This is a genomic window from Agrobacterium sp. CFBP2214 (assembly GCF_030209895.1).
GTDB classification, from domain to species: domain Bacteria; phylum Pseudomonadota; class Alphaproteobacteria; order Rhizobiales; family Rhizobiaceae; genus Agrobacterium; species Agrobacterium radiobacter.
On record NZ_JARVRC010000001.1, the window covers coordinates 339713 to 453709 of the forward strand.

The window sequence follows — 113997 nt, forward strand, 5'->3', positions numbered from 1 at the left end:
TGCGCCGACATTTTCCGGGTGTCCCAGGGACAGTTCACTCATGCTTCTCCTCCCAGAGTCTTTGTTGCGCCGCGCATTCATTGAAATACGTTAACGGCGCTTTCGGCTGCCTGATGTTCACGAGGCTCCCGCATTCAACCGGCCCAATCGGCCGGGTTGAGGAAACCTCATGTGGCGTCACCGGATCGACCGCTCCTCTCGCTCCCCGGTAACGAATGATAGACGCGTAATCCATTGGCGTCCATCTCGTCGGCAAAACCTATTTAACTCTAACGTAAACGTCAATATTGCTGCCGCACATCTCGCCAACTCGGGAAGGGAAATACATTTTTCCCGGCTTTTTTGACTTTAATCCTGATTTGAGCGATCAACATAATTCGCAAAGCAGGGCAGGATTGGAAATGGCAGGCAGGGCAGCGCTTGAACTGAAATCGGTTGGGAAAAGATTCGGCGATACGGACGTGCTGTCCGATATCGATCTTTCCGTCGAACGTGGCGAAATCATTTGTCTGGTGGGGCGCTCCGGCTGTGGAAAATCGACCCTGCTGCGCATTGTGGCGGGCGTGGAGACGCCGGATCATGGCAGCGTTTCCCTGAACGGCGCTGTCGTTGCCGGCCCCGCTGTTTTCGTGGAGCCGGAAAAGCGCAATATCGGTTTTGTCTTTCAGGATTACGCGCTGTTTCCGCATCTCACCGTCGAGCAGAATGTCATGTTCGGTCTTCGCACTTTGCCGAAGGTGGAAGCCCGCCGCCGCGCTGCCGAGATGATCGAACATGTTCACCTGCAGGAGCTGGCAAAACGTTATCCGCATACGCTTTCGGGCGGTGAGCAGCAGCGCGTGGCGCTTGCCCGTGCGCTTGCCCCGCAGCCCGGCCTGCTGTTGATGGACGAGCCCTTTTCCAATCTGGACAGGGGGTTGCGCGACAGCGTGCGTGAGGAAACGCTCGGCCTCCTGCGGCAACTGGGCACGACGGCGATCATGGTCACCCATGATCCGGAGGAGGCGCTTTCCGCAGGTGACCGTGTGGTTCTGATGCAGCGTGGACGTATCGTGCAGAGCGGCACGGGTTACGAAATCCACGACAATCCCAAAACCCGCTATGCCGCCGATTTTTTCTGTGCCTTCAACAAGATCGAGGGCCGGGTGAGAGAGGGTCGCGTCGAAACGCCGCTCGGGCTGTTGGGTGACGCCTCCGATCTGCCCGATGGTCTCGCCGCCGTCGCTTATGTTCGCCCCAATGCGATTTCGATCATCGAGGACGGCGCCGCGAAAGAGGGGATTGCCGGCGAAATATCGAGCCGCGTTTTTCTCGGCGAGATCGAGCAGCTTGGCATAGCCGTGCCCGGACTGCCTTCCGACCTGCGGGTCAGGACGATGCAGCGCACACCCGCCCGGACCACGGCGGTGCGCTTCGGTATAGACCCCAAAGGGGTTCTCATCTTTACCTGAAGTTGAATGAATGGACTGGCGCTTTTATTCCCTGTCTATTTTCAACTCTTGGTGATCGCAGCGGCTCAAAAAACCAGGAAATAAAACTTGATTTGGGCCGTCATGTATGATGTCTGCTCCCCCTATATTGCCGCTATCGGAGAGGGAGACAAAACATGACGAAATTTACGAGATTTACCCTGCTTGCCAGCACGGTTGCCTTTGCGGCCGGAACGGCCAGCGCTGCTGAACTCAACATCTACACTACCCGCGAACCGGGCCTGATCCAGCCCCTGCTGGAATCCTTCACCGCTTCGAGCGGCGTCAAGGTCAACACCGTGTTCCTGAAGGACGGTCTTGCGGAGCGCGTTCTGAGCGAAGGCGCAAGCTCGCCGGCCGACGTTCTGATGACGGTGGATGCGGGCAACCTCGTTGATCTCGCTGAAAAGGGCGTCACCCAGGCAGTTGAATCCGAGACTCTCACGAAGGCCATCCCGGCTGAACTTCGCGACGCCAAGGGCCATTGGTTCGCGCTTTCCATGCGCGCCCGCGTTCTCTACGCGGCGAAGGATGTCGATCTCGCCTCCTTCAACTATGAAGATCTGGCGGATGCAAAGTGGAAGGGCAAGGTTTGCATTCGCGCCGGCCAGCATCCCTATAACACGGCGCTGTTTGCCGATTACATCGCCCATTACGGCGCTGCGGACACCGAGAAGTGGCTTGCCGGCGTCAAGGAAAACCTGGCCCGCAAGGCAGGCGGCGGCGACCGCGACGTTGCCAAGGACATCCTCGGTGGCATTTGCGACATCGGCATCGCCAACTCCTATTATGTCGGTCTGATGCGCTCGGGCAAGGGCGGCGAGGAGCAGGTGAAGTGGGGCGACGCCATCAAGGTGGTTCTGCCGACCTTCAAGAACGGCGGCACGCAGGTCAATATCAGCGGCGCGGCTGTGGCCAAGAATGCTCCGAACAAGGCGGAAGCCGTCAAGCTGCTGGAATATCTCGTTTCGGACGAAGCCCAGAAGATCTATGCTGAAGCCAACTACGAATATCCGGTCAAGCAGGGTGCTGCTCTCAACGAGATCATCGCTTCCTTCGGCACGCTGAAGATCGATAACAAGCCGCTGACGGAAATCGTCTCGCATCGCAAGCAGGCGAGCGAGCTGGTCGACAAGGTCGGTTTCGACAAGTAAAGGCCAATCAGCGATAACATGGTGGAAGGCGTTCGCATCTGCGGGCGCCTTTCCGCGTATTTTCCAAAAGCACATGAATCCAGACGCCATCCAGCCATTGACACCTCGTGCCCGAGTCAGGTTTTCATCCTCCTTCTGGTGGCTGTGTCTCTCCGTGCTGGCGGTCTGTGGCGCCATGGTGCCGGTTCTGGCGCTCGTCTCACAGGCTTTGCAGGGGTCTGAAGGCCTTTGGGCGCATCTTGGCTCGACCGTGCTCTGGACGGCGCTTCCGGATACGGCGATCCTTCTCGCTGGTGTCGGGCTGCTGGCCGGTGTCATTGGAACCTATGCCGCCTGGCTGGTCACCGCCTATGATTTTCCCGGCCGCAGATTATTGGAATGGGCACTGCTGCTGCCGCTGGCCATGCCCACCTATATCGTTGCCTATGCCTATCTCGATATCCTGCATCCCATCGGGCCGGTGCAGGGTGCGATCCGCTGGCTGCTCGGTTATTCAAGCCCACGAGAATTCCGCCTGCCGGACATAAGGTCGATGACGGGCTGCATCGTTCTCCTCGGCTTCGTGCTGTTTCCCTATGTCTATATTCCCGTGCGCGCCATGTTCCTGACGCAAGCGGGCAACCTGCTGGAAGCGGCTCGCACGCTCGGCGTTTCAAGACGCGCGGCTTTTTTCAAGGTCGCGGTGCCGCTGGCGCGCCCGGCGATCGCGGTCGGTATCAGCCTAGCCTTGATGGAAGCGCTGAATGATATCGGCGCATCGGAATTCCTCGGCGTCCGCACCCTCACCGTTTCCGTCTACACCACATGGGTCACGAAATCCGACCTTCCGGGTGCGGCGCAGATCGCGCTCTCCATGCTGTTCATCGTTGTCGCCCTTGTGGCGCTCGAGCGCTGGGCGCGGCGCAAGCAACGTTACGCGGTTTCTGCACAGAAAAGCAGGGAACTGGAACCGCTGCGGCTCACCGGCCTGAAGGGCTGGGTCGCCTTCGTGCTCGGCAGTCTGCCGGTCCTGATCGGCTTCGTAGCACCCGCGAGCTATCTCGTCATTGAGGCTTGGAAGCGCTTCCGCTTCAGCGGCCTGTCGGCCCGTTTCGCCGATGAGGCTCTTAACACCATCCTCTTTGCCGGGCTGGCGACGGTGATCACGCTTATCCTGGGCCTTGCCGTTGCTTACGCCATGCGCGTTGCACCGGGACGTCTCGCGCTCTGGTCCTATCGTCTTTCGACAGTGGGTTATGCTGCCCCCGGCACGGTCATCGCCATCGGGGTACTGATTGCACTCGGCGGTTTCGACCGGTTTGTCGACCAGACCATGCGTGACTGGTTCGGCATCTCCACCGGCCTGATCTTCATCGGCAGCGGCGCGGCCCTCATCTATGCCTATTCGGCGCGTTTCCTCACCATTGCCGCGGGCGGCGTCGATGCCGGCCTCAGCCGCATCCCGCAATCCTTCGATCATGCCGCGCGTACGCTCGGGCGATCCGCGACGCAGACATTCCGCCAGATTCATCTGCCGCTTTCCAAGGCGTCGCTTGCGGCTGCGGCACTGCTGATCTTTGTCGATTGCGTCAAGGAGCTTCCCGCCACGCTTCTCCTGCGGCCGCTCAACTTCGAAACCTTCGCAACTCATCTTTATGGCGAAGCGGCGCGCGGCACCTATGAAGAGGCGTCTATCACAGCCCTGGCAATTGTCGTCATCGGCATGCTTCCCGTGGTGCTGCTTGCGAGGATCGGCCGGCGTAAGGGCTGACATCGAAGCTTAGCCCGATAAATGACGGGCGCAAAACTGTGCGAGAAGCCAATAAGCTTCAAATCCGCCCCGAAAACGACAAGCATCCCCACTTAATCATGATGTAAACACTCATCTTAATTGAGGTGCTGCGGCCTGTCGGATAGGGACATCGACCGCGATCTGTTTCGGGGCATATCTTGAAAAATTTGCATGGGATGTTTTTGAGCCGTCTGGCTTTGGGCACGGCCGCCATTGTTTTGCTGGCGCCAGCGATGGGCCACGCGCAGGACACGACCGTTCTGCAGCAGATTACCGTTGAAGGGCAGGGCGCGGGAAACGCGACTGGCCCGGTCCGCGGTTATGTCGCGAAGAAAAGCGCCACCGGTTCGAAAACCGAGACGGAAACCAAGGATATTCCGCAATCCGTATCGGTCGTCGGCCGCCAGGAAATGAACGACCGCGGCGCGGTGACGAAAATCGATGAAGTGCTGCGTTACACCCCCGGTGTGACGGCGGAACCCTTCGGCACGGACCCGGACACGGACTGGATTTATATTCGCGGTTTTCAGGCAACCCAGACCGGCGTGTTCCTCGATGGGCTGAACCTGTTCAGCTACGGTTTCGGCGGTTTCCAGATGGATGCCTACGGTCTGGAGCGCGTGGAGGTCCTGAAAGGCCCCGCCTCGGTGCTTTACGGCGGCGCCAATCCCGGCGGCATCGTGCAGATGGTCCGCAAGCGCACGCAGGATGAGTCGGTGCGGGAAACGGAAATCGGCATCAATAATTTCGGCAATGCCTTCTTCGGCTTCGATCTCGGCGACAAGGTCGATGAGCAAGGCGTGTGGAAATACCGCGTCACCGGCAAGGTCTCCGGCGGCGACAATTACACCGACTATTCCGAGGATTTGCGCGGCTTCATCATGCCGCAGATCACCTTCGAGCCGGATGCGCAGACAAGCGCTACGCTCTACGGCTATTTCTCGGCGCTCGATCAGGTCCATATCGGCAACGGCTTCCTGCCCTATGTCGGCACGGTCGTGGACGCGCCCTTCGGCAAGCTCGATCGCAAGGCCTTTTATGGTGAGCCGGATATCGATAATGGCCGTGTCTACCAGTCGATGGTGGGTTACGAAGTCAGCCATGAATTCGACAATGGCTGGAAGATCAGCCAGAACGCCCGTTACGGCCACCTCTACAAGCACGAGACCGGACCCTATGCGGGCGGCTGGGCCAATGCGGACGCTAATGGCCAGCCGATCCTCGATGCCACCACCAACGACTATATGCTGACCCGGTTCGGTTATGACGGCGTGTCGAAGGTCGACAGCTTCGGCGTGGATAACCGTGTTGAAGGCGAGTTCGATACCGGCGCGGTCAACCATTCGCTGCTCTTTGGCCTCGACTATAAATATTACCGGCTGGATCAGGTGCAGGCCTGCTGCGGATCGAATGCGATCGGCGCGCTCAACCGGGTCTATGGCTCGACGCAGGGAACGAATTTCGTTTATGCCGACAATATCGTGACCCAGCAGCAGATCGGCATCTACGCCCAGGATCAGCTGCGTTTCGGCGATGGCTGGCTGGTCACGCTGAACGGCCGTTACGATTATGTCGATACGGAACTGAACAACAGGCTGCCTGCCGGCCTGTCCCGCCGCTCCAATGACGATGCGTTAAGCGGCCGCGCCGGTCTCGCCTATGAATTCGACAATGGCCTGACGCCCTATGTCTCGGCTGCCACCTTCTTCAATCCCCTCATCGATACGCTTGCCGACGGCACCCCCGCCGTACCGGAGGAGGGACACCAGTTCGAGGCGGGTATCAAATATGAGCCGACCTTCTTTGACGGCAGCATCACCGCCTCCGTCTTCAAGCTGGTCAAGGACAATGCCATCGTGTCCTATACGGCGGGCGGCGTGACCACGAGCGGCCAGTTCGGGCAGGTGGAATCCACCGGCTTCGAGCTGGAGGCCAAGGCCAATCTCAGTGAGAACTGGAAGACCATCGCGTCCTATTCCTATACCGATCTGGATATCACCAAGGATGCCAATCCCAACCTGATCGGCAAATCACCATGGATCGTGCCCGCCCACACCGCCTCGCTGTGGCTGGACTACGCCTTTACCAATGATGCGCTGGAAGGCCTAAGCCTTGGCGGCGGCGTGCGGTATCAGGGCAAATCCTGGGCGGATGCGGCCAATACGCTGCGCGTGCCGGATGCCGCCGTCTTCGACGCCGCGATCCGTTATGAGAAGAACGACTGGACCGCATCGATCAACGTCGCCAACGTCTTCGACAAGGAATATGTGAAGAGCTGCGCCGGGGTCTCCGTCTGCGGCTGGGGCGATAGCCGCACCATCACTTTCAAGCTTTCCAAGAAGTGGTGATGGGCGGCCAAAGGCTGTAGTTGCGGGAAAATTGGTTTGCCACTATAAACATGAATAGATTTATCATGTTATAGTGGCGCCATGGCGCCCTGCGGGATCGAGAGGCCATGGCTTTCCGCGTGCGGATGGAAAATGAGATCGAGGGTTTTGCCGTCATTGGCGGCCCGCGCTCGAGGATGTGGAACGGCATCGTCGCCGATCTCTGGGACGTGCGCTGCGCCCCGAAGGCGGGTGGCCGTTATGTCGGCAAGGACCCGCGTTTCGTTTTCCTGCTCGATATGGATGGGACGGATGACGGCCGCTTCATGATGAACCGCTGCCGCCGCGATAATTACGGGTCGTCACAGGCGAACCGGATTTCCTTCGTTCCCGCCGATCTGGATGTTCATGCGGAACTGAGCAATGTCTCCTTCGTGCGCCACCTCGATCTGCATTTCGATGCGGGATTGCTGGGTGCCCGGCTGGTGCAGGGCTACGATCCGCACGGGCTGCTCGATCCGCATCTGATGTTCGAGGATGAGCGCCTACTGGCGCTGGCGCGACTGATTGCTGCCGAATGCGATAATCCCGATCCGCTGCACGACCTCTATGGCGAAAGCCTCGTGCTGGCGCTGCTCACGGATTTCCTGAAAGTGAAGCGGGAACCGGTCAAGAAACGCAGCAAGCTCGCCGCCTGGCAATTAAGGGCGGCGACGGACTATATCCGCGAACATTGCCTGCGGTCGATCCGGCTGGAGGAGCTGGCGGAACTCACCAACCTCTCGCAATCCCATTTCAGCCATGCCTTCAAGGCCTCTACCGGGGTGCCCCCGCACCAGTGGCAGATGCAGGCGCGCATTGATCGCGTCAAGGAATTGATGATGCGGACCGACATGGCGTTGACCGATGTCGCCATCGCCGCCGGTTTTTCGGACCAGGCGCATTTCTCCCGCGTCTTTCGCAAGATGGTCGGTGTTTCCCCCTCCGTCTGGCAGAAGATCCGTCAGTAGGCACGGATTTCGTTCCATTTTCCTCCAAAAAAATTCCCGCCGAGGCGACTGGAGCGCAGGGGAACGAATTGCCTGTCGCGGGGTTTACCAGACGTGACATCAAAGAGGAAAAACAAGGAGGAAAGGCACATGATGCATCAGGAACCCCGCGCCGGACAGGACCCCTATGTCAAGGATACGCCGAGCCTGATCGCCAGCGACAAGGTGGAAGGCACCCGCGTTTATGGTGCTGATGGCAAGCATATCGGCTCGATCCAGCGCATCATTCTGGAAAAACGCGGCGGCCGCGTCGCCTATGCGGTATTGAGCTTCGGTGGCTTTCTCGGAATCGGCGACGACTATTACCCACTGCCCTGGGAAAAGCTGCATTATGACGAAGAACTCGACGGCTACCGTATCGATCTTACCAACGAAGAGATCGAAAACGCGCCGCACTTCGCCAATCTGGATGATAACGACCTGCTGAACGCCAAGGACCGCAAGGTCTATGACTATTACGGCGTCGCTCCGTATTGGATGTAAAATCTGCTAAAAGGCGCTTCCGGCTGTTCTATCTCCGGAAGTGTCGCACATAAAGGAACGGCTCCTTTTCAGGAGCCGTTTTTCGTTTGGCGCGTCAATGCGTGTTGTTCTGCATCTCGGAAACCGCATCGGTAAAGCACTTGCGTGCCTCTTCGGGCGATTTGCGCCCGTCAAGAGCGGCGCGGCAGGCGCTTCTCGCTCTTACGAAGCTCAACCCCCCGATTTTGGGCCAGCCTTCGGTCAACAATGTCAGTGCTTCGAAGGGGCCGGCGATGACACTCTTGCCATTCGCCTCAAGATTGACCTCTACAGGTTCTGTCCATCTCTCGTTCTTCATCGTGCACCTCCCAGAGCAACGCGATCCCGAAATACACCCGACAGCCAAGCAACCCATGAACGCAGTCGTGTGTCACTGCCGCTTAGGATATGCGCAAGCGATCGAATTGACAACGGGGATCAGCGGAAGCCGAAAAACGACAGGATCGCCAGAACGATGACGACGAGGCCGACGATGTAGATGATCTGGTTCATGATTTTCTCCTTGGCTGGTGTCATCACCATAACGTGAGGAAGAAGACGAGGTTCCAGCAGCCAATGAGAATTTAATCACGTACTAAAGTGTTGCGAACACCCCATCGTCGATAAAAGGCTATGTCACCTGCGCAGGATTACCCAGATGGCGTGAATGATGCCGGGAACATAGCCGCAGAGTGTCAGGAGAATGTTGATCCAGAAATGCAGGCCGAGCCCGACCTGAAGAAAGACGCCGACGGGCGGGAGGATGATGGCGATCAGGATACGGATGACGTCCACAGTGGGTGCTTTCAAGTTAACCAAGACTAGGCAATCAACGTAAGTGGAGCCCGGTTGGTTTCAACGTCCTATTGATGACGAATACTTTCCTTCATCTGGCAACCGGAAGCCGCCAATTCTGAGGGATCCACTCCCGCGTGATGCATTAGGCGAGCGGGCTCAGCACCATTCAGCCCTCGTTCATGCGTGCCGCATCACTCTTGACTCACGGAACCGAGGACACAGACAGACGTTGAAGTCCGTCATTGGGAGATGAGATCATGAAAATTCTAACCGCAGCAATCTGCTTCCTATCGGTTGGCATCCTGAGCGGATGCGTTGACGATGGCGGTTACCGCACAGGCGGGTATTACTCGTCCGGCGTCTATTATCGATCTTATGATCGAGACAGATATTACCGGGATTACGACCGCCGGAACTGGCGACAACACAGAGAGTGGCGGGATCGCAGGGATTGGCGCGGTGACTATCGTCACCGCCCGCGCCCACCGTCTTACGGTCAATATGGTGTGATTGTTCGTTAACGGCGGCGTTCTTATCGCGCCGGTCTGCGCGGCCCGCCATGGGGCGATTTCCGACAGCGCGTCTATTTATATAATCGGCTGGGCAATCTTGAATGCGAAAAATGGTGCCGCTTACGTGACTCGAACACGTGACCCCGTCATTACGAATGACGTGCTCTACCAACTGAGCTAAAGCGGCCCGATTGTGACCCGTTTGTTGCGGATCAGCTTCATGGCGGGCTGATACAGGCAATGCTGACTGATTTCAAGCCTTGAATGTGCCGGTTTTGAAATTTCCGCAAAAAGCTTTGCCTGTCCGTTGTTTGGCGGTGGCGTCAGCCTTTCCCGCAGATGCGGTTTTTGGCCGTTTCATATTCATTTGCCAGACGATCGACGAGTGCTGCCACGGGTTCCACCGTTTTCACGGCGCCGATGCCTTGCCCAGCGCCCCAGATGTCCTTCCAGGCCTTTGCGCCACCGGTGGCGGTTTCAAAGTCCATCTTCGAGGGGTCGGCTTCGGGCAGATTGTCGGGGTCCATGCCGGAGGCGACGATCGAGCTTTTCAGGTAGTTTCCGTGCACGCCCGTGAAATAGTTCGAATAAACGATATCCTTGGCCTGGGCTTCCACAATCGCCTGCTTGTAACCTTCGGAAGCGCGCGCTTCCTGAGTGGCGATGAAGGGGGTGCCGATATAGGCCATGTCAGCACCCATGGCCTGCGCGGCGAGAATGGAGCCGCCATTGGCGATGGCGCCGGCCAACAGCAGCGGGCCGTCGAACCACTCGCGGATTTCCTGAACGAGGGCGAAGGGCGAAAGTGTGCCCGCATGTCCGCCGGCACCCGCCGCGACCGCAATCAGCCCATCCGCACCCTTGCGGATGGCAGAGCGGGCATGGCGGTCGTTGATGACGTCATGTAGCACGATGCCGCCATAGGAATGCACGGCTGCATTGACCTCTGGCACCGCGCCAAGCGAAGAAATCACCACCGGCACTTTGTATTTCACGCAAAGGCCGAGATCGTGTTCCAGCCGCCGGTTGGACATGTGCACGATCTGGTTGACCGCGAAGGGTGCGGCCGGGCGCTCGGGATTGGCACGGTTGTGCGCGTCGAGTTCCTCGGTGATCATCGCCAGCCACTCGTCGAGCTGGCTTTCGGGTCGCGCGTTGAGCGCCGGGAAAGCGCCGATGACGCCGGCCTTGCATTGCGCCAGCGTCAGTTGCGGATGTGAAATAATGAATAGCGGTGATGCTATGACCGGAAGACGCAGATTGTCTTTCAGCACGGACGGTAGCATGTCTCCTCCCACGAATTACGTTTACGCGCACGTAAGTCAATATCGCGTTCGGGAGCAGATTGAAAGCGAAAACAGCGTGGCACTTGCATCTCGAATCTGCGTTCGTAGCGCCACAATGGATCGATTTTCCTGAAAGCAATCCGGTCTTTATCATAAACGAAGCTTGCGGAGGGGCGGTATAGCCGTTACCGAATCGTGAACCCATGGCGCAGCGCCGCATATTTTTTGCAAAGCGTAATAGAACAAGGATCGGTCGTGAGCGGACTGGAAACGGCAATTAGAAATGCTCTGGAAAAATCGGACAGATCGAACGCCGAAGTTCGTGCACGGATTTACCAATCGTCCCGTCAGGCACTGGAAGCAGGCCTGCGCAAGCAGGGGATAGACGATCCGCAGGTCGTCGCCCAGCAGCGGCAGCGGCTTGAAGGCCTGATCCACCAGATCGAGAATGAAGAGCGCAACAGTCTTCTGGACAGGGTGGAGCAGCAATTGCGCCCACCAGCACCGGAAAGTCCGGCGCAGGATGATCACGCGGTCGATCCCGTTTCGCAGACGCCTCACCACGGCGATTTGGGTGTTGAGCCGGAACTGCGCGGTGAAACGCGCGATGTGCAGCCGGGTGCTGCCGTTGCTCCGGCGCCGCTGAATGCGGGGCAGCGCAATGGAAAGCCGCCGAAGAGAGGCTCCCGCGCCAGCGACTCCTCGCTTGCTTTCCGTCCGGAGGGCGCGGTTGGCCGCCGCAAGCGCCGGGGGCTTTTTGCCCGGCTTTTTATCTATGTGACGCTTCTGGCTTTTATCGGTTTCGGCGCCTGGTGGGTTTATTCCTCCGGCCTCCTGCTGTCTCCGGAGCAGCGTGATACCAGCGTACCCAATCCGCCGGCGCAGGTGCAGGCGGAGGATTTCAACGGGACGGAGCCTGCGCCGAGCCTTTCGGCCGGCCGGGGTTTTTCCGATGACTGGGTTGAGGTCTTCAATGCGGAGCGTGGCAGTTCGGGCGTTTCGGCCGGCCAGCGCGCCAATGTCGAAAACATCGCCACACCCGCCGGCAAGGCTATAAAGATAACCTCGAGAAGTGTGGCGCAGGATGGCGCCGTCAGTGTCGAGGTTCCGGTGGAGGTGATGCGGGATATGGCGGGCAAGTCCTCGACCATATCGATCACGCTGCAATCCTCCAGCGACCGGCAGACCCAGGTTTCCGTGGCCTGCGATTTCGCAACCCTTGGCGATTGCTCCCGCCACCGCTTCACCGCCACGGCCGAGCGCGCGGACATGCTGCTGAACACGACATTCGAACGATCTCTCGCCCCCAATGCGCCGGGGAAGATCTTCATCAACAGCGATATCGACGGCAGCGGCCGCCCGGTTAATCTTTATTCCGTGCGCATTCTGCCGGGCCAGTAACGGAAAAACGACAGGCGCCTCGAGTGGCGGCGCCTGTCATCGCCTGCCGGCCTCACTTGAGAAAAGCCGGGCCTGATCCCAATATCTTGTCGTCGATTTCGCCGATCGCCTTCTCGTCCTTGCCCTCATAGTCGAGCGCAAGAAGAATGTGGCGGATGAGGTTCACCCGCGCGCGGCGCTTGTCGTTGGCGCGCACCACTGTCCAGGGGGCGGCATCGGTGTGGGTCTTTTCCAGCATCTCGTCGCGCTTTTGCGTATAGTCGTCCCATTTCGTCAGCGCGGCTATGTCCATATCCGAAAGCTTCCAGCATTTCAGCGGGCTGTGGCGGCGATCATGGAAGCGCTCGATCTGCGTTTCGCGACCGATGTCGAGCCAGAATTTGAAAAGATTGATGTCTTCATGGGCCAGCATCTTTTCCAGACGCGGCGTTTCCTTGAGGAAGAGCTTGTGTTCTTCCGGCGTGCAGAAACCCATGACCGGCTCGACCCCGGCGCGGTTATACCATGAGCGGTCGAAGAGAACGAATTCGCCGGCGGTCGGAAAATGCGAGATGTAGCGCTGGAAATACCATTGGCCGCGCTCGGTTTCCGTGGGTTTGGTCAGCGCCACCACGCGGGCATAGCGGGGGTTGAGATAGGCCCGGGCCGCGAAGATCGCGCCGCCCTTGCCCGCGGCATCGCGGCCTTCGAAAACCGCCATGACCCTTTTGCCGGTCGCCTGCAGCCAGAACTGAACCTTGACCAGTTCCACCTGCAGCGCCTCGAGAGCGGTGTCGTACTCCTCCCGCTTCATCTTCTTGTCGTAGGGAAAATTGCCGGCGGAAAGTTTCTTTTCCTCAACCCATTCAGGAAGAACCGGATTGTCGATGTCGAAGCTGCGCAGTTTGCCGCCAATGGTGATCTCGACTGTCCGCTTCTTCGTTTCTTCGCCCATGGGTTCCTCCAGATGTTGTTGTGTAAAGGCAACTCGCCGCCAATGAGTTCACATCCATTGCCAGAATTCAAGTGAAACAGGACCGGTTGACCGGGATGCGGCGGCGGGAGCGATTGCCGCGTCGATTTTGCGCATATACGTTGTGGAAAATGCGCGATGATGAATCTCTGTCATGAAGCTGGCCTATGAGATTTCGATGCGCTGTCAGATGAGAATGGAAAGAGCAGGCTGAAATGGCAGTCATGAAAGGCGATGGTGGATTAAGGCTTTTGGGAAGGAAGCTCGGCCGGAACTGGTTGCCCGTTCTCATCGTCAGCATGCTCGCCATCGTGGCCGTTGCGGAACTCCATACACCCTATATGCCCGCCGCCCTTTGGCTTTGCGCCGTCATTGCCATTCTGGCTGTTGCGGAGGGCCCGGCGGCCGCCTCCGCAAAGGACGGAGTTGCGGCGGCGGAGACGGATGAGCCGGAAGTGCCCGGCGAAAACGTCATTTCGGGCGTAAGGGCGGGCCTCGCGGTTCTGGATACCCCCGTTTTCATTCTCGACAAGAACGCCAGCGTGCTGTTTCAGAACGGTGCTGCCGAACGCGCCTTCGGCCAGCTGCTTGCCGGTGCACATATTTCCGCCCGGCTGCGCTCTCCCGGCCTGCTGGATGTCATTCGCGAAACCATCACCACCGGCCAACCCAACCAGGTCGAACATTCGGAGCGCTTTCCTTCCGAACGGGTCTTTATCGTCCGCATCGCCCGTGCGGATGTAGGAGAGGGGGCCAGTCCGCCGTTCTACATCCTGTCGTTCCGCGACGTTTCGGAGCTTCGTCGCATCGACCGCATGCGTAGCGACTTCGTCGCCAATGCGAGCCATGAATTGCGCACCCCGCTCGCCTCGCTCCGCGGTTTCATCGAAACCATGCAGGGGCCGGCGCGCAACGACCCGAAGGCACAAGAGCGTTTCCTTGCCATCATGCTGGATCAGGCAACCCGCATGAGCAGGCTGGTGGACGATCTCATGTCCCTTTCGCGGCTGGAACTGCGCGCAAACATCGCGCCCGACCAGAAAGTCAATCTCGTTCCCGTCATCGGCCATGTGCGCGATACGCTGCTGCCCCTTGCCGACGAGCTTGATGTAACCATCACGCTGCACCTGCCGGACCGGCCGGCGGAAGTGCAGGGGGATCGCGACGAACTGGTGCAGGTATTCCAGAACCTAGTTGAAAATGCTTGCAAATATGGTCAGGAAGGCAAGGTCGTGGATGTCTGGCTGCGCGCCGAACCCGGCAAGCCGGTGGAGGTGAGTGTCATCGACAAGGGGCCGGGCATTCCCGCCGAACATGTGCCGCGCCTGACGGAGCGTTTTTATCGTGTCAGCGTCGCCGACAGCCGCTCGAAAAAGGGCACGGGCCTCGGGCTTGCCATCGTCAAGCACATCCTCACCCGCCACCGCGCCCGCCTCATCATTAAATCGGAATTGGGCAGCGGCACGGACTTCACCGTGAGATTCTGACATAAAATATGCATCTGCTTTTAACGTCGTAAATATTTATAAATTAAATCAGTAATTTAGACTGTCACAAATCTTTCGTCAAAGTGACATAAAAGGATGTGGCTACGGTGGTTAAGAAAAGGTCGCCGAGCGCAAGCTAAGAGCGAGTGTCGCTATCGGCTGCGTCCACAACAAAGCCCACGACGGGAGAGACAAATGAACATCGTTAAATTTTCCGCAGCAGCTCTGGTGGCTTCTGTCGCCTTCGCTGGCGCCGCCGCTGCTCGCGACCAGATCCAGGTTGCCGGTTCCTCCACGGTTCTGCCCTACGCCAAGATCGTTGCCGAGACTTTTGCCGAAACCTTCCCGAACTTCAAGGCTCCGGTTGTTGAGTCCGGCGGCACGGGCGGTGGTCTGAAGGCATTCTGCTCGGGCGTGGGCGAAGGCACCATCGACATTGCAAACGCTTCGCGCAAGATCAAGAGCGACGAACTGGCTGCCTGTAAGGCTGCTGGCGTCACCGACGTTCAGGAAGTGAAGATCGGTTACGACGGTATCGTCTTTGCGATGGACTCTTCCAACAAGGACATCAAGCTCGAGCCGAAGGATCTTTACCTCGCGCTCGCTGCTGAAGTCGTCAAGGACGGCAAGCTCGTTGCCAACCCCTACAAGAAGTGGTCGGAAATCAACAAGGAACTGCCTGACGTAGCGATCGCCGCTTACATCCCGGGTTCCAAGCACGGCACGCGCGAAGTCTTCGAAGAGAAGATCATGGCTGACGGCTGCAAGGAAGCCAAGGCGACCGACGTCATCAAGACGCTCATCACCGACGCCAAGCAGGCTGCTGCAAAGTGCGTTGCAGTCCGTAAGGACGGCGCAGCTGTCGACATCGACGGCGACTACACCGAAACGCTCGCTCGTATCGATGCCAACAAGACCGGCCTTGGCGTTTTCGGCCTGGCTTTCTATGAAAACAACGCTGACCGTCTGAAGGTCGCAACCGTTTCGGGCGTCGTTCCGTCCACCGAAACCGTTGCCAGCGGCAAGTACCCGGTTTCCCGCCCGCTGTTCTTCTACGTGAAGAAGGCTCACCTGGGCGTTATCCCGGGCCTTAAGGAATATGTCGAGTTCTTCGTTTCCGACGAAATGATCGGCCCGGATTCCCCGCTCGCCAACTACGGCCTCGTTGCCGCTCCGGATAAAGAACGCGAAGAAATTCGTTCCAAGTTCGCTGCCGGCGCTTCGATGTAATAAAGATGAGGGGCGCGGTCTGCCGCGCCCCTTATTCCCTCCGGCGCCGCTTCGGCGATTATCTCCGGTTGACAGGCCCTATTCATCGCCATCCACATAATTGTTTATGGATTACAGATGGATAGGATGTATCAACCTTGACGCTTGCACAACTTTGATACAGTCAAAATGCAAGCATCTCTGGATGGTCCAGCGGTCTCGTTTTGATGACTTTTTGATTTGCCCGATATCGCACCGTGCTCTTGAGGCACGCCGAGGGAACTCTAATGAACACATCGATCCTTTTGCTGATACTGGCGCTCATCGGCATCGGCAGCTATCTGCTCGGCAGCCGCCGCGCCGTTGTCCTGTCTGGTGGTCGCCCCTCCAGCATGCATTCCCGTGCCGGTTATCACGGCTCTTACGCGGTCGTCTGGGCTGTTTTGCCCGCGGCGTTTATTCTCTGCGCCTGGCTCATTATCAGCCCCCTGCTCGTCACGTCGGCGGTGCGCGGCAATTTCCCCGAGGACGTGCGGGCGCAATCCGAAGCGCAGCAGAGCCTGACCTATGGTATGGTGACCTCCATCGCCCGCGGTCTTCAGCGGCTGACGCCGGAAGAAACCGCTCAGGTTGAGGCCGATACGGCTGCGGTCAGGCCTCTTCTGGCATCGAAGGGTGTGGCGATCGCCGGTGATCCCGAGCGCTTCATGGTCGATGCCGCCCAGACGCTCAACGGCATGACCTCCACCAGCCGCATCGCGATGATTGCCGTCGTGCTGCTGGCCGCGCTCGGCGGCGGCGCCTATGCGCTGCGTGCGATCGCGCCGCGCTTCCGGGCGCGCAACCAGGTCGAGAAGGTCATTCTTGCGGCCCTGCTCGTCGCCTCGTCCATCGCTATCCTCACGACCATCGGTATCGTCCTGTCGATGCTGACGGAGGCGATCCAGTTCTTCACCATGGTCCCGGCGCACCAGTTCTTCTTCGGAACGGTATGGGATCCGCGTTTTGCGGCAGCCGGTGCGACCGACTCCTCCGGCCAGTTCGGCCTGATCCCGCTGCTCGCAGGTACGCTTTACATCGGCTTCGTCGCCATGCTGGTCGCGGTTCCCGTGGGTCTGTTTTCGGCGATATACATGTCCGAATATGCCTCGCCGCGTCTGCGCTCCGTGGCAAAGCCGCTGCTCGAAGTGCTCGCCGGCATCCCCACCATCGTCTACGGCTTCTTCGCGCTGACGACGGTTGGTCCTTTCCTCAGAGACATTTCCACGCAGATCAATGGTCTGGCGACGGGTAATTACGCCAACTTCATCCAGGCGCAGAGCGTCATCACCGCCGGCTTCGTCATGGGCATCATGCTGATCCCCTATGTCTCGTCGCTGTCGGACGATATCATCACTGCCGTGCCACGCTCGCTGCGTGACGGTTCCCTCGGTCTCGGCGCCACGCGGTCCGAAACCATCAAGAGGGTCATCGTTCCCGCCGCTCTTCCCGGCATCGTCGGCGCTGTGCTGATGACGGCATCGCGCGCCATCGGCGAAACCATGATCGTGGTTCTCGCGGCCGGCGTTGCGGCCCGCCTGCAGCTCAATCCATTCGAGCCCATGACCACCGTGACGGTCAAGATCGTCAGCCAGCTGACCGGCGACCTTGAATTCACCTCGCCGCAGACGCTGGTCGCCTTTGCGCTCGGCATCACGCTTTTCGCCATCACGCTTTGCCTGAATATCTACGCGCTTTACATCGTGCGCAAATACCGGGAGCAATATGAATGACCGACATCGTCTCTCCCGCAGCCGGCGCGAACGCCGCGAACAGGGCCACGCGCCGTGATATCGGCATCAAGCGCCGTTATGCCGCCGAACGCCGCTTCCGTGCTTACGGCATGGCAGCGATTTCCTTCGGCCTCATCTTTCTCTTCTTGCTGCTCTTCTCGGTGGTTTCCAAGGGTTACACCGCCTTCCAGCAGACGATGATCACAGTTCCGGTCGAGTTTTCCGAACAGATCATCGATCCGAAAAATGAGCGCGCCACCAATCCGGCGAAGCTGATGACGGCCAATTATCCCGTTGTTGCCCGTGACGCGGTCGCCAAGGTCCTTGGTGTTGCGCCGACGGACCGCGCCGGTCTTCGTGCCGTCAACCTCTTGATCTCCGACAGCGTGCGCACGCAGCTTCGCGACATCGTCGTCGCCGATCCCGCCGTCATCGGCACCACGCGCACGGTCACGCTCCTGGCCTCGGGCGACGTCGACAGCGCCTTCAAGGGCCAGGTCGATATGACCGCCGATGAAGCCAATCGCCGTATCTCGAACCAGCAGCTCGGCTGGATGAACCAGCTCGCCGAAAGCGGCCAACTCGGCAAACATTTCAACACCGGCATTTTCGTCAACGGCGCTTCGAGCCGTCCGGAAGCGGCGGGTGTCGGCGTGGCGCTGATCGGTTCCTTCTACATGATGCTGATCGTGCTGGTGCTGTCATTGCCGATCGGCGTCGCGGCCTCGATCTATCTCGAGGAATTCGCCCCGAAGAACCGTCTGACGGATCTTATCGAGGTGAATATCAACAATCTCGCGGCTGTTCCTTCGATCGTTTACGGTCTGCTCGGCCTCTCCGTCTTCATCAACTTCATGGGCTTTCCGCGCTCGGCTTCGCTGGTCGGCGGTCTCGTCCTGACGCTGATGACCCTGCCGACGATCATCATCGCGACCCGCGCTGCCCTGAAAGCCGTGCCGCCGTCTATCCGCGCCGCAGCCCTCGGCCTCGGCGCTTCCAAGATGCAGACGATCTTCCACCATGTGCTGCCGCTCGCCATGCCCGGCATTCTGACCGGCACCATCATCGGTCTCGCCCACGCGCTGGGCGAAACGGCGCCGCTGCTCCTGATCGGCATGGTGGCATTCGTTGCGAATTACCCGACGACGCCGATGGATCCGTCCACGGCCCTGCCGGTGCAGATTTACATGTGGGCGAACGAAGCCGAGCGCGCCTTTGTCGAAAGGACATCCGGCGCTATCATCATCCTGCTTTTGTTCCTCATCGTCATGAATGTTGGCGCAATCCTGTTGCGTCGCCGCTTCGAGCGGCGCTGGTAGAGGGAGATTGAGCAATGAACATGTTGTCGGAAGCAGCAGTTGAAAAGGCGCTGGACAAGAAAATGAATGAAGTCTCATACAAGATGATCGGCAAGGACGTTTCGGTTTATTACGGCGAAAAGCGCGCGCTTTACGACGTGAACCTCAACGTTCGGGAAAATACGGTGACCGCGCTTATCGGCCCGTCCGGCTGCGGTAAATCCACCTTCCTGCGCACCCTGAACCGTATGAACGACACGATCGACGGTTGCCGGGTCACCGGCAAGATCACGCTCGATACCGACGATATCTACGATCAGGCGATCGACGTCGTGGAATTGCGCGCCCGCGTCGGCATGGTGTTCCAGAAGCCGAACCCCTTCCCGAAGTCGATCTACGAGAACATCGCCTATGGCCCGCGTATCCACGGTCTCGCCCGCAACAAGGCGGATATGGACCAGATCGTCGAGCACAGCCTGCAGAAGGCGGGTCTCTGGAACGAAGTGAAGGATCGCCTGCTGGAGTCCGGCACCGGCCTTTCCGGCGGTCAGCAGCAGCGCCTGTGCATCGCGCGCGCGGTTGCCGTCAGCCCGGAAGTGATCCTGATGGACGAGCCCTGCTCGGCGCTGGACCCGATCGCGACCGCCAAGGTCGAGGAATTGATCCACGAGCTGCGTACCAATTACACCATCGTCATCGTTACGCACTCCATGCAGCAGGCGGCGCGTGTTTCCCAGCGCACGGCCATGTTCCACCTTGGTCATCTTGTCGAAGAAAACGAAACCGACAAGATGTTCACCAATCCGGACGACCAGCGCACGCAGGACTACATCATGGGCCGCTTCGGCTGATCCCGGCCGGCGCTTTATCGAAACCGAACAAGACTGGTGCCTCTGCCGTGCCCGCTTCCGGGTACGCGCATGCAGGCCAAGCCGGAGGACTAGACCATGACACAGACAACGACCCATTCGCATATCCTGTCGGCCTATGACGACGAACTGAAATTCCTGACGCGCCGCATCGCCGAAATGGGCGGTCTCGCGGAACAGATGTGTGCCGATGCCGTGCGTGCGCTCGTCAATTCCGACGCCGCGCTCGCTCAGAAGGTCATTTCCGATGACGCGATCCTCGATCATTCCGAGCGCGAGATCGGCGACAAGGCCATCGTCACCATCGCCAGACGCCAGCCGATGGCGGCCGACCTTCGCGAGATCATCGGCACGCTGCGTATCGCCGGCGACCTTGAACGCGTTGGCGACCTTGGCAAGAACACTGCCAAGCGTGTGATCGCGGTTGCCGGAACCGGTGTGCCGCGCAAGCTCGCCCGCGGCATAGAGCACCTGTCGGAGCTTGCGCTGGTGCAGCTCAAGGAAGTCCTCGACGTCTATTCCACGCGTTCCGCCGAGAAGGCCAATGCCATCCGCGAGCGCGACGAGGAAATCGACGCCATGTATACGTCGCTCTTCCGTGAGCTTCTGACCTACATGATGGAAGATCCGCGCAACATCACCACCTGCACGCATCTTCTGTTCTGCGCCAAGAACATCGAGCGTATCGGCGACCACGCCACCAATATCGCCGAGACGATCTATTACATGACCACCGGCAGCCAGCCGGAAGGTGAGCGTCCGAAGGACGACAGTTCCAACACGCTCGGTTCGGTGACCGAGTAACAGACGAGCAGCGGCTTGCGGAGTTAGCATATGGTGCCCAAGATTGCAGTTGTGGAAGACGAGGAAGCGCTGAGCGTCCTCCTTCGTTACAATCTCGAGGCTGAGGGATATGACGTCGATACGATACCCCGTGGAGACGAAGCAGAAATCAGGCTGCAGGAACGTATTCCGGACCTTCTTATCCTGGATTGGATGCTTCCCGGCGTTTCCGGTATCGAACTGTGCCGTCGGCTCAGAATGCGGCCGGAAACAGAACGCCTGCCCATCATCATGCTGACGGCGCGCGGCGAAGAAAGCGAACGGGTTCGCGGCCTTGCCACCGGCGCCGACGACTATGTCGTCAAGCCGTTTTCGACGCCGGAACTCATGGCCCGGGTCAAGGCCATGCTGCGCCGGGCCCGTCCCGAGGTTCTCTCCTCGGTGCTGAAATGCGGTGATATCGAGCTGGATCGCGAGACCCATCGTGTTCACCGCAAGAGCCGCGAAGTGCGCCTCGGCCCGACGGAATTCCGCCTGCTGGAATTCCTGATGACCTCTCCAGGCCGGGTTTTCTCCCGCTCGCAATTGCTGGATGGCGTGTGGGGTCACGATATCTATGTGGATGAGCGCACCGTCGACGTGCATGTCGGACGCCTGCGCAAAGCGCTCAATTTTTCGCATATGCAGGATGTCATCCGTACCGTGCGTGGCGCCGGATATTCGATGGAAGCCTGAGCAAGACTCGACCGACGAGTTACACTCGGGGCAACATCCCGCCAAAAACCGAAAGGCCCGAAACCGGAATGGTGTCGGGCCTTTCGGTTTTTGGACGTCCCCAAACACGACGGCTTCATCCTTCTTGATGGGATGACGGACAATTGGCTGAAATCCCGCCCGCTCAATCGGGATTGTGGGTCGGGTTCGACAGCGATGGAGGATAGGGTTCGGCGCTTCGCTGGTGAGTTGACCCCGGAACCGCCTGAACTTTGTCATAAAAAAACGGGCCCGAAGGCCCGTAGTTTTTGAGTGTCGAATGCGTGCCGCAACACTCAAGCCTTGCGGCGCTCGCTTACCGGCTGATAGGCGAGTTTCGCATGGAACTTGCAATAGGGCGAAGATTCCAGCGCTTCACAACCGCAGAAATGGAAATCATCCTTCAGCGGATCGCCGACCGGCCACTTGCAGGTGCGCTCCGTCAGTTCCGTCAGCGTCAGGCGACGGGAAATCGGCGAGACCACGTTTTTGGAAGGAACGTAATCGAGAACCTGTGCGGTCTCGATGTCGATCTCCTCATTCAGCGCGGTTGCCGCGTTGGAACGGGTGAGAATCCGCGCCGGCGCCGCATTGACGCGGCCTGCAAAGGTCGTCGCGCGTGGGGCAGGTGCAGCGGTGCGCTTGGGCGCAGAGCGCGCCGAAGTGACCGGGCCGCCAGCCTTGACGCGCCCCGGCAGATTGAGGCGATGGACCTTGCCGATCACGGCATTACGGCTGACGCCGCCGAGCTGCGCTGCAATCTGGCTGGCGCTAAGGCCCTCGGACCATAATTTCTTGAGTTTCTCGACTCGTTCGTCTGTCCAGTTCATGCCGCTTCTCCGCTCGTCGCGTATAATGTCGGCAGAATCCTTCTCCGTCTCGCGGGCGTGCCGCGAGCGTGGTTTCTGCCGGATTTTTGGTGACTAGTTCCGCCGCAATGCAGTCTAGTAATTAGCGATTAACCTAGTGCCACGCAGACTCCGTGGCAAGAGTCACGGGAATCATCTCGAATCGATTTTCCGGTTTTCCCCAACTTGCTGGCGAGTTGAGTCTGAAAGGCAACACCTTGGGCCTCGCAGGCCGCCACCTACTAGGGCTTGAGAAGCCCGGGAAATACGGACTTTTGTTGACATCGGCAGGCGAAGTGACAATAGTGCCCCTGCCGCCGCGAGGCGGCATTTTTGATTTTCAGGCGAGGGATAACCCTCAGAGCCTATTGACAACCGTCTGACAGCGCATCCGCGCAAGGAGTGATACAGCCATGGCCGAAGCCGCCGCGCCATTGTTCGATACGTTTGCAAGAGCCCCCCTGCGCTTCGAGCGAGGCGAGGGCGTCTGGCTGTTCACGGAGAGCGGCGAACGATATCTGGATTTTGCGGCCGGCGTAGCGGTCAATTCGCTGGGCCACGCCCATCCGCACCTCGTGGAAGCGATCAAGACCCAGGCCGAGAAGATCTGGCACGTCTCGAACCTCTATGAAGTGCCGGGCCAGGAAAAGCTCGCCAAGCGCCTGACGGAAGCGACCTTCGCAGACAAGGTCTTCTTCACCAATTCCGGTGCGGAAGCGCTGGAATGCGCGATGAAGACCGCGCGCCGTTATCATTATTCCAAGGGGCATCCGGAAAAGTTCCGGATCATCACCTTCGAAGGCGCCTTTCATGGGCGTACGCTGGCGACGATCGCCGCCGGCGGCCAGCAGAAATATCTCGAAGGTTTCGGTCCCAAGGTCGAAGGTTTCGACCAGGTGCCCTTCGGTGACGTTGATGCGCTGAAAGCCGCCATCACGGCCGAGACGGCTGCACTTCTGATCGAGCCCATTCAGGGCGAGGGCGGCATCCGTGCGCCCAGCAAGGAATTCCTGCAGCTGCTGCGGTCGCTCTGCGATGAGCATGGCATGCTGCTGATTTTCGATGAGGTCCAGACCGGCGTCGGCCGCACGGGCAAGCTGTTTGCCTATGAGCAGACGGGTGTCGCGCCCGATATCATGGCGGTGGCCAAGGGTATCGGCGGTGGTTTCCCGCTCGGCGCATGCCTTGCGACGGCGGATGCCGCTTCCGGCATGACGGCGGGCGTGCACGGCACCACCTATGGCGGCAACCCGCTGGCCATGGCTGTGGGCAATGCCGTGCTCGATGTCGTCCTCTCCGAGGGCTTTCTGGAGAAGGTCCGTGATGTCGCGCTGGTCTTCCGCCAGGGCCTTGCTTCGCTGAAGGATCGTTATCCTGATGTCATCGAGGAAATTCGCGGCGAAGGCCTGCTTCTCGGCATCAAGGCGAAGGTCCCGTCGGGCGAACTGCTGCAGGCCATGCGCGGCGAGCATCTGCTCGGCGTGCCCGCGGGCGACAACGTCATCCGTCTCCTGCCGCCGCTCGTTACCACGGCGGAAGAAGCCCGTGAGGGGCTGGCACGCGTGGAAGCGGCCGCCGCTTTCCTGACAGCGAAACAGGCAAAAATCGCCTGAGGAAACAATAAAGGGCGGGCCTCTTCCCGGAGGCTCGCGAGCATGGGACGTTTGAAATGGCTTCACCTAAACATTTTCTTGACCTGTCGGCCGTCAGCTCGCAGGACCTGCGGGCAATTCTCGACGATGCCCGCGCGCGCAAGGCCGCAACCAAGGCCGGAACGGCGGAAAAGCCGCTTGCCGGCAAGATGCTGGCAATGATCTTCGAAAAGCCCTCCACCCGCACCCGCGTCTCCTTTGATGTCGGCATGCGCCAGCTTGGTGGCGAGACGCTTTTCCTCTCCGGTACTGAAATGCAGCTCGGTCGTGCCGAAACGATCGGCGATACGGCCAAGGTGCTGTCGCGTTATGTCGACGCCATCATGATCCGCACGACGGATCATTCGCGCCTGCTGGAGCTTGCCGAGCACGCAACCGTGCCGGTTATAAACGCCCTGACTGACGACACGCATCCCTGCCAGATCATGGCTGACATCATGACCTTCGAGGAACATCGCGGCCCGGTCAAAGGCAAGACCATTGCCTGGACGGGTGACGGCAATAATGTCCTGCATTCCTTCGTGGAAGGCTCGGCCCGCTTCGGTTACCGCATGACAATGGCGGTGCCGATGGGTTCCGAACCGCATGACAAGTTCCTGAACTGGGCCCGCAACAATGGCGGCGAGATCATGTTGTGCCACGATGCCGACAAGGCCGTGGCCGGGGCCGATTGCGTCGTCACCGATACCTGGGTGTCCATGAACCAGGAACACAAGGCGCGCGGCCACAACATCTTCCAGCCCTATCAGGTCAACGAAGCCCTGATGGCCAAGGCGGAAAAAGACGCGCTGTTCATGCATTGCCTGCCGGCCCATCGCGGTGAAGAAGTGACGGATGCCGTGATCGACGGTCCGCAATCCGTGGTCTTCGACGAGGCGGAGAACCGCCTCCACGCGCAGAAGTCCATCATTGCCTGGTGCATGGGCGCCATCTGAGCAATCCCCCGGCCTGACACACCTCACGCCGGGTGCTTGAACTTGCCCGCATAGATTACCATCTGTGGGACTTCGAAGAGGCTCGTCGGTTTTGCTGGCGGGCCATCATCACGATTTGCACGTTTTTCCCGGAAGCGGTTTCTCTTCCCGGGTCTCTGTGCGACAAGCGGAAAAAGCACATTTTAAAAGCCGGACTTTTGGACGGTAGCGGCGCCACGGCTGCGCCAAGGAGTATCACATGGCAAATGTAACGGTTGAACTGGACGATCTCGATTTTGCTGGCGACGACAAGGTTGTGCCCTTTCAGGTCGAAGGTCTGGATGTGCGCGGCCGCGCCGTACAGGTTGGGCCGCTGCTGAATGCCATTCTCGAGCGGCACGATTATCCTGCCGCGGTCGCCCGCCTGCTGGCGGAAGCGACTGTTCTGACGGCGCTGATCGGCACGTCGCTCAAGTTTTCCGGCAAGCTGACCCTCCAGACCAAGGGCGACGGCCCGGTCGACCTGCTGGTCGCGGATTTTACCGCGCCTGAAAGCATGCGCGCTTACGCCCGTTTCGACGAGGAGCGGCTGGCCGCGGCGATCGCGGAAGGCGCAACCTCACCGGAGCAATTGCTCGGCACCGGCATTCTGGCCTTCACGATCGATCAGGGCGTGGGCATGCAGCCTTATCAGGGCATCGTGCCGCTCGATGGCTCGTCGCTGGAAGACATTGCCGGGGTTTATTTCCGTCAGTCGGAACAGCTGCCCACCCGCGTGCGGCTGGGCGTTGCCGAGTTCTTCGACCGTGATGGCGAAGGCAAGCCGCGTCATGGCTGGCGTGCGGGCGGCGTTATCGCGCAGTTCCTGCCGCAGGCGCCCGAGCGGCTGCGTATGCGCGACCTGCATGGCGGCGACGGCGATGAAAGCGGTCACGAGGTGCAGGAGGATGATGCCTGGATGGAAGCCGTCACGCTGTTGAACACGGTGGATACCGACGAGCTGACCGATCCGCAGGTGCCGGTGGAACGCCTGCTCTTCAGGCTTTTCCATGAGAGCGGCGTGCGCATCTATGATCCGCAGGCAGTTTTCGACCGTTGCAGCTGCTCGCGGGACAAGATCAAGGGTGTGCTGTCAGGCTTCACCGCCGAAGAGATCAAGGCGAGCGAGGAAGACGGGGCCATTGCCGTGACCTGCGAGTTCTGCTCCACCACCTATCGCTACGATGTCAGCGAATTTGAAAATGCCTGAATAGAAAGCCGTGCCCCACAAAGGGTGCGGCTTTTTCATTGCCGGGCGAGTGGTTAGTTCAGAACCCGCATCAGGCCCGGTGAATCCAGCGAAAAGGCGGGTATGGTGACGTTGAACACCTCGCCATTTTCCGTTTCCATTTCATAATGCCCGAACATCAGGCCCGAGGGTGTGTCCAGCGGGCAACCCGAAGAGTATTCGTAGCTGTCGCCGGGTTTAAGATGTGGCTTCTCACCCACGACGCCCGGCCCATAGACCTCATCGACCTGTCCGTTCTGATCGGTGATGTGCCAATAGCGATTGACGAGGGTTACCGGAATATCGGAGTTGTTCGCGATCACGACTTTGTAGCCCCAGACGTAACGATCGTCATCCGGGTCGGATTGTTCCTCGAGATAATACGGGTCGACCGTTACCTCGATATCCCTTGTCAGAGCACGATACATACGCGCCACACCTCGATATTATGCCTGCCGCCACATCCTACACTATAGGTTCTGGCTATCGTCAAGAAAATGAATGACTTGACGGGCAGGGGGCATCTCCTGTTGCGCTGCTTTCCATCGTTAGGGATAACGGGAAAGGTAAATATTGGTTGCCTGACAGGGTCTTTTCGGACCGCACCGGCGAACCATGGCCCGACACGCGGTCAGGCCATGGCGATTTGCCGATTGAATTTTCAGGCCGAAACGGCCGCCAGACCCTTCGCCAGATCTTCCAGCAGATCGTCGGTATCCTCGATGCCGCAGGAAAGGCGCAGGGTGCCGCCGGAAATACCGAGTTCAGCACGCGCCTCGTCGGAGAGGTTCTTGTGCGTCGTCGTGCCGGGATGGGTGATAAGGCTCTTGGCGTCGCCGAGGTTGTTGGAAATCTTCACGATTTCCAACGCGTTCTGCAGCTTGAAGGCCGCTTCCTTGCCACCCTTCAACTCGAAGGCCACCAGCGTCGAACCGCCGGACATCTGCCGTGCGATGATGTCGGCCTGCGGATGGTCGGCGCGGCCGGGATAGATGACCTTGGCGACCTTGCCGTTATCGGCGAGAAAATCGGCGATTTTGCCGGCATTGGCCGTCTGCTGCTTCACACGCAGCGGCAGGGTCTCGATGCCTTTCAGAAGCGTCCAGGCATTGAACGGCGACATGGCCGGGCCGGTATGGCGGAAATAATCCTGCAGCTCTTCTTCGATCCACTTCTTGTCAGAAAGGATCACGCCGCCGAGGCAGCGGCCCTGGCCGTCAATATGTTTGGTGGCCGAATAAACAACGATATGGGCGCCGAGTTCGAGCGGCTTCTGGAAAAGCGGCGTCGCAAAGACGTTGTCGACCACCACCTTGGCGCCGATCTGGTTGGCGAGCTTCGCCACGCCGGCAATATCCACCACTTCGAGCGTCGGATTGGTCGGGCTTTCGAGGAAGAACAGCTTGGTGTTGGGCTGGATCGCCTTTTCCCAATTGCCGAGATCGCGACCGTCGATCAGCGTGCATTCGATGCCGTATTTCGGCGCGAGCGTTTCGACCACCCAGCGGCAGGAGCCGAAAAGGGCGCGGGCAGCAACGATATGGTCGCCGGCGCGCAGCTGGCACATGATGGCGGCGGTGACGGCGGCCATGCCCGACGCAAGTGCGCGGGCGTCTTCAGCGCCTTCCAGCAGGCACATGCGCTTTTCGAACATGTCGTTGGTAGGGCTCGCATAACGGGCGTAGATGAACCCGTCCGTTTCACCCTTGAAGCGCGCTTCGGCTGCTTCGGAGTTTTCGTATACGAAACCCTGGGTCAGATAGATCGCTTCCGACGTTTCACCGTAAGGGGAGCGTAGCGTACCGCCGTGAACGAGCTGGGTTGCCGGGCGCCATTTATTGCTCATGTGATCACCTTCAAAACAAAAAAACCGGCCGCAAAAGCAGACCGGTTCCTAGCACCCGGTCTTTTTAGCCACTTGTTTAACGTGGCTGCAAGCCGACCGGCCAAATCACCACGGGATAAGCTTGCCATACTGCCGTTACCGGCTTGCGTCAATGCTTTCCTTTTGGTTTTGTCGCCGTAAAAAGGAATGATGACCATGATGAGAACCACGGGCATTTTGGCGGATGGCGCGATCAAGGCGCTGTTTGCAGGCGGCAAGCTGAAGAGCGAGGCCGATCTCGATGCTGATCAGGTGCAGCCCGCCAGCCTTGATCTCAGGCTCGGCTCGAAGGCCTATCGCGTGCGCGCCAGCTTTATGCCCGGCCCCGGAACCTACGTCCTCGACAAGCTCAATCGTCTCAGCCTGCACGAGATCGACCTCACCCAGGGCGCGGTGCTAGAAACCGGTTGCGTTTATATCGTTCCCTTGATGGAAAGCCTTGCGCTGCCGGCGGACATGTCTGCCTCGGCCAATCCGAAAAGCTCGACCGGCCGTCTCGACATCTTCACCCGTGTCATGACCGATAGCGCGCAGGAATTCGACAAGATACCGGCCGGTTATGCCGGTCCGCTCTATCTGGAAATCAGCCCCCGCACATTCCCCATCGTGGTGCGCCGCGGCTCACGCCTGTCGCAGATCCGCTTCCGCATCGGCCATTCGCTGCTCAACGAAAGTGAACTGCTGAAGCTGCACGAGACGGAAATGCTGGTCGCAAGCGACACGCCCAACGTGACCGGCGGCGGCATCGCGCTTTCGATCGACCTCAAGGGTTTCGGCGAAGACGGGCTGATCGGTTATCGTGGCAAACATCACACGGCGGTGGTGGATGTCGACAAGAAGGCCCAGCATGACGTTCTCGATTTCTGGGAGCCGCTCTACGCGCGCGGCCGCGCCGAACTGATCCTCGACCCGGATGAATTCTATATTCTCGTTTCGCGCGAAGCTGTCCACGTTCCGCCGCTTTACGCGGCTGAAATGACGCCATTCGACCCATTGGTGGGCGAATTCCGTGTGCACTACGCCGGCTTCTTCGATCCGGGCTTCGGCCATGCGCAGGCCGGCGGCACCGGCAGCCGCGCCGTGCTCGAAGTGCGCAGCCACGAGGTGCCCTTCATTCTGGAACACGGGCAGATCGTTGGCCGGCTTGTTTACGAGCACATGCTGCAGAAACCGGAAGGCCTCTATGGCAGCGGCCTCGGCTCCAACTATCAGGCGCAGGGACTGAAGCTCTCCAAGCATTTTCGCGCGGAATAACGAACCCGGCGGGTGCTTGACACCCGCTGCGAACTATCCGATGTCTTATGCGCGCGCGGGTGTAGCTCAATGGTAGAGCAGCAGCTTCCCAAGCTGAATACGAGGGTTCGATTCCCTTCACCCGCTCCAGCGATGCCGCGATCCATGTACCGGATAATGCGTCACAAGCCGAATGTGATCGGCATTTAGCTTGACGCTGAAGGTTGGCTAAATATCGAGGACCTGATAGCAAGGGCCTATATTCCCCTGACACCCGAGTTCTGCTTGAAGTTGTTGAGACCAGGGGCAAGAAGCACGTCGCCATTTCTGCTGATGGGCAATTCATCATCTGATAGTCAACTGACGTAGAGATGGTAATAACTTAGATAATTTTTCTATAAAAATAATTTCTATCCTCAAAATATTGATATTCGAAAAAATTTCAAAATAATGAAGTATTATTTAATATAATATTTTAATATTTGAATTTTACTTGTGCATGGATCGGTACTCTGATGGAAAGTATTATTTTATTAGTATTGTATACATCTATGACGGCATATTTTTTGGTGTCTATGACAATATCAGAAGTTCGAGATATCATGTTTTATAAAAATAACGACTGGAATTTTGAACTTGATAGTCACCCGAAATGGAAGTCTTACGAAGGGGATTCTGATAGGCAGATTTCAAACAGATCAAGAGTAATATTTTGCATGCCAACTGGGATTTTATTTTTATCTTTGCAGATGCTTATAATAGTTTATACATTTATAATAAATTATACTTGAAGAATATTTTATTGTAGAGGGCTATATAATAATTCGAAATATTTTTTTGTTTATAGTATAGGTCCGCGCTCTTGTTTGGAATTATCGTTTTGATGACGTGATATGTGGCCTTTGAAGGGGCGATGCGGCAGATCACAGCGTTGGACTATTTGAAGTGTAATATCAGCGAAAATCTCGCTTCGATGGCCATCCGATGTCGTTCGGGTTGTGGATGGCACAACGCTTCCAAAGAAAGGGCGTTAGCAAAAAAGAATAGTACACAATTTAGCTTGACTACGATTAAATTGCACGTAATAGTTGATGCAGTCGTAACATAGGGGAAGTGTTATGAGTCGCAAACTTCTTTCGGAATTTCTGGGAACCTTTTGGCTCGTGTTCGGAGGATGCGGCAGCGCGGTTTTTGCCGCCGCCTTTCCCGAACTCGGCATCGGCTTCCTTGGTGTCGCTTTCGCTTTTGGTCTAACGGTTCTGACCATGGCCTACGCGGTTGGCGGCATTTCAGGCGGTCACTTCAATCCGGCTGTTTCAGTTGGCCTCACGGTTGCCGGTAAATTCCCGGCGGCAAGCCTCGTGCCTTATATCGTGGCGCAGGTTCTGGGGGCGATCGTCGCGGCTGCGGCGCTTTATGTCATCCTCACCGGCAAGGCAGGGGCTGACATTGGCGGTTTTGCCGCCAATGGTTATGGCGAACATTCGCCGGGCGGATATTCTGTCGTATCGGCGCTGCTGATCGAAGTCATTCTGACGGCATTTTTCCTTATCGTCATTCTGGGGTCGACGCATGGCAGGGTTCCGGCCGGCTTCGCGCCGATCGCCATCGGTCTTGCCCTTACCCTTATTCATTTGATTTCCATTCCGGTCACCAACACATCCGTCAATCCGGCCCGCTCGACGGGACAGGCGTTGTTCGTCGGCGGATGGGCGCTGCAGCAGCTCTGGCTGTTCTGGCTCGCTCCGATCCTTGGCGGCGCCATCGGGGCCGTGATCTGGAAAATTTTCGGCGAGGAAGAGAAGGCCGGCCACACCGGTTCGGTTCAACCTGCGCAGACATGAATAAGAGGCTTTGTTTCCTCGAATGGTCGAGGAAACGACTGAGGAGGATGACATGGATCTTGCTTCGATATTGGCCCAAATCGTTGGCGGTGCGGTAGGCGGCACGGCCGGTGGAAAGATAGTGAAGGACTCCGATCTTGGTTCGCTCGGCAACCTGATTGCCGGCGCCATTGGCGGCCTCGGCGGCGGAACCGTGCTCGGATCGCTGCTCGGCGCGGCCGGAGGTGCAGCAGCTGGCGGCGTGGATATCGGCGCTCTTGCCGGTCAGCTCGTTGGCGGCGGTGTCGGTGGTCTGATCGTGCAGATCATCGTCGGCCTGATCAAGAACAAGCTCGTTGCCAAGTAGAGCGGTTCGGTCGCCTTCAGGATGAAATGACGGACCTTGCCGAAGGAGGAGCTTCGTTCGGCAAGGCATTGGCTTCTATTATTGATGACACCGGTAATGCAAGGCCTGAAGCGGCTTTGCGGATAACAGCATGTCGCTGAAACCATGAAGCGTCGCCGCGGTTGGCCGAAAGAAGCACCAAACCTATTTTGACTGTTTTCGAAAATGCCGGGTCAGTCGGTTTTTTTGACGACCGGCGCGTGTGGTGTCTTGTTCCATGTGAAGGGTTTGGTTTTTAGCTCCACCACGGCCCGCCAGGCCGCGACTGATAACATCAGCCAATATGCGGGCATCGCCAGCCATCGCCTTCCGACATGTCGTCTTTCATAGGCGATCATTCTGCTTCGACCCATCAGCACGAAGATCGTGTAGCTCCCGGCGATATTCAGCACATCGATAAAAAACAGCAGACCTTGCCAGGTGAGTAGCAGATCAGCACCGTTTTCCCGGATGGCGATAATCATGAATGCCAGGGAAACGAAGAGCAGGGGATGGGCAAGCGACGACAGAAGCATGCCGCCGATCAGCAGCTGAAAAACCATATAGGCAAACCATCCCATGTCGCGCGCGGTCGCAAAAGGCGCACGGGTCATCACCAGCCAGCTTTGCAGCCAACCCTTATACCAGCGTGTTCGCTGGTTCAGCCACACGGGCAGCGAGGTCGGCGCGTCCTCCAGCGTCTGTCGCCGGATGACGCCGCAACGATAACCGAGCCGATGCAGCCTGAGTCCGAGATCGGCGTCCTCGGTTACATTATAGGGATCCCAGGCGCCGGCCCGCCGCAGCACGGCGGTCCGGAAATGATTGGAGGTGCCGCCAAGCGGCAGCGGCAAGCCGTGTGTGGATAGCACAGGTAACATGCAGCGGAAGAGACCGGAATATTCCAAGGCGAAACAGGCGCTGAGCCAGGAGGAAGAGGCATTGCTGATGATAAGCGGCGCCTGCAGGCAGGCCACCTCGTCTGGCTCATTGCGGAAGGTGGTATAGGCTTCACGCAATTGCTGCGGATGGGGCCGGTCCTCGGCATCATAGACCACAATGAATGCGCCGCGCGCGCCGGAAAGCGCATAGGTGAGGGCTTTGGGTTTGGTGCGCGGCAGGGAAGGCGGCACCCTGACAACCTCTATATGCGGGCCGGGGTTTATCCGCCGGATCGCCTCGATCGTTGCGTCGTCGTCAGCCTCGCAGACAAGCTTGATGTCCAGTCGGGATCTGGGCCAGTCCAGACGTTCCAATGCGCCGATGAGCTGCCCGACGACGGCCTCTTCCCGGTAAAGCGCCACCAGAACGGTATAGACAGGCAGTTCGTTTTCCTGCCGAGAAAGCGAGACGGCACCGTTTTCCGTGGGTGCATGGACGAGGGCGAACAGCCTGAAAAGTAGGGTAAAGAGGTAAAGAAGCGTCAGGGTGATATGCAGATAGGCAAATGCCGCTTCCGTATAAAACAGCAGCGACAGAATGAGCAGGGTAACGAGAATGCCGCTGCAGAAACCCTGCTGGCCGTGCAGCGTGATCCTCGCGGAATGGTGTGGCGCCATGTTGAAAAGCCGCTGCTGGGTTTCCGCCAGGCGGCGGGCCTCGCCCGCTTTCCAGATTGCGTTGCGCATGGCTTGCGGTGTGGTTACGGCAAATTCGTCGAGAAGACGCGGGCGCTGATCCAGCATGTTTTTCAGAGACGCCATACGCGCCAGTTCCGGCACGATCAGCAGCGTCGGCGTGCCGTGCAGCGGTGTCAGCCGCAGCAACCTTGGTTCGGCAAGTTGAGTGTCCAGTCGGTTCAGGTCCACCACCCGGCCCGGGCTTATTTCCGGAAGAAACGGCAACCGCAGCAATCTGGCGAAAGCGCTGAAATAGGCATCCGCCGTTACGAGACTGCTTGCCAGCAATTCGTCTTCTACAGTCGAGCCATTTTCCAGCGCCCGCTGTTCGAATGCCTCGATATAGGGCTTGCCAAATCCCAGCGAAGAGAGAAAGCGGGCTTGTTCGGCCTGGTCCTGTTCGGAAGCGGCCCAAAGCGGATCATCGCTGGTACGGGAAAATGCAATTTTTCGTGTCGCCGGCGTCGTACAAAACGAATCTCGTGTATATTGCCTAAAATAATCCATGCATCGCCGCCGCCGTCATGGTGCCGCCCCACTTTCTGTCACGGATAGTATAGATGAGAATGACGAATGTAACGCGGAATATAGGTATCGGTTTTACTTTAGCTCTCGCTTTACAATTGACTGGTTTTATTGGTGAAGTTCGTGCGGAGGGATTGTCGGACGGAAACCGGATGCCGGTGTTGTTCGATGCGCAGGAGCGATTTCCGGGCGGCGACCTTTCTTCAGTTCCCCGCATCAGATTTCTGATGTCGGTCGATTTTCCGCCGTTCAATTTTACCGATCAGGAAGGCCGGCTTGCAGGTTTCCATGTCGATCTGGTGCGTGAAATCTGCGCCCAGTTGAAGGTCGAAAGCAAATGCCAGGTGCAGGCGCTGCCGTTTGACGAGCTGGAGGCGGCGCTTGAAATGGGCGAGGGCGAAGCGGTCATTTCCGGCCTCGCCACCACTGCCGATCTGCGCAAGAGTTTCACCTTCTCGCGGCCCTATCTGTTGATGCCTGCCCGTCTTGCGGTGAACAAGGCGGCGAAATTCACCGGCTCCGGCGCTGATGCGCTTTCTGGAAAGAAGGTGGGTGTGGTTGCCGGTTCTCGGCACGAACAGATGCTGAAAGCTTTCTTTCCAAAGGCCGCGGCCGAGGGTTTCGAGGGCTATGAACCCATGTATGACGCGTTGAAGAAAGGCAAGGTGGACGCCATCTTCGCCGACGGTCTGCGCCTGCCTTTCTGGGTTTCGGGAAGCGCGTCCGAAGGTTGCTGCGCGCTCTTCGGTGGTCCCTATATGTCCGACAGGTTTCTCGGCGAAGGCCTGTCCATCATGACAGTCGATCCCGACAACGTGCTTGTTCCGGCTTTCGATCAGGCGCTGGCGGCCCTTTCCCGCAACGGCCGGCTGGAAGAAATATACCGGCGTTATTTCCCTTACGGGCTCTATTAGAGAGAGCCGGCCACCAGGTTGGTTCTGAAGCCAGCTCTTATTTGGCCGGCGCGAAAACCTCTTCGTTTCGGCGCAGGCGCAGCAGCGCGATCCACACGGCGGCGGCGATCGCGGTTTCCACCATGAAATAGCTGCCGATCGTTCCCGAAATGCTGAAGGACCAGGTGAAGAAGGCGACGACGACGGAGCCGATGAGATTGCCGCTGTTCCAGATCTTCGCGCGAATATCCTGCCGTCCGGATGCGCCCAGCGCCTCAAGCGCGGTGGCGGCAACGGCCATGGGCAGAACCGCCCAGCAAAGCACGCGGGTGATGACGGGCAGCGAGACATATTCATCGCCGAACAAAAGCGGCAGGAAGGGTGCGATGATGAAAATGACGAGCGCACTGCCGGTTGCGATGAAAAGTGCAGCCTTCAGCACATTATAGGCGCGTTCTATGGTCTTGCTGATGCCCTGCAGGGCGGCGGAGGCCGAACCCGGATAGATCAGCCGGTTGAGGGCCTCGACGGAGAGATAGGAACTGTCGAGAATGCGCCGGGCGATGGAATAACTGCCCAGCACCTCGGCGCTGGCAATGGCGCCGAGAACGAGAATATCGGCATTGCCGCGCACGGCCTTGAACAGGAACTGGGTGGAGAACAGGATGCCGATGCGGATTTCCTCACGCACGATGCGGAACACCGGGCGGCCGAGTCTTGCGATCGCCTTCACCGAAATCATGGCTGCAATCGTGTGGGCTGCGAGGTTCCACAGTGCCCAGGCCTCCACGGTTTCCACCTTGAAGATGAGGCAGGCGACCACTGCGGCAATGGTGCGGGCGACGGCAAACATCACTTCCAGCTTGTTGGCGGAGGCGAAGTCGGAATGGGCGATGAAGCTCTGCGTGGAAAGCGAGATGACTTTCAGGAGGACGAGGTTGGTGAACAGGATCAGGAAGGTGGTGATCAGCGTGTGCAGCAGGGTTTCCGAGGTCGGGAAAAATACCGGGATCGTCACCATGCCGATGATTGTCAGCACCACGCCTGTCGCGGCGCTCAGGAGATAGCTGTGGCCGAGCATGACGGGAAACATGCTGCGATCCTGCGCGACGCGGCGGATCAGTGATTCCTGCGAACCGATACCGCAGATCTGGACGCCGAGATTGGTGACGGCCGTGATGGATGCGTAAAGCGCGAATTGTTCGACACCGAGATGGCGGGCAAGCAGCGCGAAGGTCAAAAGCTGGGCGGCGCTGGACATGAGGAGCGCTCCGCCTGACGCCATGTAGGTCAATCCCAGTCTGACTAGATGGCCGAGCCGCGGCGTATTGAACGACACCTCATTCTCCATGTTTTCCGGCATTGCCGGGGGAATTCAAAAATGACTGCGCTGTTTTTAAAATCTGGCGAACTGAAAAAGCCGCAACCGGCCAATAATGTGAAGGTCCGCGACCCGAATGAATGGCAGTTTATCCTGTCTTATCCCTCTTGAGGTAAGAGAGGGTTAAAGCAATTGCATAATAATGATGATAATGACTGTTTATGGTTATTTGGACATGGCCCTGTTTCAGAAGGGTTTCGTTGTTCGTCACGAGGCAGGCCAATGATCCGATCATCCATATCAGGTGCAGGCGACCATGCCGCGTTTGGCTGATACGCAGCCCATTTCTGCACAGGGCAGCGCCATATCACTTGCCGGCGGCCGGCGCGACGCGATTTTTTTCGTCGCCACCATGCTCTATATCTGGATTTCCGTCGCCCCTTTCGAAAATCTGGCAGCGCCGCCGGTGCCGCACGCCGCCGCAAACCAACTAACCGGCCTCGTGATCGCATTGATCCTCGGCGTTTTTGCGCTGCGCCACCGGCTGACGGGACTCCTGCTGCGGCCGCGACTGCCCATTCTGCTGCTGTTCTTCTGGCTGGCGATATGTTCGGTGGTCGGAACCCAGCCAGGCACGTCGCTGCAACGTCTGGTCTTCACGGCGCTCCTGTGCTTCATCACCAGCGTTCTCGTCGTCATGCCGCGGGACCGGCGGCAGTTCGACCGGATGATGGCCATCTTCGCCATCATTCTCCTGGCGTTGTGCTATCTGGGGGTGATCTTCCTCAGCTCGCGCTCGATCCATCAGCCCTATGATCTAGATGAGAAAGCGCTCGCGGGAGACTGGCGCGGCATTTTCAACCACAAGAACGCCGCCGCTCCGGCCATGATCATTCTTTTCATGATCGGGCTTTACCTGCGTAACGCCTGGTCGACGTTGGGCGGCATCGCCATCACGCTGCTGGCCGGTTTCTTCCTGTGGAAGACCAATGGAAAAACCGCGGCCATGCTTTTGCCCGTCACCGTGGCGCTGATCTGGGTCATGGAAAGGCATGCCCACCGCACGCTGTTGATGATCGGCGGTCTTCTCGCCTTCATCAACATATCCGCGGTTGGCTCCACTTATTTCCCGAGCATACAGAATTTTGTCGAAAGCCTGGGCATCGATTCCACCTTCACCGGCCGCACGGACATATGGCGGCTGTCCTTCGACACTTTCGCGCAATCGCCGATCTTCGGGCAGGGGTTCCAGGCATTCTGGGCGAGCGACCGGCTCCTGTCGCAGGCCGATATAGCCGGCACCTGGGCCGTTACAGCCTTCCATGCCCATAATGGCTATATCGAAAGCCTGCTGAATGGCGGCTTGCCGGCCTTCATTCTCACCGTCATCTGGCTAGTCATCATCCCCGCGAACGATTTCCGCACGGCGGTGGACAAGGGCACCGATCCGGGCCTGACCCGACTTTTTGCACGAATTTGGGTGTATGCGCTGCTTTCTTCGTGTCTTGAGAGTAATTTCTTTACCGGAACCGGGCCTATCTGGTCTTCTCTGCTGATCGCAATCTATTGTTTGAGGCATCAGGCTTACGACATACTTGAACAGGGGCAATAATTTGCAGACAGGCCGGGGGGCTTTGTATGACGCAAAAAATCGGGACTTTTGCAGACCGGATCAATAACCGGCTGGTGCGCTATTTTCCGGGACCGGCGGCACGGATCGAAACATCCGAACCGATCGTGTCCTTCACATTCGACGATGTGCCGGCAAGCGCCTGGACGGCTGGTGCGCGCATTCTGGAAAACGAGGGCGTCTGCGGGACGTTTTATATCGCCGGCGTGTTCATCGACAAATACGATGAACAGCAGCAGATGATTTCCACAAAAGGCTGTTCGGAACTGGCAGCGGCCGGCCATGAACTTGCCTGCCACACCTTTTCCCATCGCAAACTTTCGAGCTTTTCACGACGGGGGCTCGAGGCGGATCTCGATCGTAATGACACCGTGCTCGGATCATTCGATGGAGGCCGCCACGGGCGCAATTTCTCCGTTCCCTTCGGCATGGCCTCACCGGTCATGCAGTCGCTGCTGCGGCGCCGGTTCAGGACTGCACGCGGCATCATGCCTGGCATCAACCGGGGCAGCATCGACCCGTATAATCTTGCCGCAGTCGAGTTGCGTGCGGATCAGAACTACCTCGACGCCGCCGACCACTGGCTGGAAGATGTTCTGCAGAAAGGCGGCTGGCTCATCATCTTCACCCATGATGTTTCGCGCACACCAAGCTTTTACGGTTGCCCTGAAGACAGATTTCAGGGCCTCGTCCGCAGGGCGGTGTCCGGTGGTGCGAAGATCATGACGGTCGATGCCGCGGCAACGGCGCTCGGCCTGTAGAGGAAATTCTCTGCGCGTTTCCCGGGCCGCAACGGCTGAAACGGCAGGCCCGTGTCCGCAATTGCGGGCTACTGGCTGGCCCAGATGATGCGGGCAATCCACTCCACATCGGCCATGTCGAAGCTGCGGTTGGGATGTTCCGGGTTGAGCGAAAGAAGCTCGATGTTTTTGGGGCTTTGCCGCGCCAGCACCTTGGCCATCACTTCGCCGTCGCGGCTTTTCAGCACCACGCGGTCACCGCGCCGCACCTGTGCGCCCGGCTCCACGATGAGGATGTCGCCGTCACGGTAAAGCGGCATCATGCTCTCACCCTGCACTTCCAGCGCATAGACGCCCTGTTTGCGCTCGGGAGAGGAAGGGAATTCCACCACATCCCAGCCCTGACCCGCCGGAAAACCGCCATCATCGAAAAAACCGCCGGAACCGGCCTGCGCGAAACCGAGCAGGGGAATGGCGTTGTCCGCGCCCGAAGGCTGCATCGTCTGCGCCCTGCCGAAAGCATAACCGAAAAACTGGTCGACGCTTGCCCCCGTCGCTTCCAGCACCTTGGAGACGGATTCCGTCGAAGGCCAGCGTTTGCGGCCATCTGGCCCGAAACGTTTCGATTTGTTGAACGAGGTGGGATCGAGACCGGCGCGCTTCGCCAATGCCGAAGGCGTCAGCTGATGGCGTTTAGCAAGCGTATCGATGGCGCTCCAGATCGTCTCGTGTGAAAGCATGATAGAAAGCCCGCAAGTGGAGCCGATAGCGGAAAGCTCCTGTCGTATATTGACCGGAATCTAGACCATATCCGGTCAGGAGTAAAGCAAGGAAAGGAATAAAATCCTTGCTCTACGCCACCATGGCCGACGTATTTATCTTGGCCAACTGGATCACCGCCTGCGTGCGGCTGTCGACCTTGAGCTTCAGCAGGATCGCGGAGACATGCGCCTTGATGGTGGCTTCGGAAACATTGAGCTCATAGGCGATCTGCTTGTTCAGCAACCCTTCGGCCAGCATGCCCAGAACCCGGCTTTGCTGCGGCGTCAGTGTTCTGAGCCGGCCGATGAGATCGGCCACGTCAGGATCCTGTTCCTTATCGCCCTGATGACCTGCCGGTATCCAGACATCGCCCTCCAGAACCGCGCGGATGCCGTCTCTGATATCATCGATACCAGAGGACTTGGAAATGAAACCGGAAGCGCCAAGTTCGATGGACCGGCGAACCGTGGTCGCATCGTCCGTTGCCGAAACGATGACGATCGGCAGGCTGGAAAATTCCGCCCTCAGGGCCATCAGGCCTGAAAATCCGCTGACCCCCGGCATGGCGAGGTCGAGCAGCATGAGATCGGCGTCGTTGCGCGCTGCGGCCGCACTTCGGGCAGCCTCGAAATCTCCGGCTTCAACAATGGTCTGCCGCCCGTCGAGGCCGGATACGGCCTGTTTCAGGGCGCCGCGAAAAAGCGGGTGGTCATCTGCTATGATAATGACAAGTTCCGACATTCTGGCCCCCTCCCAAGGGCGTTATGCGGTTCTTTTTTGGGTACTGGCGCACTCCCATTTGCCGGCGGTCGAACGCTTCCGGCTCCTTTGCCAAAGGTTGCGCCAATCGCTCCCGCATTACAAGGAAAAGCTTGTGGACAGGCGGTCTTTCAGGGCTTCCGTAATAAAAATGCCGTGGAAACTGTGGACAATTGCCATGCTTTGCGGCAAACCGCCCGGACAGGAAAGTGCTGGAAAGCCTTGGAGAGCCCCATGCAGGAAACGCCCGCGATCATCTATAAAATCGTGCCGGAGACGTTGTGGAGTGCGGCCAGGGCGAAGGGCGTCTTCGAAGGCGCAGCCATCGATCTGACCGATGGTTTCATTCATTTTTCAACGACAAAACAGGTGACCGAGACCGCCGCACGGCATTTTTCCGGCCAGGTCGATCTGTTTCTGATTGCAGTCGATGGCGCGGCCCTTGGCGACAAGCTGGTCTATGAACCCTCCAGAGGCGGCGATCTTTTCCCGCATCTCTACGCGTCTCTTCCCTTGACCGCCGTGCTTTGGGAAACGCCGCTTTCACTCGGCCACGACGGCCAGCACCAGTTTCCGGAGATTTTGTGATGAGCGGATTATTTTCCTCTGTCGGCCGCAAGGGTTTGTTTCTCGTCGATCCGGAAAAGGCGCATGGCCTGTCCATCGCGGCGTTGAAAAGCGGCTTTCTGCCCACCTGCATGGTGCCGCACGATCCGCGTCTGCAGCAGACCGTGGCGGGTCTCGTGTTCCCCAATCCGCTCGGCATGGCGGCGGGTTACGACAAGAATGCGGAAGTGCCGGGGCCGCTTCTCCGGCTCGGTTTCGGCTTCACCGAAATCGGCACCGTCACGCCGAAGGCGCAATCCGGCAATCCCAAGCCGCGCATCTTCCGCCTGGTCGAAGATGAAGGTGTCATCAACCGCCTCGGCTTCAACAATGAAGGTCATGCCGCTGCGCTGGAGCGTCTGAAGCAGGCGCGTCTGCGCGGCATTGTCGGCGTCAATATCGGCGCCAACAAGGATAGCGAAGATCGCATCGCCGATTATGTGCAGGGCATCGAGGCCTTTTATTCGGTTGCGTCCTATTTCACCGTCAATATTTCCTCGCCCAATACGCCCGGTCTGCGCGACCTGCAGGCGCGCGAAAGCCTTGCCGCCCTTCTCACGGCGGTGCTGGAACGCCGCAAGGCGGAAGCCGAACGTTTCGGCAAACGCATTCCGGTCTTCCTCAAGATCGCGCCCGATCTGACCGAAGAGGGGCTGGATGATGTTGCCGAAGAGGCGCTGGCCCATGATCTCGACGGACTGATTGTCTCCAACACCACGCTCTCCCGCGAAGGCCTGCGCCCCGGTCCGCATAAGGGCGAGGCCGGCGGCCTGTCCGGCAAGCCGCTATTCGAGCTTTCCACCACGGTTCTCGCCAAGATGCGCCGTCGCGTCGGCGCCAATCTGCCGATTATCGGCGTTGGCGGTATTTCCTCCGCGGAAACGGCGCTGGAAAAGGTGAGGGCAGGGGCCGATCTAGTGCAGCTTTATTCCTGCATGGTCTATGAAGGTCCCGGCCTGCCATCGGCCATCGTCAAGGGACTGTCGAAGCTGGTCGCCCGCGAGGGCGTGGAGTCGATCCGTGAACTGCGCGACAGCGCGGTGGATCGCTGGGCCGACCGTAAGCTCGGTTGAGTACGACCTGGGTGGGGTTTCTCTACCCTCATCCCTGTGCTTGTCACAGGAATCCAGCCAGCCCAAGTCCTTGGGCTGAAAGAAGTCTCTCCGCCGCGCAGACGCGCTTCGACTGGATTCCTGTGACGAGCGCAGGCATGAGGGCGCGGGGGTACCCTAGTCTCCGCCCATTCTCAGGCGCAGAGCACCATGGCCCAATAGGGTCGGTTGCGGCTGGCGGCGTCATAGGCCACCGCGACGCCGAGACCATTATAGGGACCCAGCATATTTTCGAGATGGTGTTTGGAGCCGATCCAGGCCTTGACGACCCGCTCGACGCTGTCCTGACCTGCGGCCACGTTTTCCGCCGCGGGTAGCGGCACGCTACCGTCCTTCATGCGGATGAGGAAACTGTCGGTCAGGCCGATCAGATGCGCCATCTTCTGCGCCTTGACCATACGGCCGGCCTGATAGGCGGCGGCGCTGCTAGCCGCGCCATTGATGGCGAGCGGCGAAAGCCCTTTCGAGCGGCGCAACTCGTTGACCATCGGAAGCGCTGCCGCGGTCTCATCGCGGGTGCCTGACGGCATGCCCTTGTTGGTGGGCATGGAAACGCAGGCGGAAAGAACGGAACCGGCGGAAAGCAGCACGAAGCCGCGCCGTGAAAGCGTTTGAAGCGTGGAATCTGTCATGTCAGCGGCGATAGCTCAGGAGGCGCAGGATGATGAAAACGGGAATGACGATCGTTGCGCCAAGGATCAGATAGTCGCCGATTGCGCCGAGCGCATGGAAACCGCTGCGCCACAGGTCGACCACGAAATCGCGCGCGCCATAGATGATGTTCCACGGAGTCAATCCGAAGATCGCCATCAGAAAGCCGACGAGCAATGAAACGACGAGTAGTTTCACCACGGTGCGGGCCACCGTATCACCCAGCATTTTGTTGACCTCACCGGCCATCAGCAAGTCTCCTGTTTTATCCTGACATATGGGGCGCACCGCTTCGATGCAAGTTTTCGCGCATTATATCGCGCCATATCCGTCAATTCCACGCAGGGGCCATGAAATAGGACTTGAGTTTTTTTATGGCTTGATAAATGACAGCCAGCATCTTCTCAGGAAATAATTGATGGCCCCAAACCAGTTTTCTTCCGGTGACGTCATTGCCGACCGCCGGGCGGACTATGCCCGCATGTTGGCGGAGGGCGGTGACTATCCCGCCGCCGCCGAACTCATGGAACAGGCGCTTGAACTTGCGCCACGGTGGACGGCGGGTTGGTTTCGCTTCGGGGAATATCATGAAAAGGCGGGGGAGACGGCAAAAGCCGTGGCGGCTTACGAGAAAGTCGCTGAACTGGATACGGAAGGGCTGTTTGCAGCCGAACTGAAGCTCGCGGTTCTCGGTGCCGCGGAAACACCCGAGCAGCCGCCGAGCCGTTATGTGGAAGGGCTGTTCGACGATTATGCCGACCGTTTCGAAACCTCGCTTGTGGAGAAGCTTGACTACAGCGTGCCGCAAAAGCTGGCGGAACTGATAGGCAAGGCGGCGGATGGCGGCGTCTTCGATACCATTGTCGATATCGGCTGCGGTACCGGTCTCCTCGGTGTCGAAATCCGCACCCTCGCAAAACGGCTTGAGGGTTTCGATATTTCCCAGAACATGCTGGCCAAGGCGGAGGAAAAGGGGCTTTACCATTATCTGGGTCAGGCCGATCTTTCGCTGGAAGCGGAGGCCTCGGGACTTTTCACATCCCCCCTGGCGCAATACCGCGCCGATCTCGTCGCCGCCGCCGATGTGATGATGTATCTCGGTAGCCTCGAAACCGTCATGCCGCTCGTTTCCGCCCTGCTCAGGCCTTCAGGCTTTTTTGCCTTCTCGGTGGAGGATGCGGGGGATGAGGACGGTTTTATCCTGCGGGAATCCCTTCGTTACGCCCATTCCAAAAGCTATGTGACCGACCTTCTTGAGCGGACGGGCTTTTCCCTCCTCGACATCCGCAAAACCACCATTCGCAAGGATGCCGGAAAACCCCTTTCCGGCATTCTTTTTCTTGCCCGCGCGAAAGCCTGAACATTCCGTTTCTTGCCTTTTTCACGATAGGTCAGTCTTGCTTACTTATCCATCTTGATCGGCTGTTTTTTGCAGTGCAAAATATACCTGAACAAGAGGAAAAAAGCGTGAGCATAACGAGAAGCGTTTACGGCATGTGGAGTTCCGATCCGGCCAGACATGCGCCGGTGGAAGACGTGCAGGGCATCGTCACCGGCGCCATCGTCTCGGCGCTCGGCTTTTATCTCCTCAACAAGGTCGGCCTTCTGACCGGCGGCACCGCGGGCGTCGCCTTCCTCCTTCATTATGCCTTCGGCATCAGCTTCGGCCTTTTGTTCTTTCTCGTTAATCTGCCGTTCTATTATCTGTCCTTCCGCCGTCTCGGTCTTGCCTTTTCCTTCAAGACCTTCATCGCTATCGGCCTTGTTTCGGTGCTAACGGAAGTGGAGGCGCGCTGGATGGTGATTGACAGCATCAATCCGCTCTGGGCGGCGCTGCTCGGCGGTCTGCTTCTGGGCTACGGATTGCTGGCGCTCTATCGTCACCGTGCCAGCCTAGGCGGTATCGGCATTCTCGCCATCTATATTCAGGACCGTTTCGGCATCCGCGCCGGTCTGATCCAGCTGGCCTTCGACGCCTTCGTGATGCTCTGCGCCTTCCTCGTCATCGATCCGGCCACGGTCGCCTATTCGATTGTCGGCGCTTTTGTCCTCAACATGTTTCTGGCCATCAATCACCGCTCGGACAGATATATCGTCGTGCGCTGAATAAGCATGCTTGAAATCCGTCCTGCTTAAGTGCAATAGCTCGGCAAGGGCCTGAAAATCAGGGGAAAAGGCATGGACGATACGACTGCGCGCAGGCGCCTGAACCTTTGGGCCTCCGCGCCGGATCGTCATTCGCTGCTGGAAGACGCGCAGGGCGTTCTGGCGGGCAGCATGCTGGTTTCGCTGGGCGTCACGCTGTTTTCGTCCGCGGGCCTTTTGACGGGCGGCGTGGTGGGGCTTGCCTTCCTGGCGCATTATTCCACCGGCTTCAGCTTCGGCGTGGTGTTTTTCCTTGCCAATCTGCCGTTCTATTATCTCGCCTTCCGTCGCCTCGGCCTCGCCTTCACGGTCAAGACCTTCTGCGCTATCGCGATGACGGCGCTGCTTTCCGAATATATGCCCGGCTTTTTCGCCTTTCAGAGTATCAATCCGGTTGCCGCAGCGCTTTTTGGCGGGCTGACGGTTGCGGCCGGCATGCTGGCGCTGTTTCGCCACCGCACCAGCCTCGGCGGTTTCGGCATCTTGGCGCTTTATCTGCAGGATCGTTTCGGCTGGCGCGCGGGCCTCGTGCAGCTCGCTTTTGACGGCATGGTGCTGGCCTGCTCGTTCTTCGTGGCCACACCTTTCGTCATCCTCTGCTCCATCCTTGGCGCGTTGGTCATGAACCTCACGCTTGCCATCAATCACAGGAACGACCGCTACATCGCCATGTAGCGGTCGCCCGTTCTGGGTTTAAGAGGTCAGGCCGCCTTCGCAGCCGCATCCACCGGATGCTGCGAGCGGAAACCGACGGCGATGCGGTTCCAGGTGTTGATCGCGCCGATGGCGACGGTGATCTTCACGATGTCCTCATCGGAGAAATGCGCCTTCAGCGTCTCGAAGGCGTCATCCGGAGCGCCGGTTTCAGCAATCTTCGTCACCGCGTCCACCCAGCCGAGCAGCGCGCGTTCCTGCTGAGTATAAACGGGGGATTCCCGCCATACGCTCATCAGGTTGATCCATTGTTCGGAAAGGCCGTCATGACGGCTTTCCTTCACATGCATGTCCACACAGAAAGCGCAGCCGTTGATGATCGAGGCACGCAGCTTGATGAGGTGAACGAAGCGGCGCTCAAGCCCGCTGCTCTGAACGTAATTTTCCAGAGCCATAACGGCTTTGAAGGCTTCGGGGGATGCTTTGGCATAGTTCAAACGGGTTTTCATGGGTCTCTCTCCATTGGTTGGGTCTGTTTAAGGGTATGCGTCATCGTTCCGGAAAGCGGTGACGCTTCCGGTATTTCGGGTGGTTGGTTCTTTTGGATCTTAGCGCGCCGCCGTCTTGCGCTCGTTCAGCTCCAGAAAGGCACAGCCGCGTGCGGCAATGCCACCGTCGTCATTGGCGGCAAGGTCGCCCAGAATATCGGCGATGGTGGTTTTGGCGAGTTCCGCCCGATAGGCCTTCTCCGCTTTCAGCATCGCGGCATTGATGCCGCAGGGCTTGGTGAAATAACGTCCCGGCAAGGGGTTGGGGCCCCGCTGGCGAATTTCCGCACAGCGAAAGGCAGGCTGCGGCCCCTCCACGGCAAGAACGATATCGAGCAGCGTAATCCTGTCGGTCGTCCGGGTAAGACGATAGCCGCCCTTCGGCCCCGGCACGGTGGCGACTATTCCGGCGCTCGACAGCGATTGCAGGTGTTTCAAGAGATAGCTCGTGGAAACGCCATGGAATTCCGCAAGCGCCGCCGCTGAAAGCACGCCGCCTTCGGAAAGTCCCGCCAGCATGCCTACACTGTGAATGGCCTGTTCAACGCCGTCGCCGAGTTTCATCCGTTTTGCTCTTTTGTGGTTCGCTTAAGTATCATGGATATAATTTATCCATGATTATGCATTCCTGTCAAGCGGTCCTGTTCCGCTCTTCTTTTTTCAAGGTTTCTCACTACCTTGAAAGCGTGAAACACGCTGAGTCTCCCATCTCCGGCACGCATGTCGGTTCCTTGCCCCTTCCATTCCAGAAATGGTTTGCGCAAAAGGGGTGGTCTCCGCGCGCCCATCAATTGGAGCTGATGGCGCGGGCGCGGGGCGGCGAGAACATGCTGCTGATTGCGCCCACGGGCGCCGGCAAGACGCTGGGCGGCTTCATGGCCTCGCTCACCGATCTCGCGGAACGCGGCAAGGTGCCGCCGGGCTCGGGCTTTGTCGGCGTGCACACGCTCTATATCTCGCCGCTCAAGGCGCTTGCGGTCGATATCGAGCGCAACCTCACCAGGCCCGTTTCCGAAATGGGCCTGCCGATTTCCATCGAAACCCGTACAGGCGATACGCCGCAGGGCAAACGCCAGCGCCAGAAGGTCAAACCGCCGGATATTCTGCTGACGACGCCGGAACAGGTCTCGCTGCTGCTCGCCAACAAGGAGGCCGAGCGCTTTTTCCGTGGCCTGAAATATGTGGTGCTCGACGAGTTACATTCACTCGTCACCTCCAAACGTGGCCACTTGCTGTCGCTGGCGCTTGCTCGTGTGCGCCGGCACGCACCCGATGTGCGCTTTATCGGCCTTTCCGCCACGGTGGCGGAGCCGATGGATTTGCGCGGTTATCTTGCACCGCAGGGGCAGGGCGAGCCACCCGCTGGCCTCATCACCGTCGAGGGCGGCGCAAAACCGGATATTTCCATCCTGAACACGGAAGAGCGCATCCCATGGTCCGGCCATTCGGCGCGTTACGCCATGAAGGATTTGTACTCTGCGCTGAGGGACCACCAGACGACGCTGATCTTCGTCAACACCCGCTCGCAGGCGGAGCTGATCTTCCAGGAGCTCTGGACAATCAATGACGACAATCTGCCGATTGCCCTGCATCACGGTTCGCTGGATGCTGCTCAGCGTCGCAGGGTGGAGGCCGCCATGGCCGAAAACCGGCTGCGCGCCGTCGTCGCCACCTCGACGCTCGATCTCGGCATAGACTGGGGCGATGTCGATCTCGTTGTGCATGTCGGCGCGCCGAAGGGCGCAAGCCGCCTGGCCCAGCGCATCGGCCGCGCCAATCACCGCATGGACGAGCCATCAAAGGCAATTCTCGTTCCGGCCAACCGTTTCGAGGTGATGGAATGCCGGGCAGCACTGGATGCCAATTACATCGGCGCGCAGGATACGCCGCCGATTGCCGAAGGCGCGCTCGATGTTCTCGCCCAGCATGTGCTCGGCATGGCCTGCGCCGAACCCTTCGATGCGGATGAACTTTATCGCGAAGTCACCAGCGCCTCGCCCTATGCCGATCTGCCGCGCACCACCTTCGACCGGGTGGTGGATTTCACCGCCACCGGCGGCTACGCGCTGCGCACCTATGAGCGTTACGCCCGCATCCGCCAGATGAAGGACGGCCGCTGGCGTGTCTCCAACCCCGCCGTCGCACAGCAATATAGGCTGAACCTCGGCACTATCGTCGAGGCGGCGGAACTCAATGTCCGCATGGTCAAGCGCAATGCCAAGGGCACGGTTGGGCGCGGCGGCATGTCGCTCGGCAAGGTCGAGGAATATTTTCTCGAGCAGCTGGTGCAGGGCGATACGTTCCTTTTTGCCGGCAAGGTGCTGCGTTTCGAAGGTATCCGCGAGAATGAATGTCTGGTCTCGCAGGCCTTTTCGATGGACCCGAAGATTCCCTCCTATGCCGGCGGCAAGTTCCCGCTTTCCACCTACCTCGCGGATCAGGTGCGCTCCATGCTCTCCGATCCCGCTCGCTGGCAGGCGCTGCCGGATCAGGTGCGCGACTGGCTGGCGATCCAGAAGGAGAAGTCGATTATTCCCAGGCGCGACGAGCTGCTGGTGGAAACCTTCCCCTTCCGAAAGCGCTTCTTCATGGTCATGTATCCCTTCGAGGGACGCTTGGCGCACCAGACGCTCGGCATGCTTCTGACGCGCCGGCTGGAGCGTGCGGGCGCAAAACCCATGGGCTTCGTCGCCACCGATTATTCGCTGGCCATCTGGGCGATGGAGGATATCGGCATGCGGCTGAAATCCCGCCGCCTGTCACTGGCCGACCTGCTGGACGAGGACATGCTCGGCGACGATCTGGAAGCATGGCTGGACGAATCCTTCATGCTGAAGCGCACCTTCCGCAACTGCGCCATCATTTCCGGGCTGATCGAACGCCGTCATCCCGGCAAGGAAAAGACCGGCCGTCAGGTCACGGTGTCTGCCGATCTTATTTATGACGTTCTTCGCAGCCATGAGCCGGATCATATCCTGCTGGAAGCGACGCGGCGCGATGCCGCGGCTGGACTTTTGGACATTGGCCGTCTTGGCGATATGCTGAAGCGAATCAAGGGTCACACCACCCACCGCGCGCTGGAACATGTCTCGCCGCTCGCCGTTCCGGTCATGCTGGAAATCGGCCGTGAGACGGTGGCGGGCGAGGCGATGGACGATGTGCTGGCCGAGGCCGCCGACGAGCTTATCGCCGAGGCCATGTCCTGACATACGCAATGAAGGAACAACGATAAAAGTGCTGAGCCGGCTGACATTGAGCGACAGGTTTTCCAATGGCTTCGAATGCCTTGGCAGCGAAACCGCCATCAACGGCGTCGCCGCCTGGTGCGACCCGTTGGGCGGCCTCTACCTGCCGGACCTGTCATTGCTCGTCGTCTCTGATCTGCATCTGGAAAAGGGCGCGGCCTTCGCCCGGCGTGGCCGCATGCTGCCACCCTATGACACCATCGCCACGCTTAAAATCCTGTCCTCCCTCGTCAGCCGCTATGATCCGAAGATCGTCGTCAGTCTCGGCGATAATTTCCACGATCGCGTCGGTTCCGAGCATCTGCCGCTGCCGCTGCGCGAACTCATCCGCGAGATGGCCCGTGGCCGCGAGTGGATATGGATCAACGGCAACCACGACCCCGACGGTACGGTCGATCTGCCGGGTTCTTCGGTGGACGAGATGTTTTATGGCAATCTCGTCTTCCGCCACGAGCCGAAGCTGGGAGATGCCGCGGGCGAAATTGCGGGGCACCTGCATCCTTCTGCAACCGTGCGCCGTCGCGAGAAAACGGTGCGACGCCCCTGTTTCGCCACCGATGGTTCACGGCTTTTGATGCCGGCATTCGGGGTGATGAGCGGCGGGCTGGATTTGCGGCACAAGGCGATGCGCGGCCTGTTCGATCATGCCGCTCTTGTCGCGCATCTGATGGGGAGGGATCGCATCTATTCGGTGCGATTTTCAAATCTCATCGGCTGAGCGCATCGTCGCCGTTATCTCTTTGTTTTTACGCATTGTCCGGACGTAAAACCGCTACGCACTTTTACTGGAAATGCTCTATTGCCGGTAGACCAGCACCGGTATCTTCGAATTCTTCAGCACCTTGGCCGTGACGCTGCCGAGCAGCATTTCCAAGAAGCTCCTGCGCCGGTGCGAGGCCATGGCGATGAGATCGCAGCCGCTCCTGTTGGCGGCTTCGATGATCGCCTCGTCGGGCCTTCCCGCCCGCGCCAGCAGCGCTTCACAATCCAATCCCATGGACGTGGCCTGTGCCTGCGTATCGCGCAGCAGATGCTCCGCCTCCTCACAACGGTGAAATTCCTCTTCGGCAATGGCGGCAATGTCCTCGACATCGCTGGCAATCACATGAAAGGGTTCCGATACCGTCACCACGGTCACCTTTGCGCCTGCCTCCTTGGCGAGAGCGAACCCTTGGTCGATTGCGATCTGCGCCAGCGGCGAGCCATCGGTGGGAATGAGAATGTGCTTGAACATGACATTTCTCCTTTTCATCCCGGTCACAGCCACACTGGCCGCCAAGAGCTGTGTGCGTGGTTGTAACGCCTTGAATTTTACCGCAAACCGATGACGGAAGCGAATGCTATCTTTGACGCAGAGGGTCGCCTGCGCCCGATTTGCAGGAGGAAGAGCGGGTCAGTCCTTGCGGAAGATGATGCTGGCGCCCCAGCCGGTCACCACGGCGAGCAGAACGCAGAGCGCGCCATAGGCAAGCGGCGTCTGATGCGCCGCATCGGTGATCGCCTGCTCCATGCCGGTCTTGACGACGCGCAGTTTCAATTCGCGCTGGGCGATGAATTTGCCGCTCTTGAAGAGATAGGCGCGGGCGGTGTGCACGCCGTTCGGCACGTTGGCGGGCAGGCGAAGTGTCGCCCAGAACAGGCCGGTGCGTTCCAGCCTCACACCGGTCGTGTCGTTACGATAGATGCCGCTTGAAAGCTTGAGCCGACGGTAGGCCTCCTGAAAATCGAAGACATTGTCGGGCACGCCGGAAAACACCGCGCTTTTCAGCGACAGATGGTCGACACCCAGCCCCATGGCCCTGAGTGTGCCGGGTGAGGCGATGTCGCTGATATTGCGCGTGCTGGCCATGGAATAGGATTCCGGCAGCGGCGTGAAGGTGATGGCGCTGGTATTGATCCAGATGCCCGCCACACGCTCCTTCTTGCGCACGGTCATATAGTCGCTCGGCCCTTCCAGCGTCACGACGATATCATATTGCCCGATGGCGAGCAGCAGCTGATCGGTGTTGTTCAGCGCGCCGAAAAGCGTGAAATCCGCCCCGCGAAAATCCGACGCGATGGGAATTTCCGTCGTCGATGCGCCGATTTCGATATTTTCCAGCAGGGACCGCTGCTGCGGACCGGGCGGCAGTGCAAGTGGCGGCGTCTGCGCCGAAGCAGTTTGCCCGAGGGCAAGACATGAGAGCAGGGCAAGGGCGGCAAGCAGCAAATGGCGGGTCAATAACCTAACCCCCCGACGGCCACCGAAAACAGGTCTTCCGGCCGCACCACCAGCGCTACGGCAAGGCGAAGGGCGACCGCAAGCACCAGCAGCGCCAGAAGCGCGCGCAACTGTTCGCCACGCAGTTTCTGACCGACGCGCACGCCATATTGCGCGCCGATGACGCCCGCCACCATCAGGATGAAGGCCAGCACCACGTCGACGGAATAGTTGGTCGCGGCCTGAACGACGGTCGTATAGGCGGTCACGAAAATGATCTGGAACAGCGAGGTGCCGACAACCACGCTGGTGGGGATGCGCAGTAGATAGATCATCGCCGGCACCATGATGAAGCCGCCGCCGACACCCATGATCGAGGTGAGGATGCCGATGCCGAAACCCAGTGTGACGACGGGAATGATGCTGAGATAGATCTTCGATTTCTTGAACCGCATTTTCAGCGGCAGGCGATGCACCCAGTTGTGGTGGCCCGGCCGGCGCAGCGTCACGGCTTCATTGCGGGCGGCGCGGCGAAGCGCCGAAATGCTTTCCTTCAGCATCAGCACGCCAACGGTGCCGAGCAGGATGACGTAGAGCAGCGAAACGATGAGATCGAGCTGGCCGATACTGCGCAGGAAGGAGAATATCCACACGCCGACCGTCGCACCCACAAGACCGCCGACAAGCAGCACGCTGCCGAGCTTCACGTCCAGCGTCCCGCGCCGGAAATGCGTGATCGAGCCGGAAACGGAGGAGGCGACCACCTGGTTGGCGCCCGTCGCAACAGCCACCACGGGCGGAATATTGTAGAAAATCAACAGCGGCGTGATCAGAAAGCCGCCGCCCACGCCGAACATGCCGGAAAGAAAACCGACGGCCGCGCCCATGCCGAGAATGATGAAAATATTCACCGACAGTTCTGCGATCGGCAGATAGACAGTCACGGCTCGGACCTCGGGCAAATGGTTCCGGGCGGCAGGGCTTGTCCGGGTGAGGGGGCCGCGCCGCGATTTACACTTTCTGTCTGAAAAGACCGGGCATGCCCGACCTTCATCCGTCATGCCCGCGAGGGCCTGACCTGTCAACATTCAACGGTAAATACGTTGATAATTTGGAAAGATAGCGGTTGTACGTGGGCAGGCCGCCACATTCCTGCGCGGGGTCGCCCGGAAGCGGCCAAGGGGGGCCGCTTCGCCAGTTCCAGAACGCTTACTTGTTGCGGGCGAGAAGCGCGGTCACCAGTTCGTTGGTGATGCGCCCGTCGGGTGTCTGACCCACGGACTTCTGGAAGTCCCTGATGGCGGTTACGGTGTTCTTGCCAAGCTTGCCGTCGGGCTGGCCGGCGTCAAAACCGTTCTTGTTCAGGATCGCCTGAATGTTGCGGATCGCCTTTTCCATGTCCACGGAGGCGGTCTTCACACCCTCCTTGCCGGCCCATTCCTCGGGCGGGTTGACGCTGTTGGCGTCTTCCGAAAGCGGCTTGACCTTCCAGGCGTCCACCTTGGCCTTCGCACTCTGAAGCTGCTGCGGGTTCAGGGCCCCTGCCACTTCGTCGCGCTTCTGGGCGGCGTCCGCGTCACCGTCTCTGGCGGCGATGGCGAACCACTTGTAGGATTCTTCGATATCCTGCTTCACGCCGCTGCCGCGGGCGTAGAGAATGGCGAGGTTGAACTGGCTGTCGCGCACACCGAGGTCAGAGGCCTTGATGAACCATTGTGCGGCGGCGGCGAAATCCGGCTGACCGGCCGCGTCAGAGGCCTGCAGGACCGCGAGATTGTGCATCGCGCCGGCATTGCCCTGTTCGGCCGCCAGCGTGTAGTAGCGCTTGGCTTCGGCAAGGTTACGTTCGACGCCGTTCGCCTTCTCGTAAAGATTGGCAAGACGATATTGCGCGGGCGCAAGACCGCGATCAGCAGCCAGCTTGTACCACTTTGCCGCTTCCGCACGGTCGGCGGCAACGCCGCGGCCGTCGGTGTAGCGCGCTGCGATCTCGAACAGCGCCTGCGTATCGCCCTTGGCGGCGGCTTCGGCAAGCGATGCGGGCTCGATGCCAGCGGGAACCGCGATGGCGTCCTGGGCAGGAGCAACCGGGGCAGCGGTTTCGGCCGGTTTCGGAGCTTCGTTCTGCGCGACGGCGCCGGAATTTGCGGGATCCACAGCGGGAACATCGGCAACCGGCGGCTCGTCCGGCAGCGGCGCACCGCCTATGGTGCGGTTATCAATGGTATTTTGCGCCGGTGCGGTATTTTCGATGCTGTCGGCCGATGCCGACTGTTCCGGATCGATGGCGAGATCGGACGGAATGGTGACGGCCTTTTCGCCGGTGTCGGGAAGTGCTGAAACCGGGCCATTGTCCATCTTCTGCTCGATGATCGGCGCCGGGGCTTCCGCGCCGCCGATCAGCGTTTTGACGAGCGGCATGGCCATCATGGCAAGAAGAATGGCGCCGATGCCAAGCAGCAGCGGGCGGCGATAGCGGGAAAGTGCCGAGGTGTCGGCCTTGCGGCTCTTCTTGCCGGTTTCAAGCTTTTCCGGCGATGTTTCCATGGCGGCGGCCTGCGCTGCGCGGCGGGCGGCGGCGATGAAATCCGTCCGTCCTTCCGCATCCGCAGCCTTGCCGCTGGCGGCCACCTGGCTGGCGCGCACGCGTTCCAGGATTTTCTTGATATCGGGCGCACCCGAACCCGGCTCCAGAAGTTCGTTCTCCTGACCTGCGGGCAGCACATCGATCGGATCGAGCGAGGGAGCGGGCTCGACCTGGGTGCGGGTGGAGGAGGCGGATATGGGCTCTTCAGCTGTTTTGGCGGTCTTCGCCGTGCCAGTCTTGAAACGCTTCGTCAGGCCTGCAAGCAGGCTTTTCTTTTCCGCTTTTGCGGGCTTTGCGGCAGCAGGTGGTACGATCGTTGCCGCGTCGTTTTCGCTGCTATCGTCGAGAATGGCCTGTTCTTCGGCAATATAGCCTTCCTCCGGGAAGATGGCGGCCGGCATGGGCGCTTCTTCGCGGGCGGGGGCGACCATCTGCTGCGCGACGTTGCGGGGAGCTTCGTTACGATAAGCGGGGGCGTTGTCGAGGCTGTCGAGCCGGCCGGCAATCTGCACCAGCGTTTCGTGCAGCGCTTCGAAGGTACGGTGCGTGCGCTCTTCGGTATTGCGGCTCAGCGCTTCGAGACTGCGCAGGTCGGTCGCAAGATCGGTCAGCATCGTCATGTCGGCGATGTTTGCGCCGGCCGAGAGATTGTTGCGGGTATAGGCATCCAGAACGGCTTCGGCAGCCTGCCGCGCCGCTTCGATGATATATTCATCGTTCGACGCCATGTAGTCTTCGATCGCCGCCATACGGGCGTCGAGTTCCGGCGACATGCCTGTCGCCTGCATCTGCACCGGCTGGCTGATCAGCGTGGAGAGATGGGCGATCTGGTTTTCGAGGCTGGCCAGCGCATGGCTGTCGGCGGGCGCGGCGTGGGCGGTCTCGTCCAGGCGGGCGGCAATATTGCCGAGCCGCTCTTCCAGACGCGAAAAGGCGCTTTCGCTGAGCCCGGATGCGGCCTGCGGCTGGCTGTAACGATAATCGAGGTCCTCGATCCGGCGAGAGAGCGTATCGAGCCGTTCGGCCAGACCGTCATTGACGACGCCGTGATCCAGCGCATCGATCTTGCGGGAAATGTCGCTGAGGAAAGATGTCAGTTCCGCCTGCTGCGAGGGGCGCTGCGAACGCTCCAGAAGCAGGGAGAGCTGGTCCAGCCGCTCGTGCAGCTGGGCGGCGTCGCGGGCGGTGCTGAGCTCATCGATCTTGCCGGCCAGCGCTTCAAGACGCGCGGTGAGATCGAGTGTCGGTTCCGGCTTTGCGGCGGCAAGGCGGTTGATGTCGCCGAGCTGTTCGGAAAGACCGTTCAGCCGGGTTTCCAGCCGCTGCGCCAGCGCATTGTCCGTTGCCTGCGCATTCGCGCGTGTGCCGGTGGCGGCAATGGCGCGGCTGATTTCATCCAGCCGCTGGTCGAGGCCGGAAAATTGCTCGGTAAAGGCGGCCTCGTTCGGCTTCATATGTTTGCCGAGCTGCTCCACGGCGCTGGCAATCGCGATCAGCTTGTCTTCGAGCACGCGCACGGCCGGATTGTTGCTCATGCCGCCAAGCTGAGTCTTGATGTCATCAAGACGATAGGCGAGCGAAACGATCTCATCCTGTAGCGCGCCGGCGTCGAAACCACGCAGCGTGTCTTCCACATTGTTCCAGCGGCTTTCGATCCGGTGCACGCTGTCTTCGCGTGCAAGCTGGTCGATCGTCAGGCGCAGTTCCTCGAACTCATTGCGCAGCCCGTAGGCGTCAGGCGATGCCAGATTGCCGAGCTGGTCGATGCTGCCGGCCAGCCGTGCGATGTCTTCGCGCAGGTCGCCAATGAACTGCTGGTCTTCCGCTACTGCGCGAATATTGCGGATTTCGGCGCGCAGGCCCTGCGCTTCGCGCGCAACGCCCTCGGCAATATCGTGCTTCAGCTCATGCCGCAGATTGACGAGCGCCTGCGCAATCTCCTGCAGTGCCGCGTCGTTGCGCTGCGGTTCCTGATAGGACGGGATGGAACGTGCACGCGGGGCGGGAGCGGCGGCGGTCTGCTGCGTGTCCCTCGGACGGTATTCCGGCGCAAGCGGTCTGGTAATCGTCCGTTCCGGGCGGGCGGCGGGTTCCTGCGGGCGCTGGAAGCTTGCTTCGAGGAGGCGCTGGCGCTGGCGGATTTCGTTGACGGGGTCGAGCTGCGGCGGGGTAACGCTGGCGCGTGGCTCGCGGGGCGCGGCATAAGCTTCGGATTTGGGCTCGACCTGAGTGCTCGCACCCCGAGGGTCGCGCGGGAACTTCTGGCTCATCAACCCTTCGATACGGGCTTCAAGGCCTTCAATGGTGCGATTGAGAGCATCAAGAGACGATCTGTCGCTTGGCTGTTGGTTTTTCGATCGCAATCCGTTCATCTTTTCGCTCGCTTCGCTTCCGCCCGCCGTGCCCGGTTATCTGTCGCGACGTTGCCTGCCTGAACACGCCGTCGCCGCAACATGCAGCAATTCCAGAGCCGGTATTTGCCCCCGTTGAGGAAAATGCGCCGGAGTACGAAGCAGTTACCTCTTTCGGGAGAATTCACGAAACGTGGTAAAGAAGTGGTTAACTATGGTTGGAATTTTTTAACTTTTGTGGCGCGTGAGAGCCATCAGCAGCGCCGGCCATCCATTCCGCGGAAAAGGGGAGGCGATATTCCGCCGAAATTTGTTTGACGTTTACGCGCACGTCAAATATTGTCATCCCATATCGGCCGGATTATCGCCGGCGCCCACGATGCGGAGGAACATCGGTAATGCCTGTTTACAAGGCCCCAGTTAAAGACACGCTTTTTATCCTGAACGACGTTCTCGGCCTGGAGCGGTATAACAACCTGCCCGGCTTTGAGGATGCAACCCCGGACATGATCGAGGCGATCACCGGCGAGGCCGCAAAGCTTGCAGAGGAGCGGCTTTTCCCGCTCAACCTTTCCGGCGACAGCCAAGGCTGCAAGCGCGCCGATGACGGTTCGGTCTCCGTGCCCGATGGTTTCAAGGACGCTTATGACGCCTATTGTGAAGGCGGCTGGATCGGCCTTGCCGTTCCGCCGGAGTTCGGCGGGCAGGGCCTGCCCTATACGCTGCATGCAGCTATCGGCGAATATATGTCGTCGGCCAACCTGTCGCTGATGATGTATCCGGGCCTCACGCAGGGTGCGATTGCCGCCGTTCTCGTGCATGGCACGCAGGAGCAGAAGGAAACCTATCTGCCGAAGATGGTCGAAGGCTCCTGGTCCGGCACCATGAACCTCACAGAACCCCATTGCGGCACCGATCTCGGCCTGCTGCGCACCAAGGCGGTTCCGCAGGGCGACGGCAGCTATAAGATTTCCGGCCAGAAGATCTTCATCTCCGCCGGCGAACATTCCATGACTGACAATATCGTCCATCTGGTGATTGCCCGCATCGAAGGTGCGCCGGAAGGCACCAAGGGCATTTCGCTCTTCATCGTGCCGAAATTCCTCGTGAAGGAAGACGGCACGCTTGGCGAGCGTAACGGCGTCACCTGTGGCGCGATCGAACACAAGATGGGCATCCACGGCAACGCCACCTGCGTCATGAACTATGACGATGCGACGGGTTATCTGCTGGGCGCGGAGAACAAGGGCCTTTCGGCCATGTTCGTGATGATGAACGAGGCCCGCCTCGGCGTCGGTCTGCAGGGCCTCTCCGTTGGTGAAATCGCCTATCAGAACGCGGTCGAATATGCCCGTGAACGTATTCAGGGCCGCTCGCTTTCCGGCGCCAAGTTCCCGGACAGGAAGGCCGATCCGATCATCGTGCATCCCGATATCCGCCGCACGCTGATGACCATCAAGGCTTACAACGAGGCCGGCCGCGCCTTCCTCCTCTGGACCGCGCTGCAATCCGATATCGCCCACCGCGCCGCTGACGAAAAGCAGCGGCAGGCGGCAGACGATCTGCTTGGCCTCGTTACGCCGATCCTCAAGGGTGTGCTGACCGACAAGGGCTTTGACCATGCTGTCATGGCGCAGCAGGTCTTCGGTGGTCACGGCTACATCGAGGAACATGGCATGAGTCAATATGTCCGCGATGCCCGTATCACCATGATCTATGAGGGCGCCAACGGCATTCAGGCGCTCGATCTGGTGGGCCGCAAGCTCGGCATGAATGGCGGCCGCGCCGTGATGGCGCTGTTCAAGGAAATCGGCGATTTCTGCGAGGAAAACCGCGCCGACGAAAAGCTTGCCCTTTACACCAAGGGTCTGAAGAAGGGTTTGAACGACCTGCAGGCCGCAACCATGTGGTTCATGCAGAACGCCATGGCCAAGCCCGACAATGCCGGTGCCGGTTCGACCGACTACATGCACCTCTTCGGCATCGTGGTGCTGGGTTACATGCAGGCGCGCATGGCGAAAGCCGCGAGCGAAGCGCTTGCGGCCGGCAGCGCTTCGGACGAGGATTACCTCAAGACCAAGCTTGTCACGGCGAAGTTTTATATGGAGCGCATCATGCCGGAAACGGCGCTGCGCAAGGCCCGCATCGAAACCGGCGCGGACACCATGATGGAACTGGCTGCGGAAGCATTCTGAGAAGGTTGGCGGTAAACACGCCGCAGGGAGAGAGTTTATGACCGACGTTTATATCTACGACCATGTCCGCACCCCGCGCGGACGCGGCAAGAAGGATGGCAGCCTGCATGAGGTGCCCTCCGTTCGCCTTGCTGCCAAGACACTGGAAGCCATCCGCGACCGCAATGGGCTCGACACCTCTGCTGTCGACGACATCATCATGGGCTGCGTCGATCCTGTCATGGATGCCGGCGCGGTGATCCCGAAAGCCGCCGCCTTCGAGGCCGGTTATTCCAACAGGGCGCCGGGCATGCAAATCTCGCGCTTCTGCGCCTCGGGTCTTGATGCCATCAACTTCGCGGCCGGCAAGGTCAAGGCGGGATCGGACGATATCGTCATCGCCGGCGGCGTGGAAAGCATGTCGCGCGTCGGCATGGGCATGTCGGGCGGCGCCTGGTACATGGATCCCTCGGTCAATTTCCCGGCCTTCTTCATGCCGCAGGGCGTTTCGGCCGATCTCATCGCCACAAAGTATGGTTTCTCTCGTGACGATGTCGATGCCTATGCCGTCGAGAGCCAGAGGCGTGCGGCGCATGCCTGGGAAAAGGGCTATTTCAACAAATCAGTCATTCCGGTGAAGGACTCAAACGGTCTGACGATCCTCGACCGCGACGAGCATATGCGCCCCGGCACGGACATGCAGGCGCTGGCTTCCCTCAACCCCTCCTTCCAGATGCCGGGTGAAATGGGCGGCTTCGAAGCCGTCGGTATCATGGCGCATCCGGAAGTGGAGCGGATCAACTACGTCCATCACGCCGGCAATTCATCTGGTATCGTCGATGGCGCGGCGGCCGTGCTGGTTGGCTCCAGGGCTGGCGGCGAGGCGATGGGCGTGAAACCGCGCGCCCGCATCAAGGCTTTCGCCAATATCGGTTCCGACCCGGCGCTGATGCTGACCGGCCCGGTTGATGTAACCGAAAAGCTTCTGAAAAAGACCGGCATGAAGCTTGCCGATATCGATCTTTTCGAGCTCAACGAAGCCTTCGCTGCCGTCGTGCTGCGTTACATGCAGGCTTTCGACATCGGTCACGACCGGATGAACGTCAATGGCGGCGCAATCGCCATGGGCCATCCGCTCGGTGCAACTGGCGCGATGATCCTCGGCACGGTGCTGGATGAGCTGGAGCGGCGCGATCTGAACACCGCGCTCGTCACGCTCTGCATCGGCGCAGGCATGGGCACCGCGACGGTTATCGAGCGGGTTTGAGAGGCTTCGGCTGATACCGCAACGGTTCCTCCGTCATCCTCGGGCTTGACCCGAGGATCTATCCCCGGTGCTTAGATCCTCGGGTCAAGCCCGAGGATGACGGAGAAAGCGAAGCGGCCATTAAGATTCAGGGAAGAGGAATCCCAAATGAGCACTTATACCAATTTCACCATCGAGACGGACGCAGACGGCATTGCCCTCGTTACCTGGGACATGCCGGAAAAATCCATGAACGTCTTCACCTCTGAAGTGATGGACGAGCTGAACGCCATTGTTGACGCCACCGTCGCCGACAGCGCCGTCAAGGGCGTGGTTTTCACGTCAGGCAAGAGCACCTTTTCCGGCGGCGCCGATCTTTCGATGATCAAGTCGATGTTCTCCTTCTATAATGACGAGAAGGCGAAGAACCCGGATCAGGCGGCGGCAAAGCTGTTCGAACTCGTCGGCCGCATGACGGGCCTGTTCCGCAAGATCGAGACCAATGGCAAGCCCTGGGTTTCAGCCATCAACGGCACCTGCATGGGCGGCGCTTTCGAACTCTCGCTCGCCTGCCACGGCCGCGTGGCCTCCAGCGCCAAGAGCCTCAAGATCGCCCTGCCGGAAGTCAAGGTCGGCATCTTCCCCGGTGCCGGCGGCACCCAGCGCGTGCCGCGCCTGACGGATGCGCAATCGGCACTGCAGATGATGACGACGGGCCAGTCGCTGACCGGCGCGCGCGCCAAGGCCATGGGGCTGGTGCATCAGGTGGTCGAGCCGGATCAGCTGGTCGCCACCGCAAAGCAGATGATCAAGGACGGCCTGAAGCCGGTCGCACCCTGGGATGAAAAGGGCTTCAAGGCCCCTGGCGGCGGCATCTGGACGCCTGCCGCAGCCCAGCTGTGGCCTGCCGCTCCCGCCATCCTGCGTCGTGAAAGCGCCGGCAACTATCCGGCCGCGCTTGCCATCCTCAAATGTGTCTATGAAGGCCTGCAATTGCCCTTCGATACGGCGCTTAAGGTGGAGCAGCGTTATTTCACCGAAATCCTTCGCTCGAAGGAAGCCTTCGGCATGATCCGCTCGCTGTTCATTTCCATGCAGGAACTGGGCAAGGGCGCGCGCCGCCCGGCCGGCCAGCCGAAGACGGAGTTCAAGAAGGTGGGCGTCGTCGGCGCGGGCTTCATGGGCGCAGCTGTCGCTTATGTTACCGCCGCAGCCGGCATCCCCGTCACGCTGGTCGATCGCGATCAGGAAGCGGCGGACAAGGGCAAGGGCCATTGCGAGGAAAGCGTCAAGGCGGCCATCGGCAAGGGCAGGCTGACGCAGGATGAGGGCAAGGCCCTGCTCGACCTCGTTACTCCGACGGCGGATTACAAGGCGCTCGCCGATGCCGATCTCGTCATCGAGGCTGTCTTCGAAGACCGCGACGTGAAGAAGGCCGTCATCGAGGCCGTGGAAGCCGTGTTGCCCCAAGGCGCGATCTTCGCCTCCAACACCTCCACTTTGCCGATCACCGGGCTTGCGAAGAACTCGAAGCGCCCGACCGATTTCATCGGCATTCACTTCTTCTCGCCGGTCGAGAAGATGATGCTGACGGAAGTGATCCTCGGCAAGGAAACCGGTGACAAGGCGCTGGCCGTCGCGCTCGATTACGTGGCGAAGATCAGGAAGACGCCGATCGTCGTCAACGATACGCGCGGCTTCTTCGTCAATCGCTGCGTGCTGCGCTACATGGCCGAAAGCTACGACATGCTGATCGAAGGCGTACCCGCCGCCATGATTGAAAATGCCGCGAAATTCGCCGGTATGCCGGTCGGCCCGCTGGCGCTGAATGACGAGGTGGCGATCGATCTTTCCTACAAGATCCTCAAAGCCACCGTCGCCGATCTCGGCGAAAAGGCCGTCGATCCGCGCCATATGGAGCTGGTGAAGAAACTGGTGGAAGGCGAGGGCCGTTTTGGCCGCAAGAACGCCAAGGGCTTTTACGACTACCCGCCAAAGCCCGCCAAGAAGTCCCTCTGGCCCGGCCTGAAAAATCTTTATCCGCAACAGAAGCCGGAGGATGTGGATATGGAAGTGCTGAAACAGCGCTTCCTCGTCACGGTGGCTCTGGAAGCCGCCCGCACGGTGGAAGAAGGCATCGTCACCGATCCGCGTGAGGCCGATGTCGGCTCCATCCTCGGTTTCGGCTTTGCGCCTTACACCGGCGGTGCGCTGTCTTACATCGACGGTATGGGCGTGAAGACCTTCGTGGCGCTGGCCGAAAAGCTCAGCGAGGCCTATGGCCCACGCTTCAAGCCGACGCCACTCCTGAAGGAGATGGCCGCCAAGGGCGAAACCTTCTACGGTCGTTTCGATCCTTACGCCAGCGCCGCCAAGGCGGCGTAAGGTTTCCGGAGAGATTACTGAACAGGCCCTTCGGGGCCTGTTTTATTATGCCGCTTTCCGTGCATCCTTTGCCTGGCTGAGGCGTTGAAAGGGCGTGACCGGGCGAAAGACGCCCGCCGCCGCAATTCAGCACGCCTCAGGAGACAGCGATGAAAGCACCACTGCGATCCCACGGTTTCGACAAGCCATCCGACCTTGACGACGAACTGGCCGAACTGGACGAAGAGGCCGAGGCTGTGGCCGCCGAAGCAAAGGTGGCAAAACCCGCAGCGAGGAGAACGCGTGCCGCCAATATCATCGACCCGGCGCTACGCGCCGAACTGGACGAGCTTCGCAAACAGGTCGACAAGATCCGCCGCGATGTCAAACGGCTGGAGGCGGCCCAACATTCCCGTCACAGACCCGCACAGCCCCACCATGAGCGCGACCGCGAGAATTCCCGACTGATGACGGTGGTGCGCTCCGTCGCCGTCACCTCGCTTGCCAGCCGCATCTTCGCGTCTTCGCCCGTCATGGCGGCGCTGGTGGCCGTGGTGCCTTTCGCGCTTGGCCTTGCCGCGCGGCGCAGTGAAGGGGCATAGCCGCCCCACGCTGCGCCCTCTCGTAACCTTGCGACCCTTTCCGAACGCGTCCGCCCGTCGAACGCCGATCAGGCCCGGCTGATGGCGGAGAGTGGATTTCCAGCCAGGATCCGGCCTCTGCCGGACACGCATTCCAGCCATCCACAGGCGCCGTGAAAAAACTGTCAAAAAACTTCGCGATGGCGCTTGCCATGTCCGAACAAGATGTTATAACCCCGCTCACTTTCGGGGCACCAAACGGCCCCGCCCGCCAAAAGCGGAGGTTCTTCAAGGACCTGAAGTGCCCGGATAGCTCAGTTGGTAGAGCAGCGGATTGAAAATCCGCGTGTCGGTGGTTCAAATCCGCCTCCGGGCACCATTTCTCTCAAATCAATTATCTAGTGAATTGGTTATGTGGTGGCTTGCCCATTCACAAGGCGGGGCCTTCCGGTCATCGGCTCTCCCTATCATATGCTTTTGACAGTTCCGATGTAGCCATCTGCCGAGCTTGTTTATTTCAAGTCGATGGAGGGCGCTCGCAAATGAATCATGTCGGTGCATCCCCTTTGCCGCCAGGCGTCATGTATTTCGACGCCTTCGTCTCCCCCGAAGAGGAAGCCACCCTCGCAGCCATATTGGATAACGGTGCTTGGAGCACTGAGTTGAAGCGCCGTGTGCAGCATTTCGGTTATCGCTACGACTATAAAGCGCGCACTGTTACCCCAGATGCCTATCTCGGGCCATTGCCACAGTGGCTCGGTATCTTCGCTGAGCGATTGGTTACGGAAGGATATTGCCGAAATTTGCCGGACCAGGTGATTGCGAACGAGTATCTTCCGGGCCAGGGCATCAGCGCACACATCGACTGTGTTCCCTGTTTTGACGATACAATCGTGTCGATAAGCCTTCTATCCGCATGTGAGATGGTTTTCCGCGATGTGCGCGGACCAGCCGCGTGCCGTGTTTTGCTTCAGCCTCGCTCCGGCGTCTTGCTGAGAGATTCCGGCTCGCAAATCGGATATCGTGAATGGAGTTAGGACAGACCGAAGCAGAAGAATTTCCCTCACTTTTCGCAAGGTCATCGCTCCGAAACGGTCTCGATCTGGGCGAATTACAAATGCTCCCGATTGTCCGAATTCTGCTCCGCCCGATCCCGATAAAGTGCCGCCCGGCCGAGCAGCATCAGGGAAACCGGGGTCGTCACCGTCATGAAAATGCCGATGAAGATTTCGTGGAAGGCGAAGCGGTCGCCGGACACGGAGAAATAGATGATCGATGCCATGACGATGCCGCCGGTGCCCCAGCTGGTGCCGAGGGTTGGCGCGTGCAGGCGCTCATAGAAGCTGTTGAGCCTGGCAAAGCCGATGGTGCCGATCAGCGTCAGCGAGGCGCCGAGCAGCACGAAGAAGGCCACGGCAATGGCGGCCCAGAGCGGAAATTCGTGTACCTCGTTCATTCGATCACCTCGCCGCGCATCAGGAATTTGGAAAGGGCGACGGTGGAGACGAAGCCCAGAATGGCGATCAGCAGCGATGCCTCGAAATAGATGTCGTTGCCGGTGCGCAGGCCGAAGGTCAGGAGAAGCAGCATGGCGTTGACATAAAGCGTATCCACGCCCAGCACGCGGTCCTGCGCACGCGGGCCGATGGCGATGCGATAGACTGATATCGTCATTGCGATGGCGAGCATGAACTGTGCCAGCGAAAAGGACCAGAAAAGGATAATCGAACTCATTCGAATATCTCCATCAGCAGTTTTTCATAACGGTTCTTGATGAGGCTTATCCAGGCGGCCTCATCCACATCATCGAGAACGTGAATCAGAAGCGTGCCCTGGCTGGAATTATATTCGAGCCATGCGCTTCCCGGCGTCGAGGTCAGGATCGTCGCGAGAACGGCCAGCGCCATGGGGTCGCGAATATCGAGCGGCACCGCGAGGAAGCCGGATTTGCGGTTCTTTTCGCGCTCGAACAGGATGATCCTCACGACCGAGAGGTTGGACCTGACGATATCATAAAGCACGATGAAGATCAGCTGCACCAGCCTGTGCCAGTTGCGGATGCGCGGCTTGGCTGGCCTCAGCGACGCCATCGCCCAGGAGGCGATAAGCGCGACACAGGTGCCAAGCAGCAGGTGCCCCGCCGAAAAGCTGTTGATCGTCATCCAGAAGAAGATCAGCGAGATCGTCAGCAGCGGATAAGGCAGGATACGGCTCATCATGGTTCCGCCTCCGGGTTCGTTCCCGCTCTCGGGGCGGAAATGACGCCCTGAATATAGCTTGCCGGCAGATCGAGAATACGCGCCGTTTCCTGCATGTAACGCATCACTGGTCCTGCCTGCACGGTCATGGCAAGCGTCAGGCCGAGCAGCAGCATGATCGGCGCGATTTCGATGACGAGCACGCGCGGCACGGTTCCTTCGATGGAGGCCCAGAAGGTGCGGATGCCGGCGCGCGTCATCGAGATCAGCGAGGCGAAACCGGCAAAGACGATCAGGAAGACAAGCCACCAGGAAAGCGTGGAAACGCTGTCATTGGCGCCAAGCCCGGAAGGGTTGAGAATGGCGGTCAGCATCGAGAATTTGGCGATGAAGCCTGAGAGCGGCGGCAGGCCGGCGAGAAGAATGCCGCAGGCGGCAAAACAGGCGCCGAGCACCGCCATGGTGGCGGGCATGGTCACGCCGACTTCTTCCTCCTCATCCTCGTCTTCGCCCTCGCCATAGGCTTCCATGGTCACGGCAAGAACGTTCGCGCCCGCATCCTGCCCGCGTTCCACCAGCTCGATCAGCATGAAGAAGGCGCTGATGGTGAGGGTGGAGCTGACCATGTAATAAAGCGCACCGGCCGCAACCGTCGGATTGCCGGTGCCCATGGCGGCAAGAAGCGTTCCCGATGAGACGAGAACCGAAAAGCCGGCGAGCCGCCCCAGCGCCTGTGACGCAAGAACGCCGATGGCCCCGAAGATGATGGTGGCGATGCCGCCGACAAGCAGGGCGTCATGGCCGAAACCGGCGGATTCCCCTGCCGTCTGCCCGAAAAGCAGGAAGGACAGGCGGGCGATGACATAAATGCCGACCTTGCTCATGATCGCGAAGAGCCCGCCGACCGGGGCCGACGCCGCACCATAGGCGGAAGGCAGCCAGAAATTCAGTGGCCACATGCCGGCCTTGACCAGAAACGCAACGCCCAGAACCGCCGCTCCGGTCTCCAGCAGCATACGCTGGTCGGAGTTGAGGCCTTCGATACGATGGGCGAGGTCACCCATGTTCAGCGTGCCGGTCACACCATAGATGAGGCTGACGCCGATCAGGAAGAACAGGGCGGCAACGAGGTTGATGGCGATATAATGCAGCCCCGCCTTGACGCGCTGCTGGCCGGAACCGTGCAGCAGCAAACCATAAGAGGCCGCCAGCATCACTTCGAAGAAGACGAAGAGATTGAAGAGGTCGCCGGTCAGGAACGCACCGTTGACGCCCATCAGCATCATCTGGAACAGCGAATGGAAATGCGCGCCGGACTTGTGCCACTTGGCCATGGAATAGATCAAAGACGGGATGGCAAGCAGCGCCGTCAACAGCACCATCAGGCCGGAGAGGCGATCGGCGACGAGCACGATGCCGAACGGGGCCGGCCAGTTGCCGAGCAGGTAGACGCCGCTCGAAACTACCGCGGCGATCTCGGTATTGACCGTCGAGTTCACCTCGCGGAACAGCAGGATGGCGACCACCAGCAACAGCACGGTGGAGGTGAGGCTGATGGCGGCTTTCGCCACGCGCTGGCGCTCGTCGAAGAACAGCAGCAGGGCTGCGGTGATCAGCGGCACTAGAATGGGGGCGATGACGATGTGGAAGGGGAACGACATCATTTCGACTCCCTCCCGTCCACATGGTCGGTGCCGGTGAGGCCGCGGGCGGCAAGCAGCACGACGAGGAACAATGCGGTGGTGGCAAAGCCGATGACGATGGCCGTCAGCACCAGCGCCTGCGGCACGGGGTCGGCCAGCGTTGAGCTGTCAACGCCGTTCACCAGCACCGGCGGCGCATTGGTCTTAATGCCGCCGACACCGAAGATGAAGAGATTGACGGCATAGGACAGCAGCGAGAGCCCGACAATGACCTGATAGGTGCGCGGGCGAAGCACCAGCCAGACGCCGGAGCCGGTCATGATGCCGATGCCGATTGCAAGAATGAGTTCCATTACACGTCCTCCGCTTTTGCGGCTTCAGGCGTGCGAACGCGGTAGTTGCGCAACGATTGGTGTGCCAGTGCTATCAGGATAAGAACGGTGGAGCCGACGACCAGCGAGAAGACGCCGAGGTCGAACAGCAAGGCCGAAGCTGTCGGCATTTTGCCGATATAGGGGATCTCCGTATATTGGAAATAGGAGGTCAGGAACGGGTAGCCGAAATACCACGAGCCGATACCCGTCGCCGCCGCCATCAGAAGGCCGAAGCCCATCCAGCGCAACGGCAGGATGCGGATGCGGTCTTCCGCCCAGCGCGCGCCGCCAGCGAGATATTGCAGCAGGAAGCCAATCGCCATGGTGATGCCGGCCGCAAAGCCGCCGCCCGGCATATCATGGCCGCGCATGAACAGGAAGATCGAGAAGGTGATGATGACAGGGAACATCCACTGCATCACGATTGATGGCACGTAGAGATAGTCGCGAACCGTGTCCCCATTGCTGCGGTCGGGTCTTTCCGCATCGAAGGCGTTCTGCATCTGCTGCTGTTCCGGCACCCCGATGCTTTCATGGGCAGGGCGGAAACGGCGAAGCAGCGCAAAGACGGTAAGCGCCACGATCGCCAGAACAGCGATTTCGCCGAATGTGTCGAAGCCGCGGAAGTCGACAAGGATGACGTTGACGACATTGGTGCCGCCGCCTTCCGTATAGGCGCGCTCCAGGAAATAGGTCGCAATCGCGTTCGGCACGGGCAGGGTCATCACGGCATAGGCGATGACGGACATGCCGATACCGCTTGCAGCTGCCAGCAGGAAGTCACGGGCGCGGCGGAGCTGCGCCGGGAATTCATTGCTGCTGTCGACCTTCTCAAAGCGTTTCGGCAGCCATCTGAGGCCAAGCAGGATGAGAACCGTGGTGACGATTTCCACCAGCAGCTGGGTGATGGCGAGATCCGGTGCGGAAAGCCAGACGAAGGTAAGGCAGGTGACGAGCCCCGAGACGCCAAGCATCACGAGGGCGGCGAGGCGGTGATATTTCGCCTGCCAGGCGGCACCCATCGCGGCGATCATGCCGATCAGCCAGAGGATGGCGAAGATCGGATCGAAGGTCGTCACGCGCGGTAGCGATAGGGAGAACTCCGAAAGGAACAGAGGCGAGAAACCGGCAAGAAGCGCGACAAGGATCAGAAGCCTCAGCTGCGGCTGCAGACGCCGCGTGCCGAGCGTGCTTTCCAACCACCGCGCCCATTTCCAGGACACGGTGACGAGAATGCGCTCGAAGATGCGCTGTCCCCGCAAATGCCGGAAGACTGGCGGGCCGTCGTCGCAGCGCGAGAAATAACCGCCAAGCAGGACATAGATGGTAACGCCACCGATCAGCGCCGCAATACTCATGATGAGCGGCAGGTTGAAACCGTGCCAGATCGACAGGCTGTAGACGGGTGTCTGCGGGCCGAGAACGGAAAGCACGGCCGAATGCAGGAACGGGCCGATCGAAAGGCTCGGAACGATGCCGACGATGAGGCAGGCGAAAACCAGGAACTCGATCGGGAAACGCATCCAGCGCGGCGGTTCGTGTGGATTGGGGTTCGGCAGATCAACGGGTTTGGGGCCGAAGAAGACCGTGTGGATGAAGCGTAGCGAATAGGCGACGGCGAATGCGCCGGAAAGCGTCGCGACATAGGGCAGCGCGCGGTCGAGCAGCGAGTCGGCATGGGTTTCGACGGCCTCGGCAAAGAACATTTCCTTGGAGAGGAAGCCGTTGAACAGCGGCACGCCGGCCATGGCCGCGCTCGCCGCCATGGCGAGCGTCGCGGTCGCGGGCATATAGGTATAAAGCCCGCTCAGCCGCCGCATGTCGCGGGTGCCGGTTTCATGGTCGATAATGCCGGCGGCCATGAAAAGCGAGGCCTTGAAGGTGGCGTGGTTGACCATGTGGAAGATGGCCGCAACCGCCGCAAGCGGGCTGCCGAGGCTGAGCAGCGTGGTGATGAGGCCGAGGTGGCTGATGGTGGAATAGGCCAGCAGCCCCTTCAGATCCTGCTGGAACATGGCGAAATAAGCGCCGAGCAGCAGCGTGATGATGCCGGCCGCACCCACCAGCCAGAACCATTCCGGCGTGCCTGCCAGTACCGGCCAGAACCGTGCGAGCAGAAATACCCCTGCTTTCACCATGGTGGCGGAGTGCAGATAGGCGGAAACGGGTGTGGGCGCCGCCATGGCGTTGGGCAGCCAGAAATGAAATGGAAACTGCGCGCTCTTGGTCAGCGCGCCGCCGAGAATGAGGATAAGCGCCGGCAAATAGAGGGAATGGGCGCGAATGGCGGCACCAGCCTCGATGATCTTGTCGAGATCGTAGCTTCCCGCCATATGGCCGAGGATCAGCAGCCCAGCCAGAAGGCTGAAGCCGCCGATGCCGGTCACGGTCAGCGCCATGCGCGCACCGTCGCGAGCGCCGGCATTCTGGTGCCAGTAGCCGATCAGCAGGAACGAGAAGATACTCGTCATTTCCCAGAAGATCGACAGCAGGATGACGTTGCCAGAGAGGACCACGCCGAGCATTGAGCCCATGAAGGCGAGGAAGAAGGCGAAAAAACGCGGGATCGGATCTTCAGCCGACATGTAGTAACGGGCGTACAGCACCACCAGCAGGCCGATGCCGGTAATCAGCATTGAGAAAATCCAGGCGAACCCGTCCAGCCGCAGGGTAAAGTTCAGGCCGAGCTGGGGCAGCCATTCCACATCATATTTAAGAACCGCGCCGCCACTGACGCTCGTATAAAGAAAGATGCTGCTGACCAGCCCGAAAAGGGCGACTGCGCCCGCGACGGAGGCGGGGGCTGCGGCTACACCCTCGCGCGGCATGAAAGCCGTCAGGAGCGCGCCAACGAAGGGCAATGCGACAATAAATGGGAGAATGATTGCAAGTGTCATATGCGGCGGCGGTTTTCTCTCTGGAATGGGAGCCTACGGCGGGTTTCCGACGCCTCCGATCCCTCAAGGTTCGCAATGAACCCGATGATGATGACCGCCGGAATGACTAATACATAATATGCGGAGGCGCGCGTGGAACCACGCTGGCAAAGTCTCGGGAAGTTTGTGGCACGATGGCAACAGCAGCGAGCGAGACTTCGGCGTGATCCCTGAGGTTCGGGGCGAATGAAGCGAACTCGCTATAACGAAGGCCCGAACCGGCGTCGCCGGTCCTGCAGCCGACATCGTTGCCGCTATCGCAAGCTTTTTCGCGAAGAGAAATGGAACGGCCCGGATCGACGCTCTGCAATCGCTCAAGGCGGCTGGTTTTGGAAAGGGGCTTTATGCCGGAGGGCGCCTGAAGGCCGATCATGACGAGCAGGCTCGCGACCACGAGACCGATCAGCACTTGCGGATGGCGCCTTGAACTGCGGCCTTTCTCCATCCATGGCAAGTTGGCATCTCCTTGATCGTAAAGGTCTCTTTAAAGCATCACCGTTGAGCGAATATCCTGTTGATTTGTTTTAGGGGAAGCCGGACATGCTTGTCCAGCGCGCAGGCGGGAAAAACCGCCCGCAGCGTCCGATTCCTTTTCGTTTTTGCCCGTTTGCGGCAAAGTGAGGGCGGCCTTGGCTAAAAGCTTTTACAAATTTTACCGTTTGACGCTGCCGCCTGTGTTTCTTAACTTTCAAGCAAGGAATTAACCATAAAGATTGATGGTATTTCCACGGCGGAATGGGGTCTCTCCCCTTCCAGGCATGACGCCGCACTGCCGTACCGGTGCCGATCCGGTATTTTCGTTTCTTGGTTCAAGAAGGTCAGGCAAGCGTCGATGCCGCATCGTCCGCGATGGGTATGTTCGTTCAAAAATCCCCTTAAGGGTGCTGGCGTTCTGAACCTTGGCCAATTTGGCCGGGTTTTACCGGCCGTCATGTTATTGGGGACGTCGGTTGGGGCAGGACTTGCCATCAGATCAAGCGCGCAGGTCGGCAGGCGGAAGCCTGGCGGGACGGTTGCGTTTTGCCGGCCTCGATGAGACGCAATCCGATTTCCTGCGCAGCTATCGCAGCATGCTGGAGCCTTACGTCAAGGCCGGCCTGCGGGACGTGATGACCCGTTTCCAGTCCATGCCGGACTGTTCCCCGTCCTTCGAAAGCGAAAATCAGCTCGACCGACTGCACGATCTGCAATCCTCGCACTGGAGCGTTTTGACGGATGCGCGTTTCGATGCGCTTTATGCCGAGCGGGTGAAGGTTCTCTCCGATAATTCCAGCCGCATGGGGCTTGATCCGCGCTGGCAGATCGCCAGCCACGCGGTGGTTCTGGAACATCTTGTCGGCGGACTGGTGGCCGAACATGCGCCACGCTCCATCCTGCCCGGCAACCGCAAGAAAACCCGTGAACTGGCGGAAGCCGTGAAGAACGTCGTCCGTCTGGTGATGGTCGACACCGAAATCGCCGTCTCGCTGCGTTTTAACGAATTGCGCCTGCGCCATGGCCGGGAGCTGGCCGAGCAGCGGGACAGTGACCGCTCGGAAGCGGCGACGTTGCTGGGCACCGCATTGACGGCCTTTGCTGCAGGCGATTTGCAGGCCCGCATCGGCGGCGATGTACCTGAAGCCTATCGCGACGTTGCGGCTTCCTTCAATACGGCTCTGGAAACGATCGGCGCATCGCTGATCGCGGCGCAAAACAACATCGGCGAGGCTGAGGTGCTCGGCGCGCGGTTTGCCGATATGGGCCGCTCCATCGCGGAGCGTTCCCGCCAGCAGGCCGAAGCCCTTGCCGAGACCTCCCGTGCGATCCAGGCGATGATCGGTAACGTTGCCGAAAACGGCGCCCGCATAGCGGCGACGGAAAAGGCGGTTTCCAGCGCCCGCGATGCGGCTGTCGAAAGCGGCCGGGCGATCGGCGAGGCGATCGACGCCATGTCGGACATCGAACAATCCGCCGAACAGATCGGCAGGATCATCGGCACGATTGACGAGATTGCTTTTCAGACAAATCTTCTGGCCCTCAATGCCGGCATCGAGGCGGCGCGCGCGGGTGATAGCGGCCGTGGTTTCGCCGTCGTCGCGCAGGAAGTCCGGGCGCTCGCCCAGCGGTCTGCAGATGCGGCAAGAGAGATCAAGAGCCTCGTCGGCACCACGAAGACGCAGGTTGAGGGCGGCGTGCGCATGGTCAACCGCACACAGGACGCAATCGGCGGCGTCGTCCGGCAGGTTTCAGGCATCAACGACATGATCGCGGAAGTCTCCCGGCATACGGCCGAGCAGGCCGGCGAACTGCAATCGGTTGCCGCCGATATTGGCGGGCAGCAACGGCAGGCGGACCGGAATGCCGTCGATATCAGTGCGAGCGCCTCCGAGGGCGACGCGCTTCAAACCGTCATTCTGGAACTCGGCCGCACCATCCGCGAATTCCGCATTGCCCGTCAGGGGCAGGCGAAGGCGGCGTCCGGTGCGGACCGGCAGGACACTTCATTTATGGCCCGTGCGGATAACCGCACGGATTACGGCCAGGATTACCAACAATTCAGACGCCAAGGAGTCATGTAATGGCAGCCAGAAAAGCAGCTGAGGCGACGCTGAAACTGTCACCGGTGCTGGATCTCAACGAAGCATCGGCCCTGCACGGCAAGCTGATGACGCTGAGAGGAGCACCGTTGTCGGTCGACGCGTCCGAGGTGGAGCGTATCGGTGCACTTTGCGCCCAGGTCCTCATGGCCGGCGCGAAGTCCTGGGAGGAGGATGGCAAGCCCTTCGGTTTTGCCAGGGTGTCCGATGCATTCGACAAGACCATGAAACTGATAGGCGTCGATATTGACCATTTGCTCCCCAAGGAGATGCAAAAGTGAAGAAAAAAGTTCTTACCGTGGATGATTCCCGGACGATCAGGAACATGCTCCTGGTCACGCTTAACAATGCCGGTTTCGAAACCATTCAGGCCGAAGACGGCATCGAGGGCCTCGAAGTGCTCGAGCAGAGCAACCCCGATGTCATCGTGACTGATATCAACATGCCCCGTCTCGATGGTTTCGGCTTCATCGAGGGTGTGCGTCGCAACGAAAAGTACCGGGCGATCCCGATCCTCGTTCTGACGACTGAAAGCGATGCAGAAAAGAAGAACCGCGCCCGTCAGGCCGGTGCGACCGGCTGGATCGTCAAGCCGTTCGACCCTGCAAAACTCATCGATGCCATTGAACGCGTAACCGCCTGATACGGGACATTTCACGATGGATATGAACGAAATCAAGGAAATCTTTTTCCAGGAATGCGAGGAGCAGCTCGCCGAACTGGAATCGGGGCTTCTTAAATTGAATGACGGCGACCGTGATCCGGAAACCGTCAACGCCGTTTTCCGTGCCGTTCATTCCATCAAGGGCGGGGCTGGTGCCTTCGGTCTCGATGATCTCGTGGCTTTCGCCCACGTTTTTGAAACGACCCTCGACTGCGTCCGCTCCAACAAGCTGGAGCCGACCCAGGATGTTCTGAAAGTCATGCTGCGCTCCGCCGACGTGCTGGCGGACCTGACCAATGCGGCAAGAGACGGCGGCAGCGTCGATGAAAGCCGCACCCGTGGCCTCGTGAAGGAACTGGAAGCGCTGGCAAACGGCGAAGCCGTTCCGGCATCCGCGCCGGCTCCCGTCGCCGTAAAGGCACCGGAACCCGTGAAGGCCAAGCCGACGGATGAGAGCGGCTTTGAGCCGATCCCGTTCTCTTTTACGGACTTTGCCGACGAAACCACGCCGCTGATGGAAGTGCCGTCCTTCCAGATCACCTTCAAGCCGCATGCGTCGCTTTATTCGAAGGGCAACGAGGCGGCACTTCTGCTGCGCGATCTCTCGCGCATCGGCGAGATGAGCATCAATTGCGACATGTCGGAGCTGCCTTCGCTCGACAAGCTCGATCCTGAAGCATCCTATCTCTCCTGGACGGTTTCGATCGCGACCGACAAGGGCGAAGAGGGTATCCGCAGCGTCTTCGAATTTGCCGAATGGGATTGCGATCTGGAAATCGTGCCTGATGTTTCGGCCGTCGCAGGCGGCGATGAAGAGCTTCCGATGATCCCGGTGCCGTTCGACCTTTCGGCTCTCGATAGCGGATCGGAAGAGCAGCCCATCGTTGAAATCGCTACGGCGGAAGCGTCTTATGCTGCAGCAGCCGTCGAAACGGCCGTCGCGACGACGCAGATCGCCCAGAGCGTCAATGCCGCCATCGAAAAGCGCGAGGCTGCGGCCGCGCCTGCCGCAGCGCAGGCGAACGCCAACGCAGCGGCCAATGCCAGCGCCGGCCAGACCATCCGTGTCGATCTCGATCGCGTCGACCGCCTGATCAACCTTGTCGGCGAGCTCGTCATCAATCAGGCGATGCTGTCGCAGAGTGTCATCGAAAACGACGCAAGTGGCACGTCGGCCGTCAATATGGGCCTCGACGAGCTGCAGCAGCTGACGCGCGAAATCCAGGACAGCGTCATGGCGATCCGCGCGCAGCCGGTAAAGCCGGTGTTCCAGCGCATGTCGCGTATCGTCCGCGAAGTCGCCGACATGATCGGCAAGCAGATCCGCCTCATCACCGAAGGTGAAAACACAGAAGTCGACAAGACGGTCATCGACAAGCTGGCCGAACCCCTGACGCACATGATCCGCAATGCCGTCGACCACGGCATCGAAACGCCGGAAAAGCGCGAGGCTGCGGGCAAGAACCCGGAAGGCACCATCAAGCTTTCGGCCAAGCACCGTTCGGGTCGCATCCTGATCGAACTGCAGGACGACGGCGCCGGCATCAACCGCGAGCGTGTTCGCCAGAAGGCGATCGACAACGATCTGATCGCCGCCGATGCGAACCTGACCGACGAGGAGATCGACAATCTGATCTTCGCGCCGGGCTTCTCCACGGCAGACAAGATTTCCGATATTTCCGGCCGCGGCGTGGGCATGGATGTGGTCAAGCGCTCCATTCAGGCGCTTGGCGGCCGCATCAGCATCTCCTCGCGCCCGGGCCACGGTTCGACTTTCACCATGAGCCTGCCGCTGACGCTTGCCGTTCTCGACGGCATGGTGGTGACTGTTGCCGGCCAGACGCTGGTGGTGCCGCTGACCGCGATCGTGGAAACCCTGCAGCCGGAAGCAAAGAACATTCACTCCTTCGGCGCCAACCAGCGGCTGATCTCCATCCGCAACTCCTTCTGCCCGCTGGTGGATGTCGGTCGCGTGTTGAACTTCCGTCCGACCCAGGCCGATCCGGTCGAAGGTGTCGCCCTTCTGGTGGAATCGGAAGGCGGTGGCCAGCGTGCCCTGATGGTCGATGCGATCCAGGGCCAGCGCCAGGTCGTCATCAAATCGTTGGAGGCGAACTATACCCATGTTCAGGGCATTGCCGCCGCCACTATCCTCGGTGACGGGCGCGTCGCTCTCATTCTGGATGTCGATGCCATCGTCAGCGCCTCGCGCGGACAGCCACTGAAGCAGGAAATGTCGCTTGCGGCGACAGGTTGAAAGCGGATCATCCATGGCAGCACTTAATTTCAGCGACCAGCGCCAGTCTCCCGACGACGTCCTTGCCAGCGGTGAATATCCGCTGACGAGACGCGACCTGTCGGAAATCGCGGCGATGATCTATGCCGATGCGGGCATCTATCTCAACGACACCAAGGCGTCGCTGGTCTATTCCCGCCTCTCGAAGCATATCCGCAATCTCGGCCTGTCAGGCTTCCGCGAATATTGCGCCCTGGTATCCTCACCGGAGGGCGCGCCGGCGCGGCGCGAAATGCTGTCGCACCTGACGACGAATTTCACCCGCTTCTTCCGCGAAAACCATCATTTCGAACATCTGCGTGATGACGTCCTGCCGGGCCTCATCGCCCGGGCGAAATCCGGCGGGCGCGTCCGCATCTGGTCGGCGGCCTGTTCCGACGGGCAGGAGCCCTATTCGATTGCGCTCACCGTGCTCGCCATGTTTCCGAATGCGGCGGATTACGATTTCAAAATCCTCGCGACGGATATCGACCCGAAGATTTTGGCGCAGGCCCGCGCCGGGGTCTATGACGACAACGCGCTCGAAACCGTGTCTCCCGCCATGCGCAAGCAATGGTTCGCGGAAGTCGATGCCGGTGGTCGCCGCAAGTTCCGCATTGACGACAAGGTCAAGCGCCTCATTACGTTCAACGAGTTGAACCTGATGACGCAGTGGCCCTTCAAGGGCAATTTCGACGTGATCTTCTGCCGCAACGTCGTCATCTACTTCGACGAGCCGACGCAGATGCGCATCTGGTCGCGTTTCGCCGGGCTGCTGCCGGAAGGTGGTCATCTTTATATCGGCCATTCCGAACGTGTGTCCGGTGACGCAAAGAACCTGTTCGACAATACGGGCATCACCACCTACCGCTACATTGGTCACGCATCCGGGAGGAAGGCATGAGCGCACTCGCACGGGTACTCGTCGTCGATGATTCTCCGACGATGCGCGGCCTGATTTCGGCCGTTCTCAAGGCCGATCCCGAAGTCGAGGTGGTCGGTCAGGCCGGCAACGCCATGGAGGCGCGCGCCGCCATCAAGCAGCTCAATCCCGATGTCGTGACGCTCGACATCGAGATGCCGGAAATGAACGGGCTGGAATTTCTCGAAAAGATCATGCGCCTGCGTCCCATGCCGGTCATCATGGTCTCGTCGCTCACCCACCGCGGCGCGGACGCTTCGCTGGCCGCGCTTGAAATCGGCGCTTTCGACTGTGTCGGCAAACCGGCGCCGGGCGATGCACGCCCCTTCGGCGATCTCGCCGACAAGGTGAAGGCTGCTGCCCGCTCGCAGCATGCCGCTTACCGCGCTGCGCGCCCGGAAGCCGCTGCCGCGCCGCAGCCGGTCCCGGTCAGCGAATATCGGGCGGGTCGCAAGGTCGTCGCCATCGGCTCCTCCACGGGTGGTGTCGAAGCGCTGATCGCCGTGCTGCAGAAATTCCCGGCCAACTGCCCGCCGACCGTCATCACCCAGCACATGCCGCCGACCTTCACCAAGAGCTTCGCCGAACGGCTGAACCGCATCTGCGCCCCCGTCGTGGAAGAGGCGACTGATGGCGCGCGCCTGCAGACCGGCAAGATCTATCTTGCGCCGGGCGGCGAACGCCATCTGCAGATCGCCAACCGGTCTGCACCCTGCTGCCGGCTTGTCGAGCGCGATCCCGTCAACGGCCATCGCCCCTCGGTCGATGTGCTCTTCGATTCTGTCGCCGAGCTTGCCGGCCGCAACGCCGTCGGCGTCATCTTGACGGGCATGGGCCGCGATGGTGCGGCCGGGCTCTTGAAAATGCGTCATGCCGGTGCGCGCACCGTCGGCCAGAACGAAAAAACATGTGTCGTCTATGGCATGCCCCGCGTGGCCTATGAGCTTGGCGCGGTGGAACAGCAATTGCCGTTGGCCTCCATCGGTGAAGAAATCCTGAAACTAACCACTGCCCGCAAAGAAGGTGCTGACTAATGTCTCTCGCAGAAAAGATCAAAGTTCTGATCGTCGACGATCAGGTGACCAGCCGGCTGCTCCTCAGCGATGCGCTGACACAGCTCGGCTTCAAGCAGATCACCGCCGCCGGCGACGGCGAGCAGGGAATGAAGATCATGGAGCAGCAGCCCCATCATCTCGTCATCTCCGATTTCAACATGCCGAAGATGGATGGTCTCGGTTTCCTGCACGCCGTGCGGGCCAACCCGACCACCAAGAAGGCCGCCTTCATCATCCTCACCGCGCAGGGCGACCGCGCGCTGGTGCAGAAGGCAGCCCAGCTCGGCGCCAACAACGTGCTGGCCAAGCCCTTCACGATTGACAAGATGCGCGCTGCCATCGAGGCGGTTTTCGGATCGCTGAAATGATTGAAGCTGCGGCCAAGCGCGTACATATCATTCAGGGCGAGTACAAGGTCATCAGCGATCCCGACGTGGTCATGACGACGATACTCGGTTCGTGCGTGGCCGCCTGTCTGAGAGACCCCGTTGCCGGCCTCGGAGGCATGAACCACTTCCTGCTGCCGGGAACGGGCAATGTGACCGGCGGAGATGCGACGCGTTACGGCGTGCATCTCATGGAGCTCCTGATCAACGGCCTCCTGAAGCAGGGCGCGCGGCGTGACCGGCTGGAAGCCAAGGTTTTCGGCGGCGCGAAGACGATCGCCAGCTTTTCCAATGTCGGCGAGCAGAATGCCATCTTCGCCATGCAGTTTCTGAAGGATGAGGGTATTCCGGTCATAAGCTCCTCCACGGGCGGGGAACACGGCCGCAAGATCGAATTCTGGCCGGTCTCCGGTCGTGCACGTCAGCATCCGCTCAGCGGCGCGGAAACCCAGAAGACGGTTGCCTTGGAAACGCGTCCGGTGCCGGCCCCAAAGCCCGTCGCCAACGACATCGAATTTTTCTAGTCACGGAGTTTCCAATGCAGCTTGCAGAGCACACCGCCACCACTCCGTTCGAAGAAGCCCTGCCGGATGTTCTGATGCGCGTGGTATCGGAATTGCACGATGTCGCCTACCTTATAGAGCGCATCGAACCGCAATTGCTTGAAGTGACCAACGGTCAATTGTCGAGCGACGGCGTCAAGCTCCTGCAGGGCATCGACCTTGCCGTCCAGAAGACCCGTGGCCTTGCCGAATTCATCGATACCGTCACCGGCTCCATTCCCGGAGACTGGATCGTGGATGTCTCTACCGCGCTCAGCCTCGTCAAGCTTGCGGAAATGCAGAAGGCGCTCGGCGCCGCCTTCCGCCATGGCCATTCCCAGCCGCTCGACAAGGCCTCCGGCGACTTCGACCTCTTCTAGCGGCATTTCCGCCGTTGCCTGCCTCTTCGCGGAATGCGGAGAAAGGCAACGCTCGCGCAAGCTTCGCACCCTATTGTCATTACGGGGCCAAAAGGTCTCGGACTCTATGAATGACGGTGCGGAACAGAATGAATCTGTTAAATCAAATCCCTCAGGTCTTGAAGAATGTTGCTGCGCTGGGGCAGACACGGCTTTTGATGCTGGGCGGCGTGGGCGTTTTGTCCATGGCCATTATCCTTGCAGCAGCGCTTTACGTGAACCGTCCCGCTTACGAGACCCTTTATGTGGGGCTTGAAAAAAGCGACCTCAACAAGATCAGCATTGCGCTCGCCGAATCGGGTCTGGACTTTCAGGTAGGGACCGATGGTTCCAGCCTTCAGGTTCCCGTTGGGCTCACCAGCAAGGCACGGCTGCTTCTGGCCGAGCGCGGCCTGCCGGACAGCGCCAATGCCGGTTATGAGCTTTTCGACAATGTCGGTTCTCTCGGCCTGACCTCCTTCATGCAGGAAGTGACGCGCGTTCGCGCCCTTGAGGGCGAAATCAGCCGCTCCATCCAGCAGATTGACGGCATTGCCGCTGCACGCGTCCATATCGTCATGCCTGACGTCGGCAATTTCCGCCGTGGCGAACAGAAGCCCACCGCATCGGTCATGATCCGCGCCAGCGCCACCGCAGGGCGCAAGGCATCGGCTTCCATCCGTCACCTCGTCGCCTCGGCCGTTCCCGGCCTCGAGGTCGATGATGTGACTCTCCTCGATTCGACCGGCCAGCTTCTGGCCTCCGGCGACGACGTCACCAACGCCGCCATGAACCGCTCGCTGACACTGGCGCAGAATGTTCAGCAGGAAATCACGACCAACATCGACAAGGCGCTGGCGCCTTTCCTCGGCATGGACAATTTCCGCTCCAGCGTGACGGCGCAGCTCAATACCGACAGCCGCCAGATTCAGGAAACCGTCTACGACCCGGAATCACGCGTCGAGCGCTCCATCCGCACGGTGAAGGAAGACCAGAAATCCCAGGAAACGCAGCCGGATACGGCCGCGACCGTGGAGCAGAACGTACCGCAGGCAGCGCCCCAGGGCGGCGGCAGTGGCCCGCAGTCTTCCGACCAGTCGGCCAAGAAGGAAGAGCAGACGAACTACGAGATCAATTCCAAGACGGTCGCCACGGTCAAGAACGGCTATACCGTCGAGAAGATTTCGGTCGCGGTTGTCGTCAACAAGGGTCGCATCGCCAAGATGGTCGGCGAACCCGCCGATCAGGCCAAGATCGACGCCTATCTCGCCGAGATGCAGAAGATCGTAACCTCGGCGGCCGGCATTTCTTCCGATCGCGGCGATATGGTGACGCTCACCGCTATGGACTTCCTCGAAACGCAGCTGCTTGATGAAGCCGTAAGCGGGCCGGGCATCATGGAAGTGCTGAGCCGCAATTCGGCCGGCATCATCAACTCGCTCGCCTTCGTCGCCGTCGCCTTCCTCGTCATCTGGCTCGGTGTGCGTCCTCTGGTCCGCACGGTTACCGCCAACGGTGCAGCAGCGGGTCAGCTCAGCCAGGAGACTGCCGGTCTGGAACTGCCGGACTTCTCTCCCGGCATGGATGCCGGCGCAGGTGGTCTCATGGAAGGTTTCGGGGCGGATTTCGGCTTCGACAGCACCGACGATCTTCTGGCAGGCGGCGATGGCGAGGGCACATTCAACCGCCGGGTTCGCGAAGGGCCCGAACGCAGGCTCTCCCGCATGGTGGAAATCAGCGAGGAACGAGCCGCCAAGATCCTGCGCAAATGGGCGGTGGAAAAAGCAGCATAATATCAAAAAGGCCGGTTTTACCCGGCCTTTTTTCTGTTTTCGGGCTTTTTGCTATCCTTGGCGGGCGCATCGTGGCAATCTCGTTTTAGGACAGTGTTTACAAAAAATTCAGCAACGATACAGTTTGCTGGGAATTGGCTGAGAATGCCGTTTATGGATTGAACAGCTTTTCAGTATGTTTTTTTAGCAATAGACGAACAGTGAAATACGTGGAAAGGCTGGTGTCAGGTAATGGCAAATCCCAGTCCGTTCCATAAAATGAAGTGATTCGGTCTCCGGGGGCTTGCCGTCCCATTTTGGTAAGCTTCTCGAATGGAATGATTCCATCCCGAGGTATAATCTCCCACTGGGAGCAAGAGGGCGTAGGCGATTGAAAGTCGATGTTGATATCCGCAGGCTGTCTGCCAAGCCTATGGAGGGCATGGGTAAGCCCTTGCCACGCGATCAGCTTGCTAAAAACGTCGCAGCCACGGCTGCTGCCGGTAACGTTGCAGGCGCACTGGATCTGCTCGTAACCTATGCTGGCGCCTCGCATTATCTGCTGGCGCGGGATGATCTTCTCGAAGAAACCGGACTGAAATTCATCGTCACCTCCGACTGGCCTTTTGATCTGGTCCGCAGGCTTGGCCTTGAACTGGCCAACAGCCAGAACAGATCAAGCGAAATGGAGAAATGCCTTTCGCTTCTGCAGCCACGGCTGCTTTTCCTTCCCGATGATGTTGCGGTTCCCTACGGCATAGACCGGCAATATTCGGCGCTCTCCTTCTGCGTGGGCCGCATCCGGCTTTCTCTGCTGCTGCTGTTTCCCGAAGAAGCGGTGCCTTCGCCGGAAAGACTGCGCGAAATCGCCCTGCTGACGGGTTATTGCGTCAGTTTCGGCATTGCCAGCGAAGCAAAGACCGTGCGCGATATCGATCTCACGGAGCGTGAGCTTGAGTGCCTGTTCTGGATCGCGGAAGGCAAGACAAGTGACGAAATTGCGATGATCCTTGGCATTTCACGCAATACGATCAATAATTACATCACAAGCGTGATGCGGAAAACCGCGACAAAAACCCGCTCGGAGGCAATTGCCTACGCCGTGCGCAACAACCTCGTATAATGGTCGGACGGATGGTACAGACGAAAGACAATGAGGGTACAGGTCAAATGGGCATGTTTTACCGCAGCCCTGTCGTGACGAGCCGGTCGGATCTGTTTCCGAAGCTTGTCGCCATGCAGAAGCTGGTCGGCGCGCGCAATTTCGTGGTGACGAAAGCTGCCGCTTCCGGTTTCCCGAACAAGAAGAAGTTGACCTGCGAGCTGGAAAACTGGGGCATGAATGCCGCAGAACAGAGCACGCAGTTCATCCGCGCCGTCGGCGATATTCTTCTCGATCATATCGAGACATCGCTTCTGCCGGTGATATGGCGCAACAAGAATGCCGGCGGCTTTGCCGATCTTCCCGATGTGCCCGCACTTCTGCGCCGCATCGAGAACGACACATTGCCCTATGCGGGGCTCGCCCTGCCGGTGCGGCTTGGCACCATCGGCAACGGTTATATCGTCTTCTGCGGCACCAACCTCGTTCTCGACAATGAGGTCGTGATCGAGCAGCACATCAAATGCTGCGAGATCATGGTGGACATGCTGGCGCTGGACGAGCGCAAGGCGGCACCCTCCGAAGCCTTGAGCGAGAGGGAAATCGCCTGCCTGCAACTGGCGGGGGATGGCCGTATCAGCGAAGAAATCGCGGTCAAGCTCGGGCTTTCCGTGCACACCGTCAACGCCTATCTCGGTTCGGCGACGATCAAGCTCGATTCCGTCAACCGTATCCAGGCGATCGCCAAGGCTATCAGGCTCGGTTATATCCATTGATGGCGGACGGGGTTTCCCCGCCCCTCCCAGGCCGGCGGCCCCGAACCGGCATTTGCGCCTCCCTAAAAGGCGCTATCGGCACTTCGCGTTTTTTTAACAGTTGCCTACTAGAACTTTTATAAGTTTGGCTTTGGGGAACTGTTTCATGCACAACCGGCTCTTTAAGTCCGTTGCTGGCAAGGTTGTCGCGCTGACGATCGGCCTGATCACGCTCAGCGTGGCGGCAGTTGGTTTTTCGACCTATATCCGCTTGAAGGACAATATCATCACCACCGCGCTGCGCGATACGCACAGCGCAATGCGCAGCATGGCGATCCTTTACGAACTGAAGGTCGGCGGCGTCGCCCTCGAAATGGTGGATGGGGACCTCAAAAGTGTGGGTCGCGCCAGCATCGGAACGATGCGCGACAATGATCTCGTCGACCGCACCGCAGCCGGTAACGGCGGTATTTCTACCGTGTTTGAAGCCAAGGGCGGCGAATTCATTCGCATGACCACCAATCTGAAGAACGAAAAGGGCGAGAGAGCAGCCGGCACCAAGCTTGCTACCGATCATCCCGCTTTTGCGAAAGTCTCCAAGGGTGAGGCCTATTTTGGCACCGCCACGCTGTTCGGCACCAGCTACATGACCGGTTACATGCCTGTCACGAACAAGACCGGCGCAACCGTCGGCATCCTGTTCGTGGGTGTTCCCATGGACGTCTACGATGCGCAGATATACAGCCTGCGCGACATGATGCTCATCTGCGGCGCGCTCGCCATGCTTGGCGTCGGACTGCTCGCCTACTTTGTCATCAAGCGCACGCTTCAACCCCTTGGCAAGTTGACCGATGCGGTGAAGTCCCTTTCGGACGGCAATCTCGATACGCCGATCCCTTACGCCACCAACACCAATGAATTTGGCAACATCGCCCGCGCGCTGGTGATTTTCCGCGAAAATGCGCTTGAGAAACTGGCGATCGAGGGCAAAAGCGCCGAAGAACGCTCTGCGGCGGAGTCCGAGCGTTACCGCAACGACGCCGAGAAACAGGAACTCGACAGCCAGATCGAATTTGCGGTCGGCGAGATCGCCTCCGGTCTTGGCAGGCTTTCGCGCGGCGATCTGAGCCGCACGATCGAGACGCCTTTCACTGGCCGTCTCGACCGTCTGCGCACGGATTTCAACGAATCCCTTCTCAACCTGCGCGATGCGCTGGGGCAGATCCGCGAGCGCACGCTCATCATCCAGCATAGCGGCTTCGAAATCGAGCAGTCGTCGGTCGATCTGTCGAAGCGCACCGAAAATCAGGCCGCCTCGCTGGAAGAGACCGCCGCCGCCGTAGACGAAATCACCGTCACCGTCAGATCCTCGGCCGAGCGTGCGCGGGAGGCCAATGAGGCCGTGCGCATCACCAAGCAGAGCGCCGACAGTTCCGGTTCGGTCGTCAGCAACGCCGTCGACGCCATGGGCCGCATCGAAGATGCCTCGCGCAAGATCGAGCAGATCATCGAGGTCATCGACGACATTGCCTTCCAGACCAATCTTCTTGCCCTGAATGCCGGCATCGAGGCGGCGCGTGCGGGCGAAGCGGGCAAGGGTTTTGCCGTCGTGGCGCAGGAAGTGCGCGAGCTTGCCCAGCGCTCCGCCGACGCGGCGCGTGAAATCAAGCAGCTCATCAACCAGTCGACGCAGGAAGTCAGTTCCGGATCGAAGCTGGTGCAGGAGGCGGGCACCGTGCTTTCCGCCATCAGCCGGCAGATCGTCACCGTCAGCCAGCATGTCGAAACCATCGCCACGGCAACGCAGGACCAGTCCTCGGCACTTCATAACGTCAACAGTTCCGTCAACCAGATGGATCAGATGACCCAGCAGAACGCGGCCCTTGCCGAACAGTCGAGTGCGGCCAGCAGCATATTGTCCGGAGAGGTGGAAGCGCTGCTCGATCTCGTTCAGCGTTTCCAGATGGAACATGGCTCGGCGACCGGCAGGGATCGATTGAGCCGTGCGGCCTGACACGCTTATTCAGACGTAAACACCTCCCGGATCGCAACATCCGGGAGTTTTTTATTCTGCCGCCGCGCGGGCCGTGCTGGATATCTGGTTGATGTAGGCCCGCAGCGCTGCCGGTTTGACCGGCTTGTGCTGGACGGAAATCCCGTATTTTTCCGCATCGCTGCGCACTTCCGGGCTGCGGTCCGCCGTTACAAGCAGGGCAGGGATCGTCTTGCCGTAAAATGTCCTGATGAGGCGGATGGCGCTGATGCCGTCGCCATCGTCCAGATGATAATCGGCGACGATGACGTCGGGCGCTGCGGCCAAGGTAAGGAAGGGTTCCTCCAGCGTCGCCACGGAACCTGCGGGCAACACCTCGCAGCCCCATCCCGTCAGCAGTAGTGTCATGCCCTCGAGGATTTTCGGCTCGTTGTCGATGCAGAGCACCCGGACGCCCTGAAGGCGATCGCTGGCTGCGGGACTGGTTATCCCGCCAACGGCTTTGGCCGGCACGAGGCGATCCGCCTCGCGCGGCAGATGGATGCGGAAGGTCGTGCCTTTTCCGGGGGTGGAGATCAGCTGCACCGGATGGTGCAGCATGCGCGACAGCCGGTCGACGATGGAAAGGCCGAGCCCGAGGCCGGATGCCGTTCTTGCACCCTCGTCCAGCCGGGCGAATTCCTTGAAAACGGTGCGAAATTTAGATGAGGGGATGCCGATACCGGAATCAGTCACCTGAATGACGACTTCACCGCCCCGGCGGCGCGCACCGACGACCACCTTGCCCTTCAGCGTATATTTAATGGCGTTGGAAACGAGATTCTGTATCAGGCGCCGCAGGAGGTTGGGGTCGGAGCGGACGGTCAGCGAGGTTGGCATGACCACGAGGTCCAGGTTCTTCTCCTGCGCCATCGGTGCGAAATCGGTCTCGATGCGTTTCAGCAACTCATTCAGCGGCACGGATGTCATGCGCGCCTTCATAGAGCCGGTGTCGAGACGGGAAATATCGAGGACAGCACCAAGAATGGTCTCCACCGATTCCAGCGCCGAATCGATATTGTGGACGAGATCGCTTTCGCCAGAAGCGCCAAGCCGTTCGACCAACGAGGAGGAATAGAGGCGGGCGGCGTTCAGGGGTTGGAGAATGTCATGACCGGCGGCGGCGAAAAAGCGTGTCTTGCCGATATTCGCCTCGTCGGCGGAGGCTCTTGCCTCCGCCAGTTCGCGGTTGACGCGGGTAAGCTCAACGGTTCGCTCCGCCACGCGCTGCTCCAGCGTTTCGTTTGCCTGTTTCAGCGCCTGATCGCTCGCCACCCGCTGGGTGATATCGGTGAAGGTGGCGACGATGCCTTTGTCCGGCATGGTGTTGGAGCGCACTTCGATGATGCGCTCGCCGCCCGCCAGCACCAGCGAGAAGGGCAGATCCATGGTCAGGAAGCTGGTGATCAGTTCATTCGTGTCACCGGCGGGCATATCGCCGCGTTCCTGCAGCATCGAAACGATATCCGTGAGCGGTACGCCCACCTGCCCGAACTGCTCGGGTAGATCGAGAAGGGTGCGGAAACGCCGGTTCCAGATGGTCAGCTGCTGCGAACTGTCGAAAACGGCAATGCCCTGATCCATCTGGGCGAGCGCGGTCTGCAGCATGTCCTGGTTATATTGCAGGGCCTCGCTCGCCTGATCGAGCAGCCATGCCGTGTCCGCGCTGGTGTCTTCCGCCTTCTGAAGAATGATCGAAAGCACCAGGCGGGCGGAGGAGGAGCCGATGGCGCTGCCCAGCAGCTGCTCGGAGAAATGGATCAGCGCCATGTCCGCCGGCTGGTCGTCGTTGAGCTTCCTGCCCGCCGTCTTTTCATAGGTCGCAAGTGATCGCAGCATGCGCTCCTCGCCGAGATAACGGGCGACCGCGCTTTTGAGATCACCGACGCTGACGCGGGTTTTCCAGCCGCGCGTGGCGAATTGCGATTTCGAGTGACGCTTGACGAAGATGCCGGACTGGATGCGCTCCACCGGCCTAGGATTGCGCGAAAGCGAGCCGAGCACGAAGGCGAGGCTGTTGACGAGCAGGCTGAGAATGACCGCGTTCACGAATGGGTCGGCTTCCGGCCCATTGAATACCGTGCTGCCGGAAAACAGGAAACCGAGAATATTGGCTGCCACCTCGGAATTGTCAGGCCCGCCGAAGCTTGGCAGAAACAGCAGGTAGGCCCAAACGAAGAAGCCCGAACTCAGCCCCGCGATCGCACCGCGGGCATTGGCGCGCCGCCAGAACAGCCCGCCGAAAAGGGCAGGGGCCATCTGCGCAATGGCGGCGAATGCCAGAAGGCCGATGGAGGCGAGGCCCGTAGCACTGTCGGCGGCGCGATAATAGCCATAACCCAGCAGCAGCACGGCAAAGATCGCCGTTCGGCGGATGTTGAGCAGCGTCTTGGCGAAATCGTCCCGGTGCGGTGAGCGGTTCAACAACTTCTGCCGCAGGAAGATCGGCATGACGATATCGTTGGAAATCATGATCGACAGCGCCACCGAAGCGACGATCACCATCGCGGTCGCCGCCGAAAAGCCGCCGATGAAGGTGATCAGCGACACGACCGGCATCTGATGATTGAGCGGCAATTGCAGCACGTAGAGATCGGCATCGCCATTGGCGCCGAGCGTCAGAATGCCGGCAAGCGCGATCGGCAGCACGAAGATGTTGATCGCGATGAGGTAGAGCGGCAGCAGGAACCCGGCCATACGCAGCTCTTCCGGCGTGCGGTTTTCAACCACCGTGACGTGGAACTGGCGCGGCAGCAGGATGATGGCGAAACCGGAAAGCAGCGTCATCACGATCCAGCGGCTGACGGGCGTGTGATAGGATATGGCCCGCATGGCCTGCTCATTATCCGTGGCAAGCTGCCACAGATGCGCGGGACCGTCGAAGAGGACGAAGAGTACGTAAAAACCGACGGTGCACATGGCGACGAGCTTGACCAGCGATTCCATCGAAATCGCCAGAATAAGCCCGTCCTGATGTTCGGTGGCATCGGTGTGGCGGGTGCCGAACATGACGGCAAACCCCGCCATGACGATGGTGACGACCAGTGGCAGATCGAGGAAATAAAGATTGCCGCTGCCAATGCCGTAATCGCCGGGATCGACCATTGTCGCTACCGAGCTGGAAACGGCTTTCAGCTGCAGCGCGATATAGGGAATGGCGCCGACGAGCGCGATGATGGCGACGATCATCGCCACGGTGGAATTCTTGCCGTATCGGGCGGCGATGAAATCCGCGACGGAAGTCAGTTTTTCCGTTTTCGCCAGTTCAACGATGCGGCGGATGATCGGCATGCCGATGGTGAAGGCGAGGATCGGCCCGGTATAGATGCCGAGAAATTCCAGCCCCCTGTCTGCCGCGAGCCCCACACCGCCGAAATAGGTCCAGGACGTGCAATAGATTGCCAGGCTGAGCGCATAGACGAACGGACGCCCCTTTTTCGGAGCGTTTCTGTTGCGGCTGTTCCTGTCCCCATAGCTTGCAACCGCAAACAGCAGCAGGACATAAGCGAAGGCCGAACCGAATATGATCCACCCAGGAAGCACGCATCCTCCCCGTGCAAGAGTTCCCTGATATCAGCATAGGCGAATTCCGGGCCGTTGAGAATGAGCGCGGTCTGATCATAAAGTTCAAGGCGCGCGTGCAAAAAAGCTAATAAATGCAATCCCGCGGATTCCAAATGATGCCCGGACCCTATATGGTTGAGCGCGTAGGGACAGTCACATAGCTTCAGCTCGCGAAGCAGGAGAGAGGGACAATCTGAATGCTTAACGAATTTAAAACCTTCATTGCCCGCGGCAATGTCATGGATCTGGCCGTGGGTGTTATTATCGGTGCGGCTTTCAGCAAGATCGTCGACTCCGTCGTCAACGATCTCATCATGCCGATCGTGGGGGCGATCTTCGGCGGGTTCGATTTTTCGAACTACTTCCTGCCGCTGAGCTCCAGCGTCAATGCCACCTCGCTCGCCGCCGCCCGCGATCAGGGCGCCGTCTTCGCTTATGGCAGCTTTCTGACGGTTCTCATCAACTTCCTTATCCTCGCCTGGATCATTTTCCTGATGGTCAAGGGCGTCAACAAGCTGCGCGATTCGGTTGAGCGCAAGAAGGTTGAGGAAAAGGCGGAAGCAGCTCCGCCGCCGGAAGACGTCAAGCTCCTCACCGAAATCCGCGATCTGCTGAAGACGCGTTGATTGCCGGCATTGTCCCCGGCCTGATTTGCCGGCCCGTGCGGCCGGCGATCTGCTGCCGGGGATGATCCATAAAGAAAATCCATGATCGCCTCACGGAATATCATGCACATGGCTGGTTCGATGCGATAAGAAGGCACCAAACGGAGTGTCTTTAATGTCCATTTTGAACAGTCTGAGTGCGCGCTCTCTGGCGGCTCCCGAGAGCGGCATTGTTGAAGTCGTGAATTATGCCCGGGGGCGAGACAATCTCCTGCCGCTCTGGGTCGGCGAAGGTGATCTGCCGAGCCCGGACTTCATCAATCAGGCCGCCATCGATGGGCTGAACAATGGCGAAACCTTCTACACCTGGCAGCGTGGCATTCCAGAATTGCGCCAGGCGCTGAGCCGTTATTACGAACGCCATTTCGCGGCATCGCTACCGCCGGAGCATTTTTACGCTACCGGTTCCGGTATGCAGGCGATTGTGCTTGCCGTGCAGGCGCTGACCTCGCCCGGCGACGAAATGGTCTATCTGTCTCCGACATGGCCGAATATCGTTGCCGCCATCGGTGTGGCAGGCGCGAAGGCGGTTCCGGTGGGTATCGATTTCCGCGACGGCAGCTGGGATCTCGATATCAACAGGCTGGAAAGCGCGATCACCGGCAAGACGAAGGCGCTTTTCATCAATACGCCCTCCAACCCGACCGGATGGACGGCGACGCGCGATAATCTTCGTGATGTTCTGGCACTCGCCCGCAAACATGATCTGTGGATCGTCGCCGACGAGATTTATGCGCTTTATCATTATTCCGGCAGCCGTGCGCCGTCCTTCCTCGACGTCATGGAGCCGGATGACAAGATCGTCTTCGCCAATTCCTTTTCGAAGAACTGGTCCATGACCGGCTGGCGTGTCGGCTGGCTTGTTGCCCCGCCGGCCATCGGTCAGGTCATCGAAAACCTCATTCAATATTCCACTTCAGGCGTGGCGCAGTTCATGCAGCGCGGCGCAGTCGCCGCCCTCGATCACGGTGATGGTTTCGTGCGCGAGAATTACGAACGCGCTCTGACCTCCCGCGACATTCTCTGCGATGCGCTCATCGCGACGAACCGTGTGGAAACCCTGAAGCCCGATGGCGCTCTCTATGCCTTTCTCAAGATAGACGGCGTGACGGACAGCCGGGCCACGGCGCTCGATATCGTCGACAAGACCGGGGTCGGGCTTGCGCCCGGCACGGCCTTCGGTCCGGGAGGGGAGCTGTTTCTCCGTGCCTGCTTCCTGCGCAACCCAAAGCAGATAGAAGATGCGGCCGACCGGCTGGCATCCTATATCCTCGGCAGGTAAGCGTCGCCTCTGCGTACAATGGTTTCCCCTGCCGCGCCGGGATCGCGCTACGGTAGGGAAATCGGCAACAAAATCACAGCGAATACCTAAAACTGCAACCCCACGGCGCAACCATCGACGTGGGGGATTTTCTGTGCTATGCGCTCCTTGTTCCATTTATGAGAACATTTTCATCTAATAAATAAAAAGCACCTCATTGCGCTAACCAATCGTAAGCCACCTTTTTAATGGAGCTGGGGATCGGTCGCGTATTCGCTGTGCAAGTAATCAATGATGAAGAATTATTGGCTTTGATGGGGTCAAGAAAAGCAAACAGGGAAGTATTGTCATGGCTGTTCTGGTCACGGGTGGGGCCGGCTATATAGGAAGCCACATGGTGTGGGCTTTGCTCGATGCCGGGGAAGAGGTCGTTGTTGTCGATCGGCTTTCGACGGGGTCGCGCTGGGCAGTCGCGCCGGCGGCGCGTTTTTATCTGGGCGACGCGGCGGATCGCGCCTTGCTCGACCAGATTTTCGAAGAAAACCAGATCGAGACCATCTTCCATTTCGCGGGCTCCGTCAGCGTTCCTGAATCGATCAGCCAGCCGCTCGAATATTACGAAAACAACACGGGCACGACCCGCGCCCTCGTGGCGGCGGCAGTCGGCCACGGTATTCGCAATTTCATCTTCTCGTCGACAGCCGCCGTCTATGGAAACCAGCCCTTTGATGGCCCGGTTCCCGAAACCGCGATCCTCAGCCCAGAAAACCCCTACGGCCTGTCGAAGCTCGCCTCCGAAATCATGCTGCGCGATGTCGTGCAGGCGCATGATTTCAATTACGTGGCGTTGCGGTATTTCAACGTCGCCGGAGCCGACCCGCAGGGGCGCGCCGGGCCATCTCCCACGGGTGTGGCAAACCTCATCAAGGTCGCCTGTGAAGCTGCTACCGGTCGCCGCGACCGGGTGGAAGTTTACGGAACGGATTACCCGACCGCGGATGGCACCGGCGTTCGCGATTATATTCATGTCGGCGACCTGATCGATGCGCATATGCTGGCCATGGCGCATCTGCGCGCCGGCGGCGGCACACGCACGCTCAATTGCGGTTATGGCGTTGGTTATTCGGTTCTTGATGTCCTGCAGGCTGTGCAGCAGGAATCGGGGGGCGATTTCCCGATCATCCATTGTCCGCGTCGCCCGGGCGATATTGCGGCCATGGTGGCGGATTCGGCGCGCATCCAGTCGGAGCTGGGCTGGCGGCCCCGCTTCAACGATCTGGTGGCCATCGTTCGCACTGCGCTCCAGTGGGAGGCCAAACGCCAGGCCCAGCAAAGCGACAGGATTCCGCCGGTGCGGCGCAAGCTCGCGGCAATAGGCTGAGCGGACTTTGCTTTACCGAAAGCGGTCTTTCCTGACGGAAGGATAAAGGATCGGCCGATCCAGTGGAGCGGCTGGTCGAAGCCAGCGATCCCTGTCAAAGAAGCTGCGTGTCAGCTTCAACCCCGGCGATTGTTCGCTTGTGAGCAAAATCACGTTCAGGCGATGGGGTGTCGTCGGTTCCGGTTTTATGGAAACCGAAATACCGAAATGTTGTGCCTGATAGGGCTGCATCCGGCCTGCCGGTTCAAGCATGTCCGCCAGATCAGCCCACCGGGTTTGTTCCACGATCATGGCGAGTGCTTCATCAAGCTTTGTCAGAACGGCAGTCCCATCCGGCGTCTTCGGCGCAACGGCCTTCATCCTGATGGAGCGAACCTCGCCGGACGCTTCGCCCCTGATCTCGAGGAAGAGCGAGGCCCGCTCGGCCGGGCCTGCCGCGTTCGCCACCGCAAGATCGGCCATGCACTCGAAATTGCGGATGTTGACTGGGCTTGTGTGCCAGCCATGCGGGTTGGAAAAACCTGCGGCAGTAAAGCGGTCGCAAAGCTCCTTACCGGAAAGAACGAAATCGCGTGCGAAAGATGCCCTGTCACCCCCTTGCTCAAATTTCAGAAGATCGGGCGGCAGAGAGACTTTTTGGGCGACTAGTTTCTGCCGCTTGACGGGCTTCATCTTCGGCGGGGGGGCCGCGGAGCGTGTCGCGGATGCCAGATTGAGATAAATCAGCAGGCTTTTGAGATGCTTCCTGTCATTGGCCAGCAGCACCGTCGCCCCGATGGCAAGACAAACGGCCAGCACCGCAAACAGCAGCGCGCCGGAGCTCACTCTTTTCTGCAAGCCTGCGTCCATCGCAAGACCTTAAGGGGCTGGCGGAAGGCGTCAGCCGGTTTTGATATGGCTTTTCGGACTATCGGCAGCCCGGTGAATATATGGTGTGAGCGAAGGCTCTGAAAATCTTATGCAACTCACCGCCGAAGTTTCCGGCGGTGCAGGTCTTATTCGCCGTTGTTCTTGGCCGTGTCCTGTCCAACGGCGCTGCTTTCATCGTCTGCGACCGGAATGGCGTAGGAGCCGTTCAGCCAGCGGGCGAGATCAAGCGAGCGGCAGCGATCCGAACAGAAAGGATAGTCTTCCCGTGTCGAGGGCCGCCCGCATTCAGGGCATGGCTGGGATTTGCGCAGCGGCGTGACGTTTCCGGCGCCTTCGGGAGATTTTGCCATGGCCTATCCTTCGAGCCAGCCCGAAGTCACCTCAAATCCTTCTCCGGAAAGAAGCGACATCGTCTCATAAAGCGGCAGGCCGACGACATTGGTATAAGAACCGGTCAGCTTTTGCACGAATGCGCCGGCAATGCCCTGGATGCCATAGGCTCCCGCCTTGCCGCGCCACTGGCCGGAGGCGATATAAGCCTCGATTTCGCGCGTGGAGAGGCGCTTGAAACGCACCTTTGTCTCCGCCACCTTCTGTCGGATCTTGCCGCCGGGGGTGACGAGGCAGATGCCGGTATAGACCCAATGGTTGCGTCCCGAAAGAAGATGCAGCGCAGCCGAGGCCTCTTCCGTATATTCGGCCTTGCCGACGATGCGGCGACCAACGGCGACCACCGTATCGGACCCCAGAACATAGGAGTCTTTCCACACCTGTTCGTTCTTCAGCGCCGCCTGCGCGGCTTCCGCCTTCTGCAATGACAGACGACGGCAGAGCGTGCGCGGATGCTCAAGCTTGGCCGGGGTCTCGTCGATATCCATCGGCATCAGACGTGCCGGTTCGATACCGATCTGATGCAGCAGTTCCAGACGCCGCGGCGAGCCGGATGCCAGAACGAGCTTTTGTTTTGAATTGGTCATTGCGCTGCCCGGGCGTCCGTTGCGGAACGTGGATTACTTGAAGCGATAGGTGATGCGGCCCTTGGTGAGGTCGTAAGGCGTCATTTCGACCAGCACCTTGTCGCCGGCGAGAACGCGGATACGGTTCTTGCGCATGCGGCCCGCGGTGTGGGCGATGATTTCGTGGTCGTTCTCAAGCTTTACGCGGAATGTTGCGTTCGGCAGCAATTCGGTTACGATGCCCGGGAATTCAAGGACTTCTTCTTTTGTCATGTAAGGGTTTTCTTCCTGTTGATAGTGCCGGACGTGTCCTGTCCGGGAAAATTGCGCGGAAACTACACAATCCCGGCACATTTGTGAACCTCTAAAGCATCGGCTTGAAAATCGCGATCGATTTTAACAGGCTGAGGCGGTTTTCAGTCTTTTGAAAGCGTATCCGCCACCGGCTGCTGCCGTCCCGGCAGGCGTTCCGAGATCAGCTTTGCCAGATGGTCCCGCACCTCGCGATAGGCGTCGAGGATTTGCTCGCGCGTGCCTGTTATTACCGTCGGGTCCATGGTCGGCCAATAGACCACGTCGAGCGAATTCGAGCGCGTCAGTTCCAGTGCGGCGTGATGGGCTTCGGGTGTCAATGTAATGATCAGATCGAAAAAATCATCCTCGATCTCATCCAAAGTGCGCGGTTTGTGCTTGCCGAGCGAAAATCCCTGTTCTTCCAGTACGGCATCCACGAAAGGATCGCGCTCGCCGGCGCGCACGCCCGCCGACTGTATATAGATGCCGGGCGCCACCAGCCGTTTGGCGATGACCTCCGCCATGGGGGAGCGAATGGAGTTCATGCCGCACATGAAGAGGACCGATTTGGGCGCTCGTCCCTCGTTTGGCGCTGCGGCAGGATCGATCATCTCTAACCCCGCCAATAAAGCACGCAGACAAGGGTGAAGAGGCGGCGCGCGGTATCAAAATCCACCTTGATCTTGCCGGAAAGCCGATCCATCAGCGTTTGCGAGCCGTCGTTGTGAATACCGCGCCTGCCCATGTCGATTGCCTCGATCTGGCTCGGCGTGGAGGAGCGGATAGCCTCGTAATAGCTTTCGCAGATCAGGAAATAATCCTTGATGATGCGGCGGAACGGCGTCAGCGACAGGATATGGATCGCGACATCCTTCTCGTCTTCCGTTCTGATCGAGAAAACCAGCTTGGCGTCGACGAGCGAGATGTGCAGCCGGTATGGCCCGCCGGCATGGCCAAGCGGCTCAAAGGTGTTTTCCTCGATCAGATCGAAAATGGCGACGGCGCGTTCATGCTCCACGTCGGGCGTGGACCGGCCGATGCTATCGTCCAGTACCACGTCGCAGAGCCGGAAATCGCCTGAAGCCATCGCTTAACTTTCCGGATTGAGGCGAATGGAGACCGAACGCGCATGTGCGTCCAGCCCTTCGGAACGGGCAAGGGTAATCGCTGCCGGCGCAAGCTGGCGCAGCTGCTCGGGCCCAAGCCGCAGGATCGAGGTGCGCTTGACGAAATCTAGCACTGAAAGGCCGGAGGAGAAGCGCGCCGAGCGCGCCGTCGGAAGAACATGGTTAGAGCCGCCGACATAATCGCCGATCACCTCCGGCGTGTGGCGTCCGACGAAGATCGCACCCGCATTGCGGATGTGGGCCATCAGGGCATCCGGATCATCGACGGCAAGTTCCAGATGCTCGGCGGCGATGCGGTTGGCGAGCGGAATGGCGTCGGCGAGCTTTTCGACCAGAATGATCGCGCCGAAATCGGCCCAGCTTGCCGCCGCCGTTTCGGAACGCGACAGGCGCTTCAGCTGCCGCTCGACGGCCGCTTCAACGGCCTTGCCGAGTTCGGCATTGTCGGTGATCAGGATCGATTGCGCGCCGCGATCATGTTCCGCCTGCGCCAGAAGATCGGCAGCCAGCCAGTCCGGATCATTGTCCTTGTCGGCAATGACAAGCACTTCAGAAGGCCCGGCGATCATGTCGATGCCGACAGTGCCGAAGACCTGGCGCTTTGCGGCGGCCACATAGGCATTGCCGGGGCCGACGATCTTGGCGACCGGCGCGATGGTTTCCGTGCCATAGGCAAGCGCTGCCACGGCCTGTGCGCCGCCAATACGATAGATTTCCTCGACGCCTGCGATACGCGCGGCGGCAAGCACCGCCGGATTGACCGCGCCGCCATTGGCCGGCACGACCATGACGATACGTTCCACGCCGGCAACCTTTGCCGGCACGGCGTTCATCAGCACCGAGCTTGGGTAGCTGGCCGTGCCGCCGGGCACATAAAGGCCCACGGCTTCGATCGCCGTCCAGCGCGAGCCGAGGCCCACGCCGATATCGTCCTCGTAGATATCGTCCTTCGGCATCTGCCGCGCATGGTGTTTTTCGATACGCCGGGCAGCAAGTTCAAGCGCCTCGATCACGCTCCTGTCGACGGCGGCAAAGGCTGCATCGATCTCATCCGCCGTGACACGCATCGGGACTTTCGAGAAATCGATACCGTCGAATTTCTGGGAATAATGGGCAAGGGCGGCATCGCCGCGATGGCGGACATCGTTGATGATGTCGCGAACGGTCGCGTTGACGTCTTCGGAAACTTCTCTCTTGGTTGTCAGGAAGGCCGCGAATTTCTGTTCGAAATCAGCCGATGCCCGCTCCAGCCAGATTGCCACGCCATTACCCTTTCATTGTCCCCGCGGGAAATCCCGCGAGGTGCACGAACTTGCCACAGAAGAATTGCGGCTCTGGTATGTGGCATAAATCGAAACGGCAAGGAAAGGCAACCGTTGCGAAGGCTTGCAACGTTTATTCGCTGTCGGGATGATGCGGTTTGGTAGTGGTTTCCCAGGCGCCGCTCACATCGGTCAGCTGCGCCTCGATGCATTCGACATCGAGTGCGATGGCGCCGCCGCCGGACAGCGTCAGTTCCACCGCGCCATCAGGCCCTTCGCCATTCTGGACGAAGCGGATGGCGAGAAGCGAAAGCACCTGTTCCTTGTCGTCGCGGTTGATGCCGTGCGAGCGGACCGCGGAGACCCGCTTCAGGAAAACCACGCTGCGGCAGCGCTCCGGCGGCAGGCTCTTTTTCTCAGTGCTTTCCCAGACGAAACGGTTGGCGGAAAGCGTGAATTGCCCGTGTTTCGGCTCGAAGGCAACATCCTTCAGCTTGAAGACGCTGTCCTGCATATGCGTCGAAATGACGGAGAGATCTTCAGTATCCAGCGCCAGCAATTTCAGGCCGCTCATCGTTTTCTTCCTTCTTCTGCGGTGCGGACCGCTATTTCCATGACTTACAATGGAAATAGGCAGTCCGGGGCCACTCTGCAACGGGTAGAAAACGGATGAGCGGTGATGAAAGGATCAATCGCTGACGCGTTCGACCAGCGCACCGCAGCGGGTGAGCTTTTCTTCGAGGCGTTCGAAGCCGCGATCGAGGTGGTAGACCCGCGAAACCATGGTCTCACCTTCCGCCACGAGGCCGGCAATGACCAGCGAGACGGAAGCGCGCAGGTCGGTCGCCATCACTGGCGCACCCTTCAGACGGGAGACGCCTTCGATGCGGGCCATCTGGCCGGAGAGCGAAATCTTCGCGCCGAGGCGGGCCAGTTCCTGGACATGCATGAAGCGGTTTTCAAAGATGGTTTCGGTGATATGCGAGACGCCCTGCGAACGGGTCATCAGCGCCATGAACTGCGCCTGCAGGTCGGTTGGGAAGCCGGGGAAGGGCTCCGTCACGATATCGACCGGCTGGATGCCATTGCCGTTGCGCACGACGCGCAGGCCTGTCTCCGTATCGCTGATGGTAGCGCCTGCGAGCCGCAGCGTATCGAGCGCGTTGTCGAGCAGCGATGCACGTGTGCCTTCCAGCACCACGTCACCACCGGCCATGGCGACCGCCATGGCATAGGTGCCGGTTTCGATGCGATCCGGCAGAACCCGGTGGCGCGCGCCGGAGAGCGAGGTGACGCCTTCAATGGTGATGGTGGAGGTGCCGGCGCCTTCGATCTTCGCGCCCATGGCAGTCAGGCACTGGGCCAGATCGACCACTTCCGGTTCGCGCGCGGCGTTGTGGATAACGGTGGTGCCGCGGGCAAGGCTTGCCGCCATCAGCATCACATGCGTCGCGCCGACGGAAACTTTCGGGAAGGTGTAGACGGCACCGATCAGGCCGCCCTTGGGCGCAGTGGCGTTGATGTAACCGCCATCGATCTCCATCGTCGCGCCGAGTGCTTCAAGGCCCTCGATGAACAGGTCGACCGGGCGCGTGCCGATGGCGCAGCCGCCGGGCAGTGAAACGCGGGCGCGGCCCTCGCGCGCCAGAAGCGGGCCGATGACCCAGAAACTCGCACGCATCTTGGAAACCAGCTCGTAAGGCGCTGTGGTGTCCACAATGGTGCGGCAGGTGAAATGCACGGTGCGGGAATAGGCTTCGCCCTGGCTTTCGCGGCGGCCGTTCACGGAAATATCGACGCCGTGATTGCCGAGAATGCGGATGAGCTGCTCCACGTCGGCCAGATGCGGCACGTTTTCGAGCGTCAGCGTGTCGCTGGTGAGAAGCGATGCGATCATCAACGGCAGGGCGGCATTTTTAGCGCCGGAGATGGGAATGATGCCGTTTAGCTTGTTGCCACCCGTAATTCTGATGCGATCCATGCGTCCCTACGGGCCTGTGCCCGCCTTTCTTATAGTGCCTTGCGGAAAGGCGCGTCCTTAGACGAATTTCCGCGGCGTTTCAATTTTATGCTGATGAATTCTCTAAGAGGATGATTCGTCCGTTTTTGCGGCAGGCAGGCCAATAGTATCGTCCTCTTCGCCGGCACGGCGCGCACGAACCTGCTGTTTGCGCTTCAAAAGATTTTCACGAAGCTTCTTGGCCGCCCGGGCCTTGCGCTCCACCTCGCGCTGCCGCGCCTTTTCGCCAGGCCCCGCCTGCGGCTTGCCGTCGGCTACCGGGGCGGATGCTTCTGCGGAAGCGCCGGCGGAAACCGCTGCCTTTGCCTGTTTGTCATGATGTTCGTTCATAGATTCAGCAATATCTGAAAAATGCATTTTTCAACAGGGGGCACGCTTTTTTGCCCCGCTTGATGAAGAATATCGTTTTGCGACTTGCGCTCGTCAAAAACCTATGGCAATAGGCCGCCACGCTTGATGCTGAAGCAAACGCTTCGGCACCGGATGCTGCTATAGCTCAGGGGTAGAGCACTCCCTTGGTAAGGGAGAGGCCGAGAGTTCAAATCTCTCTAGCAGCACCATTTTCCCCACAATTTCAAATACTTACGTAACAACCTGCACCGCTCGCATGCGGCATGTGATGTATGCCCGCGCCGCGCAGCCCGCGGCAAATGGAAAACCGCGCCCCTTGCGAAGCGCGGTTTCCATATCCGAATATTCTGTTGCTGCCAGAGCGGGACGAAACCGCCCGTAGCCATCGGGCGCCGCTTACTGACGGAATAGCGACAGGATATTTTCGGAACTGGTATTGGCGATGGAGAGCGACTGGATGCCCAACTGCTGCTGTGTCTGCAGCGCCTTGAGGCGGGTCGATTCTTCGTTCATGTCCGCATCCACAAGGCGGCCGATGCCGCTGTCGATGGAGTCGGTGAGCTTCGACACGAAGTCTTCCTGAAGGCCGATGCGCATCTTGATCGAGCCGAGAGCGGCGGAAGCGCTGCTCAAGGATTGAAATGCGGTTTCGACATCGGTGAGAAGATTACCGATGGTGTAGGCCGGCGGCGTTGCAGAAGCGAACAGCTTGAGATCGATGTCCCATACGGAAATGCCGGAGGCTGTTCCGGGTTGTCCGATGATGCCCCTCGTGGTGTCGAGCGTCGCGGGCGAGCCGGTCAGGCCGAAAAGCACATTGGCGGTCGTCGTGCCGGCAGTGGTATCGACAAGCGTATAGTCTGTTTTCGTCACGCTGACAGTGCCGCCGCCGTCGCGAACAAAGCCGGAAACGACAGTCTTGGCGCCGGTGCCCAGCAGCCAGTTCTCGCCGCTGAAGGATGCGCCCTGCGCAATCGATTCAAGCTGCTTTTTCAGCTGGTCGATCTCTTCCTGGATCTTGGTCTTGTCCACACCTTCTTCGGTGGCGGCAACGATTTTCGATTTGATTTCCTTGATGACTTCGACCGAGCTTTCCATTGCGGAATAGGCGACATCGATCTTCGCCGCGCCGAGGCCCAGCGCATCCTGAACCGCGGAAAGGGCCATGTTGTCGGAGCGCATCGTCGTCGCGATCGACCAATAAGCGGCATTGTCGGATGCGGTCTTGACCCGCAGACCCGAAGACACTCTGGATTGGGTATCTTCGAGCTGGCCGCTGATTGCGCGCAAGGTCTGAAGCGCCGACATGGCGGCGGTGTTCGTCAGAATACTTGTCATAATTGCCCCTCTGAGCTGGCTAAATGGGAAGGGACATTCCGGGATCGCCGGAAACGACTGAGCGGCGTGATGCCTGTTAACCTCTTTTTCGTCTTGGTTAACGAGTCGTTTCGATGCGCTGATTTAGCCGTGATTTGGTTAACGAACTCTTAATCAAAAAATCTCTTAGTTTCGCAGGCGATTAAACAAAAAAACCGCGCCTTTCGGCGCGGTTGATTTTTTCGGCTGAAGCTTCCGATTAACGGAAGAGCGACAGGATGCTTTCGGAGTTGCTGTTGGCGATCGAGAGAGCCTGAACGCCGAGCTGCTGCTGGGTCTGCAGGGCCTTGAGGCGGGTGGACTCTTCGTTCATGTCGGCGTCCACGAGGCGGCCGATACCCTTTTCGACGGAGTCGGACAGCTTGGAAGCGAAATCTTCCTGCAGGCCGATACGCATGGAGAGCGAGCCGAGCTTTGCGGCAGCGCTGGTCATGGCCTTCAGGGAGTTTTCAACCAGCGTCAGGGCTTCGGCCATGTTCGTGGCGCGATCAGCGGCTGCATACTGGGTGATATCAAGCGTGTAGACGGACTGGGCAGCGACGGTCGTGAACGTGCCGGTCGTGCCGAGAATGCCTGTCGTGTCGGGAACGCCCGTAGCGGAGTCGACCGAGCCGAACAGGGTGTTGCCGGTTGCGGTGTTGTCGAGAGCGTATTTCGTGGTCGTGACGTTAACGGCGCCGCCGGTGGAGCGAACGAAGCCGGCAACGACCGACTTGTCCGGGTCTGTGCCGGGGGTCGTCGCACCGAGCGTCGAAACGCCGACGAGCCAGTTTTCACCGTAGAAGGAAGCGCCCTGTGCGATCGATGCGAGCTGCTTCTGGAGCTGGCCGATTTCTTCCTGAACCTTGGTGCGGTCGACGCCTTCTTCAGTTGCCGTGACCAGCTTTGCCTTGATTTCCTTGACGACTTCGATTGCCGATTCCATGCCGGCAGAAGCGGTGTCTACCTTGGCGGCGCCGAGGCCGAGAGCGTCGGAAACGGAGGAGAGAGCCATGTTGTCGGAGCGCATCGTGGTTGCGATCGACCAGTAAGCAGCGTTGTCAGCAGCTTCGCCAACGCGAAGGCCGGAGGAAACGCGTGCCTGAGTGGATTCCATGTTCTGGCCGATAGAGCGCAGGGTCTGGAGCGCAGACATTGCTGCGACATTCGTGATAATGCTCGTCATAGTAGTGTGCCCCTTGAATGGCTGATTAAAGAAGGGACATTCCGGTTTCACCGGGAACGGCGCACAGCATCATGCCTGCTAACTGGCTGATTTTTAACGTTAGCTCGCCGTTTCGATGAGCATTAGGTAACGCGGGTTTGGTTAATGAATTGATAAGCGGAGAAAGAAATTCGGCGTCGTCAAAATTAAAAAATACAACCCTCGCGCGCACGCGCGCGTATCGCCAAAAGTTTAAAAAAAAGATAAGGCCGCACCCGTTTCCGGATGCGGCCTCATTGATGCATTCAGTCCGATTCAGCCTTTCGGACCTTTATGCCTTCTATCCCAGTCTGCGCTCGGTCAGCCCCCGATTGCCTGTGGGAAGAAATCTGTCCCCCAGCCCCGAAGGGCTATGAGAAGCTCAGCTCTTAACGGAAGAGCGACAGGATGTTCTGCGAGTCGCTGTTGGCGATCGACAGAGCCTGGATTGCCAGCTGCTGCTGCGTCTGGAGAGCCTTCAGCTTGGTGGACTCTTCGTTCATGTCGGCGTCAACGAGACGGCCAACGCCCTTTTCGATGGTGTCGGACAGCTTGTCGGCGAAGTCGGTCTGCAGGTCGATACGGGCAGACAGCGAACCGAGCTTGGCGCCGGCGCTGGTCATCTTCGTCAGAGCGGTTTCAACGGAGTAGAGGGCGTTGTCGAGATCGTCGGTGGTGACGTTCATGTCGAGAACGGAGATCTGGGTGTAGGTCTTGGCGCCGACAGTCGTCGTCGCACCGGTAGCGTTCAGGATACCGGAGTTTGCGTCGATCGTGCCGGGCGTAGCTTCCGTGTAAAGCATGGAGGCGGCGTCGAGAGCGTAGTCCGTCGTCTTGACGCTGACGTTGCCGCTGGCGTCACGAACGAAGCCGGAAACAACCGTCTTGGTGGCGTTGGCGCTGGAAACGAGCCAGTTTTCACCGTTGAAAGACGCGCTCGTGCCGATCGACTTCAGCTGGTCGAGCAGCTGCGTGACTTCTTCCTGAACCTTGGCCTTGTCAACGCCCTGTTCCTTGGCGGCAACGACCTTTGCCTTGATGTCGGTGACGACCTTGATGGCGGCGTCCATACCGGCAGACGCGGTGTCAACCTTGGCGGCGCCCATGCCCAGCGCGTCGGAGACGGCGCCGAGAGCCTTGTTGTCGGAACGCATGGTGGTCGCGATCGACCAGTAGGCAGCGTTGTCCGAAGCCGAGCCAACCTTCAGGCCGGAAGAAATGCGGTCCTGCGTGCTCGAAAGGTCGGAAGCGATGGAACGCAGGGTCGAGAGAGCGGCCATTGCGTTGGTGTTGGTGAGAATGCTTGCCATAATAAATGTGTCCCTTGTTTTTACGAGATACTGGAGTGGGGACATACCGGGTTTGGTATTACCGGTCGCAACGTTTCGGCTTCATGCCACTCGGTTCGGAAATACTTAGTTTCAGAAACCAAACCCGCTGCGTGTGAAAAGAAATTCGCAGCGAAAAATTGCACAATTATTAATTTGAGCGCTAAGAAATATTGGAAGATACTTATGGTTAGTTTTCGATTTATTTAAATGGTAATTTTTCTATTTAGAAAGATAGTTACCAAGTCGCCAGAAAAACTGGTAATCAAAGCGTTAAAACGCGCAAACCCCGCGGCCTTGGGCGCGCGGGGTTAAAAAACAGGGTTAACGGGTGTCAATCCGGCACGAATGCCCGTCAGTTGAACGATCTGACGAGACTGCCGACGAGCAGGTTCCAGCCGTCGATCAGCACGAAGAACAGGATCTTGAACGGCAGGGAAATGGAGGTGGGCGGCAGCATCATCATGCCCATGGCCATGGTGATGGTGGCGACGATGAGATCGATGACCAGAAACGGCAGGATGATGAGGAAACCGATCTCGAAACCGCGCCGGATTTCCGACAGCATGAAGGCCGGAACGAGCACTCGATAGTCGACGACGTTGTTGGTCATGACTTCCTGTCCGCGCTCGCGGGCAATGTCGACGAACAGTTTCAGATCCTTGTCACGCGTATTGGCGTTCATGAAGGTGCGGAAGGGTTCGGCGATGCGCTCTACCGCCTGCTGCTCGTTGATCTGGTTCTGCAGCAGCGGCTGCACGCCGTCGGTCCAGGCTTTGTCGAAGGTGGGCGACATGACATAGAAGGTCATGAACATCGCCATCGACAGCAGGATCATGTTGGAAGGTGTCGAGGCAAGCCCCATGCCGGACCGTAGGATCGAGAAGGCGATCACGAAGCGCGGAAAGCTCGTGACCATGATCAGGATGCCCGGTGCGACGGAGAGAACCGTCAGAAGACCGAAGGTGCGGATGATCCATGCCGCAACAGAGCCGTCTATCTGCGTGTTGAACAGATCGGACGGAAATTGCTGGGCATTGGCAAGGCCCGGCAAAGCAAGGAGGACGGCGATGGTTACAAGAAATCGAATCATTCGATGACAAAGGTCCGGAACATGACCTTGGATACGCGCCCTTGAGAGCGCAGGTCAACTCGTTCCTGAATGTCATCCTTAAGATATTGAAAGCCGCGCGGCCCTTCCAGCTGCTGAAGGGAAACGGTGCGGATATAGGCCATGATGTCCTGGTGGATATCTTCCGCCAGACCCACCTCGACCGGTCCCTTGAACATCAGCGCTACTTCCAGCCGCACCCAGTTCGTCGAGGGATAAGCGAGGTTGGTGGTGATGGGATCAAGCTGGACGATGCCGTTCGCCTCAGCCGAGATTTTCTCGATACCCTCTTCCTTTTTCTCACCGTGCCCGCCGGCAGCAGCCGGTGCATGCGCCTCCGCGCCGGCGATCTTCGGCGCGATCATGCCACCCACGAGCCAGCCGCCCCCCGCACCGAGCAGGGTGAGGATCGCAACGCCTGCGATGGTCATGACCAGAGGGGAGGATTTTTTCTTGCCCTCTACCTGTTCGTTTTCCATGGGTCAGTCCGTTCCTGTGTTCCGGCGTCAGAGCGGCGAGAACAGGTCGACGACCTGCTGCCCGACCGGGGGCTGCTGCACTTCCGTCAGACGTCCGCGACCGCCATAGGAGATGCGTGCTTCGGCGATGCGCTCGTAGGAGATGATGTTCTGTGCATCGACATCCTGCGGACGGACGATACCGCCGACGTTGAGGATGCGGATTTCGTGGTTCACGCGCACTTCCTGCGAGCCGCTGATGATGAGATTGCCGTTTTCCAGAATGCCGGTCACCACGGCGGCCACCAGCAGCGTCAGCTTTTCCGAACGCTTGGTCTTGCCCTTCGCCTGGGTGTCGGTGTCGGAGCCGTATTTGATGCTCGAGTCCGCTTCCGGGGTCCAGCCGAAGATTTCGGCCTTGGCCTTCCAGTTCAGGCCGCTGGCATTTGTACGGTTGCGCTCGGTCTCGTTGTCGAAATCGGCCTTGTCGTTGATCTGGATGTTGACGGTCAGGATGTCGCCGATGTTGAGCGCGCGCAGATCCTTGAACAGCGCCCCCTGGCTGTCGCTCCACAGCGAATAGCCGCTGGCCATGTGCTTCGGCTGCTTGGGATACATGCCCATCTGCGGCGTCTGGCTGAATTGCAGGCCGCTGCCGATCGGGCTCATCGCAGGGGCGTTGCCGATTTCCTTCAGGGTCTGGTTGTTCTGGCAGCCGGCAAGCAGAGCGAGCGGCAGGAGGAGGGCCGGAAGACGACGCGTGCTCATGAAGGATCCTTCGAAGTGTTTTTATCGGTTGCCTGCGACATGATGCCGGCGACAGTGGCGGCTTTCTGCGCATCCATCTCACTGAGAATGAGACCCGATTGGCGCGGCGGCAGCTGCATGATGATGGCGGCCGCAATCTCCACATGCATCTTCTCAAGCTGCGGTGCGGCGGCATCGGCCTTCATCGTCTTGTAGATGTCGACGAGATTGCTTTTCGCCTGATTGAGGAAATGCTCGCGGCGCGCCAGCCAGTCCTCATATTCCGCCTTGCGGTCTTCCAGCACGGCAATGCGCTCATTGACGTCGGACTGCAGCTTTTCCAGCTCCTGCTTCTGCATGAGATAACGCTGGTCGCGGGCGGCATCGGCGATGTTGGTGCAGAATTTCTGGATTTCATCCTGCGTGCTGAGTTCCGACACCACGTTCTGTTGGCTCTCGGCGCCAGCAGCGGGAAGCAGGAAAAGCAGCGAGGCGACAGCCGCGAAGCGGACAAGGCCATTCGGGAAAGCGTTTTTGTTCTGATTGTCCATCATTGCAGCACAAGCTCCGCCTGAAGGGCGCCGGCGGATTTGATGCCTTGCAGAATGGCGATGATGCCATCCGCCTTGAGCCCGATGCTGTTGAGACCCGCAACCAGCGTGCGAAGATCAGGACCTTCGACGATGGCGACCTTGCTGCCTTCCTGCATTGCCATGATATCCGTCTGCGGCTGCACCGCCGTCTGACCGCGCGAGAAGGGTGCGGGCTGGATGACCTGCGGCGATTCCGTCACCTGCACGGTCAGCGTGCCATAGCTCACTGCCACGCGGGAAATGCGCACATCAGCACCGATGACGATCGTGCCGGTGCGTTCGTTGATCACGACCTTGGCCGGCGTATCCGTCTCCACCGTGAGGTTTTCGATTTCCGCCATCAGCCGGGTGAGATCAGCCACGCGGGGCTTCTGCACCGCGATTTCCTGCGAATCGCGCGGCTCGGCGATCGGATCGCCATAACGGGCGCGGGCAAAGGCGTTGACGACATCGGCTACGCGCACCGCGGTCGAAAAATCGGGATTGCGCAGCTGAAGGACCAGATTGACCGAATCCTTGAATTTGGACGGCAGCTCGCGCTCGATGATCGCGCCGTTCGGCACGCGTGCCGAAGTCGTGACGCCCTGCGTCAGCGTTGCAGCGTCACCCTGGGCGGAAAAGCCGTTGACGATCAGCGCTCCCTGGGCGACCGCGTAAATCTGTCCGTCCGCGCCGGAAAGCGAGGTCATGATCAGTGTACCGCCACGAAGTGAGGTGGCATCGCCCAGCGAGCTGACCGTCACGTCGACACGGCTGCCGGGGCTGGCGAAGGGCGGGAGGTTGGCCGTCACCATGACAGCGGCGATGTTCTTGGCGTTGGACTGACCGCCCTGTGTGGTGATGCCGAGGTTCTGCAGCATTGCGCGCATGGATTGCTCGGTAAACGGCGAGGATCGCAGGCTGTCGCCCGTGCCCTGCAGGCCGACCACGAGACCATAACCGATCAGCTGGTTGTCACGCCCCGCCTGCAGCGATGCGATATCCTTGATGCGGGATGTATCCGCATGGGCTGCGGGGAGGGAGAGGAAAGGCTGGGCCGAAAACAGGATGGCCGCGGCCAGGATACGAAGCACTCTCATTTCGCCATCACCTGAATGGTTCCGTCCTTCATGACCGTGCCGCTGACCATCACGCCGGAATCGATGTTGCGTACCCGGACGACTTCGCCAAGCGAGCCGTCGGTCATTGGCGTTCCCGAAGCCATCAGCGTCATGTTGCCGATTGTGAAGACGAGTTTGACGCTGGTGCCGCGCGTGACGAGCGACGGTTCGCGCAAGGCGGCAACGGGGATCGTGCGGCCGGGAAGCAGGGTCTGCTTGGAGATCATGCCTTCCACTTCGCTGATGTCGCTCGCATAACCCGAGGAAATATTGGGATTGGTCACTTCCACCGGCTTCACCTGTTCAGGCGTGATTGTCTCGCCCGGATAGATGGTGCGCGTCGGAACCAGCGCCATCGGCGCCTGAGCAAGCGCGGGAGCCAGAGCCCCCAGTGAAAAGGCAGACGCCAGGCACATACGGACGAGCGCCGTTCTGCAGCTGCTATTGTTCCGGACAAACCTCATGTTCGCCTGCCTTTCCGTTCTTACTTCAGGTTCTTGCTGACAATCGAAGCCATTTCGTCAGCGGTGGTGATGACCTTGGAATTCATCTCATAAGCGCGCTGCGCCGTGATCAGGTCGGTGATTTCCTTGACGGCATCGACGTTCGAGCCTTCGAGGTAGGATTGCTTGATGTAGCCGTAGCTCGGATCGTCAGGCACGCCGATGACAGCGTCGCCGGATGCCGGCGTCTGGGCAAAGAGGTTGTCGCCGAGCGGCTTCAGGCCAGCTTCGTTGGCGAAGTTGGCAATGGTCAGCTGGCCAAGCTCGGTGAAGTCGGCGGCGTTGCCGATACGGGCCGTCACCTGACCCGTGCGGGTAACGGTGATGTCCTGCGCGTCGGTCGGGATATTGATGTTGGGAATGACGTTGTAGCCATCGACCGTCACCAGATTGCCATCGGCATTCTTGTTGAAGGCGCCGGCGCGGCTGTAGAGCGTCGAACCGTCAGCTGCTTCGATCTGGAACCAGCCCTGACCGATGATCGCAACGTCCAGCTTGTTGCCGGTCTCGATCAGGTTACCCTGGGTGTGGATGTTACGCACCGCCGAGGTCTGCACGCCGAGACCGATATTGGCACCTTCGGGCACGATCGCCTGATTGGCGCGGTTCGGCACACCCTGCATGCGCTCGGTCTGGTAGAGAAGATCGGTGAACTCCGCACGCGCGCGCTTGTAGCCGGTGGTGTTGATGTTGGCGATGTTGTTGGCAATGACTTCCAGATTGGTCTGCTGGGCGTCCATACCGGTGGCAGCGATGGCAAGAGCTCTCATGTCAATATTCCTGCTGGGCTAGATCTGCATCTTGGTAATGTCGAGATAGGCCGACACGATCTTGTCTCGGAGCGCGATGGCGGTTTGCAGTGACTGTTCGGCCGAAAGCATGGCATCGACCACTTCACGCGTATTCGCCTTGCCCTGAATGCCTTCGAAGGAAGCGACTTCCGCCTTCTTCAGATTGTTCATCGCATCAATCGATACGTTGCCGAGAACGCTGGCGAAGCTTGCGCCTGTCTGCTGCGCGGGTGTCGTCTGCTGCTGATCGCCGAAAAGGCTTTCCGTCAGCGAGGAGACGCCGCTTGCGCCGCGGGTAAGCGAGAGGGAACTGACTTGCTTGATACCGTCGATCATTGCGATGCCTTCAGAAGGTCGATTGTGGAGGCGACGAGGTCGCGTGTCTGGCGGATGACCTGAAGATTGGCGTCGTAGCTGCGGTTGGCTTCGCGCATGTCAGCCATTTCGATCAGGATATTGACGTTCGGCATCTTCACCATGCCGTTGCTATCGGCGGCCGGATTGCCGGGATCGTATTCGTTGACGAAATCACCACGGTCCACGCCGAGCTTCTTCACCGTCACGCGCTCCACACCGCTGACACGGTCGAGCTCGGAGCCGAAGGTGACGGTCTTGCGGCGATAGGGGTCGGCGCCGGGGGTGTCACCGGTGGATCTGGCGTTGGCAATGTTTTCCGAAACAATGCGCAGGCGTGTGGACTGCACTTCGAGACCGCTGCCGGCGATTTTGCTCGCCGCACTCAAGGGATCCATGGATTACCTCTTTACCGTCATCAGCATCATGCGATGGAAGGATTTGACGAGATTGGCGTTCAGGTCGTACTGCCGCTTGATCTCGCCGGTCTTGGTCATTTCTTCAGCAAGCGCGACCGAATTGCCGGACTCCTGCATGCCGATCTCGTTATTGATCGGGTTGTCGCGCACCGCGATATTTTCGCTGAGCTCGCTCGCCCCGAAATGGGCGGGATGAGTCTTCGCCATACCGACCTGCTGGCTGGTGGCCTGCATGACCGCTTCGAAGGGGTTGACATCCTTGGCGTGGAACTTGGGTGTGTTGGCGTTGGCGATGTTGGTCGCCACGACTTCCTGCCGCACGCTCAGCCATTCCGCTTGGCGGGATGCCAGTTCGAACAGTTGAATCGGTTGCATAGACTTCTCCATCTCGTATGGCCCGAACCTACGGGGCTAATCTTGCGTCAGACTTGCGGGGAGGGATGGCGCTGCATAACGACGGAGAAAGGGGCGTGCGCACGCGGCACGCACAAAACAAAAAAGGCGCGCCGGCAGATGCGGCGCGCCCTTCCGTTGAGAGAAAAACCGTTATTTTTCGGGGTGGTAGGTCTTGCCGGAGGAGGTCTCTATCAGCCACTCGCCGTTGCGCTGCTCGATCTTTGTCAGCAATGCATTGTCCGGCAGGGTCGAACCGACTCGCACCATATACATGCCCGAACCGTCCTCGATCAGGGCGCGGCCATTGGAAACATGCAGCAGACGGAAGGATGTCTGGCCGGGGAAGGGCTGGTCCTCGATCCCGGCTGCCAGATTGTTCTGTTTTTCCTTGCCGCCCGCGTTGACGGTTGCCGTCGTCAGCATGTCGGGCAGCTCCGCCGGCGGCGGGGTGTCTTCCTTGTTGCGGTTGGTCATGGCCATCGGCGAAACGCTGAAGACTTCCCGCGGGCCGGTATGGGGCAGATCGCGGGTGCGGTCGCCGCCCGCCACTTTCATGCCGAATTTGTCTTCGTTGAAGAACACGTACCATGGGAAAAAGGCTGCTGCAGCGGCAAGTCCGATACCCGTCCATGCGAGAATACGGTCAGGCGTAAAGAAAACAGGCTTAGGCAGCACGTCTTCATCATGGCTATTGTCATTCCGCTTGTTCACGGGTCAGCCTCTCACTCTCGGGTTTACCTGGGGCTGGCCATTCTGTGCTCCCCCGCGCAGCGCGGTCGCCAGGTCGGCATAGGCGTCTTGCGCTGCCGGTTCGCTCGGCAGCTGTTTCAGCGTTTCATAGATGATCGGGACCTGCTTCACCGCCATGTCGAGATCGGGGTCGGTGCCGGGCCGATAACCGCCGATAAGGCGAAGATCCCGTGTTTCCTCAAAGCGGTGCACCAGCGCCTTGAGGCGCGAGACCAGCTTTTCCTGATCCGGCGTCCAGGCCTTCTTGGCAAGACGCGAGATCGAGGCGAGGGGATTGATCGGCGGATAACGGCCTTCTTCGGCAAGGCTGCGGTCCAGCACGATATGGCCGTCGAGAATACCGCGGGTCGAATCGGCAATCGGATCGTTATGATTGTCGCCATCCACCAGAATGGAGACGATGGCGGTGATGGTGCCGGTGCCTTCCGCGCCCGGTCCCGCCCGCTCCAGAAGGCGCGGCAGTTCGGTGAAGACAGAGGCGGGATAGCCGCGCGCTACCGGCGGCTCGCCCGAAGCGACCGCCACTTCGCGGATCGCATGGGCAAATCGCGTCACGCTGTCGATGATGAGAAGGACGTTGTCGCCCTGATCGCGGAAATGCTCGGCGATGGTAACGGCGGAAAGCGGGGCCATCTTGCGCAGCATCGGGCTTTCATCGCTCGTCGCGACGACGGCGATGGACTTGCTCATATTCTCGCCCATCGTGTCTTCGATGAATTCGCGCACTTCACGGCCACGTTCGCCGACAAGCGCAATGACGACCTTATCGAAGGCGTCTGCCTTGGCGAGCATGGACAGCAGCGTGGATTTACCGACGCCGGAACCCGCGAAAATGCCGAGGCGCTGGCCGAGGCAAAGCGGCGAAAAGATATCGATTGCCCGCACACCCGTCTTGAAGGGTGTCTCCACCCTTTTGCGCGTCATCGAGGGCGGCGCATTGTTGGAAATCGAACGGCGCTCAATGCCGGCGGCAAGAGGCCCCTGGCCGTCGATCGGCTCGCCGAGCGCATTGATGGTGCGTCCGCACCAGCTGTCGTCGGGCGAGACGCGGAAGGCGCCCTTGCGGATGACGGTGTCGTGAATGCCGATCGGCTCGCCGGGTTCGATGGGGCAGACATAGCAGATGTCCGGTTCCACGCGCACGACTTCGCCGAGATGAATGCCGGTCGCACTGCGATGGGCGACAAATTCCCCGAGCCGCACATGCCGCGACAGGCCGGAAACCGTATAGTGCCCGGCGGCGATGGTGCGGACATGACCGCCATGCGCCACCGAGAACTCCGGATCGGCATAATGCCCGGCAAGGCTCGCCAGCTGCGCGAGCTTCGGTGAAATGGCCCCAGCCGAGAGCATGGATTCCGGCATTGTCATCACTCAGTTCCTCAACGCGCGCCGCCAAGCGTCTTGATGCCCTCGCCGAAGGTCGATTCGGTGTCGCGCATCAGCGAGGAGATGCTTTCAAAGGCGCGGTTGACCTGAATGAGCTGCGTCATCTGGGAAATGCCGTTGACGTTCGACTGCTCGAGGTAACCCTGAACGACGCCGACTTCATGATTGTTGACGACCGGAACCGGCTGCGCCACCGGCTTCACGCCGCTATTGGGATGACGCAGGAAGCCTTGCGAAAAATCCGCCTGGTAGATGCCGAGCGTGGCGACGATGTTCTCGTTCTGGCGGATGGCTCCGTCGAGACCGACGGTGATAGGACCGCCATTCGGATTGAGCTGGATCGGGCCGCCGCCGGCATCGAGAACGGGATAACCGCTCGAGGAGATGAGCGCGCCGTCCGGACGCATGGTGAAACGGCCGTCGCGGGTCAAGATCTGACCATCAGGCGTATCCAGCGAGAACCAGGCATCGCCCTTGATGGCGAAATCGAAGGAATTGCCGGTCTGCTCGAATGCACCCTGGCGGGTGGAGAGATAGTCGTTGCCCTGGGAAACGAAAGCCACCCTGGCGTTCATGTCATTGTGGTTCTTGGCGACCATCTCATCGAATTTCACTTCGGAGCCGCGGAAGCCGACCGTGTTCACATTCGCCATATTGTCGGAAATGGTGGTAAGACGGCGCTCCAGCGCGATCTGCGAGGACAGGGCGACGTATAGTCCGGATTGCATATCATTTGCCTCCGAGTTTCAGGGAGTTGATGGAGATCAGCAGGTCGGGGGAAATGCCGTAGCCGCTGGAGGAGCCGAAAACGGCCAAGGGGTCATAGGTCGTAGAGGGATTTTGCATTTCCCACATGATGGTGAAACGCTCGAGCAGCTTGCCGACCTTTTCAGGATCCTGCAGATCCTTGATATCGATGCTTTTTTCGATGAGCGCGGCCTGCTTGTCGACATCGGCCGCCGCAAATGCGTCGGGCAGGTTGAACGTTGTGCGGAATACCTGCGCAAGCGCGTCGTCGGCGAGGAAATCGAGGCCGGATTTTATTGTCGGCGCCTTGCGCTCGAAATAAAGGGCAAGCCGGACGCCGTTATTGTCGTCGCCCGCTTCCTGTTCCAGCGTCTGGCGCGTGTATTTACTGACGACACCTGATTTGGCTGCCTCGGTGGAGGTCGCTGCCGCACCCAGGCCTGCGAAATCCAGGGACTTTGCAAGCTCTGCATACCGGTTGTCGGAAAGCTTGTTGGCGAAGGCGTTCTTGTCCGAGGCGCCTTCCGTCAGCACTTTGCGGATGAAGGCCTTCGCATAGGCCATATCCTCGAGCCCGTGGGCTTTCAGGGCGTAATTATAAAGGCGCGTATCGGCCATGAAGTCGTCGATGGATTTCACATCGCCGATCTTTGCACGGTAATATTCGGTCTCGCGCGCCACGTCGGGCTGCTTCGACACCCGCTCAAGCGATTTGCCGATATCCTGACTGATCAGTCTGTAGCTGGTATAGGTGGAAGTCACTGAACCGCCGCTCTCGTTTGATCCCGATCTCAAGGCGCACGTCCGCCTTTGCCGGCATATTGCCGTGGCTTGCTTGTGCGAAACTGGCTGGAGGCGGGAGCATGGGGGAGGCTTTGCGGACAGGTTCACGCAAGCCACATTTTCTAGACATGGCGGCATGGAACACTGTTCGGGCGTGGTCGATCAATGAATATTGTAATTGGACTTATAATCACCTTCGGCTGCATCATCGGCGGCTATATGGCGATGGGCGGTCATCTGGACGTGCTGGTTCAGCCGTTCGAATTGATGATCATTGGCGGCGCCGGCCTCGGCGGCTTCATCATGGCAAACCCCATGAAGGTCGTGAAGGATTCGGGCAAGGCGCTCGGCGAGGCCTTCAAGCATTCGGTCCCGAAGGAGCGAAACTATCTCGACGTGCTCGGCGTGCTTTATTCGCTGATGCGCGATCTGCGCACGAAATCGCGCAACGAGATCGAGGCCCATATCGACAATCCCGAGGAATCCTCGATCTTCCAGAGCGCGCCGTCGGTCCTGAAGAACAAGGAACTGACCTCGTTCATCTGTGACTATGTCCGTCTCATCATCATCGGCAATGCCCGCAGCCACGAAATCGAGGCGCTGATGGATGAGGAAATCGAAACCATCTTGCATGACAAGCTGAAGCCCTATCACGCGATCACCACCATGGGCGATTCCTTCCCCGCCATCGGTATCGTCGCGGCGGTTCTCGGCGTCATCAAGGCCATGGGCAAGATCAACGAATCGCCTGAAGTGCTCGGCGGCCTGATCGGCGCCGCGCTCGTCGGCACCATGCTCGGCATCATCCTGTCCTATTCGATCTGCAACCCGCTTGCTTCGCAGGTCAAGATCGTCCGCACCAAGCAGCACCGCCTCTACATCATCGTCAAGCAGACGCTGATCGCCTACATGAACGGCTCGGTGCCGCAGGTGGCGCTCGAATACGGCCGCAAGACCATCTCCAACTACGAGCGGCCGTCCATTGACGCCGTCGAACAGGAGATGATGAACCCCGGCGGCGAAAACAAGGCGGCATGACGATGGCAAAAGCTGCAGCGCAACAAGCACCCGCCATCGACACCGCCCTTCTCGCAAAATTGACGGGAGGGCTGTCTGACCGCAAGACGATCGCCAAGATCGGTTCCGATATCGGCCATCTCTACAGCGAATTCCTGCCTGACATCTTCCACAGCGAGACCGGCATCGCGATCGATGTGGAATATGTCAGCTCCGAATCGGGCCTGATGACCGATCTCATCGCCAATGTTGGGAGCAATGTCGCGGTTGCCGATTGTTCCCTGCGCAACTGGTGCCCCAATTTCATGATGACTGTCGGCAACGGCTTCGTCATCGCGCTCATGGAGCGCATGCTGGGCGCGTCGCCGGACATGATCGGCGAACCGGATGAGCGCAGCCTGTCCCATATCGAGCTCGACCTCGCGGCCATGGTTCTTGGCCGCATCGCCGGTGTCCTGCGCTCCGGCGTCAACGCGCCCGGCGGTTTTGAGGCGGCGATCGAGCCGCCGTTCAACTCCAACGGCAAAAGCGCCTTCGAGGAAATGATCGCCGGTCTTTACGGCGTGACCATCCGCATGAAGATCGATATCGGCAAGGTCTCGTCGGAATTTACCCTCATCGTGCCGCAGCGCCCCCTGCTAAGAACCTCCATCGTCGCTCCCAAGGCTTCCGCCCAGGCGCTGAAGAAGCAGGAGGAATGGATGGAGATGATTTCCGAGCAGGTGAAGCGATCGCAGGTAACGCTCGAGGCGCGCATCAAGCTCGAAACGCTGACGCTCAGGACAATTTCCAAGCTGGTGGCCGGTGATGTCATTCCGTTCCAGGCTCTGAAGCAGGACGATATCGGCGTCGAGGTCAGCGCCAACGGTTCCAAGCTCTATAATTGCGAATTCGGCAAGTCCGGCGACCGCTACATGGTTCGGGTGAAGAACAATGTCAGCACGGACGACGAGATCTTACGACATTTGATGGGTTAAATCCTGCCCGGCCTTTCGGGTTCTGGGCAGGCTGACGCAAGTTTCAAAGGGAATAATCAGCGCATGGCTACGAAGAAAACACCTGTGACCGATGATGCGGCGTTGCCGTCGTTTGAAGACGGCGGCGACCTCGACCAGGCTATCGGCGATCTGCGTGGCGTCCTCAAGACGGATGCGGAAGGCTCGCTCTCCGATTTTGGCGACTTCGGCGATTTCGGAAGCACGGACGAGGTTTCGACCGAAACCGACCTTTCCGCCTTTGGTGGCGGAGCGGCCGACTTTGCGATGGACGATTTTGCCGCCGCCCCGCAGGTTGCGGGCGTGAAGGCACCGCTTGGCAGCGGATTGTCCGAGAATATGGAAATGATCATGGATATCCCGATCGATGTCCAGATCGTTCTCGGCACCAGCAGAATGCTCGTTTCGGGGCTGATGAGCCTCGAAGAGGGCGCAACGATCGCGCTTGATCGCAAGATTGGCGA

At 59.6% G+C, this 113997-nt stretch carries 109 protein-coding genes, 4 tRNA genes, 1 pseudogene and 1 riboswitch (2 of these 115 only partly in view); of the genes and pseudogenes, 58 read left to right on the forward strand and 56 right to left on the reverse strand.

The features are described 5' to 3' along the window. A protein-coding gene (locus tag QRN60_RS01665; protein ID WP_107674983.1) for a long-chain fatty acid--CoA ligase crosses the window boundary here: on the reverse strand, positions 1–42 show its 5' end (the start). The gene continues 1671 nt to the left of window position 1, outside the view; only the first 42 of its 1713 coding nucleotides appear in the window; its start codon is at positions 40–42; the stop codon falls past the left edge of the window. A 359-nt stretch (positions 43–401) separates the two neighbouring features. Between QRN60_RS01665 and QRN60_RS01670 the strand changes: the two genes are divergently transcribed. From QRN60_RS01670 to QRN60_RS01695, 6 genes are all read left to right on the forward strand, one after another. After that, complete coding sequence (locus QRN60_RS01670) at positions 402–1451, forward strand: ABC transporter ATP-binding protein (protein WP_003503604.1); 1050 nt, start codon at positions 402–404, stop codon at positions 1449–1451. Positions 1452–1606: 155 nt separating this feature from the next. Continuing rightward, positions 1607–2623: an extracellular solute-binding protein gene (locus QRN60_RS01675; protein WP_020810558.1), complete on the forward strand. Its 1017-nt coding sequence runs from the start codon at positions 1607–1609 to the stop codon at positions 2621–2623. 73 nt (positions 2624–2696) lie between these two features. Next, the gene (locus QRN60_RS01680) at positions 2697–4373 is read left to right on the forward strand and encodes an ABC transporter permease (RefSeq protein ID WP_129564624.1); all 1677 of its coding nucleotides are present in this window, start codon (positions 2697–2699) and stop codon (positions 4371–4373) included. Between the two features lie 179 nt (positions 4374–4552). After that, positions 4553–6742: a TonB-dependent siderophore receptor gene (locus QRN60_RS01685; RefSeq protein WP_129564623.1), complete on the forward strand. Its 2190-nt coding sequence runs from the start codon at positions 4553–4555 to the stop codon at positions 6740–6742. Between the two features lie 107 nt (positions 6743–6849). Next, positions 6850–7731, forward strand: a complete 882-nt coding sequence (locus QRN60_RS01690) for a helix-turn-helix domain-containing protein (RefSeq protein WP_162696013.1) — start codon at positions 6850–6852, stop codon at positions 7729–7731. Positions 7732–7860: 129 nt separating this feature from the next. Beyond that, on the forward strand, positions 7861–8253 hold the full coding sequence (locus tag QRN60_RS01695) for a PRC-barrel domain-containing protein (protein WP_129564622.1): 393 nt from the start codon (positions 7861–7863) through the stop codon (positions 8251–8253). Between the two features lie 94 nt (positions 8254–8347). Here QRN60_RS01695 and QRN60_RS01700 read toward each other — a convergent pair whose 3' ends face one another. Together QRN60_RS01700 and QRN60_RS01705 are read right to left on the reverse strand one after the other, a co-directional pair. Continuing rightward, the gene (locus QRN60_RS01700) at positions 8348–8590 is read right to left on the reverse strand and encodes a DUF982 domain-containing protein (protein WP_003503584.1); all 243 of its coding nucleotides are present in this window, start codon (positions 8588–8590) and stop codon (positions 8348–8350) included. Between the two features lie 317 nt (positions 8591–8907). Next, on the reverse strand, positions 8908–9066 hold the full coding sequence (locus QRN60_RS01705) for a YqaE/Pmp3 family membrane protein (RefSeq protein WP_003503579.1): 159 nt from the start codon (positions 9064–9066) through the stop codon (positions 8908–8910). A 324-nt stretch (positions 9067–9390) separates the two neighbouring features. Here QRN60_RS01705 and QRN60_RS01710 point away from each other — a divergent pair, with 324 nt between their 5' ends. Continuing rightward, positions 9391–9579, forward strand: coding sequence for a hypothetical protein (locus QRN60_RS01710; RefSeq protein ID WP_162692525.1), 189 nt, complete (start codon positions 9391–9393; stop codon positions 9577–9579). Between the two features lie 113 nt (positions 9580–9692). Here QRN60_RS01710 and QRN60_RS01715 read toward each other — a convergent pair. Together QRN60_RS01715 and QRN60_RS01720 are read right to left on the reverse strand one after the other, a co-directional pair. After that, positions 9693–9768: transfer RNA gene (locus tag QRN60_RS01715), tRNA-Thr, on the reverse strand. 136 nt (positions 9769–9904) lie between these two features. Further along, complete coding sequence (locus QRN60_RS01720; protein WP_003503575.1) at positions 9905–10867, reverse strand: NAD(P)H-dependent flavin oxidoreductase; 963 nt, start codon at positions 10865–10867, stop codon at positions 9905–9907. A 255-nt stretch (positions 10868–11122) separates the two neighbouring features. On the opposite strand from QRN60_RS01720, the gene QRN60_RS01725 reads away from it, so the two are divergent. After that, positions 11123–12268: a hypothetical protein gene (locus tag QRN60_RS01725; RefSeq protein ID WP_111833726.1), complete on the forward strand. Its 1146-nt coding sequence runs from the start codon at positions 11123–11125 to the stop codon at positions 12266–12268. Between the two features lie 52 nt (positions 12269–12320). Here QRN60_RS01725 and ppk2 read toward each other — a convergent pair whose 3' ends face one another. Then, entirely contained in the window at positions 12321–13202 is an 882-nt protein-coding gene (gene ppk2 / locus QRN60_RS01730; protein ID WP_112277558.1) for a polyphosphate kinase 2, read from the reverse strand. Positions 13203–13444: 242 nt separating this feature from the next. Between ppk2 and phoR the strand changes: the two genes are divergently transcribed. The 7 genes from phoR to phoB all read left to right on the forward strand — a co-directional run bounded on the left by phoR (position 13445) and on the right by phoB (position 21373). Further along, positions 13445–14707, forward strand: a complete 1263-nt coding sequence (gene phoR / locus QRN60_RS01735; protein ID WP_050816415.1) for a phosphate regulon sensor histidine kinase PhoR — start codon at positions 13445–13447, stop codon at positions 14705–14707. A 195-nt stretch (positions 14708–14902) separates the two neighbouring features. Then, a complete protein-coding gene (locus tag QRN60_RS01740; protein WP_087743319.1) occupies positions 14903–15937 on the forward strand; it encodes a substrate-binding domain-containing protein in 1035 nt (344 codons plus the stop codon). A 266-nt stretch (positions 15938–16203) separates the two neighbouring features. Continuing rightward, a complete protein-coding gene (pstC, locus tag QRN60_RS01745; RefSeq protein ID WP_111791880.1) occupies positions 16204–17688 on the forward strand; it encodes a phosphate ABC transporter permease subunit PstC in 1485 nt (494 codons plus the stop codon). Continuing rightward, complete coding sequence (gene pstA, locus QRN60_RS01750; protein WP_003503558.1) at positions 17685–19007, forward strand: phosphate ABC transporter permease PstA; 1323 nt, start codon at positions 17685–17687, stop codon at positions 19005–19007. The genes pstC and pstA overlap by 4 nt, the downstream gene beginning before the upstream one ends. 14 nt (positions 19008–19021) lie before the next feature. Next, a complete protein-coding gene (gene pstB / locus QRN60_RS01755; protein WP_003503557.1) occupies positions 19022–19837 on the forward strand; it encodes a phosphate ABC transporter ATP-binding protein PstB in 816 nt (271 codons plus the stop codon). A 96-nt stretch (positions 19838–19933) separates the two neighbouring features. Beyond that, positions 19934–20659, forward strand: a complete 726-nt coding sequence (gene phoU, locus QRN60_RS01760) for a phosphate signaling complex protein PhoU (RefSeq protein WP_003503555.1) — start codon at positions 19934–19936, stop codon at positions 20657–20659. A 30-nt stretch (positions 20660–20689) separates the two neighbouring features. After that, complete coding sequence (gene phoB, locus QRN60_RS01765; RefSeq protein ID WP_003493692.1) at positions 20690–21373, forward strand: phosphate regulon transcriptional regulator PhoB; 684 nt, start codon at positions 20690–20692, stop codon at positions 21371–21373. Positions 21374–21687: 314 nt separating this feature from the next. On the opposite strand, the gene QRN60_RS01770 is transcribed toward phoB, so the two are convergent. After that, positions 21688–22221, reverse strand: coding sequence for a GcrA family cell cycle regulator (locus tag QRN60_RS01770; protein ID WP_003503553.1), 534 nt, complete (start codon positions 22219–22221; stop codon positions 21688–21690). Positions 22222–22652: 431 nt separating this feature from the next. On the opposite strand from QRN60_RS01770, the gene QRN60_RS01775 reads away from it, so the two are divergent. The 3 genes from QRN60_RS01775 (at position 22653) to QRN60_RS01785 (ending at position 26054) form a co-directional block, all read left to right on the forward strand. After that, positions 22653–23852 (forward strand): aspartate aminotransferase family protein, encoded by a 1200-nt coding sequence (locus QRN60_RS01775; RefSeq protein ID WP_129564621.1) that lies wholly within the window; start codon positions 22653–22655, stop codon positions 23850–23852. A gap of 56 nt (positions 23853–23908) precedes the next feature. Further along, positions 23909–24826: an ornithine carbamoyltransferase gene (gene argF / locus QRN60_RS01780; protein ID WP_003503550.1), complete on the forward strand. Its 918-nt coding sequence runs from the start codon at positions 23909–23911 to the stop codon at positions 24824–24826. A 238-nt stretch (positions 24827–25064) separates the two neighbouring features. Further along, positions 25065–26054 (forward strand): Hsp33 family molecular chaperone, encoded by a 990-nt coding sequence (locus QRN60_RS01785; RefSeq protein ID WP_031234114.1) that lies wholly within the window; start codon positions 25065–25067, stop codon positions 26052–26054. Positions 26055–26107: 53 nt separating this feature from the next. Here QRN60_RS01785 and apaG read toward each other — a convergent pair whose 3' ends face one another. Both apaG and QRN60_RS01795 read right to left on the reverse strand, forming a co-directional pair. Beyond that, entirely contained in the window at positions 26108–26500 is a 393-nt protein-coding gene (gene apaG, locus QRN60_RS01790) for a Co2+/Mg2+ efflux facilitator ApaG/CorD (RefSeq protein WP_003503545.1), read from the reverse strand. A gap of 233 nt (positions 26501–26733) precedes the next feature. After that, complete coding sequence (locus QRN60_RS01795; protein ID WP_003503544.1) at positions 26734–27918, reverse strand: O-succinylhomoserine sulfhydrylase; 1185 nt, start codon at positions 27916–27918, stop codon at positions 26734–26736. A gap of 43 nt (positions 27919–27961) precedes the next feature. Further along, a riboswitch (SAM riboswitch) is annotated at positions 27962–28040 on the reverse strand. Positions 28041–28113: 73 nt separating this feature from the next. Here QRN60_RS01795 and QRN60_RS01800 point away from each other — a divergent pair. The 4 genes from QRN60_RS01800 (at position 28114) to QRN60_RS01815 (ending at position 31380) form a co-directional block, all read left to right on the forward strand. Beyond that, positions 28114–29211, forward strand: coding sequence for a 2'-deoxycytidine 5'-triphosphate deaminase (locus tag QRN60_RS01800; protein ID WP_129564620.1), 1098 nt, complete (start codon positions 28114–28116; stop codon positions 29209–29211). 55 nt (positions 29212–29266) lie between these two features. Next, positions 29267–29340 (forward strand) — tRNA-Gly (locus QRN60_RS01805). 968 nt (positions 29341–30308) lie between these two features. Next, complete coding sequence (gene aqpZ / locus QRN60_RS01810; protein WP_080865799.1) at positions 30309–31034, forward strand: aquaporin Z; 726 nt, start codon at positions 30309–30311, stop codon at positions 31032–31034. A 52-nt stretch (positions 31035–31086) separates the two neighbouring features. Continuing rightward, complete coding sequence (locus QRN60_RS01815; protein ID WP_035212595.1) at positions 31087–31380, forward strand: hypothetical protein; 294 nt, start codon at positions 31087–31089, stop codon at positions 31378–31380. Positions 31381–31592: 212 nt separating this feature from the next. Here the strand turns inward: QRN60_RS01815 and QRN60_RS01820 are convergent, their stop codons facing one another. Then, positions 31593–33524, reverse strand: a complete 1932-nt coding sequence (locus tag QRN60_RS01820; protein ID WP_165000557.1) for a glycosyltransferase family 2 protein — start codon at positions 33522–33524, stop codon at positions 31593–31595. 170 nt (positions 33525–33694) lie between these two features. Here QRN60_RS01820 and QRN60_RS01825 point away from each other — a divergent pair, with 170 nt between their 5' ends. Then, positions 33695–34456 carry a transporter substrate-binding domain-containing protein gene (locus QRN60_RS01825; RefSeq protein WP_003503535.1) on the forward strand — a complete coding sequence of 254 codons (762 nt, stop codon included), beginning with the start codon at positions 33695–33697 and terminating at the stop codon, positions 34454–34456. A 37-nt stretch (positions 34457–34493) separates the two neighbouring features. Here the strand turns inward: QRN60_RS01825 and uppX are convergent, their stop codons facing one another. Next, positions 34494–35786 carry a Wzx-type polysaccharide biosynthesis protein UppX gene (uppX, locus tag QRN60_RS01830; protein WP_161973993.1) on the reverse strand — a complete coding sequence of 431 codons (1293 nt, stop codon included), beginning with the start codon at positions 35784–35786 and terminating at the stop codon, positions 34494–34496. Between the two features lie 286 nt (positions 35787–36072). On the opposite strand from uppX, the gene uppY reads away from it, so the two are divergent. Then, positions 36073–37368 (forward strand): Wzy-type polysaccharide biosynthesis protein UppY, encoded by a 1296-nt coding sequence (uppY, locus tag QRN60_RS01835; protein WP_060727034.1) that lies wholly within the window; start codon positions 36073–36075, stop codon positions 37366–37368. A gap of 26 nt (positions 37369–37394) precedes the next feature. Then, positions 37395–38147: a polysaccharide deacetylase family protein gene (locus QRN60_RS01840; RefSeq protein ID WP_129564618.1), complete on the forward strand. Its 753-nt coding sequence runs from the start codon at positions 37395–37397 to the stop codon at positions 38145–38147. A 68-nt stretch (positions 38148–38215) separates the two neighbouring features. Here QRN60_RS01840 and QRN60_RS01845 read toward each other — a convergent pair whose 3' ends face one another. Beyond that, positions 38216–38866: a S24 family peptidase gene (locus QRN60_RS01845; protein WP_003503527.1), complete on the reverse strand. Its 651-nt coding sequence runs from the start codon at positions 38864–38866 to the stop codon at positions 38216–38218. 112 nt (positions 38867–38978) lie between these two features. Next, positions 38979–39629: a response regulator gene (locus QRN60_RS01850; protein ID WP_060722868.1), complete on the reverse strand. Its 651-nt coding sequence runs from the start codon at positions 39627–39629 to the stop codon at positions 38979–38981. Positions 39630–39881: 252 nt separating this feature from the next. Between QRN60_RS01850 and QRN60_RS01855 the strand changes: the two genes are divergently transcribed. Together QRN60_RS01855 and QRN60_RS01860 are read left to right on the forward strand one after the other, a co-directional pair. After that, the gene (locus QRN60_RS01855) at positions 39882–40235 is read left to right on the forward strand and encodes a DUF952 domain-containing protein (RefSeq protein ID WP_129564617.1); all 354 of its coding nucleotides are present in this window, start codon (positions 39882–39884) and stop codon (positions 40233–40235) included. Next, entirely contained in the window at positions 40235–41326 is a 1092-nt protein-coding gene (locus tag QRN60_RS01860) for a quinone-dependent dihydroorotate dehydrogenase (RefSeq protein ID WP_060722870.1), read from the forward strand. Before QRN60_RS01855 ends, QRN60_RS01860 begins: the two co-directional genes overlap by 1 nt. Positions 41327–41499: 173 nt before the next feature. Here the strand turns inward: QRN60_RS01860 and QRN60_RS01865 are convergent, their stop codons facing one another. Together QRN60_RS01865 and QRN60_RS01870 are read right to left on the reverse strand one after the other, a co-directional pair. Continuing rightward, complete coding sequence (locus QRN60_RS01865; protein ID WP_020010977.1) at positions 41500–41997, reverse strand: CAP domain-containing protein; 498 nt, start codon at positions 41995–41997, stop codon at positions 41500–41502. Between the two features lies 1 nt (position 41998). Then, positions 41999–42265: a DUF6460 domain-containing protein gene (locus tag QRN60_RS01870; RefSeq protein WP_003493739.1), complete on the reverse strand. Its 267-nt coding sequence runs from the start codon at positions 42263–42265 to the stop codon at positions 41999–42001. Positions 42266–42434: 169 nt separating this feature from the next. On the opposite strand from QRN60_RS01870, the gene QRN60_RS01875 reads away from it, so the two are divergent. The 3 genes from QRN60_RS01875 to QRN60_RS01885 all read left to right on the forward strand — a co-directional run bounded on the left by QRN60_RS01875 (position 42435) and on the right by QRN60_RS01885 (position 44836). Then, complete coding sequence (locus tag QRN60_RS01875; RefSeq protein ID WP_162727474.1) at positions 42435–43376, forward strand: class I SAM-dependent methyltransferase; 942 nt, start codon at positions 42435–42437, stop codon at positions 43374–43376. 134 nt (positions 43377–43510) lie between these two features. Beyond that, positions 43511–44122: a YitT family protein gene (locus QRN60_RS01880; protein WP_080864317.1), complete on the forward strand. Its 612-nt coding sequence runs from the start codon at positions 43511–43513 to the stop codon at positions 44120–44122. Positions 44123–44194: 72 nt separating this feature from the next. Further along, positions 44195–44836, forward strand: a complete 642-nt coding sequence (locus tag QRN60_RS01885; RefSeq protein ID WP_020010974.1) for a YitT family protein — start codon at positions 44195–44197, stop codon at positions 44834–44836. A gap of 26 nt (positions 44837–44862) precedes the next feature. Here QRN60_RS01885 and QRN60_RS01890 read toward each other — a convergent pair whose 3' ends face one another. Together QRN60_RS01890 and QRN60_RS01895 are read right to left on the reverse strand one after the other, a co-directional pair. Further along, positions 44863–45324 (reverse strand): carboxymuconolactone decarboxylase family protein, encoded by a 462-nt coding sequence (locus QRN60_RS01890; protein WP_060722872.1) that lies wholly within the window; start codon positions 45322–45324, stop codon positions 44863–44865. A 99-nt stretch (positions 45325–45423) separates the two neighbouring features. Next, on the reverse strand, positions 45424–45927 hold the full coding sequence (locus tag QRN60_RS01895; RefSeq protein WP_129564616.1) for an RrF2 family transcriptional regulator: 504 nt from the start codon (positions 45925–45927) through the stop codon (positions 45424–45426). Between the two features lie 50 nt (positions 45928–45977). Between QRN60_RS01895 and QRN60_RS01900 the strand changes: the two genes are divergently transcribed. Together QRN60_RS01900 and pdeM are read left to right on the forward strand one after the other, a co-directional pair. Then, positions 45978–48569: a ligase-associated DNA damage response DEXH box helicase gene (locus QRN60_RS01900; protein WP_236773468.1), complete on the forward strand. Its 2592-nt coding sequence runs from the start codon at positions 45978–45980 to the stop codon at positions 48567–48569. Positions 48570–48597: 28 nt separating this feature from the next. Then, positions 48598–49326: a ligase-associated DNA damage response endonuclease PdeM gene (gene pdeM, locus QRN60_RS01905; protein ID WP_003503509.1), complete on the forward strand. Its 729-nt coding sequence runs from the start codon at positions 48598–48600 to the stop codon at positions 49324–49326. A 78-nt stretch (positions 49327–49404) separates the two neighbouring features. Here the strand turns inward: pdeM and QRN60_RS01910 are convergent, their stop codons facing one another. From QRN60_RS01910 to podJ, 4 genes are all read right to left on the reverse strand, one after another. Next, positions 49405–49842, reverse strand: a complete 438-nt coding sequence (locus tag QRN60_RS01910) for a universal stress protein (protein WP_003503507.1) — start codon at positions 49840–49842, stop codon at positions 49405–49407. Between the two features lie 159 nt (positions 49843–50001). Then, complete coding sequence (locus QRN60_RS01915) at positions 50002–50829, reverse strand: TIGR02186 family protein (protein WP_060727028.1); 828 nt, start codon at positions 50827–50829, stop codon at positions 50002–50004. Further along, positions 50826–51752 carry a sulfite exporter TauE/SafE family protein gene (locus QRN60_RS01920; protein ID WP_035212569.1) on the reverse strand — a complete coding sequence of 309 codons (927 nt, stop codon included), beginning with the start codon at positions 51750–51752 and terminating at the stop codon, positions 50826–50828. Before QRN60_RS01920 ends, QRN60_RS01915 begins: the two co-directional genes overlap by 4 nt. A 265-nt stretch (positions 51753–52017) precedes the next feature. After that, entirely contained in the window at positions 52018–55767 is a 3750-nt protein-coding gene (podJ, locus tag QRN60_RS01925; protein WP_129564614.1) for a cell division protein PodJ, read from the reverse strand. A gap of 377 nt (positions 55768–56144) precedes the next feature. Between podJ and QRN60_RS01930 the strand changes: the two genes are divergently transcribed. From QRN60_RS01930 to QRN60_RS01955, 6 genes are all read left to right on the forward strand, one after another. Next, complete coding sequence (locus QRN60_RS01930; protein ID WP_129564613.1) at positions 56145–57941, forward strand: acyl-CoA dehydrogenase C-terminal domain-containing protein; 1797 nt, start codon at positions 56145–56147, stop codon at positions 57939–57941. 37 nt (positions 57942–57978) lie between these two features. Then, complete coding sequence (locus tag QRN60_RS01935) at positions 57979–59187, forward strand: acetyl-CoA C-acetyltransferase (RefSeq protein WP_112953045.1); 1209 nt, start codon at positions 57979–57981, stop codon at positions 59185–59187. A gap of 147 nt (positions 59188–59334) precedes the next feature. Then, positions 59335–61551 (forward strand): 3-hydroxyacyl-CoA dehydrogenase NAD-binding domain-containing protein, encoded by a 2217-nt coding sequence (locus QRN60_RS01940; protein WP_060722879.1) that lies wholly within the window; start codon positions 59335–59337, stop codon positions 61549–61551. 149 nt (positions 61552–61700) lie between these two features. After that, entirely contained in the window at positions 61701–62132 is a 432-nt protein-coding gene (locus tag QRN60_RS01945; RefSeq protein ID WP_003503494.1) for a hypothetical protein, read from the forward strand. Positions 62133–62414: 282 nt separating this feature from the next. Next, positions 62415–62490 (forward strand) — tRNA-Phe (locus QRN60_RS01950). Positions 62491–62653: 163 nt separating this feature from the next. Beyond that, entirely contained in the window at positions 62654–63148 is a 495-nt protein-coding gene (locus tag QRN60_RS01955) for an alpha-ketoglutarate-dependent dioxygenase AlkB (protein ID WP_223567201.1), read from the forward strand. 74 nt (positions 63149–63222) lie between these two features. On the opposite strand, the gene mnhG is transcribed toward QRN60_RS01955, so the two are convergent. From mnhG to QRN60_RS01990, 7 genes are all read right to left on the reverse strand, one after another. Then, a complete protein-coding gene (gene mnhG, locus QRN60_RS01960) occupies positions 63223–63567 on the reverse strand; it encodes a monovalent cation/H(+) antiporter subunit G (RefSeq protein WP_060727013.1) in 345 nt (114 codons plus the stop codon). Beyond that, the gene (locus QRN60_RS01965; protein WP_003503490.1) at positions 63564–63845 is read right to left on the reverse strand and encodes a K+/H+ antiporter subunit F; all 282 of its coding nucleotides are present in this window, start codon (positions 63843–63845) and stop codon (positions 63564–63566) included. The genes mnhG and QRN60_RS01965 overlap by 4 nt, the downstream gene beginning before the upstream one ends. Continuing rightward, positions 63842–64330 (reverse strand): Na+/H+ antiporter subunit E, encoded by a 489-nt coding sequence (locus QRN60_RS01970; protein ID WP_162690243.1) that lies wholly within the window; start codon positions 64328–64330, stop codon positions 63842–63844. Before QRN60_RS01970 ends, QRN60_RS01965 begins: the two co-directional genes overlap by 4 nt. Then, positions 64327–65973 carry a monovalent cation/H+ antiporter subunit D gene (locus QRN60_RS01975; RefSeq protein ID WP_060722882.1) on the reverse strand — a complete coding sequence of 549 codons (1647 nt, stop codon included), beginning with the start codon at positions 65971–65973 and terminating at the stop codon, positions 64327–64329. The genes QRN60_RS01970 and QRN60_RS01975 overlap by 4 nt, the downstream gene beginning before the upstream one ends. Next, positions 65970–66305, reverse strand: a complete 336-nt coding sequence (locus QRN60_RS01980) for a Na+/H+ antiporter subunit C (protein WP_003503487.1) — start codon at positions 66303–66305, stop codon at positions 65970–65972. The genes QRN60_RS01975 and QRN60_RS01980 overlap by 4 nt, the downstream gene beginning before the upstream one ends. Further along, the gene (locus tag QRN60_RS01985) at positions 66305–69223 is read right to left on the reverse strand and encodes a monovalent cation/H+ antiporter subunit A (protein ID WP_003503486.1); all 2919 of its coding nucleotides are present in this window, start codon (positions 69221–69223) and stop codon (positions 66305–66307) included. The genes QRN60_RS01980 and QRN60_RS01985 overlap by 1 nt, the downstream gene beginning before the upstream one ends. 106 nt (positions 69224–69329) lie before the next feature. Further along, the gene (locus QRN60_RS01990; RefSeq protein ID WP_129564687.1) at positions 69330–69707 is read right to left on the reverse strand and encodes a hypothetical protein; all 378 of its coding nucleotides are present in this window, start codon (positions 69705–69707) and stop codon (positions 69330–69332) included. Between the two features lie 517 nt (positions 69708–70224). Here QRN60_RS01990 and QRN60_RS01995 point away from each other — a divergent pair. The 13 genes from QRN60_RS01995 to QRN60_RS02055 all read left to right on the forward strand — a co-directional run bounded on the left by QRN60_RS01995 (position 70225) and on the right by QRN60_RS02055 (position 83723). Next, complete coding sequence (locus QRN60_RS01995) at positions 70225–71820, forward strand: globin-coupled sensor protein (protein WP_223568231.1); 1596 nt, start codon at positions 70225–70227, stop codon at positions 71818–71820. Further along, positions 71820–72119 (forward strand): STAS domain-containing protein, encoded by a 300-nt coding sequence (locus tag QRN60_RS02000; RefSeq protein ID WP_003503483.1) that lies wholly within the window; start codon positions 71820–71822, stop codon positions 72117–72119. Before QRN60_RS01995 ends, QRN60_RS02000 begins: the two co-directional genes overlap by 1 nt. Then, positions 72116–72481 carry a chemotaxis response regulator CheY1 gene (cheY1, locus tag QRN60_RS02005; protein ID WP_003493773.1) on the forward strand — a complete coding sequence of 122 codons (366 nt, stop codon included), beginning with the start codon at positions 72116–72118 and terminating at the stop codon, positions 72479–72481. Before QRN60_RS02000 ends, cheY1 begins: the two co-directional genes overlap by 4 nt. Before the next feature lie 16 nt (positions 72482–72497). Continuing rightward, positions 72498–74759 carry a chemotaxis protein CheA gene (locus tag QRN60_RS02010; RefSeq protein ID WP_111781315.1) on the forward strand — a complete coding sequence of 754 codons (2262 nt, stop codon included), beginning with the start codon at positions 72498–72500 and terminating at the stop codon, positions 74757–74759. Between the two features lie 13 nt (positions 74760–74772). After that, positions 74773–75681 (forward strand): protein-glutamate O-methyltransferase CheR, encoded by a 909-nt coding sequence (gene cheR / locus QRN60_RS02015; protein ID WP_003503478.1) that lies wholly within the window; start codon positions 74773–74775, stop codon positions 75679–75681. Continuing rightward, positions 75678–76733, forward strand: coding sequence for a protein-glutamate O-methylesterase CheB (cheB, locus tag QRN60_RS02020; RefSeq protein ID WP_003522763.1), 1056 nt, complete (start codon positions 75678–75680; stop codon positions 76731–76733). The genes cheR and cheB overlap by 4 nt, the downstream gene beginning before the upstream one ends. After that, positions 76733–77122, forward strand: coding sequence for a chemotaxis response regulator CheY2 (cheY2, locus tag QRN60_RS02025; protein WP_003503467.1), 390 nt, complete (start codon positions 76733–76735; stop codon positions 77120–77122). Before cheB ends, cheY2 begins: the two co-directional genes overlap by 1 nt. Continuing rightward, a complete protein-coding gene (cheD, locus tag QRN60_RS02030; RefSeq protein ID WP_003503466.1) occupies positions 77119–77664 on the forward strand; it encodes a chemoreceptor glutamine deamidase CheD in 546 nt (181 codons plus the stop codon). The genes cheY2 and cheD overlap by 4 nt, the downstream gene beginning before the upstream one ends. Positions 77665–77678: 14 nt before the next feature. Further along, a complete protein-coding gene (cheT, locus tag QRN60_RS02035) occupies positions 77679–78062 on the forward strand; it encodes a chemotaxis protein CheT (RefSeq protein ID WP_003503465.1) in 384 nt (127 codons plus the stop codon). 128 nt (positions 78063–78190) lie between these two features. Next, a complete protein-coding gene (fliF, locus tag QRN60_RS02040) occupies positions 78191–79873 on the forward strand; it encodes a flagellar basal-body MS-ring/collar protein FliF (protein WP_003503464.1) in 1683 nt (560 codons plus the stop codon). Between the two features lie 370 nt (positions 79874–80243). Next, positions 80244–80975 (forward strand): transcriptional regulator VisN, encoded by a 732-nt coding sequence (visN, locus tag QRN60_RS02045; protein ID WP_003503463.1) that lies wholly within the window; start codon positions 80244–80246, stop codon positions 80973–80975. 53 nt (positions 80976–81028) lie between these two features. Next, positions 81029–81730 (forward strand): transcriptional regulator VisR, encoded by a 702-nt coding sequence (gene visR, locus QRN60_RS02050; RefSeq protein WP_034496317.1) that lies wholly within the window; start codon positions 81029–81031, stop codon positions 81728–81730. Positions 81731–81875: 145 nt separating this feature from the next. Beyond that, complete coding sequence (locus tag QRN60_RS02055; RefSeq protein ID WP_111791869.1) at positions 81876–83723, forward strand: methyl-accepting chemotaxis protein; 1848 nt, start codon at positions 81876–81878, stop codon at positions 83721–83723. Positions 83724–83774: 51 nt separating this feature from the next. Here QRN60_RS02055 and QRN60_RS02060 read toward each other — a convergent pair whose 3' ends face one another. After that, entirely contained in the window at positions 83775–87284 is a 3510-nt protein-coding gene (locus tag QRN60_RS02060) for a PAS domain-containing hybrid sensor histidine kinase/response regulator (RefSeq protein ID WP_112978354.1), read from the reverse strand. A gap of 218 nt (positions 87285–87502) precedes the next feature. Between QRN60_RS02060 and mscL the strand changes: the two genes are divergently transcribed. The 3 genes from mscL to galE all read left to right on the forward strand — a co-directional run bounded on the left by mscL (position 87503) and on the right by galE (position 90612). Further along, positions 87503–87931 (forward strand): large conductance mechanosensitive channel protein MscL, encoded by a 429-nt coding sequence (mscL, locus tag QRN60_RS02065; RefSeq protein ID WP_003503459.1) that lies wholly within the window; start codon positions 87503–87505, stop codon positions 87929–87931. A gap of 154 nt (positions 87932–88085) precedes the next feature. Beyond that, positions 88086–89252: a pyridoxal phosphate-dependent aminotransferase gene (locus QRN60_RS02070; RefSeq protein WP_003503458.1), complete on the forward strand. Its 1167-nt coding sequence runs from the start codon at positions 88086–88088 to the stop codon at positions 89250–89252. 328 nt (positions 89253–89580) lie between these two features. Then, positions 89581–90612, forward strand: a complete 1032-nt coding sequence (galE, locus tag QRN60_RS02075; RefSeq protein ID WP_129564612.1) for a UDP-glucose 4-epimerase GalE — start codon at positions 89581–89583, stop codon at positions 90610–90612. A gap of 12 nt (positions 90613–90624) precedes the next feature. Here the strand turns inward: galE and QRN60_RS02080 are convergent, their stop codons facing one another. The 10 genes from QRN60_RS02080 to QRN60_RS02125 all read right to left on the reverse strand — a co-directional run bounded on the left by QRN60_RS02080 (position 90625) and on the right by QRN60_RS02125 (position 97471). Next, positions 90625–91461, reverse strand: a complete 837-nt coding sequence (locus QRN60_RS02080; RefSeq protein ID WP_162695461.1) for a DUF6030 family protein — start codon at positions 91459–91461, stop codon at positions 90625–90627. 146 nt (positions 91462–91607) lie between these two features. Next, positions 91608–91832 carry a DNA gyrase inhibitor YacG gene (gene yacG / locus QRN60_RS02085; RefSeq protein WP_003503455.1) on the reverse strand — a complete coding sequence of 75 codons (225 nt, stop codon included), beginning with the start codon at positions 91830–91832 and terminating at the stop codon, positions 91608–91610. A 3-nt stretch (positions 91833–91835) separates the two neighbouring features. Continuing rightward, the gene (locus tag QRN60_RS02090; RefSeq protein ID WP_003503454.1) at positions 91836–92459 is read right to left on the reverse strand and encodes a Maf-like protein; all 624 of its coding nucleotides are present in this window, start codon (positions 92457–92459) and stop codon (positions 91836–91838) included. Positions 92460–92492: 33 nt separating this feature from the next. Beyond that, on the reverse strand, positions 92493–92711 hold the full coding sequence (gene infA, locus QRN60_RS02095) for a translation initiation factor IF-1 (RefSeq protein WP_003503453.1): 219 nt from the start codon (positions 92709–92711) through the stop codon (positions 92493–92495). A 143-nt stretch (positions 92712–92854) separates the two neighbouring features. Further along, the gene (locus QRN60_RS02100; RefSeq protein WP_003503450.1) at positions 92855–93343 is read right to left on the reverse strand and encodes an arsenate-mycothiol transferase ArsC; all 489 of its coding nucleotides are present in this window, start codon (positions 93341–93343) and stop codon (positions 92855–92857) included. 2 nt (positions 93344–93345) lie between these two features. Further along, positions 93346–93819 (reverse strand): UPF0262 family protein, encoded by a 474-nt coding sequence (locus QRN60_RS02105; protein ID WP_003503448.1) that lies wholly within the window; start codon positions 93817–93819, stop codon positions 93346–93348. A 3-nt stretch (positions 93820–93822) separates the two neighbouring features. Next, on the reverse strand, positions 93823–95121 hold the full coding sequence (gene hisD, locus QRN60_RS02110; RefSeq protein WP_003503447.1) for a histidinol dehydrogenase: 1299 nt from the start codon (positions 95119–95121) through the stop codon (positions 93823–93825). 133 nt (positions 95122–95254) lie between these two features. After that, complete coding sequence (locus QRN60_RS02115) at positions 95255–95695, reverse strand: DUF2948 family protein (protein WP_003503446.1); 441 nt, start codon at positions 95693–95695, stop codon at positions 95255–95257. 114 nt (positions 95696–95809) lie between these two features. Then, complete coding sequence (murA, locus tag QRN60_RS02120; RefSeq protein WP_003503445.1) at positions 95810–97102, reverse strand: UDP-N-acetylglucosamine 1-carboxyvinyltransferase; 1293 nt, start codon at positions 97100–97102, stop codon at positions 95810–95812. A 102-nt stretch (positions 97103–97204) separates the two neighbouring features. After that, entirely contained in the window at positions 97205–97471 is a 267-nt protein-coding gene (locus QRN60_RS02125; protein ID WP_099085659.1) for a hypothetical protein, read from the reverse strand. Positions 97472–97626: 155 nt separating this feature from the next. Between QRN60_RS02125 and QRN60_RS02130 the strand changes: the two genes are divergently transcribed. After that, a tRNA-Thr gene (locus QRN60_RS02130) sits at positions 97627–97701 on the forward strand. 187 nt (positions 97702–97888) lie between these two features. Here QRN60_RS02130 and QRN60_RS02135 read toward each other — a convergent pair. The 17 genes and pseudogenes from QRN60_RS02135 to QRN60_RS02215 all read right to left on the reverse strand — a co-directional run bounded on the left by QRN60_RS02135 (position 97889) and on the right by QRN60_RS02215 (position 111500). Further along, positions 97889–98830: a flagellin N-terminal helical domain-containing protein gene (locus QRN60_RS02135; RefSeq protein WP_003503441.1), complete on the reverse strand. Its 942-nt coding sequence runs from the start codon at positions 98828–98830 to the stop codon at positions 97889–97891. A gap of 238 nt (positions 98831–99068) precedes the next feature. Then, positions 99069–100034, reverse strand: coding sequence for a flagellin N-terminal helical domain-containing protein (locus tag QRN60_RS02140; RefSeq protein ID WP_003503440.1), 966 nt, complete (start codon positions 100032–100034; stop codon positions 99069–99071). A gap of 407 nt (positions 100035–100441) precedes the next feature. Next, positions 100442–101362, reverse strand: coding sequence for a flagellin N-terminal helical domain-containing protein (locus QRN60_RS02145; protein ID WP_003503439.1), 921 nt, complete (start codon positions 101360–101362; stop codon positions 100442–100444). Between the two features lie 373 nt (positions 101363–101735). Continuing rightward, positions 101736–102473, reverse strand: coding sequence for a flagellar type III secretion system pore protein FliP (gene fliP / locus QRN60_RS02150; RefSeq protein ID WP_003493833.1), 738 nt, complete (start codon positions 102471–102473; stop codon positions 101736–101738). Beyond that, on the reverse strand, positions 102470–102970 hold the full coding sequence (locus tag QRN60_RS02155) for a flagellar basal body-associated FliL family protein (RefSeq protein ID WP_020811291.1): 501 nt from the start codon (positions 102968–102970) through the stop codon (positions 102470–102472). The genes fliP and QRN60_RS02155 overlap by 4 nt, the downstream gene beginning before the upstream one ends. A gap of 27 nt (positions 102971–102997) precedes the next feature. Beyond that, positions 102998–103717, reverse strand: coding sequence for a flagellar basal body L-ring protein FlgH (flgH, locus tag QRN60_RS02160; protein ID WP_003503434.1), 720 nt, complete (start codon positions 103715–103717; stop codon positions 102998–103000). After that, positions 103714–104250, reverse strand: a complete 537-nt coding sequence (locus tag QRN60_RS02165; protein ID WP_112293042.1) for a MotE family protein — start codon at positions 104248–104250, stop codon at positions 103714–103716. Before QRN60_RS02165 ends, flgH begins: the two co-directional genes overlap by 4 nt. Further along, a pseudogene (locus QRN60_RS02170) lies at positions 104247–105299 on the reverse strand (flagellar basal body P-ring protein FlgI); the annotation flags it as partial. The pseudogene QRN60_RS02170 and the gene QRN60_RS02165, both read right to left, overlap by 4 nt. A gap of 65 nt (positions 105300–105364) precedes the next feature. Then, positions 105365–105853, reverse strand: a complete 489-nt coding sequence (gene flgA, locus QRN60_RS02175) for a flagellar basal body P-ring formation chaperone FlgA (protein WP_020811270.1) — start codon at positions 105851–105853, stop codon at positions 105365–105367. Between the two features lie 20 nt (positions 105854–105873). Beyond that, positions 105874–106662, reverse strand: a complete 789-nt coding sequence (gene flgG, locus QRN60_RS02180) for a flagellar basal-body rod protein FlgG (protein ID WP_003503427.1) — start codon at positions 106660–106662, stop codon at positions 105874–105876. 18 nt (positions 106663–106680) lie between these two features. Continuing rightward, the gene (gene fliE, locus QRN60_RS02185) at positions 106681–107019 is read right to left on the reverse strand and encodes a flagellar hook-basal body complex protein FliE (protein ID WP_003503424.1); all 339 of its coding nucleotides are present in this window, start codon (positions 107017–107019) and stop codon (positions 106681–106683) included. Beyond that, positions 107016–107435: a flagellar basal body rod protein FlgC gene (flgC, locus tag QRN60_RS02190; protein WP_003503422.1), complete on the reverse strand. Its 420-nt coding sequence runs from the start codon at positions 107433–107435 to the stop codon at positions 107016–107018. Before flgC ends, fliE begins: the two co-directional genes overlap by 4 nt. Positions 107436–107438: 3 nt before the next feature. After that, on the reverse strand, positions 107439–107831 hold the full coding sequence (gene flgB / locus QRN60_RS02195; protein WP_003503414.1) for a flagellar basal body rod protein FlgB: 393 nt from the start codon (positions 107829–107831) through the stop codon (positions 107439–107441). Positions 107832–108002: 171 nt separating this feature from the next. Beyond that, on the reverse strand, positions 108003–108563 hold the full coding sequence (locus QRN60_RS02200; protein WP_003503413.1) for a hypothetical protein: 561 nt from the start codon (positions 108561–108563) through the stop codon (positions 108003–108005). 3 nt (positions 108564–108566) lie between these two features. Beyond that, positions 108567–109973 (reverse strand): flagellar protein export ATPase FliI, encoded by a 1407-nt coding sequence (gene fliI, locus QRN60_RS02205; protein WP_003503412.1) that lies wholly within the window; start codon positions 109971–109973, stop codon positions 108567–108569. Positions 109974–109984: 11 nt separating this feature from the next. Next, positions 109985–110719 (reverse strand): flagellar basal-body rod protein FlgF, encoded by a 735-nt coding sequence (gene flgF / locus QRN60_RS02210; protein ID WP_003503411.1) that lies wholly within the window; start codon positions 110717–110719, stop codon positions 109985–109987. A 1-nt stretch (position 110720) separates the two neighbouring features. Continuing rightward, positions 110721–111500 (reverse strand): DUF1217 domain-containing protein, encoded by a 780-nt coding sequence (locus QRN60_RS02215; protein ID WP_060722896.1) that lies wholly within the window; start codon positions 111498–111500, stop codon positions 110721–110723. Positions 111501–111686: 186 nt separating this feature from the next. Between QRN60_RS02215 and motA the strand changes: the two genes are divergently transcribed. The 3 genes from motA to fliN form a co-directional block, all read left to right on the forward strand. Then, on the forward strand, positions 111687–112559 hold the full coding sequence (gene motA / locus QRN60_RS02220; RefSeq protein WP_003503407.1) for a flagellar motor stator protein MotA: 873 nt from the start codon (positions 111687–111689) through the stop codon (positions 112557–112559). Further along, complete coding sequence (locus tag QRN60_RS02225; RefSeq protein ID WP_060727001.1) at positions 112556–113515, forward strand: FliM/FliN family flagellar motor switch protein; 960 nt, start codon at positions 112556–112558, stop codon at positions 113513–113515. The genes motA and QRN60_RS02225 overlap by 4 nt, the downstream gene beginning before the upstream one ends. Positions 113516–113578: 63 nt before the next feature. Next, positions 113579–113997 carry the 5' portion of a flagellar motor switch protein FliN gene (fliN, locus tag QRN60_RS02230; protein WP_003503403.1) on the forward strand. 121 nt of this gene lie beyond the right edge of the window, so 419 of the gene's 540 nt are visible here — the first part of the coding sequence; its start codon is at positions 113579–113581; the stop codon falls past the right edge of the window.

Excerpts from the sequence above, each read along its gene's own strand:
- QRN60_RS01670 (WP_003503604.1), top strand. The coding sequence starts at position 402 with ATGGCAGGCAGGGCAGCGCTTGAACTGAAATCGGTTGGGAAAAGATTC.
- QRN60_RS01675 (WP_020810558.1), top strand. The coding sequence starts at position 1,607 with ATGACGAAATTTACGAGATTTACCCTGCTTGCCAGCACGGTTGCCTTT.
- QRN60_RS01680 (WP_129564624.1), top strand. The coding sequence starts at position 2,697 with ATGAATCCAGACGCCATCCAGCCATTGACACCTCGTGCCCGAGTCAGG.
- QRN60_RS01690 (WP_162696013.1), top strand. The coding sequence starts at position 6,850 with ATGGCTTTCCGCGTGCGGATGGAAAATGAGATCGAGGGTTTTGCCGTC.
- QRN60_RS01695 (WP_129564622.1), top strand. The coding sequence starts at position 7,861 with ATGATGCATCAGGAACCCCGCGCCGGACAGGACCCCTATGTCAAGGAT.
- QRN60_RS01700 (WP_003503584.1), bottom strand. The coding sequence starts at position 8,590 with ATGAAGAACGAGAGATGGACAGAACCTGTAGAGGTCAATCTTGAGGCG.
- QRN60_RS01710 (WP_162692525.1), top strand. The coding sequence starts at position 9,391 with ATGGCGGTTACCGCACAGGCGGGTATTACTCGTCCGGCGTCTATTATC.
- QRN60_RS01720 (WP_003503575.1), bottom strand. The coding sequence starts at position 10,867 with ATGCTACCGTCCGTGCTGAAAGACAATCTGCGTCTTCCGGTCATAGCA.
- ppk2 (WP_112277558.1), bottom strand. The coding sequence starts at position 13,202 with ATGGGCGAAGAAACGAAGAAGCGGACAGTCGAGATCACCATTGGCGGC.
- phoR (WP_050816415.1), top strand. The coding sequence starts at position 13,445 with ATGAAAGGCGATGGTGGATTAAGGCTTTTGGGAAGGAAGCTCGGCCGG.
- QRN60_RS01740 (WP_087743319.1), top strand. The coding sequence starts at position 14,903 with ATGAACATCGTTAAATTTTCCGCAGCAGCTCTGGTGGCTTCTGTCGCC.
- pstC (WP_111791880.1), top strand. The coding sequence starts at position 16,204 with ATGAACACATCGATCCTTTTGCTGATACTGGCGCTCATCGGCATCGGC.
- pstA (WP_003503558.1), top strand. The coding sequence starts at position 17,685 with ATGACCGACATCGTCTCTCCCGCAGCCGGCGCGAACGCCGCGAACAGG.
- pstB (WP_003503557.1), top strand. The coding sequence starts at position 19,022 with ATGAACATGTTGTCGGAAGCAGCAGTTGAAAAGGCGCTGGACAAGAAA.
- phoU (WP_003503555.1), top strand. The coding sequence starts at position 19,934 with ATGACACAGACAACGACCCATTCGCATATCCTGTCGGCCTATGACGAC.
- phoB (WP_003493692.1), top strand. The coding sequence starts at position 20,690 with ATGGTGCCCAAGATTGCAGTTGTGGAAGACGAGGAAGCGCTGAGCGTC.
- QRN60_RS01770 (WP_003503553.1), bottom strand. The coding sequence starts at position 22,221 with ATGAACTGGACAGACGAACGAGTCGAGAAACTCAAGAAATTATGGTCC.
- QRN60_RS01775 (WP_129564621.1), top strand. The coding sequence starts at position 22,653 with ATGGCCGAAGCCGCCGCGCCATTGTTCGATACGTTTGCAAGAGCCCCC.
- argF (WP_003503550.1), top strand. The coding sequence starts at position 23,909 with ATGGCTTCACCTAAACATTTTCTTGACCTGTCGGCCGTCAGCTCGCAG.
- QRN60_RS01785 (WP_031234114.1), top strand. The coding sequence starts at position 25,065 with ATGGCAAATGTAACGGTTGAACTGGACGATCTCGATTTTGCTGGCGAC.
- apaG (WP_003503545.1), bottom strand. The coding sequence starts at position 26,500 with ATGTATCGTGCTCTGACAAGGGATATCGAGGTAACGGTCGACCCGTAT.
- QRN60_RS01795 (WP_003503544.1), bottom strand. The coding sequence starts at position 27,918 with ATGAGCAATAAATGGCGCCCGGCAACCCAGCTCGTTCACGGCGGTACG.
- QRN60_RS01800 (WP_129564620.1), top strand. The coding sequence starts at position 28,114 with ATGATGAGAACCACGGGCATTTTGGCGGATGGCGCGATCAAGGCGCTG.
- aqpZ (WP_080865799.1), top strand. The coding sequence starts at position 30,309 with ATGAGTCGCAAACTTCTTTCGGAATTTCTGGGAACCTTTTGGCTCGTG.
- QRN60_RS01815 (WP_035212595.1), top strand. The coding sequence starts at position 31,087 with ATGGATCTTGCTTCGATATTGGCCCAAATCGTTGGCGGTGCGGTAGGC.
- QRN60_RS01820 (WP_165000557.1), bottom strand. The coding sequence starts at position 33,524 with ATGGATTATTTTAGGCAATATACACGAGATTCGTTTTGTACGACGCCG.
- QRN60_RS01825 (WP_003503535.1), top strand. The coding sequence starts at position 33,695 with ATGCCGGTGTTGTTCGATGCGCAGGAGCGATTTCCGGGCGGCGACCTT.
- uppX (WP_161973993.1), bottom strand. The coding sequence starts at position 35,786 with ATGGAGAATGAGGTGTCGTTCAATACGCCGCGGCTCGGCCATCTAGTC.
- uppY (WP_060727034.1), top strand. The coding sequence starts at position 36,073 with ATGCCGCGTTTGGCTGATACGCAGCCCATTTCTGCACAGGGCAGCGCC.
- QRN60_RS01840 (WP_129564618.1), top strand. The coding sequence starts at position 37,395 with ATGACGCAAAAAATCGGGACTTTTGCAGACCGGATCAATAACCGGCTG.
- QRN60_RS01845 (WP_003503527.1), bottom strand. The coding sequence starts at position 38,866 with ATGCTTTCACACGAGACGATCTGGAGCGCCATCGATACGCTTGCTAAA.
- QRN60_RS01850 (WP_060722868.1), bottom strand. The coding sequence starts at position 39,629 with ATGTCGGAACTTGTCATTATCATAGCAGATGACCACCCGCTTTTTCGC.
- QRN60_RS01855 (WP_129564617.1), top strand. The coding sequence starts at position 39,882 with ATGCAGGAAACGCCCGCGATCATCTATAAAATCGTGCCGGAGACGTTG.
- QRN60_RS01860 (WP_060722870.1), top strand. The coding sequence starts at position 40,235 with ATGAGCGGATTATTTTCCTCTGTCGGCCGCAAGGGTTTGTTTCTCGTC.
- QRN60_RS01865 (WP_020010977.1), bottom strand. The coding sequence starts at position 41,997 with ATGACAGATTCCACGCTTCAAACGCTTTCACGGCGCGGCTTCGTGCTG.
- QRN60_RS01870 (WP_003493739.1), bottom strand. The coding sequence starts at position 42,265 with ATGGCCGGTGAGGTCAACAAAATGCTGGGTGATACGGTGGCCCGCACC.
- QRN60_RS01875 (WP_162727474.1), top strand. The coding sequence starts at position 42,435 with ATGGCCCCAAACCAGTTTTCTTCCGGTGACGTCATTGCCGACCGCCGG.
- QRN60_RS01880 (WP_080864317.1), top strand. The coding sequence starts at position 43,511 with ATGTGGAGTTCCGATCCGGCCAGACATGCGCCGGTGGAAGACGTGCAG.
- QRN60_RS01885 (WP_020010974.1), top strand. The coding sequence starts at position 44,195 with ATGGACGATACGACTGCGCGCAGGCGCCTGAACCTTTGGGCCTCCGCG.
- QRN60_RS01890 (WP_060722872.1), bottom strand. The coding sequence starts at position 45,324 with ATGAAAACCCGTTTGAACTATGCCAAAGCATCCCCCGAAGCCTTCAAA.
- QRN60_RS01895 (WP_129564616.1), bottom strand. The coding sequence starts at position 45,927 with ATGAAACTCGGCGACGGCGTTGAACAGGCCATTCACAGTGTAGGCATG.
- QRN60_RS01900 (WP_236773468.1), top strand. The coding sequence starts at position 45,978 with ATGATTATGCATTCCTGTCAAGCGGTCCTGTTCCGCTCTTCTTTTTTC.
- QRN60_RS01910 (WP_003503507.1), bottom strand. The coding sequence starts at position 49,842 with ATGTTCAAGCACATTCTCATTCCCACCGATGGCTCGCCGCTGGCGCAG.
- podJ (WP_129564614.1), bottom strand. The coding sequence starts at position 55,767 with ATGAACGGATTGCGATCGAAAAACCAACAGCCAAGCGACAGATCGTCT.
- QRN60_RS01930 (WP_129564613.1), top strand. The coding sequence starts at position 56,145 with ATGCCTGTTTACAAGGCCCCAGTTAAAGACACGCTTTTTATCCTGAAC.
- QRN60_RS01935 (WP_112953045.1), top strand. The coding sequence starts at position 57,979 with ATGACCGACGTTTATATCTACGACCATGTCCGCACCCCGCGCGGACGC.
- QRN60_RS01940 (WP_060722879.1), top strand. The coding sequence starts at position 59,335 with ATGAGCACTTATACCAATTTCACCATCGAGACGGACGCAGACGGCATT.
- QRN60_RS01945 (WP_003503494.1), top strand. The coding sequence starts at position 61,701 with ATGAAAGCACCACTGCGATCCCACGGTTTCGACAAGCCATCCGACCTT.
- QRN60_RS01955 (WP_223567201.1), top strand. The coding sequence starts at position 62,654 with ATGAATCATGTCGGTGCATCCCCTTTGCCGCCAGGCGTCATGTATTTC.
- mnhG (WP_060727013.1), bottom strand. The coding sequence starts at position 63,567 with ATGAACGAGGTACACGAATTTCCGCTCTGGGCCGCCATTGCCGTGGCC.
- QRN60_RS01965 (WP_003503490.1), bottom strand. The coding sequence starts at position 63,845 with ATGAGTTCGATTATCCTTTTCTGGTCCTTTTCGCTGGCACAGTTCATG.
- QRN60_RS01970 (WP_162690243.1), bottom strand. The coding sequence starts at position 64,330 with ATGATGAGCCGTATCCTGCCTTATCCGCTGCTGACGATCTCGCTGATC.
- QRN60_RS01975 (WP_060722882.1), bottom strand. The coding sequence starts at position 65,973 with ATGATGTCGTTCCCCTTCCACATCGTCATCGCCCCCATTCTAGTGCCG.
- QRN60_RS01980 (WP_003503487.1), bottom strand. The coding sequence starts at position 66,305 with ATGGAACTCATTCTTGCAATCGGCATCGGCATCATGACCGGCTCCGGC.
- QRN60_RS01985 (WP_003503486.1), bottom strand. The coding sequence starts at position 69,223 with ATGACACTTGCAATCATTCTCCCATTTATTGTCGCATTGCCCTTCGTT.
- QRN60_RS01990 (WP_129564687.1), bottom strand. The coding sequence starts at position 69,707 with ATGGAGAAAGGCCGCAGTTCAAGGCGCCATCCGCAAGTGCTGATCGGT.
- QRN60_RS02000 (WP_003503483.1), top strand. The coding sequence starts at position 71,820 with ATGGCAGCCAGAAAAGCAGCTGAGGCGACGCTGAAACTGTCACCGGTG.
- QRN60_RS02010 (WP_111781315.1), top strand. The coding sequence starts at position 72,498 with ATGGATATGAACGAAATCAAGGAAATCTTTTTCCAGGAATGCGAGGAG.
- cheR (WP_003503478.1), top strand. The coding sequence starts at position 74,773 with ATGGCAGCACTTAATTTCAGCGACCAGCGCCAGTCTCCCGACGACGTC.
- cheB (WP_003522763.1), top strand. The coding sequence starts at position 75,678 with ATGAGCGCACTCGCACGGGTACTCGTCGTCGATGATTCTCCGACGATG.
- cheY2 (WP_003503467.1), top strand. The coding sequence starts at position 76,733 with ATGTCTCTCGCAGAAAAGATCAAAGTTCTGATCGTCGACGATCAGGTG.
- cheD (WP_003503466.1), top strand. The coding sequence starts at position 77,119 with ATGATTGAAGCTGCGGCCAAGCGCGTACATATCATTCAGGGCGAGTAC.
- cheT (WP_003503465.1), top strand. The coding sequence starts at position 77,679 with ATGCAGCTTGCAGAGCACACCGCCACCACTCCGTTCGAAGAAGCCCTG.
- fliF (WP_003503464.1), top strand. The coding sequence starts at position 78,191 with ATGAATCTGTTAAATCAAATCCCTCAGGTCTTGAAGAATGTTGCTGCG.
- visR (WP_034496317.1), top strand. The coding sequence starts at position 81,029 with ATGTTTTACCGCAGCCCTGTCGTGACGAGCCGGTCGGATCTGTTTCCG.
- QRN60_RS02055 (WP_111791869.1), top strand. The coding sequence starts at position 81,876 with ATGCACAACCGGCTCTTTAAGTCCGTTGCTGGCAAGGTTGTCGCGCTG.
- mscL (WP_003503459.1), top strand. The coding sequence starts at position 87,503 with ATGCTTAACGAATTTAAAACCTTCATTGCCCGCGGCAATGTCATGGAT.
- QRN60_RS02070 (WP_003503458.1), top strand. The coding sequence starts at position 88,086 with ATGTCCATTTTGAACAGTCTGAGTGCGCGCTCTCTGGCGGCTCCCGAG.
- galE (WP_129564612.1), top strand. The coding sequence starts at position 89,581 with ATGGCTGTTCTGGTCACGGGTGGGGCCGGCTATATAGGAAGCCACATG.
- QRN60_RS02080 (WP_162695461.1), bottom strand. The coding sequence starts at position 91,461 with ATGGACGCAGGCTTGCAGAAAAGAGTGAGCTCCGGCGCGCTGCTGTTT.
- yacG (WP_003503455.1), bottom strand. The coding sequence starts at position 91,832 with ATGGCAAAATCTCCCGAAGGCGCCGGAAACGTCACGCCGCTGCGCAAA.
- QRN60_RS02090 (WP_003503454.1), bottom strand. The coding sequence starts at position 92,459 with ATGACCAATTCAAAACAAAAGCTCGTTCTGGCATCCGGCTCGCCGCGG.
- infA (WP_003503453.1), bottom strand. The coding sequence starts at position 92,711 with ATGACAAAAGAAGAAGTCCTTGAATTCCCGGGCATCGTAACCGAATTG.
- QRN60_RS02100 (WP_003503450.1), bottom strand. The coding sequence starts at position 93,343 with ATGATCGATCCTGCCGCAGCGCCAAACGAGGGACGAGCGCCCAAATCG.
- QRN60_RS02105 (WP_003503448.1), bottom strand. The coding sequence starts at position 93,819 with ATGGCTTCAGGCGATTTCCGGCTCTGCGACGTGGTACTGGACGATAGC.
- QRN60_RS02115 (WP_003503446.1), bottom strand. The coding sequence starts at position 95,695 with ATGAGCGGCCTGAAATTGCTGGCGCTGGATACTGAAGATCTCTCCGTC.
- murA (WP_003503445.1), bottom strand. The coding sequence starts at position 97,102 with ATGGATCGCATCAGAATTACGGGTGGCAACAAGCTAAACGGCATCATT.
- QRN60_RS02125 (WP_099085659.1), bottom strand. The coding sequence starts at position 97,471 with ATGAACGAACATCATGACAAACAGGCAAAGGCAGCGGTTTCCGCCGGC.
- QRN60_RS02135 (WP_003503441.1), bottom strand. The coding sequence starts at position 98,830 with ATGACAAGTATTCTGACGAACACCGCCGCCATGTCGGCGCTTCAGACC.
- QRN60_RS02140 (WP_003503440.1), bottom strand. The coding sequence starts at position 100,034 with ATGACGAGCATTATCACGAATGTCGCAGCAATGTCTGCGCTCCAGACC.
- QRN60_RS02145 (WP_003503439.1), bottom strand. The coding sequence starts at position 101,362 with ATGGCAAGCATTCTCACCAACACCAACGCAATGGCCGCTCTCTCGACC.
- fliP (WP_003493833.1), bottom strand. The coding sequence starts at position 102,473 with ATGATTCGATTTCTTGTAACCATCGCCGTCCTCCTTGCTTTGCCGGGC.
- QRN60_RS02155 (WP_020811291.1), bottom strand. The coding sequence starts at position 102,970 with ATGGAAAACGAACAGGTAGAGGGCAAGAAAAAATCCTCCCCTCTGGTC.
- flgH (WP_003503434.1), bottom strand. The coding sequence starts at position 103,717 with ATGAGCACGCGTCGTCTTCCGGCCCTCCTCCTGCCGCTCGCTCTGCTT.
- QRN60_RS02165 (WP_112293042.1), bottom strand. The coding sequence starts at position 104,250 with ATGATGGACAATCAGAACAAAAACGCTTTCCCGAATGGCCTTGTCCGC.
- flgA (WP_020811270.1), bottom strand. The coding sequence starts at position 105,853 with ATGAGGTTTGTCCGGAACAATAGCAGCTGCAGAACGGCGCTCGTCCGT.
- flgG (WP_003503427.1), bottom strand. The coding sequence starts at position 106,662 with ATGAGAGCTCTTGCCATCGCTGCCACCGGTATGGACGCCCAGCAGACC.
- fliE (WP_003503424.1), bottom strand. The coding sequence starts at position 107,019 with ATGATCGACGGTATCAAGCAAGTCAGTTCCCTCTCGCTTACCCGCGGC.
- flgC (WP_003503422.1), bottom strand. The coding sequence starts at position 107,435 with ATGGATCCCTTGAGTGCGGCGAGCAAAATCGCCGGCAGCGGTCTCGAA.
- flgB (WP_003503414.1), bottom strand. The coding sequence starts at position 107,831 with ATGCAACCGATTCAACTGTTCGAACTGGCATCCCGCCAAGCGGAATGG.
- fliI (WP_003503412.1), bottom strand. The coding sequence starts at position 109,973 with ATGACAATGCCGGAATCCATGCTCTCGGCTGGGGCCATTTCACCGAAG.
- flgF (WP_003503411.1), bottom strand. The coding sequence starts at position 110,719 with ATGCAATCCGGACTATACGTCGCCCTGTCCTCGCAGATCGCGCTGGAG.
- motA (WP_003503407.1), top strand. The coding sequence starts at position 111,687 with ATGAATATTGTAATTGGACTTATAATCACCTTCGGCTGCATCATCGGC.
- QRN60_RS02225 (WP_060727001.1), top strand. The coding sequence starts at position 112,556 with ATGACGATGGCAAAAGCTGCAGCGCAACAAGCACCCGCCATCGACACC.